We start from the raw sequence: 98,025 nt of genomic DNA, 5'->3' as shown, positions 1-98,025 counted from the left end.
ACACCCGGTCCCATGCCGAACCCGGCAGTTAAGCCCTCCAGCGCCGATGGTACTGCGATTCGCTTCGTGGGAGAGTAGGTCGCTGCCAAGAGTCTTTTCCTTTTTTTCAACTACCAGCCCCGATCATCTTCCGATGGTCGGGGCTGGTCGCGTTATTATTCTGTATATTTCCTCTCCTGTTTCCCCTCTTGAAAAGGCACTCCATCTCTGCTATACTCTCCAAGTCTTAAAGAAACGAGGACATCGCGGGGTGGAGCAGTTGGTAGCTCGTCGGGCTCATAACCCGAAGGTCGCAGGTTCAAGTCCTGCCCCCGCAACCAATATATGGCGGTGTAGCTCAGTTGGCTAGAGCATACGGTTCATACCCGTAGTGTCACTGGTTCGATTCCAGTCACCGCCACCATCGATTGATTCAGCCCCTCTAGAAGGGGCTTTCTTTTTTAAAGGTACACCTAGGATCGTTTGACTGACTAGTTCTACAGTGATATCATCTTTTCGTTTAAAATGATGCCCGAGTGGTGGAATTGGTAGACACAAGGGACTTAAAATCCCTCGCCTGTAAAGGCATACCGGTTCGAGCCCGGTCTCGGGCACCAATATCGTTTATATCGTCTATTCATGACGGTATAGGGAGGACTCCTTGGGAGTCTTCCCTATTTTTTTAGCGGTTAAGTTGCATCGCGTTCGACGTCGTGATAAAGTTATTCTCGCTTTATCGCTTTAAAGTGAGGAGGAGCAGCCATGAGCCATATTTTAAGACTTGATAAGAACGAGTGTCCCTATTCGATCCCTTCGTACATAAGGGAGGACGTCGATAGAGCCCTTCTATCCGTGGAACCCAACAGATATCCCGATCCATCTTATGGAGATCTTCGTCAGGCATTGGGAGATTATGTCGATTTTTCCGCAAGTTCGATAGTACCTGGAAACGGCGGGGACGAAATCCTATGGATAATCTTCGCTGCATGGATAAAACCTGGAGATACTGTGTTGACCTTGAACCCGTCTTTTTCTCAATACGAACACATGTGTAAGGTATTTAAAGCCAGGCATCTCTCCGTTCCCATGGTCTTCGACGAGACTGCTTTTAAGGTCTCGGTAGACGAGGTAGCTTTTATGAGGGCAATAAAAGAAGCTTCCCCGTCTTTGATACTTTTGGATTCGCCCAATAATCCCAGTGGAGTGATTCTCTCCGACGATTTCATAGATTCAGTAGTGGAGAATTCTTCCTGTCCCGTCATAGTGGACGAAGCCTACGGTGAGTTTGCCTCCAGGAGATACCTCGATCGTTTTACCGCAAAAGGCCTTCCCGAAAGGGTCTCCGTTTTGAAGACTATGTCCAAGGCATGGGGTATAGCCGGATTGAGGGTGGGATATCTCGTAACTTCCGAAAAGGCGTCCCGTTTTCTGAACGATCTAAGAAGTCCGTTTAACGTCAACGTATATTCCGAGACAGTGGCCCTTACCTTGCTGAAAAATCATTCTTGGCTGGAGGAGAGGATAAAAACCATCGTCTCGACCAGGGAAAAATTCAGAGAGTCCCTTGCAGAGATGTCTCGATGGAAAACTCTAGCCAGTGAGGGCAACTTTCTCCTGGTCGATAGTCCTATTCCTGGAGACGAATTGGTCTCACTATTGAGGGATCGATATGCAGAGGTTAAGAGGTTCGCCCTGCCATGGCAGGGCGATTGGATCCGTGTAACCGTAGGTGCCGATGACGAGATGAATCGTTTGCTCTCTATAATGGGGAAACTGTAATTCCTTTCTTGTGTACTTGTAGACTCTATTGGTTGGTGATACTATGATATGGAGATTTTGAAGATATCAGGAGGCAGGAAAGGAGGATTCAGGACGTGGAGAAATGGAAAGATCGTCTTACCGATCAACTCTGTTCAGCCGTTCTGTCGTTAGAATCCCAGGAAGAGGTCTATTCGTTTCTGGAGGATATCGCCACTATCGGCGAGATAAGAGCGTTGGCGCAACGCCTTGAAGTCGCAAGGCTTTTACGTGATGGTTATACCTATCCTCAGATAGCTCAGCAGACCGGTGCCAGTACCGCCACTATAAGTCGAGTGAAAAAGTTCCTGGAATACGGTGCCGACGGTTATAGAATTGTCCTGGAACGCCTCCAAAAGGGCACAAAGGAATAATTCCCACATAATCACGAATTCCTTAGGGGGAGGTCCGATGTCAGGACTTCCCCTAAATTGTCTTTCTATCTCCCGTCATCTTATGGCAGCTCTGTCAGTTCTGTTGTAAAATACGGAGGCTGTCCCTAGGGAGGGTATTTCCCCTGGTATCCAGAGATGTGGTCGTGCGGACCTCACGGAGAGGTTCTTTTTTTTTCCCCTTTTATCCCGTCCGGAGGTGTGATAGAGGTGAAACATAGTTCCGATCAAGATCAATTAGAGAAGACCTTACATCGTGCCGGCGTCAGACAGGGGTGGTGGGATGCTAAAAGGATGGTGGTGGCAGTCTCCGGAGGAAGCGACTCAATGGCGTTGCTTTGGCTGATGCTTAACTGTTGGCCCAACGATATCTCGGTAGTCCATGTCGAGCATGGAATAAGAGGAGATTCGTCCAAAGCGGATGCCTGTTTCGTCAAAGAACACTGCGAGAAGCTGGGAATACAGTGTTGCATAGTCTCAAGGGACGTCCCAGGCGAGGCTATAAGAGGAGAGTCCCTGGAACAGGCCGCTCGTAGGATACGACACGAGGCCCTGGCTTCCAAGGCGGAAGAGATAGGTTCGGATTTCGTGGCCATGGCCCATAACTCGGACGATGCGGTGGAGACCTTTTTTCTCAACCTGGCCAGAGGTTCCGGAGCCTACGGACTTGCCGGAATTCCCGAGGTCAGGGATCGTTTTGTCCGACCGGTTATTGAGGTATCAAGGAATGAGCTGCGAGATCTGCTGAAGGAAGTCGGTTGGGGTTGGGTAGAGGACGAAAGCAATCAGGAAGACCTATATCTTAGAAACAGGATAAGACACGAGGTCCTGCCTCTCTTTGAGAACAGGATAAACCGTGGAATTCGCCGTCACGTTCTCTCATTGATAGAGGAGATGTCGGATCTCCGTAGGGAAGAAGAGAGAACCGCCTCCGATCTAGCTCGTTCTCTGTTCTCCTTTATACCTTGGTCTCTCTACTCTTTGGATAGATCCGGCGTGATGGATCTACCCAAAGGGCATAGAATTTGGCTCTTCCGCCACGTAGGTAGAGAGCTTGGACTGAGGACTTTGTCTAGACACAGGACGGAGATCCTTTCGGATCTGCTGGAACGTTCTTCCAGATGGCGTTTTCAATGGTCCGAGGACGTTGAGCTATGCTGCTGCAAGGACCATCTCATATGGTTGACAAGAGAGTCTCTAGAGGAAGGGCCTTCCGAAACGATCTTTCTGCCTCTTACTAGAGGCGAATCGGAGTGGTTTGGAGAGAAAATCACCTGGTCTTATCTGGAGGAAGGGGTTCCCTTCAGAGAGGGTCTCGTGGCCAATCTCCCTGTCTTGTCGGGGGATGGGGAATCCCTACTCGAAGTAGTTCCTCTCTCTTCTATAGAAAAGAAGGAGAAAAAGGCCGTAAGAGGTAGTTTCCCCTGGTGTATCGAGAATAAAATCCCAGTAGTGAGGATAAACGGAATACCCTATTGGTCTCCCAGGATCGGAAATTGGTCCGGGCGGTGGGCTTTTCCGCTGGATAGTGTAAAATGTGATGGTGTTTGTTCTATAAGGTTTACCCATCCCCATCAGGGGTAGGAAGGAGAGCGTCGGATGGATTACGAGGTTGCCGGAACCCTCATAGACGAGGGTAGGCTAGCCCGAAGAGTCGCGGAATTGGGGAAGGCCATAAGCGTCGACTACAACGGCAGGGAACTCATCGTTATAGGAATACTTAGGGGAGCGGTCATATTCATGGCCGATCTGGTTCGGGCTATAGACGATAATGTCGATGTCAGCATGGATTTTATAAGTGTATCCTCTTACGGGGATTCCACGAAGTCCAGTGGCGTGGTGCGCATAAACAAAGATTTGGATAACTCTATAAAGGACAAAGACGTTCTCATAGTGGAGGATATCGTCGATACGGGGCTTACCCTTTCCTATCTCAGGAGGGTCTTGATGGAGAGAGAACCGAAAAGCCTGGCGATATGTTCCCTGTTAGATAAGAAAGAGAGACGGATCGCCGATATCTCCGTCGATTACGTCGGCTTCGATATACCCGATCTTTTCGTCGTAGGATACGGCCTGGATTATGCGGAGAGATGGCGTAACCTTCGGTCGGTCCACTCGGTGGAGCCTACGGTCGAGGCATAACTGGAAGGAGGTAAAAACTTGCAGCGATTGGTAAAAAACCTCGGGCTCTACCTTATCCTGATCGTTCTGGTGGTTAGTCTGGTAAACGTCTTTCTCTCGCCGGAACAGAGGGGGGTCAACGTAAGGGACCTGAGTTACAGCCAGTTTCTTCACGAAGTTGATAGTGGTCGGATAAAGTCGGTAGTCATAAACGATTCCACCCTGACCGGTAAGACGGTGGACGGCAAGGATTTTATTACCTACGTGATAGGGGCGGGAGAAATAGCCCAGGACATCACAAAAAAAGGGGTGGACGTGAAAATAGCTCCTCCTCAGAAAAATCCATGGTGGGTCACCATGATGTCATCTCTGTTTCCGACGTTGTTGCTCATAGGGGTCTGGATATTCTTCCTGTACCATATGCAGGGCGGTGGCGGAAAGGTGATGAGTTTCGCCAAGAGCAAGGCCAAGATGTTCCTCGACAATCGTCCCAAGGTCACCTTCGATGACGTAGCCGGGTGCGATGAGTCGAAGGAGGAGCTTCAGGAGGTAATAGAATATCTCAAGGACCCGTCCCGTTTCACCAAGCTTGGTGCCACCGTTCCCAAGGGAGTTCTGCTTCTGGGACCTCCTGGTACCGGTAAAACCCTTCTGGCCAGAGCCTGTGCGGGCGAGGCAGCGGTACCCTTTTTCAGTACCAGCGGGTCCGATTTCGTGGAGATGTTCGTAGGAGTAGGAGCCTCAAGGGTTCGGGATCTCTTCGAGCAGGCCAGGAAGTATCAACCCTGTATAGTCTTCATAGACGAGATCGATGCGGTCGGAAGACAGAGGGGAGCAGGCCTAGGAGGCGGACACGACGAGAGGGAGCAGACATTGAATCAGCTCCTTGTGGAGATGGACGGGTTCGACGAGAAGACCGGCATAATCCTGATCGCTGCCACCAACCGTTCGGATGTCCTCGATCCCGCCCTGATGAGGCCGGGAAGGTTCGACCGTCATGTCGTGGTGGATCGCCCCGACGTCAGAGGACGTAAGGCCATACTGGACGTCCATATAAAAGAGAAAAAGCTGGACGAATCGGTGAACCTCGAGGTAGTCGCCAAGAGAACTCCCGGTTTCGTGGGGGCCGATCTGGCCAACCTGGTAAACGAGGCTGCTCTGTTGGCTGCCAGATCCGGAAAAGAGAGAATATCCATGGACGAGCTTGAGGAAGGGATCGACCGTGTCTTGGCCGGTCCGGAGAGAAAAAGCCGTCTGATAGGGGAGAAGGAAAAGAATATTATCGCGTTCCACGAGACAGGCCACGCTTTGGTGGCGAAATTTATTCCGGGATGCGATCCGGTTCATAAAATATCCATCATTCCCAGAGGCAGTATGGCCTTGGGCTACACCCTTCAGCTCCCTGAGGAAGATCGTTTCCTCATGTCGAGAAACGAGCTTTTGAACAACATCTGCGTCCTTTTAGGAGGAAGGGTCACTGAAGAGCTGGTTTTCGGTGATATAACCACCGGAGCCACCAATGACCTGGAGAGGGCCACTCAGATAGCGAGGCAGATGGTGACCCAGTATGGGATGAGCGAAAACCTGGGTCCTGTCACACTCGGGAAAAAACAACACGAGATATTCCTCGGCAGAGATATTGCGGAGGACAGGAACTACAGCGAGGAGATCGCCTACGCCATAGACAGAGAAGTTCGCTCCATCGTCGAGGGTTGTTACGAAAAGGTCAAGACCATCCTCTCGGATAACATGGATAAGGTGGATCTGGTCGCACAGACCCTTCTGGAAAGGGAGATAATAGACGGGAAGGAACTTTCCGTTCTTCTTGGAGAGGTCATTGAGGAGGAGATACAGGTGCCTCAGCCACAGGAGGACGATACAAACTCCGACGAAGACCCGCCGCAACAAGACGACATCCCCAAAGAGATTCCAGAAGAAGACGGAGTGAACTTTCAGGCATAATCAGATCGGGAGCGTGGGGAAATCCCCTCGCTCCCTTCGTCTCTTTTCGGGAGGTGTTCGGGAGGTGAAAAAAGATATGCCCAATCTTTTCAAACTCAAGTCTCCTTGGGCTCCTTCGGGCGATCAGGGCCAGGCTATAGACAAACTATCCGAGGGATTCGAGAAGGGCTTGAAGTATCAGACTCTCATGGGGGTGACCGGGAGCGGAAAGACCTTTACCGTAGCCAACGTGATACAGAAGGTCCAACGGCCCACATTGATCCTGGCTCACAACAAGACCCTGGCGGCTCAGCTCTACAGTGAGTTCAGGGACTTCTTCCCCGACAACGCCGTCCATTATTTCGTCAGCTACTACGATTACTACCAGCCGGAGGCCTATGTTCCTTCGTCGGATACTTACATAGAGAAGGACGCCTCGGTCAACGATAGAATAGAGAAGCTGCGTCTTGCCGCTACCAAGGCATTGATAGAGAGAGAGGACGTAATAGTGGTTGCCAGCGTATCCTGTATATACGGTCTGGGAAAGAGAAAAACCTATGAGGAGGCCGTGATACCTTTCTCGGTGGGGGAGATCTGGGACCGAAGGACCTTCATGGAATCCTTACTGGCGGGGTATTACAGCAGAAACGACGTCGCCCTTTCCCCCGGTAACTTCAGGGTCAGAGGAGATGTGGTGGAGATCTTTCCGGCCTACAGCGACACCTGCCTCAGGGTGGTGTTTTTCGACGATGAGATAGAATCCATCGAGGAGACGGACCCCGTTACTGGAAAGACCGTTCTTCGCAAGGAGAGAGCTGCCATATATCCCGCTCAGCATTATGTCACGACGGACGAGGCGGTGGCAGGAGCGATGAAGGCGATCTCTGAGGAGATGAGGCAGCAGGTGGACCTTTTTACCTCTCAGGGAAAGTTCATAGAAGCTCAGAGAATAGAGAGCAGGACCAGATACGACATGGAGATGCTGGTCGAGACGGGATATTGTTCCGGCATAGAGAACTACTCGAGGTATATGGACGGCCGCTCCGAGGGAGAGCCTCCCGGTACGTTGATAGACTTCTTCCCCGACGATTTTCTGCTGGTGGTGGACGAGTCCCACATAACGTTGCCTCAGGTCAGAGGGATGTTCAACGGAGACAGGGCGAGAAAAGAGACCCTGGTCAACCACGGATTTCGCCTGCCGTCCTGTCTCGACAACCGCCCTCTTCGTTGGGAGGAGTTCTCCCGCTACATGAACAGGACCCTTTTTCTATCGGCCACGCCGGGGGACTGGGAGTCGTCTGTGTCGGAACGGATAGTCGAACAGGTCATAAGACCGACGGGCATACCGGATCCGGAGGTTTTGATAGCCCCCGCCACAGGTCAGGTCGACGATCTTCTCGGGCGATTGAGAGAGGTCATAGGCAGGGACGAGAGGGCACTGGTGACCACCTTGACCAAAAAAGGAGCGGAGGATCTCGGTGGCTATTTGGTAGACCTCGGCTTAAAGGCCAAGTACATCCACTCCGATCTGAATACATTCGAGAGAGCGGACCTTATAAAGGAGCTACGGTCCGGTGGCGTCTCGGTCCTGGTAGGGGTCAATCTGCTTCGCGAGGGAATGGACCTCCCAGAGGTGACGTTGGTGGCCATACTCGACGCGGACAGAGAGGGATTTCTTCGATCCTATCGTTCGCTCATACAGGTTATGGGACGAGCTGCCAGAAACGTCAACTCCAAGGTGGTCCTCTATGCCGACGAGATGACCGACAGCATATCCAAAGCGGTGGACGAGACGGTAAGACGCAGGGAACTCCAGATAAAGCATAACGAAGAACATAACATAGTGCCCAAGACGGTACATCGAGAGATAAGAACTCTACTTCCTGAGGAATTGATGAGGGACGCCCTGCCTAAGGGGCCTGACAAGTGGGAGGAGACCTTCGAGGGCATGGAGGAACGGGATCTCGAGAGGCTGATGTGGGAGGCCGTGGAGAAACTCCAATTCGAGAGGGCGGCTACCCTCAGAGACATACTGGGAACTATAAGGGGAGGGGAGATGCCCCGTGTCGCATCGGGTAATTCGAATCGTAGGCGCAAGAGAACATAACCTGAAGAATATATCGGTGGATATTCCGAAAGACACCCTGACGGTCATAACCGGACCCTCCGGCTCGGGGAAGTCCTCTCTGGCTTTCGATACCCTCTATGCGGAGGGGCAGAGAAGATACGTCGAGTCCCTGTCAGCCTATGCGAGACAGTTCCTAGGGGTTCAGAAAAAACCGGACGTGGACGACATCGACGGACTCTCACCTGCAATATCCATCGAACAGAAAGGGGTTTCCCACAACCCTCGGTCGACTGTGGGAACCGTAACAGAGATATACGATCATCTACGGCTCATCTTCGCCAGGATCGGCGTTCCCAGATGTCCGTCCTGCGGTGCCGAGCTTCACAGACACAGCGTAGACGAGATGGTGGATCTGCTCTTGAGGGAAAAAGAGGGCAAAAAGGCGGAGATCTTGGCGCCGGTGGTGAAGAGAAAAAAGGGAGCGTTTAAAAACCTCTTCGTCGACCTCAGAAAAAAAGGTTTTTTACGGGTTCGAGTGGACGGTGAGGTCTATTGGCTGGAAGAGGACCTGGAGTTGGATAAAAAACGTCCTCACGACGTCGAAGTCGTGGTCGATCGTCTGAAGATCGTGGAGGACCGTAAAAGCAGGATAGCCGAGGCCATCCAGGTTTGCCTGGATCTAAGCGACGGATTTGTCTCGGTAGAGACCGAGGACGGAGAGCCCCGTAGACTTACGGAAAGACACGTCTGTCCCGATTGCGACACCTCTTTTCCCGATCTCGAGCCAGCGCTCTTCTCGTTTAACAACCCTTCGGGAGCCTGTCCCGATTGCTCCGGCATAGGGAGCCATAGGGCTTTCTCCGAGGATCTGGCGGTAGTGGCCGATGCGCCTCTTTTGGACGGAGCTCTGCTTCCGTGGCGTAAAAACCACTACATGCTTCGTCGTCTCAGATCTCTGCTATCGTCGCTTGATATAGACGGGAAGAGGCTTTACCGTGATCTCTCGGAGGAAGAGCGATCCATCGTGCTTAACGGCTCCGATAGAAAACTTCGGCTCACCTTCGAGAGAAAAGGGGTTACATCCGAGTATATGGGACGCTATGAAGGTCTTCTTCCCTGGTTGGACAGACGTTGGCGCGAAAGCGACTCGGAGGCGGTAAGGGACGAACTGTCCCAGTATCTATCGGAGGATATCTGTCGTTCCTGCTCCGGTTTGAGACTTAGACCGGAGGGTCTCAGCGTATTCATAGGGGAGTGGAACATCGGCCAGCTGGTCTCCATGCCTGTGGACGAGCTGTTACAGGTGATCAAAAATCTTTCCTTAAACGACAGGGACAGCTCTATAATCGATCAGGTTCTTTCAGAGCTCATAAAGCGGTTGGAGTTTTTGGTGCAGGTGGGGGCGGGATATCTTTCGTTGAACAGAAGGGCTGATACCTTGAGCGGAGGGGAGAGCCAGAGGATAAGGCTGGCTACCCAGATAGGTTCGAAACTAACGGGAGTACTATACGTCCTGGACGAACCTACTATAGGCCTGCATCCAAGAGACACCGGCAAGCTCATTGAGACGCTTGCCACGATAAAGAGCATAGGCAATACCGTGGTGGTCGTGGAACACGACAGAGACGTGATGAACTCCGCCGACTATTTAGTTGAGATAGGACCGGAGGCAGGGGAACAGGGAGGACAGCTGATCCGTCAAGGATATAGAGATGAATTCGACGATTCGGTGGGTAAAACCGGTCCCTACATAAAAGGAAAGATTTCCGGCATATACAGAGAGGGAAGGCTCTCTCCCGGGGAAGATAAACTGAAGATCTTGGGGGCCTCGGAAAATAACCTTAAAGATATGGATGTAGAGATTCCTCTGGGCAACCTGGTCTGCCTGACCGGGGTTTCCGGCTCAGGGAAAAGCACGTTGCTGTACGACGTCATCTACAGAGGGATAAAGAGAAAGATGGATAAATCCTACAGGATAAGGCCGGGGTCTCATCGAAACATAGAGGGCTGGGAGAAAATCCGTAAGGTCGTCATGGTGGATCAGAGCCCTATCGGCCGTACTCCCAGGTCTAATCCAGCTACATATACCGGATTGTTCACCCATATCAGGGAGTTCTTCTCCCATATGCCAGAGGCCAAGATAAAGGGATTCGCTCCCGGGAGGTTCAGCTTCAACGTCAGAGGCGGACGCTGCGAGGCCTGCGGAGGTGCGGGCGTTCAGAAAGTATCGATGTTGTTCATGCCGGACGTCTACGTCGACTGCGAGGTCTGCGGAGGAAAAAGGTACAATAGAGAGACTTTGGAAGTGACATATAGAGGTAAAAACATAGCGGACGTGCTGGATATGACTGTGGACGAAGCCCTAGGGCATTTCAGCGAAATACCGGCCATCGCCTCCAGATTGGCCTTCATACAGGATGCCGGGTTGGGTTACATCAAACTCGGTCAATCCGCTTTGACCCTCAGTGGAGGAGAGGCCCAGAGGGTGAAGTTGGCAAAGGAACTCGGCCGCAGATCCGGCAAGGGAACCCTGTATCTCTTGGACGAGCCGACCACCGGTCTTTTCTATACCGACGTAGTAAAATTGATAAAGATACTGAGAAAATTGGTGGATCAGGGAAACAGCGTGGTGGTCATAGAGCACAATCTGGACGTCATATGTTCCGGAGATTACGTCGTAGACCTTGGACCGGAAGGCGGCGTCGGAGGCGGAAACTTGGTCGCTTCGGGAACACCCGAGGAGTTGGCTGAGAAAAAATCTGGATATACCGGTTATCATATAGACCGTTATCTTGAGGAAGGGAGATGGCTGACCTGAAGGAGAAAAGAAAAGTCCGATCGGATCGTTCCAAAGGGAGAACCACGAGCTCCCGTCGTTCAGAAGATAAGGATCTATGCTGGGGAAGAAACGCCGTAATATCGATGCTTGAGACGGTTCCCTCAGCCTGTAAAAAGATATATATGGCCACAGGTATCCAGATCTCATTCCGGGACGACCTGTTGCGGTTGGCCGGCAGGAGTGCAGTGGAGGTGACAGAGGCCAACGGATCCTATCTGGACGAGATCACCGGAGGAGAAAAACACCAGGGCATAGTGGCGAATATAGATTTGCCGAAGCCGAGGGATCTCTCACAGTTCTCACCGGAGAAAGGCCCTTCGCTTTTGTTGGCCATGGATCATGTGAAGGATCCTCATAATTTCGGAGCGATGATAAGAACGGCTGAGGCTGTAGGGGCACTCGGGGTGATATACCCCTCCAGAAGATCGGTAGGCGTAACGGGAACCGTGATAAAAACCAGCGCTGGCGCGGCTTTCAGGGTTCCTCTGTATGAGGTGACCAATTTGGTCCGCTCTATGGAAATCCTCAAGAAAGAAGGATATTGGGTGGTCGGTTTGGACCATGAGGCATCTCGAGATATATGGTGCACTTCCCTACCCGATAAACTTGTGCTTGTGGTGGGTTCAGAGGGGGAGGGGCTGTCCAGGCTTTCTTCGGAGAGATGCGACGATCTTCGCAGAATTCCCATGGTCGGAGAGACTGGGTCTCTGAACGCCAGCGTCGCTGCGGCTTTGGGTATGTTTGAATGGCGCAGATTAAACCCATTGATGGAATAGAACGAGAGGAGCTGTCCAGGTTGAACGATGTGAGACGTAAAATCGCTGTAGTCGGAGCCGGTGCTCTAGGAGGTGCCGTCGCCGAGGGACTCTACCTTAAGGGGCAGGACGTCATGGTCTACGATACTAGCGCCGAAAGACGTCTGGACATGGGGGACAAAGGCATCTCCGTAGCCGATGAAATGGACGAGGCCTTGGCGTACGGTGAAATTGTATTCTGGGCCTTGAAGCCCCATCTCGTTTTGTCGGTGATAGAGAGCAACTCCGACAAACTCTCAGGAAAACTCTGTTGTTCTCTGGCGGCCTGCGTGGATTTGGAACTTTTGAAGAAGAGCGCTTCCGATGCCCGTTGGACTAGGGCCATGACCAATATATGTGCGTCGGTATGCAAGGCTTTCACCGGATATAGCCTATCGACTGAGGTTACCGAAAAAGACAAAAAGTTTCTTAGCGAGGTTTTATCCTGTATCGGGCTGGCTAGGGAAGTCTCCGAAGGCGACCTGGACGGCATTACCGGAATATCCGGTTCCGGTCCGGCCTATGTCTTCACTATCCTGGAGTCCTTCATTCAGGGCGGACTGGCCTCCGGTCTGAAAGCGGATGTCTCCTTCGAGGCCGCGGCGATGACCCTGATAGGATCCGCCGAGCTTGCCCTGAGGGGAGGGGAACACCCTGCGGCTTATAAAGACAGGGTCTGCACTCCCGCTGGTACGACCATAGATGCCTTGAGAGTTCTCGAATCCGGTGGTCTTAGGACGTCTATTATCGAGGCGGTCGTCACTGCCAGCGAGAAGGGACGTTCCGGATCTCGTGCTTTGAGGGAAAAGCTATCGAGTAGCTAGAAGCTCTTTATGCCGGAGTAGTGGAGATCGGAGATTGACAAGAAGCTCTATCCCATGTAAAATTCTCTGGCGTTGGCGGGTGGTTAGTTCAGGGGTAGAACGCTTCCTTGACGCGGAAGAGGTCAGAGGTTCGATTCCTCTACCACCCACCATTAAGAGGTAAAAGCTTCGACTACGGTCGGAGCTTTTTTTGTGACTTTAAACAGTGAATTTATTTATGCGAGTATTGTTTGATTATAGAAAAGCATGGTTATCCATAAAGATACTTCTCCAGAAGATCTGTTTTTACATCTTTTTTCTTCGGGGGAATTGTGATTTCTCAAAAATAGAGTATAGTATTGTTCTGTACGGGGGAGGGGAATTTATGGTTCTCGGTATAGGCGTCGATCTCTGTCGAGTATCTCGACTGGCGAAGTGTATAAAAAACGATCGTTTTCTCAAGAGGGTCTTCTCTCCTGAGGAAATAAACTATGCCATGTCCCGTCCGGTTCCTGCCAGACATTTGGCTGCTTCTTTCGCTGCCAGAGAGGCATTCTCCAAGGCTTCCGGAGTTCATCTAGCTAAGGTGGTCTTTCAAGGAGTTTGTGTTTCTCGAACGGAGAAAGGACCTTTCATCAGGTTGGACGGACTTCCTCCGAAAATCGGACAAGATTTGGGAAAGAATCGTTTTCATCTTTCGTTGAGCCATGACGGCGACTACGCATTAGCTTTTGTGGTTATGGAGGAGGGGCCATACCATGAAAACCTTAAATAAGATTTATCCTTCTGAGGTCATACAGTCCGCAGATAGGTACGCCATGGATCATCTGGGCATACCATCTGAGATACTCATGGAAAACGCCGGTATCGCATGTGCCGATATGGCAGCATCCATGTCCGCAGTCGGGGACGATGTGGCCGTATTGGCAGGTACCGGAAGCAATGGAGGCGACGGATTCGTAGTGGCCAGGCATCTTGCCAGAATGGGCCGACGTGTCTCCGTCTTTCTTTCAGGGGACGAGTCCCGTCTGTCCGGTGCCGCTTTTGCAAACTATTCCATCCTGACCAAACTTCACATACCGTGTGTAAAAACAGAGGATCTTTCCGATCCGGAATTGGCTGACTCGGTCGGTCGAGCTTCCCTGGTAGTCGACGCATTGCTCGGTACCGGTGCAAAGGGAGCTCCCAGAGGGGAGGTCCTCCGTGCCGTATGCTCTGCCCGAAAGGCTAGACAGATCTTAGCTATAGACGGCCCGTCAGGTGTCGACCTGAGCGACGGTACCGTTCTCGGAGAGGCGATAAAGGCAGACGTGACGGTGACCATGATTGCCGGAAAGATCGGCCATTTCGTTTCCCCAGGGCGACTTTATTCGGGGGATCTCGTTATAGCTCATATAGGCGTGGACGGCGACGTCATCATCAGAGACGACGAAGAGCTGTCTATGGACCTGATAGACAGACGGTGGGTAGAGGAGAGATACCCTTCTACCCGTCTGGACGCCCACAAGGGAAGCCGCGGAGGCGTGTTGATAGTCGCCGGGTCTCTCAGATATCCAGGAGCTGCAGCTTTGGCCTCCATGGGGGCTCTCAGAGGAGGCGCAGGGCTCTGCGTCTTAGCGGCTCCAAAGATCGTAAGACCCTATATTTCCTCCATCCCGGAGGTCATTTTCGAGCCGATGAACTCTTCCGACGAGCTGAGCGTTATTCTCGACAGATGGAGAGAGAGATGTTCCGTTGCCGTGGTGGGGCCTGGTCTGGACAGGAACGGCCTTTCCGAGGAGATCTTTTCCTGCTTTTGGGGGTATGGAGGCTATAAAACCGTCGTAGACGGAGACGGGCTTTTCTTCTTGGCTTCTCGAAAGGATCGTCGGGAAAACCTATTGATAACCCCCCACGAGGGAGAGGCCGCTAGGCTTTTAGGTTGGACTCCATCCGATGTGGCTTCCCGGAGGTTGTCCGCAGCGACCGAGCTAGGGGAAAAATACGGCCTCTGTCTGTTGAAGGGGTATGGGACATTGATAAGCGATGGTCGGAGGCGTTCTGTCATATCCTCGGGTAACCAGGCCCTGTCCATTCCGGGTTCGGGAGACGTTCTCTCAGGGTTGGTCGGAGCGATGTGGGCTAGAGGTCTCTCTTCCATGGAGGCTGGAGCCATTGCCTCGTGGATCCATGGAGTTTCCGGAGAAAATCTCTCTGAGAAAAGCGTGGATGGACTAAGAGCTTCAGAGATAGCCGACGAGATTCCATCGGTGATGGGAGAGGTTCTATGAGAGGAAGAGAGCCGGTCGATTGGGATAAAGAGCTGCTTAAAACAAAGAAAATACAGCGTAGAGGTCTGGGGATATCGGCTTTATCCCTGTTGTTTGCCTTGGCTATGATAGGGGGAGTCAAGTTTTATCGTCCGGAGGCCTCCGTCTCCAAGGTCCTACTGCCTGCCATAGCGATGTTTTTCGCCATGGGGGTCATCTTTCTCGTATTGATGAAAAGGTGGAAAAAATGACTTTTTCGATTACAACTACGTCGTCGGAAGAGACCGAGTCTTTCGGTGCCGCCTTCGCGAAAGTCCTGACTCCGGGATCGATAATCCTGTTGAACGGTACTCTGGGTATGGGAAAGACTACCTTTGTCAGAGGGATGCTCAAAGCACTTGAATGGAGGGAAGTGAGAAGCCCTTCTTTTACCTTGGTTAACGAGTATTATTCGACCATCCCAGTAGCTCATGCCGACCTCTATCGTCTGAAAAAAGTCGATTTCAGGGAGTTGGGATTGGACGAATACAGCGACGATGGTTGGGTTGTCGTGATCGAATGGCCCGATAGGTTGACCTCCGTTCCTAAGCTGGAGGGTTTTTCCGTCTTGTTCAAAGGAAACGAGAACGATGCTTTCCTCAGAACCATAGAGGTCCATCCTCTGGACGATGTCAGTCGAGATATTTGTGATTCCTTGGACTTAGAGAATTGGAGGCCTTGATACATGGATAGAATTCTGGCCCTGGACTGTTGTAATCGCTGGACCTGTGGGGGAATCGTCTCCGAGGGAATCCCGGTTTCCGAGATCAATGTGGATCTCGGAAGGTCACAGGCAGCCCGCCTTCCGTCTGTCGTGGATTCACTCCTCTCTTTTTCCGGGATGTCCTTGCAAGATATAGATGCGATATCGATTACGGTAGGTCCCGGGTATTTTACCGGAATACGCATAGCCGTTGCATATGGTGTCTCTCTCGCCAAGGGGCTGGGGCTCCCGGTTATACCGATAAGCTCCCTCGAAGCCCTGGCTCGGGGGGCTAACCCTATCGTCGGGGATCTGATCGTACCCTGCATAAGGGCTGGCAGAGACGCGGTCTATTCCGCCGCTTTTTATCTAGCCGACGACGGATTCGAGGAAATCATGGCCGAAAAAGAGAGATCTTTATCCGATCTATCGTTGGCCTTGAACGATTTAGACGGTTTTCCCAAGATCGTGGTGACGGAAGACCGTACATGTCGAGATATGCAATATGGTGGTTCCATAAACCTTATTCCGAGGATCGGTGGTATCGCCACGGCTTTGACGGCTTGGCACCGCAAGGACTATGCGGTAGACCCTGAGGCCGTAAAGGCTAGATACCATAGAGACCCCGGCATAGGTGGTTTTTCAAGATAAATTTACATGTGCACCAACCGTTCCTGGGGGGAACGGAAAACCTTTGGAGGTGAATTTTTTGGCGAAGAAGTTTGAGGTAATCATCAACAAGACCTGGTGCAAAGGATGTTCACTCTGTGTGGAGATCTGTCCTAAGAAGGTCCTCGGCATCGACGACAGGCAAAAAGCCGAGCCTTTCGAGCCCGAAAAGTGCATAGGGTGTCGCCAGTGCGAGAATATCTGTCCCGACTTGGCTATAACGATTAGGGAGGCGGAAAAAAATGGGTAAAGTAGCGTTTTGGCAGGGTAACGAGGCTTTGGCTATGGGGGCCTTGGCTGCCGGCTGTCGTTTCTTCGGCGGTTATCCCATAACCCCCTCCACCGAGATAGCTGAAAAGATGGCGGAAGAACTTCCCAAACTGGACGGTCGTTTCATCCAGATGGAGGACGAGATTTCCGCTATAGCAGCGACCATTGGCGCTTCCATCGCCGGTTCTAAAGCTCTTACCGCGACCTCCGGGCCTGGCTTTTCCCTTAAACAGGAGAACCTGGGTCTTGCTTACGAGGCGGAGATACCGATAGTCGTAGTCGACGTTATGAGAGGCGGCCCCTCCACGGGACTTCCCACTAAGGCGGGACAGCAGGACGTCATGCAGGCTCGTTGGGGAACCCACGGGGATCACGGCACCATAGCCTATGCCCCTTCCTCGGTGGAGGAGTGCTACACCATGGCTATCGATGCCTTCAACGCCGCCGAGAAATATCGTCAGCCGGTGCTGATAATGAGCGACGCCGAGATCGGTCATATGAGAGAGAAGATAGAGATTCCCGATCCCGAGGACGTCAGGATCTCGAGCAGGAAAAAGCCGACCGTGGAGATGGACAAGTTCGTCCCGTATAAAGCCGACCCAGAGGACGATATCCCTCCGATGGCGTCCTTCGGCGACGGCTATCGTTGGCACGTCACCGGTCTTACCCATAACGATTGGGGTTTCCCGACCAATAACGCCGACGAGATAGAGAAGAAGATGACCCGTCTGATGAGAAAGATAGACCGGTTCAGAGACGATATAGTCCGTTACGATACCGAGTCCGTAGAGGATGCCGATATCCTGGTGGTCTCTTACGGCAGCGTGGCCCGTTCCAGTTCCAGAGCCGTCAAGGATGCCAGAGCCAGGGGAATGAAGGTAGGACACTTCCGTCCTGTGACCCTGTGGCCCTTCCCCGATAAGGAGCTGGAGAAGCTAGCCCGAAAGGTCAAGACCATCATAGTCCCCGAGCTGAACTGCGGCCAGATGGTATTGGAAGTGGAGCGTGCGGTTCACGGAAAATCCAGGGTAGTACCCATGGAGTTGGTCAACGGGGATCTGTTCCACCCCAAGGATATTCTCGAAAAAATCTCCCAGGAGGTCAGATAAGATGCCCTCGAAAGAAGTATACAGCTGGCTCAGAACGCGGTTTTTCCCCCATATGTGGTGCCCTGGATGCGGCCACGGAATAATCATGCACTCGCTGCTTCGGGCATTGGTGGACCTTAAGAAAGACCAGAGCAACACGGTCATCGCCTCCGGAATCGGATGCTCCAGCCGTATGCCCGGTTACATCGACGCCTGCACCCTTCACACGACCCACGGTCGTTCTCTGGGATTCGCCACAGGTATCAAGATGGTCAAACCGGAGATGACCGTTATAGACGTAATGGGCGACGGAGACTGCTCCGCGATAGGAGGCAACCATTTTATCCACGCCTGCCGACGTAACATCGACATAACGGCCATCGTGATGAACAACAACATATACGGCATGACCGGAGGACAGGCATCTCCAACCACTCCCGGCGGAGCTTTGGCCACCACCGCTCCTTACGGTGCAGTCGATCCCACCTTCGATCTATGTCGTTTGGCCGAGGGAGCTGGAGCGACTTTCGTGGCAAGATCGACCATCGCCAACCCCAAGCAGGCGGAGAAGTATATCGTCGATGGCATAAAGCACAAGGGATTCTCCGTGGTGGAGATAATCTCCAGCTGTCACACCCAGTTCGGCCGTAAGAACAACAGGCGTACTCCCATATCCAACATAGAGTTCCTCAAGTCCGCCACCGTCACCAAGGAAAAGGCAAAGGATATGTCTCCGGAGGAGCTTTACGGCAGGATAGTCGTAGGAGAGTTCGTCAACAAGACCGCTCCCGAGTACACCGAACAATACCTTGCCATGACCAAGAAAGTGAGGGAAGGCTAATGAGCGATCGTTTCGAAATTCGTTTCGCCGGCTCCGGCGGACAGGGCGTCATCTTGGCATCGGTCGTGGTCGGGGAGGCCGTCTCTCTTTACGCCGACGGGCTGTTCGCAGTTCAGACCCAGAGCTATGGTCCCGAAGCCAGAGGAGGCAGCTCCAAGGCAGAGGTGGTTATCTCCAGCGAGCCTATAGACTACCCCATGCCGGTTCAGCCTAATCTACAGGTCATCCTGACTTCCCAGGCTTGCGAGAAGTACGCTGCGGATACGAAGCCCGGAGGACGGCTGATAATAGACGATTTCTACGTCAAGGACATACCTGAGGTGGACGCCAACATCTATCATCTTCCCATCGTGAAGACGGCGAGAGACGTCATCGGACGAGAGCTTGTCACCAACATGGTCTCTCTCGGGATGGTGGCCAGAGTGCTCGAGCTTGAAAAGGTGGCGGAACCCGAAGCGATAAGGAAAGCCATCCTCTCCAGGGTTCCCAAAGGGACGGAGGAGATGAACGGCAAGGCTTTCGACGAGGGCTATAAAGTCTTCAAGAACAGCCAGTCGCTTCACTTTTAGTGTAGAATAAAGATATATCGTGCCGGGGAGAGATAAAAACTCTACCCCGGCATATTTTTGGGGGGATCTCCGTGGGCAAAGAAATCACTCTTACAGTCAGAGACGTGAATTCCAGAGGACAAGGGGTGGCAGTCGGAGAGGAAGGCAAGATAGTCTTCCTTGACGGGGGGCTGCCTTCCGAGGTAGTAAGGGTTTCCCTGGAGACGGAGAAAAAAAACTACGCTACTGCTAAGGTCCTTAATATCGAGGTTCCGTCGGAACATAGGATAACCCCTAGATGTCCCTGGTACGGTCTCTGCGGAGGATGTCAGCTCCAACACGGAAGTTACGATCTACAGCTGGAGATAAAGACCAAGAGCGTGAAAGACGCCATGGAGAGGATCGGAAGGATGAAGGTAGAGAGACCCATCTGTCACCCGAGTCCTATTCAATGGGGCTATCGTAACAAGGCCTCGTTTCCCGTAAGGTCCGAAAACGGCGGAGAAATAGGTTTTTTTAAATCCGGCAGCCATAAATTAGCACCTATCGATGGATGCCCCGTTCTCATGCCCCACGTGGAAAAACTCTACGTCGATTTCAGGAATAGGGTGATGCCGGAGTTGAAAAGGAACGGAGTTCCCTTTTACGACGAAAGACGACATAAAGGCCTGTTGCGACACATGGTTTTCAGGGGCAACAGAGAGGGTTCTCTTTTGGCTCTCGCAGTTGTTACATCCCTCAGAAACTGCCGTGGAAAAGAGCTTCTCGAGCGATCTCTAGCTAGACTTAAGGGTACGACTCAGGCGTCGTTTTCCGGAATCTGGAACGAAAACTCCTCCAGAGGAAACAGGATACTTGGAGACAGATCGTCGACGATATGGGGAGATGGGGTCATAACGGAAAAGATCTCAAACTACGATCTATCCTATGATGGTACGGCTTTCTTTCAGGTAAATCCGTTTCAGGCGGAAAGGCTTTTCCTCAGAGCGTCCTCTATCGTTGCCGAAAGGGGAGGGGCGGTCGTGGAACTCTACGCCGGAGTGGGAGCTCTGACCGTCTTTTTAGCCAAAGCTGCGAAAACGGTATTGGCAGTTGAGGAGTGGGCACCTGCGATCGAAAGGCTTTTGGAAAACGTCTCCCGTAACGGATTGGACAACGTCAAGGGGATATGCAATAGAGCGGAGGATACCGTCAGGACCATGGTGGAGGCCAAGCCTGACGTGATCGTCGTCGATCCTCCGAGAGGTGGCTGTGCCTCGGAGGTCCTGGATGCCGTCACGGAGAGCTCTGCCGATATGTTGGTTTACGTCTCCTGTAACCCCTCTACACTGGCGAGAGACGGCGCTAAGCTGGTCTCCGACGGTTGGGAGTTGGCCACATCGGAGTGTTTCGACCTTTTTCCTCAGACCGTTCACGTCGAAACCCTGGCCTCGTTCAAACGCATCGCAAGAGGTTGACATATCTGCATGAATCGCTATAATTACGGGCGTCGATCGATTTCAGACGTAAAAGTGCGGACATAGCTCAGTCGGTAGAGCATTAGCTTCCCAAGCTAAGGGTCGCGGGTTCGAATCCCGTTGTCCGCTCCATATAAAAAATAAAAGAGCCTAGCTGTCAATTAAAGACAGCTAGGCTCTTTTATTTTTTATAGCTCTTTTTAGAGGATAATTCGCTTTCATCCATTTGTTTTGATTGACACGACTATCCTCGATCACTAAAATTGAGTGGTGTCCCGGTCTGTACACGAGAGTACAGATCTTTTGAAGGATTTTGTTCCTCGAAAGGAGGTGAGCGGAATGGCGACCAGTCTTACCGAAGAGATCAAAAAGGTCGAAGCTCAGGCTAAACAACAGGTGGCTGAAGCCAGATCCGAGGCAGCTAAGATAGTCTCCAAGGCAAGGGACGAGGCGGATCTTATGCGCAAGGAATCGAAGCAGGAGGCCTACAAGAGGTACAAAAGCCGATTGACCGAGGTAGAGGCGGAGGCGGAGAAGAAAGCCGACTCCATCGTTGCGGAGGGCGAAAAAGAGGCTCAAAAGTTTATCGAGGCCGGTAGAAAAGGTGTCGATGCTGTGTCCTCCTGGGTTGCGGAAGAGGTGATGGCTAGATATGGGCGTAGCTAGTGTCAAAAAGCTGGAGCTATACGCTCACAACACCGTGGTCGACACGGTTCTCGCCACGCTTCAGAAATTAGGGTGTTGTGAGATCGTCCTTCCCGATGGAGACGAGGATGGACAGAAGTCTCCGGCAATTCTGGCGGATTTGGACGATAAGATCAGCGAAGCCCGATATCTCCTAAGGATACTGGAGCCCCATTATGTAGACGAGATCAGCTCTATAGCTAGATCCTTTGGGGAAAGGCCGGAGTTCCCACTTCGGCATCTGGCTTCCGCATCCGATTCGTTCGAGGTCAAGGAGAGGGCGGAGGAAGTTCGCGCCCTGGAGAGAAAACTCGTCGAGATTCGATCTGATATATCTCAGACGGACGGATATCTGACTTTTCTCGACGAGTTGAAGGATATGCCCTATCCGATGAGCCTCATGTCATCCGGAACCGAAATAGTATCCGGCATCATGGGAACCATCCCGGTCGAAAAGATAGACCAGTGGAATCGGTCCATCTTAGACGCTTTGGGAGAGGACATCGAGACCTATTATGTGCCATTCGGCCCCAAGGATAAAGAGACCTGGGTCGTTATGGTGGGACTAAGAGCCTTGGAATCGAGGGCTATGGAGATAGCCGGTGGTTTCGGCTTTTCAAAGATCGACGTTTCGAAAGACCTGTCCCTGTCCCCGCAGGAGGAGATAAAACGCCTCGTCGACAAGAGGGAGCGGCTTCTAAAAGAGGCCGAGGATCTGGACGTTAAGATGCATCAAAAGGCGGAGGAGCTGGTCCCTGATGTCCGGAGATTCAGCGACTACTGGGCTGTTCTTGCCGATCGCGCGAGAGCACTGGAAGGCGGAGAGTACACCGACGAAGTCGTTTTAATCCGCTCCTGGGTTCCGGCGGAAGAAGAGGACGAACTGGTTAAGGCTCTTTCTCCTGTGTCCGATCTTACCGAACTTTGTTTTTACGATCCGGAGGAGTCCGACATGCCTCCGACTATGCTTCAAAATCCCGAGTGGTCTCTTCCGTTCGAGACCTTGACCAAGCTTTACGGAGCTCCCAAATACGGTGGTATAGATCCGACTCCTCTGTTGGCGCCGTTTTTCTTCATATTCTTCGGGATGTGTCTGGGAGACGGTGGGTACGGTCTCATCATGGTCGGTTTCTTCATGGCCTTCCTTAAAAAATTCAAGAAAATGCCCTCGGGAACCAAGCAATTCTTCTCTCTTTTCGTTCTGTCCGGCATTGCCGCCACCTTGGTCGGCGCCTTAACCGGAAGTTGGATGGGAGACATGATAGACGTAGTACCGTTCCTTCGTTTCCTTAAGCCCATCAAGGATATCCCGGTCCTCCTGATTCCCATGAACGATCCTATGGCCTTTTTGGGGATCTCTCTGGTTTTCGGCATAGTCCAAATATTCTTCGGGATGGCCGTCGCCATGAAGGATTGCCTGAGAAAAGGCGATTATATGGGTGCTTTTGCGGATCAACTCGGATGGATGGTTTTCCTTACCGGACTTCTCCTCCTAGGCGCTTCCACTAAGTTGCCTGCGATCTCCTGGTTGGGCAAGCTCGTCACCGCAGCTGGAGCGATAACCTTGGTGGCGACGCAGGGCAGAGATAAAGACGGCATGATCCAAAAAGCGATCTCTGGACTACTGAGTCTGTATAACGTGACAGCCTACCTGGGGGACGTCCTCAGTTACAGTCGTCTCCTGGCCTTGGGATTGGCTACTTCGGCCATAGCTATGATAATAAACATGTTGGCCGGTCTTTCCTCGACCATTCCTTACGTAGGATGGCTGATAGCCATCGTTATTTTCCTGGGAGGTCACCTTTTCAGCGTGGCAGTCAACGTCCTGGGAGCGTTCGTCCATTCTCTGCGTCTACAGTACGTGGAGTTCTTCAGTAAGTTCTACGCCGGAGGAGGCCGTCTTTTCGAACCTCTTCGGTATAACACGAAGTACGTCGCCATATCAGAAGAGGGCGGCGAAGGCTAGTAGATTGGTCTATCCCGCAATAGGGAGTCACCATTTATTTTTGTGAGGGGAGTGTCGTACTTTATGGAACATCTCGGTGTGATGCTGACGATTCTTGGTGCAGCTTTGGCCGCCGGTTTCGCCGGTGCTGGATCGGCTATCGGAGTTGGTATTGCCGGTGAATCCGGCGCTGGAGTCATGACGGAGGATCCCGGTAAATTCGGTTTAGTGCTTTTGCTTCAGGCCCTTCCGGGAACTCAGGGAATATACGGTCTTTTAATTGCTTTCTTTGCCATGCTCAAGGCTGGCCTCATCGGAGGAGAGCCCACGATGGCGATAACTTGGCTCAACGGACTAGGTGTCCTTTTCGCCTGCCTTCCTATAGCCATAGCCGGGTATTTTTCCGGAATAGCTCAGGGAAAGACTTCCGCTTCCTGTATTCAGATGATCGCCAAGCGTCCGGAGGAGACCGGTAAAGCCGTTATCCTTCCCGCTATGGTCGAGACCTACGCCGTTCTTGCCCTTTTGGTGAGTATCCTCCTGCTCAACGGGATATCCTAGGCTTAGGCCTGAAGAGTTGGAGTGATCGGCATGTCTTTATCCGACATAAAGAAAAAAATCGAGGCTGATGCCAGAGCAGAGGCCGGAAAAATCCTGGATAAAGCTCGAGAACAGGCTGGAGAAGTAACGGCCGATTTAAGGCGAGAGATGGAGTCGATGAAGGACTCCTATGAATCTCGATTCGAGAGCGAAAAACCGGAAATTTTGCGACGCCGCGAGATAGTGGCGAAGCTGGACGTCAAGAAGCTTGAGCTCGGTGCCAGACAGCAGCTTGTCGACGAGGTTTACAAGGGATCTCTGGAGAAACTCAGAGCCCTTTCTGCCGCTAAGTATATTTCTTTCGTCGAATCCCTCTTGGGGAAAGCGGTTCAGACAGGCGACGAGGATATAATAATAGGCAAAGAGGACAAGCACCTCAACGAAACCTGGCTCAAGGGATACAACGAAAAGCACAAGACCAACCTGACTATGTCGGGAGAAAAGGCTTCTATAACCGGAGGCTTTATACTCAAGAGGGATAAGATAAGCGAAAACGCTTCCTTCGATATGTTGGTCCGCTGGCTTCGGGACGATCTTGAGGCAGACGTTGTAAAACGGCTGTTCTCAGAGTAGTTGGGCGGTGAACACATGGCCCCGGCGGAACGATATGGATATTTGGTCGCGCGTCTGAGGGCGATGGAGAATCGGTTGCTCGACGAGTCCCTCTTCCAGAGACTTATCGAGTGTGACGGTCTGGACGGAGCCATAAAGGTACTTGGGGAGACCGTTTACGCCCCATGGATCATGGAGATGAAGTCCAACGAGGAGTTTGACTCGGCCATCGAGGCGGAGCTTCATCTCGCTTACGATGAGATCAGCCGATTCACCCCGGACGAGGAGTTGGTTCAGCTTTGCCGACTGCCTTACGATTTTCACAACGTCAAGGTTCTGGTGAAGAGCCTGATCCTCTCCAAAGAAGGTGGAGATCGTCGCTTCGATCTCCTGACGTCTCTGGGGACCATCGACACCGATTCTTTGGTCATGGCAGTGGAGAGCGAGGAGTACCGTCTGTTGCCATTCGGCCTGCATCGCACTATCCCGCAGGTATTGACTCATTGGGATCAGAATCACGATATGCTGGCGGTCGAGTGCGCCTTGGACAGGTGCCTCTTCAAGGCCATGTCCGATTTGGTCGGCAAGCTCTCGATGCCTCAGGTGAACCTTTGGTTCAAGAGGCGGGTAGATGCGGAGAACGTCCGTACTCTCATTAGGTTAAGTCGAGCCCAGGTGGAGCCCTCGGCAGCGGTGGACTTTTTACATAAAGGCGGGGATATATCGATAGACCGTCTTATATCCACTCTAGCAGAGCCGATCGAAAGCTGGGGAAGGCTTCTAGCCTTCGCCGACGTCGGAACGGTCTTCGATTACATCCAGGATGCCTCCGATATGGAGACTCTCCTGATGGTCTTCGACAAAATTCTCGATGATTACGTAACCGACGTGCTAGAAGAGGCGAAGTACGGTTGCTTTGAGCCGGAAAACGTACTCCGTTTTTCCTGGTTGAAAGAGTTGGAAGCCAAAAACCTGAGGGTTATATTGGTTTCCATCGCCAACGGAGCCGATCGAGATATGGTGAGGAGGCTGATGCGTCGTGTCGGATAAAAGCTCTCGCCCTATGGCCGCGGTCGGACAATACGATACAGTATTGCCATTTCAGGCAGTAGGCGTAAAGCCCTTCCCTGTCGGAGAGAAATCCGATGAGGTCAAGAAACTTCTGGAACGACTGGCCAGAGAGAACTACGCGGTCGTTTTCGTGGAGGAGGCCCTCTTCGTCGAGAATCAGGACCTCATCTCGGAGCTCAACCAGGAGTATCCCGCCAGCATGATCCCCATCCCAGGCATAAGAGGGTCTCTCAACGTCGGACTCTCCGCAATTCGCGGAAACGTGGAGCGAGCCGTGGGAATGGATATCTTTGCTGAAAAATAGTTAAGGCTGGAGGCGATTCATAGTGGCCACGGATAAGGTCATAAAAGGCAGCATAGAAAGAATATCCGGACCCCTGGTAGTCGCTAAGGGAATGATCGGTGCCAGCATGTACGACGTGGTCCGTATCGGGGAAATAGGTCTTGTCGGCGAAATCATTGAGCTGAAGGACGAATATGCCTCGATTCAGGCCTACGAGGAGACGTCGGGGCTAAAACCCGGCGAACCAGTCGTAAGCACCGGAGAACCCCTTAGCGTCGAGCTTGGGCCCGGACTGATAGAGCAGTTTTACGATGGCGTTCAGAGACCTCTTAAGAGCATCGAGGACGCTGCTCAGAGTCCCTATATAGCTAAGGGAATCGATGTTCCCGCTTTGGATCACTCGAGAAAGTGGGATTTTGAGCCTCGTCTTAAGGAAGGGGATCAGGTCTCCCAGGGAGATGTTTTAGGAATCGTACAGGAGACCGTGCTGGTCGAACATCGTATAATGGTGCCTATCGGTATATCCGGAAAGATAAAGAAGATATCGAAGGGAAGCTTTACCGTCGACGACGTGGTCGCAGTAATAGAGAGCGACGACAAGGAGAAGCACGAGGTCAGGATGGCCCAGAAATGGCCTGTCCGTAAAACCCGTCCGGTAGCGAAGAGGCTTCCTCCCGTTACGCCCTTGACCACCGGTCAGAGGGTAGTCGACACATTCTTCCCCATAGCCAAGGGAGGAACGGCCTGTGTGCCCGGTCCCTTCGGCTCCGGGAAGACTGTTATACAGCACCAGCTGGCCAAGTGGGCGGAGGCTCAGATAGTCGTATACATCGGCTGTGGAGAAAGAGGAAATGAGATGACCGACGTTCTCCTCGAGTTCCCCCATCTGGAGGACCCCAGATCAGGAGAGCCTCTGATGAAGAGGACGGTTCTCATAGCCAATACATCCAACATGCCAGTTGCGGCACGAGAGGCCAGCGTATACACCGGGATAACCATGGCGGAGTACTACAGGGATATGGGGTACTCGGTAGCTCTGATGGCCGACTCCACGAGCCGTTGGGCAGAGGCCCTCAGAGAGATGTCCGGACGACTTGAAGAGATGCCAGGAGAGGAAGGTTACCCTGCATATCTGGGAACCCGTCTTGCATCCTTCTACGAGAGGGCTGGACGGGCTATCTGTTACGGCAGAGAGGGTGCCGAGGGATCGGTATCGGTCATCGGGGCCGTGTCTCCTCCCGGAGGAGACCTCTCCGAGCCGGTAACCCAGAATACCCTTCGGGTCACCAAGGTATTCTGGGGACTGGACGCCCAGTTAGCCTATCAGCGCCATTTTCCGGCAATCAACTGGCTCCAGAGTTACTCTCTCTACACCAATAAGCTGGACGAATACTGGGACGGGGAATTCGACGACGAGTGGACCCACACCAGAGTCGATGCCATGGGTCTGCTTGAGGAGGAGGATAAGCTCCGAGAGATAGTGAGGCTGGTCGGAATAGACGCTCTCTCCAGAAACGAGAGGATGATACTAGAGACGGCCAAGTCCCTCAGGGAGGATTTTTTGCATCAGAACGCCTTCCACGAGACCGACACCTATACATCGATGAAAAAGCAGTTTAAGATGCTCTCTATGATCATGAATTTTCACCGTTACGGCATGGAAGCCCTAAAAAATGGAGCTCCCATGAACGAGCTGTTCAACCTCCCAGTCAGGGAGAAGATAGCCAGGATGGGGCTCGTTTCCGAGGATTCGCTTCAGAAGATCGACGATCTGGAGAACGTCATGAAGGAAGAGATCGCCAAACTGGTTCCGACGGGAGGCGAAGCCGATGTTGCCTAGAGAATATAAGACCATCAGCAGCCTTCAGGGACCGCTACTCGTGGTCGAGAAGGTCCAAGACGTCAAATACGACGAGTTGGTCGAGATCGAGCTTTCCAACGGCGAAAACCGCCGTGGAAGGGTCCTGGAGATAGACTCCAATAGAGCGTTGGTACAGGTCTTCGAGGGAACCGACGGGATCGATATAGAGGATACCAAGGTCCGATTCGTCGGGAAGGTCCTAACTTTACCGGTCAGCGAAGACATGTTGGGACGGGTCTTCAACGGCAGGGGAGAGCCCATAGACGGAGGGGCTCACATAATCGCCGACAAAAATATCGACGTCAACGGACTGCCTATCAACCCCTATTCCCGAGATTATCCAGAGGAATTCATCCAGACCGGCATATCGACCATCGACGGTATGAATCCCATGGTTAGAGGCCAGAAGCTGCCCATCTTCTCAGGAGCTGGGCTTCCCCATAACAGGATGGCAGCCCAGCTGGCTCGTCAGGCGAACGTCATAAGCGGTCACGAGGCTTTCGCCGTCGTATTTGCCGCCATGGGTATAACCTTCGAGGAGGCCTCCTTCTTCATGGAGGACTTCAGGCGAACCGGTGCTCTGGAGCGAACCGTAATGTACGTCAACCTGGCCGACGACCCGGCTATCGAGCGAATCACCACTCCTCGTCTGGCTTTGACCGCGGCGGAGTATCTCGCCTTTGAGAAGAACATGCACGTCTTGGTCATCCTTACCGATCTCACCAACTACTGCGAGGCTCTTCGTGAGATCTCTGCGGCCAGGAAAGAGGTCCCGGGGAGACGTGGCTATCCCGGCTATCTTTACACCGACCTCGCAACTATGTACGAGCGGGCCGGCAAAATAAAGGGACGCAGCGGATCAATAACCCAGGTCCCCATACTTACCATGCCGGAAAACGACAAGACCCATCCGATTCCGGACCTCACGGGGTACATCACCGAGGGCCAGATAATACTCAGTCCCAGTCTTCACCGTAAGGGCATATATCCCCCGGTGGACGTTATGCCTTCTCTGTCCAGACTCAAGGACAAGGGTATCGGCAAGGGAAAGACCAGAGAGGACCATGCGGACCTGATGAATCAGCTCTTCGCAGCTTACGCCAGGGGCAAGGAGGCCAAGGAGTTGGCCGTCATATTGGGAGAGGGGGCTCTGTCCGAGGACGACAAAGCTTTCGCCTCTTTCGCCGACCGTTTCGAGGACGAGTACGTCCGTCAGGGAGAGTATAAAAACCGGACGGTGGAGGAAACCCTCCAGCTTGGCTGGGAGCTCCTCACAATGGTCCCAGTCAAGGAACTCAAACGTGTCCACGACGAGTATATAGAGAGGTATCTGCTGCCTCTCAAAGAGGATCAGAAGTCCGCAGAAGAAGTCAAGGCTTAGCGGGGTGATGTCATGGCTCGTCTGAACGTCAACCCGAACCGAATGGAGCTCTCCAGGCTCAAGAAGAACCTGGTGGTGGCCAAGAGGGGCCACAAGCTCCTGAAGGACAAACAGGACGCCCTGATCAAGGCCTTTCTGGAAAAGGCCCGCAAGGTCAAGGAGCAACGCGAAGCGGTGGAGGAAGAGCTCCGTAAATGTTACGAAAGCTTCCTTCTCGCCAGAGCTCAGACCTTGCCCGCCATGTTGGAACAGGCCCTTATGATACCCGGGGCGAAGTGCCGTATTTCAGTGGAGCACCGTAACGTCATGAGCGTGGTGGTCCCAGAATACGGTATAGACCAGGAAGGCAAAGCCCTAAACTATGGTTTTGCAACAACCCTGGGCAGTCTCGACGTCGCTCTCGAGCGTTTTTCCTCCATAATGCCGAAACTCATAGAGCTTGCGGCGGAGGAAAAGGCCATAGCTCTCATGTCGACCGAGATAGAGAAGACCCGAAGAAGGGTCAACGCGTTGGAACACGTTCTGATTCCAGCTAATATAGAGACCATAAAGTACATCACCATGAAGCTGGAGGAACAGGAACGATCGACTCTCAGCCGCATAATGAAGATCAAGGATATCGTCAGATCTCACTAAACAAAAAGCGGAGGTGGGGGGTTTAAACCCCCCCACCTCCGCTTTTTTGGTCTTTCCTTCTATTTAAGGGGTTTTCTGTAAAGAAAGGGCTTTGCAGCCTCGAATCCGTAGGATTTGTACTCGAAAATCTGTTCCGTCGATCCCACTAGAAGATACCCTCCCGGTCTGAGTGCATCGAAAAACTTCTGATAAAGGACCGCCTTCGTCTCCGGCCTGAAGTATATGACCACGTTCCTGCACAGTATGAGATCGTAATCTTTTTCAAACCTATCCTCTATTAGGTTCAATCTGGCAAAATCGACTCTCTTTTTGAGATCGTCCTTAACCTGATAGGTCTGCTCGTCTACGACCTTGAAATACTTTGTTATCCAATCTGGAGGAACGTTTACCAGCTGTCTCTTGTGATAGATCCCCCTTTGAGCTATGGCGATTGCGCCAGCGTCGATATCTCTGGCATGGACCGGAGTAGCGGAGGATAGACCGCATTCGCTGGACAACATCGCAAGAGAGTAGGGTTCCTCTCCGGTTGCTGATCCGGCACTCCAAAGACGAAGTTTTTTACTGCCTTTGGTCTTGATGAGATCGGGTATTACATGATCTCTCAAATCCCACCATCGTGGAGGATTTCTTAGGAACTCCGATACGTTTATCGTAAGATAATCGAGAAAATCCCTCAGTTTATCCTCGTTTTTGTTGATCATGGTAAAGTACTGGTCGTAATCGGTCAAATTCCATCTGCTCATGAGCATATGAGCACGGCGATGTATTTGGTTTTTGTACGAATTTAAATCTAGACCAGTTAGTTTTTGGACCTGTTGTTTAAAACGCGTGTATTCCGGTGAATCATAGTCCTTCTCGTTAGCGACCAAGGGAATCCCTCCTTTATAGTGTTATCGTCTACAATCATACCATGTCGGCGAATTACTTGAAATGTGATATACTGCCTCCTGAGAGTCTTCCAGGTAGTCGCTGCCGATAAATATCGGGAGAGGAAAGTCCGGGCTCCAAAGGGCAGGACGCTGGGTAACGCCCAGTTGGCGTAAGCCACAGGCCAGTGCCACAGAGACATACCGCCTCCTTGAGAGGTAAGGGTGAAAAGGTGGGGTAAGAGCCCACCGGACGGCAGGTGACTGTCGTGCCAGGTAAACCCCGTCCGGAGCAAGACCGAATAGGGAGGGATGAGGCGGCCCGCCGACCTCCGGGTACGGTCGCTCGAGATGTCTCGTGAGGGATGTCCTAGATAAATGACTACCCACGACAAAACCCGGCTTACAGGAAGGCTCTCCAGCACCGTTTTTTCGGGACCTACGGCCTAGTAAAAAAAAGGCCTAGGTCCTTTTTTTTGCCCTTTTATCCGATGAGAGCCCATGATCCTCTTGACTCTTTCACCTTTAAGTTCTACTGTTTACTTGGTGTATCGTGGAGAGAAATGGGAAGTTGTGGAGGACAAGCCATGTTCTTGGGGAGCTATGACCATAAAATAGATGATAAGGGACGGATGATCCTCCCTTCCCGTTTTCGGCATGCCCTCGGATCTCCCATTGTATGTACCGTAGGAATAGAGAGATGCATGGCGATATATCCACTTGATAGCTGGCAGACTTTCGTAGCTCGCTTCGATGAACTGCCTTTTTCTAAAGAAAAATCCAGGAACTTCAAGAGAGTCCTTTTTTCCATGGCCGACGAAATCACACCGGATAAAACCGGACGTATTCTTATATCTCCCTCTCTTCGTCGTTATGGAGGACTGGAAGAGGATGTTTCGGTTATAGGGGTCGAGGACCACATAGAGATATGGGATCGTGTCCGTTGGAACGATAGAAGGTCTACCTTGCTTGGAGATCTGGGAAAGATGATCGAGGAAGTGATGCAGTGAAGGTTGAACATGTCCCCGTTATGTTGGAGGAAGTACTTGAGTATCTGAAAAAAACGAGCTCCTCAGGTCCTATAGTAGACGCCACCTTAGGGTTGGGGGGATATTCGGAAGCGATCCTGAATCGTATAGAAGGAGTAAATGTCTTCGGCATAGATAGAGACCCTCAGGCTTTGACAATAGCCTCGGAAAGACTGGGGCCATTCGGAGAGAGATTCATTCCCATAAAGGGCAATTTTTCCGATCTAAAGGGTTTACTCGAAGACGTGGAGGCCATCCCCGTGGGAGGAGTCGTCTTTGATCTAGGAATCTCCAATATGCAGATATCCCTACCGGAAAGGGGCTTTTCCTTCAGAGAGAACGGGCCTTTGGATATGAGGATGAATCGCGAAGACGGAGGCGAAAGCGCAGCCGATATGGTCAGAGAACTGTCCGCTCCCGAGCTGAGCGAGGTTTTCAGGAAATACGGAGAGGAACGATTTGCCTGGCCGATCGCCAAATCCATAGTTCGTTATCGTGAAAAGACCGGTCCTATAGAGGACACGGATACCCTGGTAGAGGTTATACGTAAGGCTCTTCCCGCTCCGGTAATGAGAAAGGCTAAAGGACATCCTGCCAGGAAGGTCTTTCAGGCTCTTAGAATTGCTGTAAACAAGGAGATGGATGCCTTGGACGAGGGACTGAACTCCGCCCTAGATGTTATATCTCCCGGTGGGGTTGTGGTGGTGGTATCATATCACTCCCTTGAGGACAGAATAGTCAAATGGAAGTTCAGAGGATGGAAGGATCAGGGGGAAGGAACTATTTTGACTAAAAAGGCCCTGTTACCATCGGATCTGGAGATAGAGAACAATCCCAAATCCAGAAGCGCTAAGCTTAGAGCTTTCGCCAAAGGATAGACGTACACAGGAGGGCTGTCGTGCTTTTCAACGATAAAACCAGAGAAGACCGTTATCGATCTGATGACGTCCGTGTCGGAAGGAAAAAAATCAAGATAAGCCCTGTCTTTGTCCTCTTCCTCGTTCTGGCTATGATGCTATGTTCTTCTTTGGTGTGTCTGAGAATGTATGGTCTAGTTCTTGAATCCGAACTGGACGAACTCACCGCGAAGGTAAGCGACTTGGAGACTCAGGTCACGTCGATCCATAAGAAATGCCTCGCCATGGAATCGCCGTCGACGGTATATGGATATGCCAGCACAAAGCTGGGTATGACGGAGGAGTCCTACGCGGGGATAATAAGGGTTCAGTTCTCAGGAAAGGCTGCATCCTCGATGTCCGATCCCAAAAGATGGAGTGGCTCTCTGCCGGACAAGCACTATAGATGAAAAAGAATTTTCCATGGGTGCTTCTTTTTCTGGTTATAGCAGGTTTGATAGGCAGGATCATCGTCCTTCAGATAAAGCCGGACGAGAGGGTCGTAGAGAGGCTTGGAAATCAGAGCAATAGGTTCGGTAGAACCTGCTCAACTAGAGGACCTATCTTGGATAGAAGAGGCGAGCCTTTAGCGATCTCCGTCCCTACCGCGAGCCTGTATGTCGACCCCAGAGATTGGAACACCGATAACGCCGATAAACTCAGCGAGTGGGTCTCGAAAGAGAAGACGGCTATCCTGTCGTCGCTCAAAAGAGGCCGTTTTTATTGGGTCCTGAGACAGCTGGATGACGAAAAAGCTAAGAAAATACTCGATATGGGCCTGGATGGACTCCACGTTCTCCAGGAGACGAAGAGAATATATCCTAATGAGACCCTTCTGTCCCACGTTTTGGGATATTGCGACATAGATGGGATAGGGTTGGCTGGCCTGGAACTGATGTGGAACGATGTACTTTACACTCCCTCCGGTTGGACTATGAAAACCAGAGGACGAAGAGATTCCACGATCAGTGGTTCTGAAGGTAAGGTTTTCTTGACAGTGGATCGTCGTATACAATATATTCTCGAAAAGCGACTTTCGGATATATCAATCAAGGAAAAGGTTAAATGGGGTGCTGCTCTCTGTCTGGAAAGCGATACGGGAAGAATAGTTGGGATGGCCAGTTGGCCCAGCTTCAACGCCAACAAGAGGACAACCCTGAATAACGATAGCATGACTAACAACTGTATCAGCAGGGTTTACGAACCTGGGTCTACCTTGAAGCCTGTTATTGTGGCCATGGCGCTTCAGTCCAAGATAGTAGGAAGAAACTCCTGGTTTATAGATAACGGCAGAATCAAGGTGGCCGACGGTTGGATTTCCAACTCTCATGGGCGCGGAAAAGGCAAGATAGACCTTTCCGACGTTCTCATATATTCCTCCAACGTCGGTATGGCTCAGATCGGCATTAAACTCAATCCCTACGAAGCCTACAGAGATCTGGAAGCCTGGGGATTTGGAAAGAAAACCGGAGTAGAGTTGAACGGAGAGGAAAACGGGTTATTGCTACCTCCAGAAAGATGGTACGGAGTAATCCCCGCTAACATAGCGATAGGACAGGGAATAGCTGTTACGCCTATCCAACTGATAACAGCCTTCAACGCCGTCATAAACGGAGGAAAGCTGTTACTCCCTCATATAGTCGACAGAGTAGAGGATGGAGAGAGGAAGCCCATATATCGATCTAAAACGGTTGTCCTGAGAGATTTGCTTCCTCCACATTACGTCGATTGGTTTAGAAAAACGCTTCGAAGAGTGATAGTCGAGGGAACGGGCAAAAAAGCCGACTGCAAAGAGGTTAAGATAGGTGGAAAGACCGGCACCGCCCAGGTGGCTGTAAAAGGCGAATACTCAAAGGAACGTATGGTGGCATCGTTCATAGGGTTTTGGCCTTACGATTCCCCGAAATACACCTTATTGGTTGTCCTTGGTGAGCCTGGTCAAGGTCGATATTACGGAGGAGCTATAGCCGCTCCGGTCTTTAAGGCTATAGTCGAGGATATAGAGAGATTGAATTCTGGAGAGTGATTACTCTGAGATGAAAAAAATTAATGAACTAATCGAAGATCTTAAATCCTCCGGGATGGTATCGGCGATCGTAGGCCAACTTAGCGATGAGATCGTTCGTTCTATCGAGTTCGATTCCCGTAAGGTCACATCGGGAAGTCTCTTCTGTTGCGTGCCCGGAGTCCATAACGACGGACATAAATTCGCCGTCGCTGCCGTAAAATCGGGAGCGACGGCTCTGTTGTGTGAACATATTCCCGACGAAGTGGAAAAAGACGTACCGATCATCTTGACCCCAGATGCCAGAAGCGCCTTAGGAGCGATAGCCTCTTCTTTTCACGACCATCCTTCGGAATCTCTCTCGATGATCGGAGTTACCGGAACCAACGGTAAAAGCACGACCACCTATATGATTCGGTCCATCATGAGAGGAAGAGGCAAGGTCGGTTTGCTGGGGACAATCACCTATGACGACGGGAACAAGGAAATCGAGGCCGATAGGACTACCCCGGAGGGATCGGAGATACAGTCTTTCCTATCCGAGATGGTCCGGTCCTGCTGTAACGGTTGCATCATGGAGACATCCTCTCATGGTCTTGTCCAGGGACGGTTGTCGGGATGTCTATTCGACGTGGCGGTCTTTACAAATCTAACTCCTGAACATCTCGACTTTCACGGAGATATGGAGCGCTATTTCGAGGCTAAAAAGTCGCTTTTCACACGATACATGAAACCCGATTGCAAAAAAATTTTTAACTTGGACGACCCCTATGGGAAAAGATTGTTGAGAGAATGCGCCGGATCCGATGTCGTAACCTATTCCTCCAAGTCTAGCTCGGCTACGGTTACGGGGTCCGATATAGCTCTGGACGTAGGGGGGGTTCTCTTCGACCTCACCATAGAGGGACGGACCAATCGGGTGCGTCTGCCCTTGATAGGGGGGTATAACGTCAGCAACGCCTTAGCAGCAGCCGCTGCCTGCTATTCTATGGGTTTTTCATATGATGAGATCCAGCACGGCCTCGAAAACATGCCTCAGGTGCCGGGCAGAATGGAACGTTACATTTTCGAAAAGAAAGGCTGTGCCATCGTGGATTACGCTCATACACCAGATGCATTGAGCAATCTTCTCTCAGCCGCCAGGGAAATATGTAAAGGGCGTCTTATCGGGGTGTTCGGTTTAGGTGGAGAGAGATTCAGAGGAAATCGTTGGGCGATGGGCGAGATAGCGGCGCAAAAGGCGGACCATCTGGTGCTGACCATGGATAACCCCAGAGGAGAGGATCCGCTGTCGATCGTCGGGGACATATTGGAAGGCGTCCGTAAGGTAGAGGGCAATAGCTACGATGTCGTAATCGATAGAAAAGACGCTATCTACAAGGCCCTGGATATGTCTAAAGAGGGAGATTTGGTGGTAATCTCAGGCAAGGGACCGGAAAAATATATTCTGATAAAGGGGAAAAAGACCCCCTATAGCGACTCCGAGTCGGTACGAAGCTGGGGGAAAGATCGAGGGATCCCATGGAAATGAGCCAAAAAAGCCAATCATGGTCTAAATATGCCTCGTTGGCGGAGGGAACTCTCAAGGGTGACGACGGCGAATTTTCCGGCCTTATCCGAGTGGACAGTCGAAAGATAGAAGAGGGAGATCTATTCGTGGCTTTGCCGGGTAATAACGTGGATGGCCATGATTTCATCCTGAACGCAGTTTCCCGGGGAGCTCATTGCGCTCTGGTGAGTCCCTCTTGGAGGGAGAAAATAAAGGATCTCCCCCTGGGATTTCGAGTGATAGAGGTGGATGACCCAGAGCAAGGACTGATAAGAATAGCCCAGCATCGGCTCAAAGACCTGAAAAACGTTATAGCCGTAACCGGAAGCGTAGGTAAGACGTCCACCAGAGAGATGATATTTCTCGCTTTGGGAGGGACTTCGTCAGGAGTCTACAGGGCCAGAAGCAGCCACAATACGAGAATCGGTTGTGCTCTTACCGCAGCGGAGATGCCGGAGAATACATCTGTCCTAGTCTTGGAGATGGGGACCAACCATCCAGGGGAGATCTCCGAGATGGTCGATCTATATCCTGTAGATACGGCTGTTATAACCGAGGTAGTCCCGGCTCACCTGGAGGGGCTAGGCACCCTGGAAGGAGTGCTAGAGGCAAAGCTTGAAATACTCGAGTCCAAGAAGTTAAGGAAAGTCATCTTCAACGGTGACAACTCTATATTGTCCTCCGCTGTGGAGAAGAGATCCTTATGTGAGAATTGGCAAGCCTTATCGGTAGGGTCTTCCGGAAACTATGTTTTAAGGGATATACGGCTCGACTGGAAGGAACGGCCTGTTCTTTCTATGAGTATCGGGAGAGACCTAGATCGGAGCTTTTACGGAATCAAGGCAAATGTCGCCGGGATACATAACGCAAGCCTACTGGGCATGGCATGGGCTACCGCGGTGGAATCGGGAATATCGCCGGAGGAAGCCTCTATCAGGTTGTCATCGATAAAGCCCTACCATGGAAGAGGGGTCTTGAAAGATAGAGGTGGGGTTTGGGTTTTGGATGAAAGCTACAACGCCAACCCAAAGTCCATGGAAGCCATGCTAGATCTGGTGGCACAGAGTCCCTTCCCCAGGGAAAAAAGGATCCTCGTTCTAGGAGAGATGGGAGAACTTGGAAAAGGGGCCCTGTCTTTCCATGAGGATATCCTTAAAAAAGCTCTGCCATTGGGAAGGGTCTTGCTTTTAGGGCCTATTTGGGCCCGGCTAAAGCCATCGATAAAGGTGTACGAGGATATCGAATCGTTGTCTTCCGATTTAAAGGGTTTTCTGTCGGAGGGATATTTCGTCGCCATAAAGGGATCCAGATCCAACGGGCTAGAACGTCTGATGGAGATCTTTCCATGACGATAGGTCTTTTGATATGGGGGTTGGTCCTGTTTTTTTTCTCCATTCTAGCTCAGTCTAGATGGATAGTATGGCTGAAACGTCGTGATTTTAAGTTGGCTCAGAAGAGCTACGGACCGGCGAGGGGAGAAGAAAAAAGCAAGACACCGTCCCTCGGAGGGGCGGTTTTCATGATAACGGCGCTACCGTCCATTTTGATAGGCTGGGCTTTAGGAGATGGTTCTTTAATATTTCAAATCCTTTTATGGTCCTTGCCTCTGGCGTCGGGCGGAATCGGTCTATGGGACGATATACTGAAATACTCGAGATCCTCCAGTGAAGGACTATCCAGCCTGCAGAAACTTTCAGCTCAGGTATTGATATCCCTGATATGGTCCGTGGTAGTCCAAAGATATTTAGGAATTGCCGTTTTGCCCGGAGTTTATCTGTCTCCGATGCTGTCGGTTCTCATATGTTCTTTTCTCGTCGTGTCCATGCTCAACGGGGTCAATGTTACAGACGGATTGGATGGACTCGCCGCGGGAGCCTCGTCGATCTCGTTGATATTCATCTGTACAGTAGCATCAGCCGGAATAAGCGGGGTGGCAGCGGGGTTAGCCATGACGCTCGGTTTTCTGTGGTACAATTCCTTCCCCGCCAGGATATTCATGGGAGATTGTGGTTCTCATTTTCTCGGAGGGCTTTTAGTCTCCATATCGGTCTGCGGGGGAGGGCTGCTGTATGTCGTCCCTGCTGGGGCTCTTTTCGGTGTCGAGATATTATCCGTGGCGATTCAAATAGTAGCCATAAGGGTTTTCTCCAAAAAGGTGTTCAAAATGAGCCCTATCCATCATCATTTCGAACTATCCGGATGGAGCGAGGTTCAGATAGTTCTGAGGTTCTGGATTGTGCATTTGGTCGGTATCGTAACCCTTTTTCTGTTTGGAATGGGCCTTGGACTTCACTTTTAACGAGAGGTGGCAGTCGTAGTGAAAGATTTATTCGGTAAAAAAATTACCGTATTGGGAGCCGGTATCAGCGGCGAGGCTTTGGCCTCCTGTGCGGTCAGGTCGGGAGCCTCGGTCTTTGTAACCGAAAGCAAAGCCGATATACCGGAGGAGAGACGGCTTGGCCTAAAGGATATGGGAGTCGACTTCGAGATAGGAGGTCATTCCTCCAAGGCCTTGGAGTGTGACCTCATGCTGGTTAGTTCTGGAGTTTCCCCTACGGCTCCCTTGCTTCTGGAAGCAAGGGATGCCGGAATCGAGGTGATGGGCGAGGTCGATTTCGTGTTGCCCAACCTGGACGGGAAGGTTATCGCCGTAACGGGTACTAACGGAAAGACCACCACAACTTCTCTGATAGCTCATTTGCTTAAAGTCTCCGGTGTCGACGCCCTGACATTGGGAAACATAGGTTCGCCTTTAGGTGATTTCGCATGTAAAAGAAGAGGCGTTTTCGTGATAGAGCTGAGCAGTTTTCAACTCCACTGGACCGAGAAGGCCGAGTTCGATATCTCTGTAGTCACCAACATCGCACCGGACCATATCGATTGGCATAGGTCCTACGAAAACTATATTTCAGCCAAGAAAAAAGCCATCTCCCACAGAAGGGATACAGGGTGGTCCATCGTTCAGGAAAGGGATCGTTCCCTCCTAGGTGGGCAGGGCGATCCAAGGACCATAGGCTTGACATTTGAGAACGATTTAAAGAAGGACGGTATATATATAGGCGATGAAAAGGCGACCGCCGTCATAGAGGGAATTCGCCACGATCTTTTCAAGTCGGGGCAGGTTCCTCTGCTGGGAGGACACAACATAGAGAACGCCGCCATGGCTGCAACCGCCTGTATATTGACCTCTTGCAAGGAAACGGATTGGTCCATAGGGCTAGCCTCCTATAAAGCACCACCCCATAGATGTCAGTTCATAGTGGAGAAGAACGGAATATCCTACGTTGATGACTCCAAGGGAACCAACGTTGCCTCCACCTGCACAGCTCTTAGGTCAATTCCTGGCGGAAAGGTCGTTATCCTGGGAGGAAAGGGTAAGGGAGAAAGTTACCGCGATTTGGCCCTAGCGGTGAAGGATAACTGTAGATATGCCATATTACTGGGAGAAGAGCGTTTTGCCATAGCCGAGGCCCTGAAAGAACAAAATGTAAACGACTGGGAGATAGTTCAGTCCATGGAAGAGGCCGTTATCGAAGCGTCCGGAAGGGCCAAAAGAGGGGACACTGTGCTGCTATCCCCTGCCTGTACTAGCTGGGATATGTATGGAAGCTACAAGGAGAGAGGCGACCATTTCAGTGGGTTGGCGAAAGCGATAGAGGGGACAGACGTCGAGTCGTGAGGTCGGGAAGGGACCCTGTCGTATGGATCGTGCCCCTTATCCTTTCCGCTCTCGGAATAGTGGTAATACTTTCCTTGACCACGGTTAGGCTAGGTAACGGTTCCGTATCGTTCGTGTTAGGACAAAGACAGACTCAGTGGTTAGCGGTGGCCTTGATTTGTATGTTGATATCTAGCGCCTTGCCATTGGATTTCTGGTGGAATCGAAGCGGGCTCTTTCTGTTATCATCCTGGATTCTTACCTGGCTGACATTGATCCCAGGCATAGGAACCGGCGGAGGCGGTGCTTCAAGATGGATCAAGATAGGCTCCATCAGCTTTCAGCCCCTGGAATTGCTCGTTTTTTTCCTGATGATCCACCTGTGTAAAATCTATACAAGAAAGAAGCTGAAATCCTTCAGGGCCTTCTCCTTGACGTTATTGCTGATATTCATCGCAGCCGTACCGGTATTGCTGCAACCCGACCTTGGTGGAACTTTGTTATTGTTTTTCCTTGCCATGGGAATCTACGTGCAGGCTTACGGTTTTCTTCTGCCCCTTACATCTGCTATTCTGCTGTCGCCTGTTTTCGTTTTTCTCTCTCAAAAAGGCTACAGACAGAGGCGAATCGTCGCCTGGCTTGACCCTTGGTCCGATCCATCCGACGTCGGATACCAGACGATTCAAGGGTTGATAGCCTTCGCTAACGGCGGTTTCTGGGGTACCGGTTTGGGAAAGGCTGTACAGAGAAGTCGTTTTCTGCCGGCGGCTCACACGGATTTTATCTTTGCCGCTATCGCAGAAACCCTGGGGGTAATAGGAAGCGTAACCGTCCTATCCCTGTTCTCGCTTTGGTTTTTTCGGATTTACTGTCATTTTCGTCAGGCCGAGGATTCCTCGATAGCCTTGTTGCTGTGGGCAGGAGCTCTATCCATAGCGATCCCTCTGATCGTAAATATCGGGGGGATATCGAATGCCATACCGATGACTGGGATGCCTTTGCCCTTTTTGAGTTACGGTGGAAGCTCTCTGGTAATATCTTGGCTTAAGATAGGTCTTATCCTTCGAGCGTTGAGAGAGTTATACGATGGAAAAAGGTGGGTGGGAGATTGAAAATACTTTTAGTTGCAGGAGGAACCGGTGGGCATATAACCCCGGCTATAGCGTTCGGAAACTCGAGAAGAGAAGCAGGAGATCGAGTCTATTATGTATGTGGATCCAGATCGATGGAAAAAGCCATATACGAAAACCATAACGTTAGTCCTTTTGTCCTGCCGATAGAGGGATCACCATTGGGTATCAAGACCTTAAAAAGCATATTTAAAAGGTCCTGGAATATGATAAGGTCCATCGCAATCATGTACGAAAGGGTCAATGAGATAAAACCCGATTGTCTGATCCTTTTCGGAGGTTATATCTCTTTTCCCGCCCTCGTCGTGAGCAAGTTTATGAAGATCCCCGTTTTTATGCATGAACAAAACGTCGTAGCAGGAAAGGTATCTCGTATCGCATCAAGATGGAAAGTACCTGTGGCTACTGGCTGGCGCAAATGCAAGGGGATAAAAGGAGCGTATACGGGGATACCCGTCAGAAAATTTAGAAAGCTATCCAGAGAAGCGGCTCTCGACGAACTGTGGTTAAGCGATAAAGTCGACAGAGAAGATCGTGTTATAGTACTCCTTGGCGGCTCTCTTGGAAGCTCTAGCCTGATCGACTTGGTATCGATCACCTTATCTATGGTAGAATTTGCAAGGTGCTTTTTCATCGTCCTAGGTATCGACGAGGATAGAGTTGAGAATAAAGTGGCGTATCTTTCCAATAGATGGGATATGTCGCCGATTTACGGGGTGGCAGATATGGTTATCTGTCGGGCCGGAGCAGCCACACTGGCCGAAGTAAGCCAGCTGGGAATCCCCGCAGTGATAGTGCCCTGGGAGAAAGCTTCCGATGGACACCAATATGAAAATGCCCTGTCTTTTTTGGACGATAGGAACCCGGGACGGATCTGGACTCCCGAAATGGGCGTTACAGAGCTGATCAAGAAGATAGACGAGTTGGAGAACGATATTTCTCGAAAATCGAATAGAGAAGATAGTGAATTGAAAAATTCGACCGACGACGATAAGGCAGTCTCGGCGTTGTGGCGATTGATTCTTTCGCATATTTGAAGGGAGAGTCCGGCTTTGGAAATAAAGGAGATAAACTTGGATGAGGTTCGCCATATACATCTGATGGGGATCGGCGGTGCCGGAATGAGCGGTCTAGCCCTTCTTTTAAAAGAACTTGGCTTCGATGTCAGTGGCTGCGACATGTCCTATGGATTCTACGTTGAGAAAGTGGCCCAAGCCGACATAGATTTCAATATAGGTCATAGTTCGGACCACCTATCCCAGTTCTCTCCCGACCTTTTAGTCTATAGCAGTGCGATTCCCGAGGATAACGAAGAGCTGGTAGTCGCCAGAGAAAGCGGTATAGCCGTCGCTCAGAGGGCTCAGGTATTGAGCGCCATATTCGACGTTAGATACGGAATAGGAGTGGCAGGTACCCACGGAAAGACCACTACATCTTCAATGATAGGCCTAATTCTAAGCGGCGCTGGGCTTGAGCCTACCGTCGCTATAGGTGGCGAGCTGTGCGACATAGGTTGCAATGCCAGACTCGGATCGGGTCCTCACATGGTCGCCGAACTCGACGAAAGCGACGGTTCCTTTCTATGTTTTCATCCCACCATATCGGTTATAACGAACGTCGATTGGGATCACGTAAACCACTATCCCGATTTTGACTCCGTCCTTAATACCTTCGAGTCTTTCTCCCAAAATCTTAGGAAGGGTGGCTTGTCCGTACTCTGCGGAGAGGACGGGGGAGTACAATCTTTGCTGAAAATGATGGAAAAAGATAGTCCTAAAGTCACCTACGGCTGGGGAGACAGATGGGATTGGGGAGCCACGGACATAGAGTATAATCATGGTGGCGGCGTTTCCTTTTCCGTCAGAAAACACGGTAGATCTATAGGCAGAATAGAGCTCTCCGTTTCGGGCGACCACAACGTGTTGAACGCCTTGGCATCCTGTATAGTGGCAGACATGTTGTCAGTCCCGTTCGACGTGATAAAGAGAACCTTACGTCAGTTTAAAGGTGCGAAAAGACGGTTGCAGTTCAAGGGCGGAGTCGAGCATATAGATGTATACGACGATTACGGCCATCATCCACGGGAGGTGGAGGCGACCTTGAAGGCCATAAGTCAGATCTTTCCTGAGAGAAAGATCCTGGTGGCCTTTCAGCCTCATCGATTTACAAGGACGGCAGCCATGGCGGAGAACTTTGCCGAAGTCCTGACATATGCCGATAAGGTCGTCGTATTGCCTATTTACCCAGCCGACGAACCACCTGTAGACGGTGTGACATCTCACATGATAGGGGATCATCTATCGAAGAAAAATCACCCGTCATTTTTCGTGACGGACAGAAAAAAGGACGCCATAGATAAAGTCATGTCCCTGGTTGAGGAGGGAGATGTGATCTTGACTCTAGGGGCGGGAGATATAGCGGATCTAGGGGATATACTTGTAAAAGAGATAGGTCGTAAGAATATAGTCCCTCGTTCAATAGCTGTAGGGGTTTGAGTGAGGCGATAGAGGCGAGTGTTCTCTCATGCAGGAAAATCGTCTAGGGATGTTTTTTTCCCTTCTATTGGTATCGTTTCTCGCGGCATTTCCGTTTAAGCTGGAGAGGAACTATCAGTTTTTGAGATTGAGGTCCATAGTCTTGGATTCCTGTCCATCGTTAAGGATAGAGAAAAAGATCCTATCGTACATATCTCCGGATGCCATACGTTTTTGGCCTCTCTCGTTTACACTATTAGGTGATCTGGACGAAGCCATCGAGAAGAGCGAGCCTCTATCCATAGATACTCAGATGGGATGGGGCACCCTGTCTTGCAGGATAAAACCCTTGACCGTTTTGAGTACCTTTTCCTGGGGGAAGACCTCTTGGTATCTTTCCAGAGAAGGTAAGGTCTGGTCCGAAGACCACCCTATGAACGAAGAGATCTACGGAAAGCCGGACGATCCTTTGGTGGTTATAGATGAGTCTATGCCTCCTCCTATAAAAGCTTCATCGAAGAACCAAGGATCGGTAATGGATTTCAATTACGACCTTGATGATTATTCGTCGATGATAAAAGAGCTCACAGAAATAGAGTTGCCTGGAGAAGTACAGTCATTAAGGGTCTACAGAGAAGGCGGTATGGGATTGGCATCTCTGTACATAAAAAAAGAGAATAAGGGATTCTTAACTGTTATAATCGATAGAGATAAGAACTTGCACTCTCAGATATCTGCTGTAAACGAGCTACTGAGTTCCGGAGTCAAGTTCAGAAGCGGTGAAATCGTGGATGCCTCCTACGGTGATAAGATAGTTGTAAAAGGGCTGAGCGATTAAACCATGCGCGAAGGGAGCGATGGGTTTGTGAAAAGAGAGCCTGACATTTTCGTAGGTCTTGATCTCGGCACCTCCAAGGTGTCCGTCGTCGTGGCGGAAAGAGACGTCCGTTCCGACGAGGCCCAGATCATAGGGGTGGGGCAGGCTCCCTCCGCAGGGATAAGAAAAGGCATGATAGTCAACCTGGAACAGGCCGTTTTAGCCGTAAGAAGGGCTTTGAAGGAAGCGGAAACCATGGTCGGTTTCACCCTGGACGATGTCACAGTTGCTTTTAGCGGAGTAGAGGTCGACAGCGTGATGTCTCACGGTATGGTCTCTCTGGGAAGGACGCCCCGACAGATCGAGATAGACGATGTAGAGAGAGTTATCGAGACGGCGCAAAGCGAGCTTTCCGTGTCATCCAACAGGAGTGTACTTCATACAATTCCGGTGAAATACTCTATAGATGGAAACTCCGGAATAGATGATCCTCTAGGGATGACGGGGATCCGCCTTGAGATAGAGCTTCAATCGGTGGTGGTGCCCACCACCGCACTTCAAAACGTGGTAAATTGCGTGGAGAAAGCTGGCGCCCGAGTTAACGGACTGGTCGTAAAACCTCTCGTAGCGGCCCTAGGATCTCTATCCTCAGAAGAGAGGACCGCCGGAGCGGTGGTGGTCTCCATAGGTGGAGGGACTACCGGGGTAGCCATATTCGTGGATGGCCGTCCTATACGACTATCCGTAATTCCCATAGGAGGAGACCACATTACCAACGACCTTGCCTATGTAGCCAAGATTCCAATAAGCGTAGCGGAGGAGTTGAAGAAACGTCTGTCTCTAGAGCCTCCGGAAGAGGACGAGGAGTTCGAGGTCGTGATAAGAGGCAAGGCAAAAACCATGCCTATAGACGCCTTGGTAGAGGTCGTTTCCTGTCGGTTGGAGGAACTGTTTTCTCACCACGTGAAAGAGATCCTGGACGGCATGAACTACCACGCTTTCCCATCGGGGATCATCCTTACAGGGGGAGTCGCATTGACTGAAGGTCTGGAGGGATTTGTATCCGATGTCATGTCATTGCCGGTGAGAGTTGGGGTTCCCATAGTATCCCACCAGATGCCTCCTGGCATGAGCTCATGTCAATACTCTTCCTTGGCGGGAATCGTGCGCTATCTAGTGGAAAGAGACAGGCATCGATATCGCTATATAGAGACCTCGATTGGAGTATTGAGAGGCGGAGGATACACGTCAAGAGAACCGTCAACTAGACGTGTGCCAAGCTTCGGAGAGGCAAGAGGGGTCTTCGATTCTATAAAGAGGGCCTTCAAAGATCTGTTTTAAAGAACCAGCCGCTGGGAGGTTGTGATATGGACATGAATGGTGTCTTTAAAGTCACCTCGGAGAGCAGTCCGCACAGAGAGGTGATCAAGGTCGTCGGTGTCGGAGGAGGCGGAGGCAACGCCCTCAACAACATTATCCGAAGCGGCGTGACCGGAGTAGAGTTTTTAGCCGTCAATACCGATATGGCATCCTTAAGTCTATCGGAAGCTCCGACCCGTCTGATACTGGGGAAGGAGCTCACCAAAGGACACGGGGCCGGAGCAGACCCTCAGATAGGGCACGGAGCCGCCAAAGAGTCTTTCGACGAACTCAAGGAGGTCTTGGTCGGAGCCGATATGGTCTTTTTGACCGCGGGAATGGGCGGAGGAACCGGAACCGGTGCTAGCCCGGTCATAGCGGAGATAGCCAGGGAAACCGGGTCTCTCGTAGTTGCGGTAGTGACGACTCCTTTCTTCTGGGAGGGTAAAAGACGAAAATCTCAGGCCGATATGGGGATAAAGGCCCTTCAGGAAAAAGTCGATGCTCTGATAGTTATCGAGAACGACAAATTGATGGAGATTTCCGATAAAAACACCGTCCTGACCGATGCCTTTAGAATGGCAGACGACGTCCTTCGTCAGGCAGTTCAAGGGGTGACCGATCTGATCCTGAGGCCTGCACTCGTGAACGTCGACTTCGCCGATGTCCGATCGGTAATGCAGAATGCGGGATCAGCCATTATGGGCATAGGAGAGGGACGAGGCGACAACAGGGCGGTCATGGCAGCCCAGGCTGCCATAAACAGTCCTCTGATGTCAATACCAATGACCGGAGCAAAGGGAGTTCTCTTCAATATAACCGGAGGAGCGGACGTCGGCATATTCGAGATCCACGAGGCCGCCGGGATCATAAACGAAGCCTCCGACGGTGACGCCAACATCATATGGGGAAGCGCCATAGATGAGGAGATGGAGGACAGAATAAAGATAACTGTCATAGCGACAGGGTTCTCCGACTACGAACAGGCCAAATCCAAGGCGACTCCTTTTGGAAAGATAAACACCGGATCGGGGTCCAAGTCCACGACTCAGAGAAAAGAGAAGAAGACCTCCGGTATAAAATTAGAACCTACGGACCTCTCTCCCGATGAAGATGGTCCGGATATGTTCGAGCTCCCAGGGCTCCCGAAAGACTCATACGACGTTCCGTCCTACATAAGAAAGGTTCGTAGGACCCGCGATAAAGATAAAGACAACGGAGGAAGGTAGACATTTAGCGGGGCCGAACCTCTATAGGTTTGTCCCGCTTTTTTAAGGGAATGGTGTTGTTATGGCTAGGAAGGTAAAGCGGAAAAAGAGGAGCTTATTGCCCTTTGGAGATCTGATGCTACCGATACTTGGCCTGGTGGCGTTGGGGTTTTTAGTCTTCGGGATAAAGATTTTTTTTCTCCCCGATAAAGACGATCCTTATGGAAAATACGTCCAGGAGGCTAGTCCCGTCCCATCTCAGCCCCGAAATATAGACGTCCCTATAGAAGAAGAGCGTTCTTTGGACGAGAACGATGTCTCGGTGGAAGACGGTACAGTGATTGCCGTTCCCATATCCATGAAAGAGGCTGAGGACAAACCAAGAGAGACTTCTCATAAAAAAAGCGTATCTCAACCGAAGCCTACGAGCGCCCCTTCCAGGTCCTCTGCCACCGCAAAAAACTCCTCTTGGTATGTTCAGGTCGGTGCCTTCAAACAACGATCGATGGCTAAGGCCTTGGCGTCTAAGGTCGATTCCAAGGGGTACTCGACTATAATAGGCGAGGGGATAGTGAACGGAACCAGATATTACAGGGTTTGGATTCCCGGCGGGACCTCACGTAACCAGGCTACTGCCGTTGGAGAGAGGCTAAAAAAACTGGGATATCCTTATTTTGTGTTTCTCAGGAGGTAGGTGACTCTGTTGGGAATATACAATGTGAAGAAGCTGGTGGTGGTCACAGGACTCTCCGGCAGCGGTAAATCCAGTACCCTTAATATCCTGGAGGACCAAGGCTTATTCGCCGTGGACAACATCCCTGCGGCACTTCTTCCTCAGCTTCTGGAACTTTTGGGGACTCATGATTCCGCCGTCGTAAACGGCGTGGCCGTAGTTGTAGACGTGAGAGGAAAAGACCTGGATCGATTCGTGACGATCTCCAGAGAAATCAGAGCTAGGGTAGAGGATTTTTCCGTCGTCTTTCTGGACGCCACCGACGAAGTCCTCGTACAAAGATTCAACACCACCAGACGGAGCCACCCTTTGGGAGATGGCGTAACCATACTAGAGGGTATAAAAAGGGAAAGAGACCTTCTCGCATCCATAAGGCAGGAAGCGGATATCATCGTAGACACCTCCAATCTTGATATAAGATCGTTTAGGCCAGCACTTTTAAAAGCTCTGGGATCACCGGATCCTCAGCTCACGGTCCTTTTTTCCTCGTTTGGGTTTAAACACGGAATACCGAACGACAGCGACTACGTCATGGACGTCAGGTTCTTACCTAATCCCTACTACGTTCCCAGCCTTAGAGATCTTACAGGCACGGACGAACCGGTAAAACAGTATATAAAGGAACAATTCCCGGACTGGGAAGTTTTTTTAGACAAGACCGTCGATTTCTTTGAGTTCTTACTTCCTCAATATGGTAGGGTTGGAAAGAGCTCAATGCACATAGCTATAGGATGCACCGGAGGACGACACAGGTCCGTAGCCATGGTCGAATGGCTCGAGTTAATTTTCGAGGAACAGGGTTATCGTGTGACCTCTTCCCATAGAGACATCGATAAACATTGAGTTTTTTTACGATATCACGATACACTTCAGGGAGGAGATGACTCTATGAGGCATCTATGGCCCTTTTTATGGGGACTTTCAGTAGGTGTTATCGCTGGAGCACTCTTTAAGAGGGGAAGGACAGGAGTCCGATCGTCCCCTCCGACGAAAGACTCCGGTGTCTCCTTTCGTCTTTCATCTGGACCTTATGTGGTGGCTGTAGGCGGAGGTACCGGTCTATCCGCCTTTCTGATGGGGTTGAAAGGATTCACGAAAAACATAACGGCGGTCGTAACCGTCACCGATGAAGGCGGTAGCTCGGGACGTATCACCAGGGACTGGGGAGTCCTTCCCCCCGGAGATATCCGAAACTGCATCGTGGCTTTGAGCGAGAACGACGACGTATTGAGATCCTTTATGGACTTTCGCTTCGACAAAGGAGACCTAGCTGGACATAGTCTGGGGAATCTCATGTTGTTGGCCTCGGCTGAGATGACAGGAGACTTTAAGCTGGCGGTGGAGAGGATCAATCAACTTCTAGCGATAAGAGGCCGCGTTCTTCCGGTCTCCACTGAAAACATCGTTCTTCGGGGAAAGACAAGCGACGGGAAGCAATTCAAAGGAGAGCTCGAGATTTCAAATTTCGGCACGGACCTGGACGAGATATGGCTGGAACCGTCGGACGCAAAGCCTATCAAAGAGGTTATGGCTGCTGTAGACACGGCAGATCTTATCGTATTAGGCCCCGGAAGTCTCTTTACAAGCGTGATCCCCAACCTTCTCATAAGAAATTTTAGAGAAAGGATAAAAAAGGGATTGGCTCCCACCGTATACGTGGCCAATATAATGACACAGCCTAGAGAGACCGAGGGAATGTCGGTAACGGAACATCTAAATTGGATAGAGAAAGTCCTAGGGAAACTACCTGACTACGTCATAGTGAACGATCAGGAGGTCCCACGGGGACTGTTGGAACGATACAAAGCGGAGGGTGCGGAACCTCTCTATCTGAACGACGACGAAGAGGTCAAACTTTACGAAAAAGGCTGCAAGGTCCTGCGGGGCTCTTTTCTAAGGGTAGATCGAGTAAAGGGAGAACCGGTCATAAGACATGACGGAGGACATCTATCGGAGGCCATTTTCTCCTTGATACAGAAGAAGGACGGTGGAACTTTCTAAGTGGACTCTCTAAGCAGTGAGATATGGGATGAATGGATATCGTCCCATATTCCGGATCGGATATCGGCCGACTCGGAAATAGCGGGTACATTTTCCTGCATGAGACGCAAGATCACGAAAGCAGATAGGGTGATTCTCTCCTCCAGAAGACTGTGGATTTTTCATCGTATGAGACGTTTGTGGAAGAAAACCTCCTGGGGAGGCTATTTTGACCTGGGAAAAATGTTGCACGTTCCAGAGAGACACAGAGGTACCGTGCAACTGGAGATGCCCATAGACCTATTCAGAACCATTCAGTCGAAAGAGCTTAGCGGCTCCTTCATTCGTTGGGCCTGGGTCAGAGGGATATTCGGCGCCGTAGGCTCTGTATTTTTCCCTAAACGAGGATATTACTTTCTATTTCGAGTTCCTTACGACGAAATACTCACGGGCCTAAAGGATCATCTTCAGAAAAACGACCTCTCCGTCTCGTATCGGAGGGGATCCGGTTGTGTCGAAGCCATGGTGAGAGGTCAAAACGACATTGTAGATCTAATGATAGGCATGGGATTACCCGATGCAGCTTTGAAGATGGAGGAAAAGGCCATCGTCAGATCCATGAGAGACAGGGCTAATCGTCTGGTAAATTGTGATGCCTCCAATATAAGAAAGACCGTCGATGCCGCTAGGCGTCAGATAGCCCTTGCGACATTCCTTAAGAAAAACGGCCATGAAGATGAGCTACCTCCCGATTTGGCCGAACTTATCGATCTGAGAATCGCCAATCCAAGCGCCAGCCTGAACGAACTGGGATCTGCAATGAACTCTCCCGTAAGCAAGAGTACCGTAACTTATCGGTGGAAAAAGATCCTGTCCATCGCCGAGACCTACGGTTTTAGCTACGATGATTAAAAACTCGAAAGGAGCGTCATACGCCATGTCTAAGGTTAAAGTCGCAATTAACGGTTTTGGTAGAATAGGAAGATTGGTCCTCAGAGCCCTTCATGAGTACGACCAGGAGGGGTTGATAGACATAGTGGCGACAAACAGTCGCTCGACTTCGGAGCAGAGAGCCTACCTTTTCAAGTACGATTCGGTTCATCGCAGGTATCAGGGAAAAGTCGACTACGACGACGAAAATATCTTCGTGGACGGCAAGGCCATAGCCACTCTTCGACATTCGACCCCGGACCAGTTTAACTGGGGCGACCTTGGAGTTGATATCGTAATCGAGGCATCTGGAATATACAAGGATACGGAAAAAGCCCAAGCACACCTCGACTCAGGGGCTAAGAAGGTGGTAATCACGGCACCTGGCAGCGGAGAAGGGCTGGGAACCTTTGTGATGGGGGTCAACGAGGAGTCTTACGATCCCTCGGTGCATCACATCGTCTCCAACGCTTCCTGTACTACCAACTGTCTAGCTCCTGTGGCGAAGATCCTGAACGACGAGTTCAACATCGTAAAAGGGGTTATGACAACCGTCCACGCCTATACAGGAGACCAAAAAACGGTCGACTCATCTCATAAAAAGTTCCACAGGGGAAGAGCGGCCGCCGTCTCCATGGTCCCTACCTCAACCGGAGCTGCCAAGGCTGTAGGCTTGGTAATTCCGGAACTCAAGGGCAGACTGAACGGAATGGCCCTGAGGGTCCCCACTCCTAACGTCTCCGTAGTCGATCTCGTCGTCGAGCTTCCCAAATCGGTTACGGCAGAGGAAATCAACTCTACGGTTAAAAAATACTCCGAGGGATCCATGTCCAGATATCTGGGATACGAGACGGACGACTGCGTGTCCATGGACTTCGTCCATGACAGTCGATCCTCTATCTTCGCCCCAAACCATACTATGGCTATAGACAACATGGTCAAGGTACTGTCTTGGTACGATAACGAATGGGGATATTCGTGCCGTTGTCTGGACCTGGTCAATCACATGATCAGAAAGGGGCTGTAGGACTTGAACCTAAGGACTCCCGACTACGGTTCTCTTAGGGGCAAGAAAGTCCTGGTGAGGGTGGACTTCAACGTTCCGTTGAAAGACGGTCTCGTATCGGACGACACGAGGATAAGAGCCCACCTGCCGACCTTGAAGGCCTTGAAGGACGTTGGAGCTATCGTAGCTTTGGCCTCCCATCTAGGTCGTCCGAAAGGCAAAATAAATCCAGAGTTCAGCCTGAAGGCGGTAGTGCCGGCAGTGGAAAAGCTGCTTGGCCCCGTAGACTTCGTCGAGGACTGCGTCGGTCCCAAAGTGGAGAAAGCCCTGAGAAACTCGACGGGAAAGATCCTCCTGTTGGAGAACACCAGATTCCACAAGGAAGAAGAGGCCAACGACCCCGACTTTTCCCTTTCCATGGCGGCTCCTTTCGATGTCTTCCTGTTGGATGCCTTCAGTGCATCCCACAGGGCTCATGCTTCCACCGTAGGAGTTCAGGAACACCTCGATTCCTACGCCGGCTACCTTTTGGACGAGGAGATATCCGCATTGTCAAAGGTGAGAGACCATTCCGAACCACCTTTCGTGCTCGTATTGGGAGGAGCGAAGGTCTCGGATAAGATAGGGGTCATAGACAACCTCATGTCCAAGGTGTCCTCCATAGTGATAGGAGGAGGAATGGCCTTCACGTTCCTCAAGGCAAAAGGTGGTACGGTGGGCAAATCCCTTCTCGACGAGGGGCACCTCGAATTTGCCGCTTCCATGCTGGAGAAGGCGGAAAAATCGGGCGTGACGGTGGAGTTACCTGTCGACGTCGTAGCGGCTACATCTATAGAGGATTTATCGGGACTTACTTCCTGTGCTGCCGACGAAATCCCCGACGACTTGATGGGACTGGATATAGGTCCCGAATCCGTAAGGGCATTCTCTAAGATCATCGAAGGAGCAAAGACCATACTCTGGAATGGCCCGTCCGGAGTTTTCGAGGTCGAGACTTTCTCCAGGGGAACCAAGGGCCTATGCGATGCAGTGGCTAAAGCTACATCGCAAGGGGCTTTCTCCGTAGTAGGTGGAGGAGATACTGCCTCGGCGGTATCCTCTATGGGGTACAGGTCGAAGGTTTCCCATGTGTCTACCGGAGGAGGAGCCAGTCTCGAGTTCTGCGAGGGGAAAGTCCTTCCCGGCATAGCTCCTCTTTTGCTCGATTAAGGCGGTAGGAGCCATGAAAAACTATCTTTTCGGGAACTGGAAGATGAACATGAACGGAGCTGAGATAGATCGTTTTTTTCATGATCTAGCCTCAAGTTTTCCTGAAAAATCGGAAACGGTAATGGCGATATTTCCCCCTTTCGTCTATCTGGAGAGAACCGTCAGACTTGCGAAATCGATGGGCGTGGCGGACAAGCTTTCCATAGGGGTTCAAAACGTTCACGAGGCCGACAAGGGTGCCTATACGGGCGAGATCTCGGTGGAAATGGCCCTAGACTGTGGAGCCGAATACAGCCTGATCGGTCATAGCGAGAGACGTCACGTCTTTGGAGAATCGGAAGAACGTATAGCAGCCAAGGTGAATGCCTGTTGTAGCCGAGGGCTGAGGACCGTTTTATGCGTAGGAGAGACGTTGGAGGAGCGGGATAGGGGAGTTACCTGGGAGACGGTCGAGAGGCAGTTGAAATCCGGACTCTCAGGAGATAAGATCCAGTCCGATTCGCTCGTAGTGGCCTACGAGCCCGTATGGGCTATAGGAACGGGACGTTCCGCCTCTCCCGAGGACGCCCAGGAAGTATGCGGGGCCATAAGAAAATGGCTCTCAGGTCGCTTCGCCGGTGCCACGGTTCCTATCCTATACGGAGGAAGCGTAAAACCGGACAACTCGGAAAGTCTGTTCTCCATGACCGATATAGACGGCGGACTCGTAGGAGGAGCTTCCTTAGATCCTGGATCTTTCCTATATATGGTTCGATAAAAGAGACAGGGGCACAACTTTATGTGTGCCCCTGTCTCTTTTTGTCATAAAAGCAACATAAGATATATTATAGGACATGGATTCTATAAAAGAATGGCCCGGTATTCCGAGGTCCGGGCCATTCTAGAATCAGTCTTGATTTTCCAACCTCACGTGAGGATGATCTCCCCATATCCTCTCCAGATCGTAGAACTCTCTACCCTTGGAGCTGAAGACGTGAACCAGCAGGTATCCCGCATCTATCAAACGCCACATTGAACTGGTCTGGCCCTCGACGGCATGAGATAGCCCCAACTCTTCTAAAGCGTCCGATGCCGCTTCGCAGAGCGTCTTCATGTGAACGTCCGAATTGGCGGTGACGACCACGAATTCCTCCGCAATGGTAGACCCCTCTCTGACGTCCATTATCGTGACGTCGTTTCCCCTTTTGTCGGAAACGGCTCTTGCTACCGAATCGGCTTGTTTGCTGTATTCCACGAAGATATCCCTCCCCTATCTGTCTAAATTAGCGATTATCCTGTCTTTGTCATGTCCTAATATCAAAGTTGCACTATAGGAGGCCCCTCGGTCCTCTTTGACCAGATTTTCCGGTATCCCGGAAAGCCTAGCCAAGGCAAGGGCGACATCTTTGGAGTCCTCGCCGGGTTTATAGTTTATAGTGCTGTAGTGAAAGTCAAAATGCTTGGCGTTGCCTACGTAAGCGACCTCTATACCGTGTTTTTCAAGTCTGGAGGATATCTCTTTTCCAAGCCCAGAGGTCCCATCTCCGTTTAAAACTGCGATAGGGCGGTTTATCTCGGACACGAGACCCTCTACGAGTCCTGCCTTTGCTTCATCCTGACCGCTTAGGTCCATCGCACCAGACAGGTCCTGACTGGACGTCAACAAAGTAGAGGTCTGGAGCAGATCCGGCGACCAATAGCTGGCTCCGTTTATCATCGCGGCCTTTCCTGGCATGGTGAAAAAAGAGATCCTCTCGGGAGAGATGTCCTTTAGATAGCTTATCAACTGTAAGGCCTGACTCGGAGGTATGTCGGTCTCCACCACGGAGAGAATTTCCTCTGTTATCTCCGGCAAATGGGACATGGTAGAAGGATCGTAAAGCTTTTTAAGCAGAGCCTTCAGGAATCTCTGTTGCCTTTTGATACGTCCTATATCGCCGAGAGCATCGTGACGAAATCGAACGTACTCGAGGGCGGTCTTGCCGTCCAGATGACGCCATCCCTTTTTGATGTTTATGTATAATCCACCGGCGTTATCCCTATAATGAAGATTTTTCTGAACGTCTACGTCGATACCGCCGAGAGAGTCCACTATTTTAGGGAAACTCTCATAGTTTACCGCCAAAGTATAATGTATCGGCATTCCTATCAGGTTAACGACAGTTTCCTTGAGAAGGTCTACCCCACCGTAAGCGTAGGAATGATTTATCTTTTGAGTTCCATGGTCTCTTATGGTCGTCCTGGTATCCCTCGGAAGAGACATCACCTTTATCCTCTTGTTGTCTATATCCAGGGTGATGAAGGCTATAGTATCCGACCTATGCACCCCTTCTACGTCGTCGACCCCCAGGGCCAGTATGTTTATACTTCCGGTTTTTTCGTCGAACTGGATTTTTTGCTTTATATCCTGCGCCTCCGGAGAGACCAATCCCTTCAATCGCCAGGCTCCTCCAGCGACAGTGGCGACGAGAGCGACGAATATTAGGAAAAGGATCCTCGTCTTTCGTACCATCGATTTCACCTCTTTTATGCTCTATGTCCCGATCCGTCCTTCCTGTAAAGCCCTTTCTTATCTATAAACTTTTCCACCAGAGGAGGAACTAAATACCTTATGTTTTCCCCTTTTGCAACCCGTTTCCTTATGTCGGTGCTCGATATGGACAGAGATGGAATGGAGAGAGGAACGACCGAGTTCCCTAGAAAGCCGGGGAAGGGGATTTCTACCTGGCTTTCATCACGGTCGTAACCAGGACGACTTACCGCCACGATGGTGCATAATCCGGGAAGATATTCGTGTTCATGCCAGTTCTCCATCGTCATAACCGCATCCACCCCGGTGATAAAGTAGAAGGAGGCGGTACCCTCGGGATACCAATGGCTCATCTCTCTCATGGTCTCCACTGTATAGCTAGGTTCATGTCTGTCTATCTCGATCCGAGAGACCCTAAAATGATCGTTTTCCAAGGTAGCCAGACAGGTCATCATGTATCTGTCTTCCGGAGACGTGACTCGCCTGTCTTTTTTATGAAAAGAATCTCCAGTGGGGATGAATATAACCCTCTCCAGGCCTAAGGCGTGGTAGGCTTCTTCCGCCGCTACTAGATGTCCGTGATGTATAGGATCGAAGGTTCCTCCCATCACGCCGATCTTACGGACAGAGGCCATGACGGTTCTCAGTAAGCCCGTTCCGGCTGGAACTCGAACGCGACGTCGCCTATATATATGGTGTCTCCCTCCTGAGCTCCGCTTGCCTCCAGGAGTTCCTCCACCTTATATTGTCTAAGTATCCTCATAAACCTCACAGCAGCCTCTTCTTGACCGAAATCGTATCTGGCAGAAGCTGCCTCTATCCTGGGGTGAATAACCCTGAAGCAGCCGGATTCGTGAAGCCTGAGGATCTGAACCTTATCCCTGGTTCTTCTTTCCGGAAGATCCTCCTCCACCGTCGCGAACAGCCTAGTGGTCCCAGTAGGTCTTGGATGTTCTCTGGACAGTGAGACTATATGATCCATGAATTCCTGGACCCCTTCTCCACTCAAAGCGCTTGTAGCGATAAAGCGGATACCCTTTTGGGAGAAGAATTCACCTGTCTGATCGATCAAATTCCTGGCCGAGTCTATGTCGATCTTGTTCCCCACGACTATATAAGGTCGCTCCAGCAGATCGGCATTGTATGCCCGGAACTCATCCAAAACGGTCTTCCATTGATTCACGACGTTCTCAAGGGACCCGGAGCTGAGATCCAGGACGTGGACGATGACCCTCGTCCTCTCTATGTGACGAAGAAAGTAATGACCTAGTCCTTTATTCTGATGAGCTCCTTCTATAAGTCCCGGTATGTCGGCTACGACAATTTTATCCTGGTCGATCTTCATGACTCCGAGGTTAGGGGATAAAGTGGTAAAGGGATAATCGGCTATCTTAGGTGTGGCGTTTGATATCGCCGCCAAAAGGGACGATTTTCCCGCGTTAGGAACCCCTACCAGAGCTACATCGGCGATCAGTTTGAGCTCCATGGTTATCTTTCGTTTTTCCCCATCCTCGCCTTTTTCGGAAAAACGGGGCGCACGCCTCCTGGAGTTGGCGAAATGGGCGTTGCCCTTCCCGCCTCTCCCACCTTTGGCCACCAGACAACGGTCGCCGGGTTCCACCAAGTCCGCCAGGGGCTCGCCCGTCTCCTTGTCGAAAACGATGGTACCACATGGCACCTTTATCACCACGTCAGATGCGTTGGCACCGAATTTTCTGGCTCCCTGTCCGTGAGCTCCGTTGTTGGACGAAATATGTCTAGAGTACTCGAAGTCCGCCAGGGTATGCAGATCCGTGGTGGCCTCGAGAAAAATATGGCCGCCCCTTCCGCCGTTTCCGCCGTCGGGACCTCCTTTGGGAACGAATTTTTCCCTGCGAAAACTCATACATCCGTTACCGCCTCTACCGGCAGCCACCTGTATGGTTACTATATCTACAAATTTCATAGTTGTACCTACCCTCCAGGGTGAGAATGACAAAAAACGGGCCAAGGATTACCTAGGCCCGCTAGAAAGCTGGATAAAAGAACTTATGTTCCTGAGTAGATCACTCTCGACCAAGCAGGAAGTTCTCTTAAACGGCCGGGGTGAGTTCTTCTATGGTGACGTACTTTCTAGTACCCTTGTTCTTGAAACGGACTATACCGTCCTTCAAAGCGAACAGGGTATAATCCTTGCCAAGTCCGACGTTGACGCCAGGATGAAAGGACGTTCCCCTCTGACGAACGATAATATTGCCGGCCTTGGCTATCTGACCGTCGCTGAGCTTGAGGCCAAGCCTCTGTCCACGAGAGTCTCTTCCGTTCGAGCTACTCCCCTGTCCCTTTTTATGGGCGAAAAACTGAAGACTTAATAGATTACGAAGCATCTTCCTGCACCTCCACCAATTGTACATTTTCCGGATAGGTTTCCGCAAGAGCCCTGAAGCTCTCGCAGATCGTTGCGGCTATCGCCTGAACCTCCGACGACATACCGTGCCATTCAAGGGCTATCTTTGTGCTTTCCTGGTCTACACAGGTATCCACGGGTTTACCGAGGACGTCGGAAAGACCTATATGGAGAGCCTGGACAAGCGTGGTGACCGCGGCACAGACGATATCCTCCCCCGAAGGGGCATATCCTGAATGTCCCTCCACCGACAGAGCGTGTATAAAACCATTCCGTCGGGAGATCACCACCTTGGTCATCAGCCGTCGATAGAGTCGATTCTGACCAGACTGAAGGGCTGTCTGTGCCCTCTGAATCTTCTGTATTTAGTCTTGTTCTTGTACTTGAAGACGATCAGTTTCTTGTTCTTGCCATTGGAGAGAACGGTTCCTTTTACCGAGACTCCCTCTACATGGGGGGTACCGACCTTAACGTCGTTCTCCGAGCCTACAAGAAGGACCTTGTCGAAGGAGACCTGATCGTTCTCCTCGATCGCCAACTTCTCGATCTTGAGCTCGTCTCCTGGCTGAACTCGATATTGCTTTCCACCGGTTTCGATTATTGCGTACATTATATTTCCTCCTCTCGCTGAGCACGGGTAGCTTAGCTTTTAAAGACCCGTCTCACGCGGTATATCAACAGCCTTTGCATTTTAAGGGAAAGGTCCACACAAGTCAAGGAGATACGATTTTCACCGAGGGCTTGCGCTTTTAGGCATCTCTATCTACTCCACGGATGCGGGCACATCCCCTCGTCTCAAGAGCATGGAGGCATGGGATCTGGCCTCGTCCATATCCAGATCGCCGGAGAGCATCCTAGCTATCTCGGACACCCTCTCTTCGTCCTCTAGTTCGGATATATCACTGTCCATCCCGTCTCTTTTGACGACCAGATGTCTGTCCGCCAGGGCCGCGATAGATGCCTCATGGGTAATCATTATCACCTGGCACCTGCGGGACAGGTCTCTCAGCTTCAGACCGGCCAACACCGCTGCTCTACCTCCCAAACCGGCCTCCACCTCGTCGAAAACGACGGTAGGGGGTCGATCTTCCTCCGGAAGGGATAGCCTTATGGCCAAAAGGATGCGGCTTAATTCACCTCCGGATGCCATCTTAGAGACCGGTCCTGGCTCGTTCCTTCCCCATGCAAGTCGGAACTCGACCAAGTCCGCCCCGTTGGGTCTGAGTTTTGTCTCCTCTATCAGCCCCACCGAAAAGCGAGCGTCCTCCATAGCCATCTCGGTCAGGCATCGGTTTACCCTGGCCTCAAGCCATAAAGCCGCCTCTTTTCTCAGCTTTCTAAGAGCCAAGGCCATCCTGGACGCGATTTTCCTGTGCTCCTCCACGTCCTTCTCCAGGCCCTGTCTAAGATCGTTACTCTTGGACAGCCAATCCAGCTCCTGGTCCGCCTCTCTACAGTAAAGGATAAGCTCTTTCAGAGATGTCACACCGGCCGTTCTTTTAAGTTTCCTGAGGTGGCCTATCTTTGACTCAAGCTCTTCGACGCTTTCCTCTACGGCGGATCGACGATCCTCGTCGGAATCGCTTTCGAGTTCGTTTAGGAGAGCCCCGTACCCCTCAACTATAGCTTCCATATGCGGGGATAGCTCATCGCATCTATCCCTGGGGAGAAGCTGAGATAGACGATGGATCAAATCGTCCAACTCTTCCTTGACGCTTCCCGGTTCGTCGTTTTTCATCCTTATGACGATTTTACGAAGGTCGTTCAGACGGCCAAGTTCCTCCGACAGCCTTCTGTACTCCTCTTCCCAGAGGGCCTCGCTTTCCTCGGAGATATCCATCTTTCTCCAGCGGTGGACTACTTCCTCGGCGCTTTTAAATCGATCCGTGACGGATCTCTGTCGTTGTCGGAGGCTCTGAAGCTCCTTCTCTATGGATATGGTCGCCTTGACCTGCTCCCTCAGATTTTCCCGAAGTTTTTTCAGTTCCTCCCCACCGCAGAGATCCAGGATAAGCAGCTGTTTATCCTGATCCAGCAGCTCTAACTGAGCGAACTGACTCTGTATAGTTATCAGCCTTTGAGATACCTCCGAAAGGACTCCTACAGGAGCCTGTCTGTTTTGAAGGAGCACCTTTCCTCGTCCGTTTTTTACGATCTCCCTTCTTACGAACAGACGCCCGTCCTCCGAACCGTAGAGAAAATCGGGGTCTTCCTCGTCGAAAAGATAAACGGCCTCCACCTCTGCCGAGTCGCTACCGGACCTTATTATGGAGGAAGAGGCCCTCTTTCCGGACGCAAGCTCCAAGGCTCTGACCACGCTGCTTTTGCCAGCTCCGCTTTCGCCTGTTATGGCTGTCAGACCGGAGGAAAATTGAAGGTGACTCTCCCTTATACCTCCTATATGACGTATATGAAGTTCCTCTATCAAGAGATCACTCCTCGTCGTCGGAGACGTAGAAGGTCTGTCCCCACATGAGTTTTTTACTTAAAAGATCGTAGTAGTCCCTTCCCGGCAGCCAAAGGGTGTCCACCGCTTTGTTTTTTGCCAGACTTATATCGATCCTATCTCCCGGAAGTATCTCGTATCCGAGTTGGCCGTCTTGGGTGAGGGTTATATCTCGGCTCTCCCCCTTGGGAGAGAGGGTAAGGACGTCCTCCGGTCCGAGAACCATGGGCCTGGCATAGAGAGTATGGGCACAGATGGGGGCCATGATCATGCAGGGTACGTGAGGAGGTACTATCGGTCCTCCCGCCGATAGAGCGTATGCCGTCGACCCGGTCGGAGTCGAGGCTATTATGCCGTCCGCCCTGAGTACGCTGGTCGGCTTGCCGCAGACCTTGATATCGACCTCCATGACCCTTGCGAGAGCTCCCTTGGTCAGAACCAGATCGTTGAGAGCATATAGGACGTGTTCCCTGTGGTTCGATCGGTAAAGTTCGCCTAGCATGAGCTGTCTTCTTTGGATCTGATAGTCTCCCGCGACTATTTTGAGGACATCGTCTTCCACGTTTTCCCTGTCGCCGGCGGCTAGAAAACCGAGACGTCCCAGGTTTACTCCATAAAGAGCTATATGATCGTCCAAGACATAACGAGCGGCCCTGAGAAACGTGCCGTCTCCGCCTATGACGATCGCCACGGATATGCCGTCCTTCCAGCCTCTGTCGTTCACCGGCATCCCCAAAACGGAGGCCTCCATAGGCGGAAGTCTGAACGTTATCCCGTTTTCCGGTGCCCAACGCAAAAGCTTAAGAGCCGTCTCTATAGCCTTCGGCTTCTGGGTGTTGACGATAAGTCCCAAGACCTTATTCAGAGTCATCCATCCATTTCCCCCTCGTGGGCTTTCTCAACCTCGGCTGCCAGGTCGATGGAGAGCGACGAGTCCCCCTTAACGAGATAAAAGAGAAATTCTACGTTCCCCTTGGGGCCCTTTATGGGAGAGGGGACACAGCCACGAAGCCCCAGGTTCGTATCGGAAGAGATAAAATCGTTCAGCTCTCTCAGGATATCCAAATGTAGCTTGGACGATTTCACCACTCCACCCTTCCCGATCCTATCTCGCCCCGCCTCGAATTGAGGCTTGACCAAGGTTAATATCTCTCCGCCGTCGGGAAGAATCCTCTCAAGAGCAGGGAGCAAGAGCCTTATCGAGATAAAAGAGGCGTCCATGACGGCAAGTGACGGCAGAGGCGAGAAATCCTCCGGGACGATATACCTGGCATTCGTCCTCTCCATAATGACGACCCTGGGATCGGTCCTCAATCTCCAATGAAGCTGCCCGTACCCCACGTCCACGGCATAGACCTTTTCCGCCCCTCTGGACAGTAGGACATCGGTAAAGCCTCCGGTGGAGGCCCCCACATCCAGACAGACCCTGCCCTCCGGCGACACGGGAAAGGAATCCAATCCTCCAAGAAGTTTGTAAGCTCCACGACTGGCCCATTCCGTACGCCCTTTGGCTTTAAGTTCGACCAGATCATCCAGGCCGACAGGAGTACCGGCCTTATCCGCGACCTCGCCGTTCAACAGAACCTCGCCGCTCATGATAACTGCCTGAGCTCGACTTCTCGTCTCGGAGAGCCCCAGCTCGACCATTCTTTTATCCAGTCTTTCTTTCCGTTTTTTCACCGCAAAAAGACACCGCTTTCTCCAGGGTCATGCCGCATATCTCCCATTGATCCTCAACCGTTCCATGAGGAAGGAAGGCTTTTTTTACTCCCATACGATGAATGGATACGTCGGCGTTGAGCTCTGCGGCTCTGGCCGCTATAGCCTCTCCTATGCCTCCGTCCAGATAGCCGTCCTCGGCGGTTACTAAGGTGCCGCCTCTCAGAAGTATGGGGTCCAGGGTCTCATAGTCCAGAGGGGCGATGGTCCTCAGATCAACTAGGCCGGGAGAAGGACAAAGCCTCCTAATGGCCTCGTCTCTGGCTTGGGCTAAGAAGTTCACTGTCTTCCCTATGCCCATATAGGTAACATCTCCCAGCGAGGGATAGAGTATTTCCGCCCTAAGCCCCTGCACCGATCTCGATCCCTCTCGACAAAGAGAGGTAACCACCGCTCCTCTGGGGTACCTTATAGCGGTAGGCCCATCTCTATTCATCGCCTCGGCGATCATTGCTTTAAGATCCACCAGATCTCTGGGAGCCTGAACGACCAGGTTCGGAATCATTCGACACCATCCGATATCGAAGAGTCCCTGATGGGTCTCTCCGTCCTCTCCGACCATGCCGGCTCGGTCTATAGCGAATAATACAGGTAGATTTTGGAGGCAGACGTCCAGGGCCATCTGATCCATCGCCCTTTGAAGAAAGGTGGAATATATGAAAGCGACCGGTTTAAGCCCCCCTGCCGCCATCCCGGCGGCCATGGTAACCATGTGTTCTTCGGCTATTCCCACGTCGAAAAAACGATCGGGAAAGCTTTCCGCAAAACCGTTGAGCTTAGATCCTTCTTTCATAGCAGGCGTGAGGGCCACGACACTGAGATCCCTTTCCGCCAGATCTCCTATTTCGTCCGCTACGGCCTGGCTCCAGCTTTTCGAGGCCTTTTTCAACCGGGATAAAGCGGAAGGGACTCCGTGGTAAACGCTCGGTTCTCTCTCCGCCATCTCGAGACCTCTTCCCTTTTGGGTTATAAGATGGATCAGGACAGATTTATCGAACTTCCTTGCGAGGGAGAATATCAAGTCCATCTCCTCCACCGAATGCCCGTCGAAGGGGCCCCAGTAATCTATATCGAGGGAGTCGAAGAGGTTTTCCGGCTTCACCAGACTCTTTATCTGATCCTTAGCCTTCCCCAATATGTGCTCGATGGTCTCCCCTTTAGGGATGCCTTTGCAACATTCCTTGATGGCCTTTTTGAGCTTGCGGTAATAGGGGTTGGCGCTGAGGTGAGCGAAATGATTCGCTGCACCGCCGATTCTCGGGCTTATTGCCATGTCGTTGTCGTTCAGGACGAATATTACCTTCGTATCCGCTTCCTTGAGGTGGTTCAAAGCCTCGAAGGCCATCCCGTTTATTATGGAGCCGTCACCTATTATCGCCACGACTTCGTGATCTTTTTTCAGGAGATCTCTGGCCTTTGCGTAGCCTAAAGCAGCGGACAGGGACGTGCTGCTGTGTCCGACGTCGAAATGATCGCAGGGACTCTCGGATCTTTTGGGGAAGCCGCTGATTCCCCCCAGGCTTCTCACCGAGTGGAAACGATCTCTTCTGTCGGTCAGTATCTTGTAGGGGTAGGTCTGATGTCCCACGTCGAATACGATTCGATCGCTATAAGGATCGAAGTTCCTCAATATCGATACCGTTAGCTCAACCGCTCCGAGAGACGAGGCAAGATGTCCACCGTTTTCGAATACCACGTCGGTTATCATATCCCTGACGTCCTGACAGAGGACGTCTACATCCGCGTAGTTTAACCTCTCCAGTTCATCCGGTCCTTCCATGTTTTCGAGTATAGACATGACCGATCTCCTTTCATCTGGTCCGGTGTTCCAGATAGAGGGCCAGTTCCCTGAGAAAAGCGCTACTCTCTCCAAACCGATCCAGAGACGAAATAGCCCGTTCGGTCCTCTCCTTCAGGTTCCTCATAGCGTCTTCCATGCCGGAATCGCTTACGAACGTCCTCTTGCCGTGAGCTTCGTCTTTCCCCAGAGATTTGCCAAGCTCTTCTTGATCGCCCTTCACGTCCAGTATATCGTCGGCTATCTGAAAAGCCACTCCGAGTTCCAGACCGTAACTCTCCAAAGCCTCCAGATCCTCAGAACTTCCTCCCGACAGGATGGCCCCTGTGATCAGGGACGTCCTGATCAAAGCAGCCGTCTTCAAGGTCGATATCTCCGTAGGAGAACTACAGTCCTTCTCGGATCCCTCCGACTCCATATCCAGAACCTGTCCCCCACAGATACCGCCGGGACCTATAGATCTGGCAAAGTGTGCGATCGCCTTGACGACGTTCTCCCTGGAGATCTCCGAGGAAAGCTCTGTCAGAGGGAGCTCGAAGGCCTGACACAGAAGGGCGTCTCCTGCCAATATAGCCAAGGCCTCGCCGTAGACGACGTGATTGGTAGGCTGTCCTCTTCTGAGGACATCGTCGTCCATAGCGGGGAGATCGTCGTGTATCAAAGATGCGGTGTGGACCATCTCCAAGGCCATGGCCATGGGCAGAACCAGGTCGGACCTTCCTCCTAAAAGCTCCGCAGCCGCCATGCAGAGCACGGGACGAAGCCTCTTGCCTCCAACCTTGAGAGAGTAGACCATGGCATCCCACATAAGAGGGGGAACGCCCTCTGGACGAGATCCCACCCAATCTTCCATATACTTCTCAAAGATCTCTTTTTTATCTTTCAGCTCTCTTTTCAGGATATCAGCGTCCGCCATCTTCCGTTACCCCTTCCAATACGACTGGTTCCTGTCCTTTATCGGTAACCATGGATATGCGCTGTTCAGCTTCGGAAAGAAACCCCTTGGCCTCGGAGACCAAGGATACCCCTCGTTCGAAAAGCTCCAGAGAATCCTCCAAAGGAAGTTTTTCCGTCTCCAATTTATGTACGATTTCCTCTAAAAGGGTCATCTTTTCGGAAAATCTCATATTCACACTCCCCTAGCTGTAAAGAATCGTTGTCCCTTTCGGCTCTTATATGGTACAATGCTCCAGTCGATTTGAACCTATGTAAGGAGGCCACTATATCATGTCTAAGGTGTGCGACTGTTGCGGAAAGGGGCCGGTAACGGGCAACTCCGTAAGTCACTCCCACAGGAAGACCCGCAGGCGCTGGCTTCCCAACCTTCATTCCGTTAGGGTTGATCTCGGTGCCGGCGAAACGAGAAAGCTTCGTATATGCTCTCGCTGTCTTCGTTCCGGTAAGGTTAAGCGGGCCCTCTAGGGGCCCGCTTCCTTTTTAGGAAAAATCCCCTTCCGTCTCCCAAGTAACGTAGATTCCTAGAGCGCCCTTCTCGAGGCTTACCGGTATTTCCTCTACATCGGGCAAGATCACGTTGCTTACGGCATAGGGGTTCTCTCGCCTCAGGGAAGCCCCCGAGAGAGGCCACTTCACCCCGGAGACCGATACTCCCTCAGCCTTGTCGGACAGGGCCAGCAGAGATAGGGCCTTAGGCTCATTTTTGTCTTTCAGGGAGATCGTGCAGGAGTCCCCTCCCTTCAAGAAAAACATCAACTCTCTGTGATCGGCTAAGACGATCGGACCATGTGGGAATATATCCGCCTCAAAGGCAGACATCACCAGACTCCAAAGATGATCGAACCGACCTCCCCAACATCCGGTTATTATCAGATATCCTGACGGATCTTGCCTGTCTCTCTCTATGGACAACTGAAGATCCGTAAAATCCTTGTCAGCGGGATGCCGTTCCAAAGGAACGGCATTTTTTTGCAGCCAATCGAAGGAGGAACGAGATAAACTGTCGAAATCACCTAGACATAGATCGGGGACGATACCTGCCTTCATGCAGGAGTCGGCACCGGAATCCACCGCCCATAGCTCTCGGCCGCGACAGAGGTCTGTGAGCCAGGAAGATATCGGTTTTCTACCTCCCGCGACCATGACCCTTCCTCTCTTCCCTTCGTTAAGACCCTCTAAAGACAGGCTTACACGGGGCAGTTCGACAGCTTTTCTGGCTTCGTCGTCAGAGATATTCCTCAAGTATTTCCTCCGCCCTTTCTTCGTCGACGTAGATCTCCCTGGGTTTAGATCCATCTTGAGGACCTATGATCCCCATCTGCTCCATAGTATCTATCATCCTGGCGGCCCTGGTAAATCCTACCCGCATCTGTCTTTGCAATCTGCTGGCCGAGGCGATGCCACTGCCGAGGACGAACCTGATAGCCTCTTCCAGTCTATCGTCGTAGGAGAAATCAACGTTACGTCCTCCTTTGCCGTTTTGTTGGTCCTCGAGCTCGACGTATTCGGGATCCCCAAAAGAACGTCGAAGAGAGTCTATGACCTGTAAGGTGGTATCCTCGTCTATAAAAGGAGACTGGATCCTTATGGGTCTTGGGAATTTAGTGCTGGAAAAAAGCATATCGCCTTTACCTAAAAGTTGCTGTGCTCCCGTTACGTCGATTATCGTCCTGGAATCGGTCTGTGACGGAAGGGTGAAAGCCACTCTGGCGGGGACGTTGGCTTTTATCAACCCCGTGATGACGTTGACGGATGGTCTCTGAGTGGCCAATATCAGATGGATACCGGTAGCTCGAGCCATCTGAGCCAGACGACAGATAAAATCCTCCACCTCTTTGGATGCGGTGAACATCAGATCGGCCAACTCGTCCACCACTATCACTATATGGGGCAGCCTGTCTTTCGGGAGTACTTTTTGATTGTATCCCGACAGCTGACGCACCCTTGTCCTGGCAAAGACCTCGTATCGTCTCTCCATCTCACGGACAGCCCAACCTAAAGCGTGTATCGCCTTTTGGGGATCTACGATCGGTTTTGCCAAGACATGAGGAAGTTTTTCGTATATAGCCATCTCGACTCGCTTGGGATCGACCAGTATAAAACGCAGCTCCGCAGGTGTTCTGGTTGCGCACATGGCGGTTATACAGCTTGTAACGAAGACGCTTTTACCCGAACCGGTCGTCCCAGCTACCAGGAGATGAGGAAGTTCCTCTAATCCCACAACCAAGGGGGATCCGTCTACGCGAAATCCCAGTGGAAGAGGGAGGATCACGTCGGAATCCGAAAATTCTTCGGATTCCATCACGGAACGGAGCGTCACAGGGCGCCTTTTCTTGTTGGGGACCTCGATGCCTACGTAGGATGTCCCGGGGATGGGGGCCTCCACCCTCAAAGACGGGACAGCCAAGGCCACGGCAATATCCTTGCTCAACCCCGCGACCTTGCTGACTTTAACCCCCGGAGCCAATTGGATCTGATACTGTATGACAGTAGGTCCCTCGACGGTACGGGCCAGCTCGGCGTCCACTCCGAAACTGGAAAGAGCGCTCACGATGTCCAAACCTTTTTGGCGGAGTATCATCGGATCGTTTCTAGGATCTCCGGTCTCTCCTGGGCCGAAAAGATCCATCGGCGGAGGAAATGGACCGGTAGGATCAGTCTCCTCCTCCGGGAGATCTTCCTCGTCGATTTCGTCATCGTCCAACTCGTGGTTCTCCTCGCGGGAGACGGTAGATGCGTCGGAAAAGGACCGTTTTTCCTCGTCATTTTCCTCGTCAGAGAAGCAAGATTCCTCCTCGTTATCGTCGGAGAGAACCTCCTCCCGATAATCCTCTACGGGAAAACTCTCTTCCTCCTGGTCCTCATATAGGTCGCCATCGAGAAGTTCGTCCGAATTCTCGGGGGACACCGTCCTTATGGATATCTCTGGAACCGGCTCGTCTTCCCAGTCCAATGAGACGTCCTCGGAGGAGTCGTATTCATCGGCAAGCGGCCTCCTTGGCAACCTGGCCCTGAACCGAAGTACCATGCCCTGAATCCAGCCGAGGACGGCCTCGGGCCTAATTGCAGAGATACCGTAGAGATAGGCCGATAACGCCGTCAAGGAAATGCCTACTATCAGCGTGCCCAAAGCCCCTATCCACTCTACCGACAACCCTGCCAGCATGGTTCCCATGATACCCGGGGTCAGAACTCTGGGCTGGGGGCCAGTCATGGACATTATCCCGGTCAAGATTGCCCCACAGATAAAGAGAAGCCCAGTCCCTCCGATCTGTCTGAGAGGGGAAGTTATCTTTCTGCCGGTTCCTAGGGCAAAAAGAGAATAGGCCAGAAAGAACAAGGGAATAACAGTAGCTCCTCCGGAAAGACCTAGAATGAAGTCTCCTAAAGACCGTCCCCAAAGTCCGGTCCAAGGACAGACGAGGGCCCCGACCAAGTAGACGACGAGGAAAAAGGAAAGCATGAAAAACAGACGGAGGGCCAAGATTCCTCCGGTTTTCTCGTCTTTTCTCCCCGATCTTCTTTTCTTCCTTCTTATAATCACGCGATCTTGATCCTGTTCGTTATTCAAGGGCATTAATCTGTCGAACTCCCTCCCACGGTTATATTTTCAACTAAAAGGGCCGGTTGTCCGTCCGTTACGGGGACACTCTGACCACCCTTCCCGCACATACCGGGAAGGAATCGAAGATCCGTTCCGACTCCGACTACACGTCGAAGAACATCAGGACCGTTGCCGGTCAATATGGCACCTCTTACCGGAACGGTCACCTTGCCACCTTTGACCAGATACCCCTCCGTAACGTGGAAGACGAAGTCACCGGAAGTAGGGTTTACCTCTCCTCCGCCCATCTGTCTGACCAGCAAGCCGTTGTCCACCGATCCCAGTAGTTCATTCATAGTGGTCTCTCCCGGTTCGACGAAGGTATTGCTCATCCTGGTCTGAGGGGGCACTCTGTAGGACGATCTCCTGCCGTTTCCCGTCAAGGGGAAGCCTGTTCTCTCTGAAGTCTCCCTATCGGTCATATAGGCCTTGAGCACCCCTTTATCGACCAGTAAGTTTCTTCTCGAAGGAGTCCCCTCATCGTCGACCTCGAAACTTCCATATAGACCGGGTATAGAGCCATCGTCGACGATAGTAACTGAAGGAGACGCTATAACCTCTCCGATTCTGTCTCTGTAAACGGAGAAATCCTTTTCGACTATATCGGCTTCCATGCCGTGTCCGCAGGCTTCGTGGATCATGGTACCCCCGGCCTCTCCTGCGAAGACGACATCCATGGCCCCGGCAGGACACAGAGTGGCCTCCAGCATGGTTTCGGCTGTCCGCAAGGCATCCGAGGCGATCTCGTCAAAATCGTATTTCCTTAAAAGGCCGTCGATATCGGTCATCTGGGCTACTACCCTCGATCCGGTCTGAAGATCTCCGTCCTTCTCGGCCACTATGTTGACGCTGTACATGGAATAACGTCTTTTATCTCTACAGACGGAACCGTCCTCTCTAATTATGAGAACGTTTTTCTCCGAAGACGAAAAAGCCAGACTTACCTGAGCCACCTTGGACGACAGAGACCGAATTTTCCTATTAAGCCTGATAAGCTCGTCCCCCATCGAGATAGGAGGCAACACGGGGGTTACCAGTATAGAGTCACCTTCTGGGACCCTCCCTGACTTGTCCCCCCTGAGGATGGATATCTCTTCCATGGCCGTCCTTAGGGCGTTTCCATCGGTGCCGTTCCTGCTGGTGTAAATCGTCTCCTCTCCTCTTAGAAGCCTCACACCTACGCCGGAGGAGCTGGAGGAGCCTATGTCCTCCAGCCGTCCATCGTCCAAAGTCATATGATGCCCTGAAGAGCTCTGTAGGTAAAGATCCCCTAGAACTATTTCAGATCGGGAGCATAGGGAGGACCAATAATCCCTCAGTGAATCCATAAAGACTGTCATCGAGATTGGCCTTTTCTGTCCTTTTGACTCGGGACGAGTACGGGCCTCAGTATAGGAGAGATTCCCTTCGGGAGGTAAAATCGACCGTTCCCGTAACCGCTCCGTACGGAAAACCAGCCACATCCAGGCAAGACTATGTCGAGCCCGACGTGAAAATCCTCCATGTATTCGACGTAGTCCGGGCCCTCCAGGGAGGCCCAACAGCTCGAACAGGGAAGAGAGAAAAGGTCCTCCCTGTAGGGAGCCAGAAGTTCATGCAATCGATCTTCGGTGGTCCGATGGAAGATCATCTCGTCGGCGGCAAAGGCCTCCACCTTTATCCATCCTCGTTCTCCCGCATCGTCTACGACAAACCAGCCGATAGCACCTAAAGACAGACATTGTCCCGGTTTGAGCACGGTGGAATAACTCTGAAGTTTTTTCTGTGGTATCAGCCCGGTCAGACAGTCAGCACACAGCTTCCCTAGCCATGGGTTGACCTCCTTCAGTCCCGGCACGTCTACGTAGGTGATGGCGCTATGGCGACTCTTTACCTGGGTTATCCCTAAAGTAGTTCCAGGGAGCCGGGAGATAGTGGGAGTATCGTCCCCCGTCAGTCCGCTCAGAAGGGTGCTTTTCCCTACATTAGTGGTTCCGAGAAGCAATATTTTACTTCCCGGAGGAAAGGCATCCTCTATCCTATTTCTAAGATCTCTGACTGATTTCCGGTTCAAGGCGGACAGAGGGTGTATTCTATGGAGCGGCACCGATAGCCTTTCGGAAGCCCAGGAGGCTATTTCCCCTGGAGTGATCCACTTGGATAATACGTCACATTTATTTATAACGACGAAAACCGGCTTGTTGAGATCGGCCACCCAATCCAAGGCACTGGAGGATATCTCGAACTGGCATATGTCCACTACGAGAAAGATCGCGGAACACCCAGAGACTTCCCTGGAGATGTCTCTTTTTATAGAGCTGTCCTTTATGGAGGCTTTTTTGAAAACCCCGTAGTGTTTCATCTGAAAGCATCTTTTGCATATTACGTTACCATCGGGGTCTTTACCCTCCGGGAGATAACCTGCCCCATCAGGATCGTTTCTCTGAAAACGGGCACCACACCCGGGACATCTCTTATCCTTTAAGTCTTCCATGAGGTTCCCCTCCTCGATCTCTCGGATCGTCAATTACGGACCTTTCTTATAGCCCTTCTATGCTGTTCATAGGTGCGGGAGAAGACATGACCTCCCGTACCGTCCGCCACATAGTAGAGATAACCGTGTTCATCCGGCGATAACACCGCTTTCCACGATGCAGCCGAGGGTATGCATATCGGAGAAGGCGGCAAGCCCGGTATCCTGTATGTATTGTAAGGGGAATCGACCTTCAGATCCTTATAGGAAACCCTCTTGACATCTCGTCCCTTAAGCTTCAAGGCATAGACGACGGTGGCGTCTATCTGTAAGGGCATTCCCCTTTTCAATCTGTTTTCTATAACTCCGGCGATTACGGGACGCTCCTCGTCTTTAAGGGATTCCCTCTCCACCAGAGATGCCTTTATGGCCAGATCGAAGACGTCTTTCGACGCTTTCGGCATGCGTTTCCCCAGCAGATTCCACCATAATCTCGAGGCCTGAGAGACAAGAGACTCCGGATTCAGTTCCGGTAGATGGTATGTCTCGGGGAGAAGATAGGCCGCTCTGTAAACAGGCACGGACGGCAGTAGGTCCACCATATCTTCGGGAAAAAAACTCTTGGAAAGCTGCATCTCGTTATCTCTAGATACGTAATTTTCCTCGAACGGAAAATAGTCGCCCAGTGGAGTTCCGGGGATCAAGGTTATCTTGAACTGTAACGGCTCCTGATTTAACAGTTGTTCCACGACCCTCCAGCTGGGCCCTGGGATTAGGCTGTAAAGTCCCGGCCTTAGTTTTCTGTCCAGTCCGGATCGGACCATAAAACGGATCAGATTTCCCCTGCTGACAGATATTCCTTCGTCGACGAGATCCTCCGCTATTCGAGATGCCCTTACTCCAGGAGAGATCCGAAAATCGACCGCAGGAGACGAACGAAAGGGCATAACACATACATCGTACCACCAATCGGGAAACATAAGCCACAACGTCGTCGCCGATATGGATACGATCAAGGAAATCATAAAAAAACACCTAAAGACCAACTTCTTTTTTACCTTCATCGGAGCCCTCAGTATATAAACATAGCATCGCCAAAGGAAAAAAAGCGGTACGCCATAGATACCGCCTCTTTATAGGCGTTCAATGTTCTCTCTCGTCCAGCGAAAGCTGATACCAACATCAACAGGGTGCTCTGAGGCAGGTGGAAATTGGTGATCATAGCGTCCACTATCTTAAACTCGAACCCAGGATATATAAACAAAGACGTATCCCTCTCCCCGGAAAGCAGGACTCCCGAATCCCCCATGGACTCCAAGGTCCTGACCGATGTGGTCCCTACGGCCACTATTCGTCGTCCTTGAGCCTTCGCTTCGTTTATACGATCGGCTGTATAGGAAGAGATCTGACATCTCTCCCGATGCATCGGATGATGCCTCAAGTCCTCTTCTTTCACTGGTCGAAAGGTCCCCAGTCCCACCTGGAGGGTTACATCCAGTATCTCGACACCTTTTTTTTCTATCCGCTCTATAAGCTCAGGGGTAAAGTGTAAACCGGCGGTAGGAGCCGCAGCAGAGCCTACTTTGTTGGCGAAGACTGTCTGATAGGCTTCGGGGGAGGCATTCGAATCGGTTATATAGGGAGGAAGCGGCACGGTTCCCACTTTATCTAAAAGAGATGGAACATCCACGTCATCAGGGAAGGTCACAGATCTCAGCCCCTCCGGCCTGATACCGTCCACCTTGACAATGGTCCCATCGGAAAGCTGAACAGAGATTCCCGGCTTCAGCCTTCTACCTGGGCGTACCATAGCTTCCCAGGTCTGACCGGATAATCTGGAGAGCACCAGAATCTCGACCTCAGCCTCTCCCTCGACCTTTTTGCCCTTCAGTCGAGCCGCCATAACCTTGGTATCGTTCCTCACCAAAACGTCGTCAGGCCTTAGATATTCTACAAGATCGGAAAAGACCCTGTGATCCAGGCTTCCATCCTCTCTGGAGAGGACCATCAATCGAGAGCTATCCCTGGGGTCCGCAGGGTTTTGAGCTATGAGTTCCTCCGGCAGTCGGTAATCGTAAGAGGATACCTTGAATATGTTTTCTTCCATGAAAAAGAACGAGCCTCCAATTTTTTTTACGTTGCTTCCTGTATGGGTAGATCCCTATCGGAGACCGTCCGACGAGACTACCGTACCGGGATAATAATACTCCACTATCCTCTTGGCATCCCATCCAGCCAACGCCAAGGCTCTAGCCCCCCACTGAGATAAACCTACTCCATGCCCCCAGCCCGTCCCCTCCAAAAGGAAGGTCCCGTTGGACCGTGAATAACCGCTATTGGGAAAAGAAGACGGCTTCTGAACTTTTCGAGTCACGGTTCCCCGCCTCTTATCCAGAAGTTCCCTTTTTTTAGCCGGATCGACCAACATGGCTATCAATTCTTCCGAGGAAAAAGCTCCCTGTTTGGTCAGAGTCATTATCAAAGACTCTTCCTCTAAGGTCAGCCCTTCGTCCGACCTTGCCGACTGGTTCCCTGATTCGATAGAATCGTAAGCCTGGCTTTGCGCCCCGGACACTATCTTGAATGCCGTGCTCTTTACGACCTTGCTTCCCACTACCATACGGAAACGATGACCGGACATTGTCTTGCTGCCCTTCGTTCCCCTCAGGGTCATCGATAGCACTCGGCCCGAACCGTCCAGCGAGTTTATCTTAATATCTGTGACGCTCCCGATGGAATAGCCGCCTCTGGCGAGTGCCTTGCCCAGCTGGGATCCGCTGAGGCTGATCGACCATCTGGAATGAGGAGAGTTGGAGGGAACAGGGTCCTTCACAGGCCGAAGGTAGGGAACGGAGCCTCCCCAGACGTTCTCCGACGCTGCGGTCATACCTCCACTGTCGGAGTGAAAGAAGGTCTTGGCCAGAGTCCCTCCGTATTTCACCACCATGCCCGTCGTCTCTCTTACGGCTCGGTCCGTCACAGGATCATGGGCGTTTATTCCCCTGTAGGCCTGACAGTGAGGGGTGGCACATACATCGTACCCCTTGGCGCCATGACGGCCTATGGATCTCAAGGCGTAGGTTCTGGAGATGATGGCTTGCACCTTCAGAGCCTCCATGGGCCATTTGGGATTGGCCTCCATTTTAAGCACACCTCGAAGGTAACTCTCTATGTCGAGGACGTTCACCACCGATAGTCTGCCGCCTATCGATATCAGAGAAAAAGACCCTAGATAAGGTCTTTTTTCGTATACTATGGGCGACGAGGAGACGACCGTGACAGGAGAGACCATGGATCGCCCCTGGCACATCAGGCGATGCCCTGAAACGGAAAAAGAGAGCCCTTTTTTTCCGGAAAGGACCGTTCCGCTTTTATCCGACGCCTTTAACGGAGCGGAAGAATAGAGGGAAACGGTGGATTTCCCCTCGCCCAACCCCACTTTTATATTTCTGCTGGCAAGTATGGGAGAGGCAAAATAAAGGGAAACGAAGGAAATAACCGTCAAAAACAAGACGGTTATACTGTATCTATTCTGCTTCATTCTGTATCCTCCTCTGTAGGTATGGTCAACTGAGAAGAGCGAGGAGGTCGCCGTCCGAGGTATTCATAGGTCCTCGCGGTCGCCTTTCTTCCTCTGGGAGTCCTCTCCAGAAGTCCCAGCTGGAGCAGATAGGGTTCGTATATGTCCTCCACGGTTTGAGATTCCTCGTTTAACGACGCAGCAACGGTAGACAATCCGACTGGACCGCCGGAGAAAAGATCGACCAATGCCTCCAGTATCCTTCGATCCCCGTCGTCGAGACCGAAGCCGTCCAGACCCAACATGGACATGGCTCGTTCGGCAATAGCAGGAGTTATTACTCCGTCTCCCGCGACCTCCGCGACGTCTCTGACCCTCCTGAGGATCCTCAGAGCTATCCTGGGAGTCCCTCTGGATCGACCAGCGATAAGCAAGGCAGCCTCCCCCTCAATGGAGACATTGAGAACCCCGGCTCCTCTGGATATTATCGACGCAAGCTCTTCCGCGGAGTAGAGGCTCAATTGCTCCACTATCCCAAAGCGTGCCCGGAGCGGAGATGTCAACAATCCCAGTCTGGTGGTAGCTCCCACAAGGGTGAACTTTGGAAGAGAAAGACATATATTCCTAGCAAGAGGGCCCTTCCCCACTATGATATGCAAAGAGAAGTCCTCCATAGCCGAATAGAGAACCTCCTCGATACTGCTGTTCATCCTGTGAATTTCGTCGATGAAGAGGACATCGTTGTCCTGAAGGTTGGAGAGTATGGCTGCAAGATCCCCGGTTTTCTCCAGGGCAGGGCCTGTGGTTATCCTGAGATCTCCCCCCATCTCTCTGGCTATGATGCCCGCCAGGGTAGTCTTCCCGAGACCGGGGGGGCCGTAGAACAGAGAATGATCCAACGGTTCCCCTCTCTGTCTGGCGGCTTTGACGTAAATCCTGAGCTTGTTTTTTATGGATTCCTGGCCTGTAAAATCCTCGAGCGATAGAGGACGCAGCGATAGATCGTCGTCTTTTTCGGAGACATCCACTATTCTGTCTTCCATCCGTTCCAATCAACGCACCTCCTATGCTCTGGAATTCAGCTCCCTCAACGCCAGCATGATTAGGTCCTCCACTCCCAACCCCTCGACGGACCCCCTCTTTTTCGCTATTGAGGCCAATGCCTCCGAAGAGGATTGTCTCTGAAATCCCAGGGATTCAAGGGCCTCCATAACGGTTTCCGAGTCCGGAACGGATGTCTCTCGCAAGCCATCGGCAGAGCCTTCCGGAAGGCCTTCTGACATCTTTTCCTGAAGCTCGAAGCAGATCCTCTCCGCCGTTTTCTTGCCTATACCGGGAACTCCGGTCAGGCTGGAGGGGTCGCCGAAAGAGACTGCCTGTACGACCGCCTCGGCCGTCATCCCTTGCAGAACCTGAAGTGCCAGTTTGCCTCCTATCCCCCTCACAGAGAGCAACCTCAGAAAAACGGCCTTTTCCAGTCCATCTGCAAAGCCGAACAAAGTGGGGCCGGCGTCTGAGAACTGTACATGACAATGAAGAGAGACCTCTTTCCCCACGCTGCACAGGGAAGAGGCTTTTCTGCTGAGCTGCATCTCGAAACCGAGGCCGCAGACGTCGACGACGACAACTCGATGGGTAACATCCAATACGGTTCCGGTAACCATCGCCAACATGGAGTCATCTCCTCCCTATAGTGGATGTAGGCAAAAGAGCCAGTCCCGCCAAGGCGATGGCCAAGGCGTCGGCGGCATCGTCCGGTCGGGGAATCTCCTTGAGGCTCAATATAACCTGGACCATCCTCTGGACCTGAGATTTTTCCGCCCTACCGTCTCCGCAGACAGTTATTTTCGCCTCCGACGGTTTCGGTTCCAGGACGAAAAGGTCGTTTTGAGCTCCCACAAGCAGAGCGACTCCTCTGGCCTGCCATACGTTTTCAGCCGTAGTAGTATTTCTCCCGAAATACAGTTTTTCCACTGCCATAAAATGAGGGGAGCAGCCGTTTATCTGCTCCCTCAACCCTCTGTAAAGCTCGTCGAGCCTTTGAGGTACCGACATATCGGGAGGGGTTTCCAGACACCCGAAGGAACAGGCCCTGTATTTACTCCCGATTTGCTCAACTACCCCAAAGCCCATCCGACCTATTCCAGGGTCTATCCCTAGACAGCGAATCGGATCACTCGACCTGGTCCATGATTTCTTCGGGGATATCAAAATTCGAGGAGACGTTCTGAACGTCGTCGTGTCCTTCCAGAAGATCCATAAGCTTAAGGATCTTTCTGGCTTTGTCGGGGTTGGCTATCTTCACCGTGGTTTTCGGAACAAGCTGGCTTTCCGCCTCATCTATGGCGAATCCCTTGGACTCCAGACCTTCTTTGACTTCATCCACGACGGAAGGATCCGTATAGACCACGAAACCTCCGTCGTTTTCAACGTCTTCGGCTCCGGCCTCCAGGGCTGCTTCCATCAGATCCTCCTCGTTCAGGTCGTCCCCTCCGATGTTTATGACCCCTCTGCGCTCGAACATCCAAGCAACACAGCCGGTGGCTCCTAGAGATCCGCCGTTTCGATCGAAGATCATCCTTATTTCAGGAGTCGTACGATTTTTGTTATCGGTCAGGCACTCCACGATAACGGCTACTCCTTCGGGGCCGTATCCCTCGTAAGCCAGCTCTTCATAGGTAGCTCCCTCTATCTCTCCGGTGCCTCTTTTTATGGCTCTCTCTATGTTATTCGAGGGAACGCTTGCTGCTTTAGCCCTGTCGAGAGCGGCTTTCAGACGAATGTTGGTCGCCGGATCGCCTCCTCCCTCTTTAGCGGCTATTATGATGGCCTTGATGAGTTTCTGAAACAGGTTTCCTCTTTTGGCGTCCTGCGCGGCCTTCCTGTGTTTGATATTTGCCCATTTCGAGTGTCCTGACATACGATAAATCACCTCGTGCTTTGAAATTCCGTTTCTTTATATACTATCCTCGAAAACTGTACAAGCTTCGGGGAGCTTCCTCTTGTGCTCCGTCATCTTAAATCGCCTGTCGATCTCGTCGGAGACCTCGCATTTACCGCCTCTGACTATATACTCGTCTATCTGATCGTAGGAGAGTCCCATCTCTTTTTCGTCCGTCTGACCTTCCCATAGACCGGCAGAGGGCGCTTTCTCCACGATAATCGCAGGCACACCCAGAAAACGAGCTACCTCCCGGACCTCTCCTTTGGTGAGATCCGCCAAAGGGAGCAGATCTGCCCCTGAATCACCGTGTTTGGTGAAGTAACCTACCGTAAGCTCCGCCTTGTTGCCCGTACCACAGACCAAGAAATTTCTGTCCTGGGCCAAAGCGTAAAGAACGGTCATCCTCAGCCTCGGCTTTATGTTGGCGGAGGCAAGGCTATTTTTGTCCAAGCTCAATATTTCAGTAAAACGATCGTATATATCCGATAGATCCACCGCAGTCCAGGGCAGGTCGAAAGAATCGATCATCAGATCGGCATGGTCACCGTCCTCGGACAGACTGTGACAGGGCATCTTGACCGCCAGCATGTTCTCCCCAAAGACCCTTTTGAGAAGAGCGGCCACGACTGCCGAGTCTATTCCTCCACTCAGCCCGACGACTCCTCCAGCACATCCGGCATCGTCCATCTTCGACCTAAGCCAGTTCTCTATGATCCGCACCATCTCTTCTGCCTTTTTTCTCGTTTCCGCCATGGTGTCTCCTCCTTTTATATGGCCCCGTTATTGTATCACATGGCCCAAGACGGGAGTGAACGATCCGATACGGGACCTCTATCATTGTCACCGCTAGGCAGGAGAAAATGGCCCTTCCAAAGTACGAAGGCGCAGAGTGAATTTCACTCCGCGCCTTCGTACTTAAATTCCGTAATACCTATGTCTATTTTCCTAGGGTCGCGACCATAACCGCCTTTATGGTGTGAAGTCTATTCTCCGCCTCGTCGAACACCAGAGAACGGGAAGACTCGAACACTTCCTCCGTGACCTCCTGCCCCTTGTTGGCAGGAAGACAGTGGAGGAAGATGGTCTCGGAGTTTCCGGTAGCCGACATAAGCTCCGAGTTGACCTGATAGGGAGTCAGAAGGGCTATCCTATCCGCCACCTTGTCCTCCTCGCCCATGGAGGCCCAGACGTCGGTGTAGATGGCATCGGCGTCTTTTACGGCCTTCTTGGGATCGCTTTCCAAGACTATCTTAGCTCCTGTCTCGGCGGCGATGGCTCTTACCTCCTCTACCAGAGAAGCCTCGGGGAACAGGCTCTCGGGAGCGGCGATGGTGCAGTGCATTCCAACCTTGGCAGCTCCGATCATGAGGGAGTTGGCCATGTTGTTTCTTCCGTCTCCGATATAGACCAACTTCAGGCCTTTAAGCTTTCCGAAAGCCTCCTGGATGGTCAGGAAGTCGGCCAGTATCTGGGTAGGATGATAGGCGTCGGTAAGGCCGTTCCAGACTGGGACACCGCTATGCTTGGCGAGAGCCTCTACGAGGTCCTGGCTGAAACCACGGAACTGAATCCCGTCGAACATGCGGCCGAGAACCCTTGCCGTGTCCTGGACGTCCTCTTTTTTGCCGAGATGGATATCGTTCTTTCCCAAGAACTCGGGATGTGCTCCCTCGTCGATACAGGCGACGGTAAAGGCACATCTGGTCCTGGTGGACGATTTCTCGAATATAAGTGCCACGTTCTTATTCTCCAAAAGGTCTCCCTTTATGCCCGCTCTCTTTTTCCTTTTGAGATCCATCGAAAGATCGAGAAGATATGCGATTTCACGGGAGGTGAAATCCTTAAGGGTCAAGAAACTACGTCCTCTGAGGTTGATCGCCATTACAAAGCACTCCTTTCAATTTTATGGGCAACGATATTCTCGAAGACCCATCTAGGATTTTAGACGATATGGCTCGATAAGTAAACTCATCTCTTTTTCAAGTTTATATAGAGGGCACCTTCCTACGATCTCTCCTTTTCGGAAAAAGACTATCCCCGTAGGAGACCCGGCCACCCCTATATCGGCGTGGCGGGCTTCCTGAGGCCCGTTGACCTCACATCCCATCACCGCTACCTTGAAACCGTCGGGAAGGTCGACAAGGAGAGGCTTTATCTTGGACAACACCGCCACCACGTCGAGCTTCTTCCTTCCACATGTAGGACAGGATATAATCTCCACTCCTCTGTGCCTCAGATCCAGAGATCGCAGTATCTCATAGCCGGTCTCGACCTCCAGAACGGGAGAGTCGCTGAGGCTAACCCTGATGGTATCGCCTATTCCCTTGGATAACAGAAGCCCAAGTCCTACGGAGCTTTTCGTTATTCCTGGGATACCGGACCCCGATTCGGTCATACCGACGTGGAAGGGGTATTCTCCATATCGTTCATGGAGGATTCCGTTCGCCTCCAGGGTTTCTCCGACATCGGTCGACTTCGCCGAAAGGATGACATCGTGAAAATCGTGGTGCAGCAACATGAGAAATTGTTCTTCCACGGCGAGAGCGAGAGCCAACCCCCTGTTTCCTCCGGCATCCTTTACCTGTCTAGAACTGACGGAACCGCTGTTGGCACCTATCCGGATTGGGACCTTTCTTTCCCTCGCCATATGGACAATTCTCTCGAGCTTTCTCGGATCTCCCATGTTTCCCGGGTTGATTCTGATCGCAGGACAGCCCTGTTCGAGGGCTTTCTCCGCTAGAGCGGGATCAAAGTGTATATCGGCCATCAACGGGATAGGACTGAGCTCTACCAATTTTTTGAGATCGTCCCCTTGGTCCATAGACGGGAAAGCGACCCTGGCCATCTCGCATCCGGCCTCGGAGAGTCTCCGAAGCATATCGAGACACACCTCCCTGTCGCTAAGGGGGGTCTTCAGCATGCTCTCGACCCTTACCGGGTTATCCCCACCGATTCCGAGAGAGCCTACCGACACAGATCGCGACATAAAAAGACCACCTCTCTACCTGGTAAGCAACCTGAGGATATCCTGCCACGTTATAAAGGCGATCAACCCTATCAATATCACGAACCCCGTAAAATGAACGTAGCCCTCCACCTTCTCGGGTAATTTCTTCCCGGTCAGAATTTCCCCTAGGATAAACACTATCCGGCCTCCATCCAAGGCAGGAAAGGGAAATAGGTTTACGATCCCGAGGTTCAAACTGATTATGGCCAGGAAGGAGAGCAGAGCCCAACCACCTTGTTTTGCGGCCTGTCCCGCCATGGACGCGATGCCTACGGGACCGGATACGTCCACTTGGTTCTGACCGACTATCCAGGAAAACAGTCCTCTCACCATGGCCAAAGTCATGGCGAATGTGTAGGAAATAGATCTCCTCACGCTTTCCAGGGCAGAAAATCTGACCCTCCCGGGCTGGATACCCAGCAAGGGGTAACCGGTCGCGGGATCTTTAGGGACGGACAGCGAAAGGGAAAAGATCTCCTCTCCTCTCTCTATTCTCAGGACCAGAGGTTTTTCCACGTCGTGGGATCTTATCCTCTCCGCCATGGATGGCCAGTCCTCTATCGTTTCACCTCCGACGGATAGCACCAAGTCGCCGGGCATCAGCCCAGCCGACTGCGCTGGATATCCATCCATAATGGTTCCGATTTTAGGCCGTTCCATGTCGAGGATTCCGTGTCCCCACAACAACAGGGCAGTCAGAAAAAACGCCAATAACACGTTCGACAGGGGCCCTGCAAACAATATAGCAAGGCGGGAGAACGGAGACTTCTCGTTGAATCCCATTCCAGGGGTCACTATCTCGTCCTCGTTGTCCTCCTCCATGCCGGCAAGACGGACGAACCCTCCTATTGGGAAGGCCCTTACGGACCAAAGGTTCCTCTTTCCCTTAAAGCTATATATCGCCGGCCCCATACCGAAGGAGAACTCGTGGACCTGTACGCCGCAGGCTATAGCGGTCCTGTAATGGCCGTATTCGTGTATGACGACACATACGGCTATTATGAATACAAAAGCCAAAATATCTACGATCATCGTTTCACCTCCCGAAACAGATCGAACGGGCCTTATCCCTGGCCCAGTCAAGTATTTGCAGTTCGTCCTCGAGATCGGAGCCTTCCCTTCCGTCGTAGAGGTCTACGACTCTGGCTATCACCTGCCAGATATGGGTAAAGGCTATGGCCCCCTTAAGAAAGGCTTCGACTGCCACCTCGTCGGCCCCTACCAGCACCGTGGGGTAGCTTCCTCCCATACGAGATATATCCAAACACAGATGGTACCCGGGATATCTGTCTCTATCGGGAGAGAAGAAAACCAAATCCCTTCCGTTCATGGTCAAAGGCTCGATACCAAGCGGTTCCAGAGGAAGCCTCTTGGGGTATCCCAAGGTGTTCAACGCTGCCAACCTCATGTCGGGAGGGGCCATCACCATCTTCACCGCCCCGTCGACGAACCTGACGGCACCATGTACCGACGATCCAGGGTGGATATACCCCCTTACCCTGTCGTGAGGTAACGAAAAAAGCCTCATAGCCTCTATGATCTCTATACCTTTGTTTATCATGGTAGCGCTGTCTACGCTTATCTTCTTCCCCATATCCCAAACGGGATGGGCGACGGCATCGGCGGGAGTTATAAACTGCATCTCTTTCAGAGGCGTCTTGAGGAAGGGACCTCCCGAGGCCGTCAAGGACACCTCCGATACAGAAGATGGATCCTCCCCTGCCAGACATTGCCAAACGGCGTTATGTTCGCTGTCCAGTGGCCTTATCTGGTCTTGAGAGGCAGACGCCATAACCCACTTCCCCGCCACCAGGATGCTCTCTTTATTGGCTAGAGAGATAGTCTTGCCCTCCTTAAGGGCTTCCTGAAGCGCGGGGATACCGTCCGTTCCTGAAGACGCTACCACCACGTGATCGACCGTATCGGAACGGACCATCTCTATAAGAGCTCCCGGTCCCCCGAAGAACTTCGTATCGGCGGATGAGCTGGGAAGTCGGTCTCTCGGGATTTTCGACAGAACCGCCATTTCGGGGCAAAACTCTCCTGTCAATGCCTCAAGCTTGGAGATGTTTTCCCCGGCGGCAAGCCCTACAACGTTAAACTTATCGGGGTAACTCCTACAGACGTCCATCACGGAAGATCCAACGCTTCCGGTACAACCTATTATCGCCAGGTTCAACGGAGTCATATCGGTCATCTCCAAGCCACCTCGAAGACGAAGTAGACCAGGGTCAAGCTGATGAGAACGCTGTCAAATCTATCCAACATTCCTCCGTGTCCTGGAAGTATTTTTCCGGTGTCCTTGACGGAGGCCTCTCGTTTCAGTATGGATTCGCAAAGATCGCCCATTTGGCCCGCTATCCCGCATATCAACCCCACGATCAGGAGAGGGAGCGGAGGAAAGCTTCTGACATAGGCGATGGCGGCTGCCATCAGAAAACTACCGGCGACGCCACTGCAGAAACCCTCCCAGGTTTTGTTTGGACTTATGTTGTCGCATAGTTTATGCCTTCCCCATAGAGTTCCTACGACATAGGCGGACACGTCGCAAGCCCAGGTGCAAAGGAACACCGAGAGCAGGAGGACCTTACCGTAAGGACCTCCCCTAAGTATCACGGAAAAACTCCAGGGCAGGACTACGAAGACCAATCCCGCCAGGGTTCCGGCTCCATTTTCTATGGCGGTACTTATCCCTGAATATTGGCGTCTCAACATCTCTATGGACAGTACGGCTATAAAAGCCAAGGCCAGAGAGACCAAGATCACGTGGGATTCCACGTGTCCCAATCCTACCGCCATAAGGATGGCAGCACCGAAGATCAGTCCGATCCCCTTGGATATCTTCAATCTCTTGGCAGCCAACTGGTAAAACTCGTCCAAGGATATAACTCCCACGAGGGTGACCATAACTCCCCACAGCCACCCACCGTAGGAGACGCCACCCAATATGGCTATCACGATCAGAGCACCTGATAGACTTCGAGTTAGCAGCTCTCTGCCTTTCTTACTTAAGCCCGCCATAACGTCTTTCCCTCTTATTAAAAGTATTTAAAGCTTCGTCCAAAACCTCGGGAGTAAAATCCGGCCACAGAGAGGATGTGAAAAAAAACTCGCTATAACTGCTCTGCCACAGCCAAAAATTGCTCAATCGAAGCTCTCCGCTGGTACGAACGATAAGGTCTGGATCGGGAACCTCCGGCATATAAAGATTGGAACATATAGCATCCTCCGATATCGGTTCACCTGGATGTTCCTTCACAAAACGGTTCACGCTATCGACGATCTCCTGTCTTCCTCCATAGTTAAAACAAGCTATGAGGGTCATTTTTTCACAATCGGAGGTCTCTGTTTCGGCCACGTCCATAGCCTTGATTACCGAATCTGGCAACCCCTCTTTTCTACCGGCGAACCTAACCCTGATATCCGCTTTTACCAGATCTCGGAGTTTCTTACGGGCATAATAACTGAAAAGCTTCATCAATCCCTTTATCTCAACGGAAGGACGGTTCCAGTTCTCGTTAGAGAAGGCATAGACAGACAGATACCGAATCCCCCTGTCTTTTGCGGCATAGACGACTCTCTCGAGGGTATTTACCCCCGCTCTATGACCTAAAAGCCGAGGCAATCCTCTCTTCTTCGCCCACCGTCCATTTCCATCCATTATGATCGCTAGATGAGCGACCTTGTTGTCGATTTCAGTCATGGCGACCTCCAACCTTCAATTCGCCCAAACGACGACGAACTTCAAGGATATCTCTCCACGTCAGTGCCTTGGGGCTGTTTTTCTTCCGAGATTCATTCCTTAAAAGGTAGCTGGGATGGAACATCGGCATTACGTCTATACCCTTCCACGAAAACCACTGACCTCTTAACTTAGTTATACCCTCGGAGGTTCCCAAGAACCATTTCATGGGGGTGTTCCCCAGACATACTATTATTCGAGGATTTACCACAGCTATCTGAGCCTCCAGGAATCTTTGGCAGACCATGGTCTCCTCCACCATAGGAGTCCTGTTCTTAGGCGGCCTACATTTAACCACGTTGGTTATGTAGACCCCTCTTCTATCTATTTGCGCCGCCTCCAGTATTTTATCCAGGAGTCTACCGGCCCTGCCTACGAAGGGAATTCCCGAACGGTCCTCGTCCTCTCCAGGACCTTCCCCTACAAACATCAGGGCCGCATCCGGCGGCCCTTCTCCCAGAACTGGTTGAGTCCTCTCCTTGCATAGATCACACCTTCGACAGGAGGAAACCTCGTGGCTAAGTCGAGCCAAAAGCCTTTTCTGCAAGGGAAGAAGTTTCTGTAAATCAGACATCTTTCGACACCACCTTGTCGATATTAACATCAACCCTCCGGACCTCAAGACCGCATAGAAATTCGACGGTCAGCTTCACTCTTCTCGAGAGAAACCCGGCGATAGAGAGGAGTGGTTGGGAGCTCAATATGACCGAAAGGTTCATAACTATATCGACCGACGACCCATCCAGATCCTTTACCTGAACGTCATCGACACTGTGGACCTTGCTGTAGGAGGATAAAACGTGACGGGTTATCTGAACAACCGCATCGCTCTCTATTTTTATATCTCCGTAAAAACTGAAGGGAGGCCTTACTATAGTCTTTTCATAGTTATCCTTCAGCCTTAGTAGATTCTTCAGCCTTCCCACCAACTTACCGGTGTAGTTCTTCCTTATCTGGGCTTGCGACACCGGAATAACGTGTTGTTTTTTATGTTTACGCTCGTATTGGGCCCTAGCTATATCCTCCGGCGAGGCAATATCGGCTATATCTATGAAAAGCTCCGGAGACTTCATCCCCAAGGAACAACATATCTTCTCCGCCATCCCCTTAGATGTCGCTATAACCATCAAGGAACAGGGGGAATTTCGCTCGAGGAATTTAATCACTTCAGCCCTATGGTCGGGAAACAAAAACATCGCTCTACGAATTGCACGAACCATGTTCTTTTCCGTCTTGGCGCTCTTGCCCGCCACTATCCGTCCACGATGAATGACCAGTCCGTCGTCGATGATGAAGTCGATCTCCTTCTCCCTCGCGACAAACTGTGCTCTGAGACTTTTCCCTGTCCCTGCCGGACCTACGAAAGATATTACCCTTATGTCCTCAAGAATTCCCGCCATGACCAGCTTCCTTAACCGTCCTCGCCACCTATATCGCTCGCTATTTTGGCACCTACCGACGATAGATTGACCTCTATATTTTCGTAACCCCTCTCGACATGCCCCATACCATGGACCACCGTTTCACCCTCCGTGGCTAATCCAGCCAAGATCAAGGCGGCTCCTGCTCTCAGATCGGTTGCCATCACTTCCGAGCAGTTAAAATGGTTAACTCCCTTTACTATAGCCGTATTTCCCTGGAGCTCCACATCGGCTCCCATTTTTTTAAGCTCGCTGACATGTAGAAATCGTGATTCGAAGATGCTTTCCTTGATCACGCTCGTGCCCTGGGCCAAGGACATGACCGCCATCAACTGAGGTTGAACATCGGTTGGAAATCCCGGATATGGAAGGGTTTTCAAGGATATCGCCTTGAGTTTTTTTCTGGAAGGAGCTACCGACACACTGTTACTATCAAAAGTCACGTCCACAGAAGCCTCCTCCAATTTTGCGAGGAGCGAGTCAAAATGTTGAGGTATAACGTCCGAGACGGTAACCTCCCCATCGGAGATGACTCCGGCCAGAATATAGGTACAGGCGGCTATCCTATCAGGAATTATCCTGACGTTGCCGCCTTGAAGGTCCGGGGTACCCTGGATTCTGAGGACACCGGTGCCCTCCCCCTCTATCTTTGCTCCCATAGTCCTGAGGGAATCGGCGAGGTTGACTATCTCGGGCTCCCTAGCGACGTTTTCCAGGACAGTTTCTCCCTCAGCCAAGATGGCTGCCATGAGAAGATTTTCGGTAGCTCCTACGGAGGGGAAATCCAGGTAGATCCGGCACCCTTTAAGTCCCTTGGTGGAAGCGTGTACGGCACCGTGCTGAAGTTCTATAGAAGCCCCCATTTTAGCCAGACCCTTGAGATGAAGGTCTATAGGACGACTTCCTATTGAACATCCTCCCGGAAGGGGCATAACTGCCCTTCCCTCTCTCGCCAACAACGGTCCCAAGACGAGAGAAGAAGCCCGCATCTTCTGGACCAGAGAAGCTGGTGTCTCCCACGATATCGAGTCCGGAACCGATATAGAGACCTTATGATCGTGAAAAGAGATATCGGCACCCAAGACCTTTAGCAAGTCGACCATCGTGGTTATATCCTTTAATTTCGGCACGTTCTCCAGGGTCAATGTCGCGTCTTTAAGCAACAAAGACGCCGCCATGACGGGCAGTGCGGCGTTTTTAGCTCCCTGAGTTTTAATGGTTCCCTTCAGAGGCGTTCCTCCAACTATCCTTAGCTTATCTTCCACGGTACCACTCCTAGCCTATCTAATCGATATATCGGTAAAATCATCCGATCGAGGTCTTCAAAGATTATATCATCTCTCGAAGAGATCACAGGGAAAGTAGGAGGACACCAAGGCGAAAGAGAATCATCTGAAGAGAGGATAAAATCACGAGTATGACGGGAACCGGTAATCCCATATCTAAAAGACGATGGTGAATATGGCCCCGGTCTGGGGAAAAGGGAGATCTCCGGGATATCAACCTACGTAAGATAGTGACGAGAGTATCCAGAACTGGAACGCCTCCGAGAAGAACCATAACGGGGATGAGAGACGGTCCCGCTTCGGACAACATTTTCGCCCCCCATCGGAGAATCAGATTGGCCACCACGAACCCCAACAGGTAGACCCCGCCATCTCCCAGAAAGGTCCTAGCTCGGGGAAAATTCCAGAATAAGACTCCGGAGGAAAGACCTACGACCGGGAGAGCAAAGGTAGCCGCTCCATCCCAGGCAAGCGAAACCATCGCCACTATAGCCATTGACAGAGATAAGCCGTTCATTCCGTCGATGAGATTGTATGCGTTGGTGCAACCGGCTATCCATAAAACGGAAATCAAGATAAAAAAAGGAGAGCCCTGTTGGAACGGCAGGACCATCAATCCAGCAGCCAATAGATGAACGGATAGACGGATCATGGGATTCAAGGAAGACATATCGTCCATATAGCCGACGAGAAAAACCATCGAACCGCCGGTAGCCAATGCGGGGAAATACCAGCCGGCAGGAGCGAACATTAGACACCAAAAGAGGTATCCCACCCAGAGGATCAGACCAGCTCCCCTAGGTATGGGCTCATTATGGATCTTGCGGGGGTCCGGAAGATCCATAAGTCCGAAACGCCCCGCAAGTTTGATAGATAGTGGAGTAAGAGATACACCCCATATAAACATGAGGATCATCTCCAAGATAGTTTTCCCTTTTATCACGATATTATCTGTCACTTTGTTCCGAAAAGTCGATCCCCGGCGTCGCCTAGGCCTGGAACGATGTAACCGTGATCGTTGAGGTGACTGTCCAGGGAAGCACAGTACACGTTGACGTCCGGATGGGCCTGATGGACCCTTTCGACACCTTCCGGTGCTGCGATCAGACAAACCAGGGAGACCCTCTTCGCTCCTTTTTTCTTGATCATGTCGATGGCGGCGGCAGAGGACCCTCCGGTGGCCAACATCGGATCCAGGAGGAAGATCTCCCGATCCTCTATGTCTCCAGGCAGTTTACAGTAGTACTCCACCGGCTCGAGAGTTTCGGGATCCCTGTATAAGCCTATGAAACCGACCTTTGCGTTCGGTATCAGGTCTATTATTCCGTCGACCATACCGATACCCGCCCTAAGAATGGGAACTATAGCCAGCTTCTTCCCCGCCAAGGCGTAGGCTTTTGTGGTAGTGAGAGGTGTCTCGACGTCGATCATCTCGAGAGGAAGATCTCTGGTTATCTCGTAGACCATAAGGCTGGAGATCTCCTTTACCAGCTCCCTGAACTCCTTTACCGACGTCTTGACATCCCTTATGATGCTGACCTTATGTTGAACGAGAGGATGGTCGAAGATGACGATCTCCCCTCTTTTTTGCCCGAAAGACTTTGACAGACTGTGCTCGTAAGCCTTGATCTTCTGAGTGCGACGAACGTGTCTATCTCCGTCGAAATCGGTGACCAACCAGGTTTTCACAATCCCCTCCGCTACGGAGAAGTCGGTCGTACGTCCGCCTATGGCCAGCATATTGGAGTTGTTGTGCCTGCGGCTCATCTCCGCGTCCGAGACATCCCTGCACAGCGCACAATAAGCACCGGGAACCTTGTTAGCCGCGATGGACATACCTATGCCGCTTCCGCAGACCAAAATACCTTTTTCCGCCTCGCCGGTAGCCACGATTTTAGCGACCTGCAGGGCTATATCGGGGTAATCACAGGATACATCTCCGCTATCGGTGCCGAAGTCAGAGACTTCGGCACCGATAGCTTTCAAGACGGGGATGAGTTTCATTTTCAATTCATATCCTGCGTGATCCGAACCTATCACTATACGCATGTCACACACCCCCTAGTTATTTTCATCAACTCAGAAGAGTCAACATAACCGATGCTGCGACAGCGGTCCCTATGACGCCTGCGACGTTGGGTCCCATTGCGTGCATCAGCAGGAAATTCCCTGGGTTCTCCTTCTGGGAGACGTTCTGAACGACCCTGGCCGCCATAGGCACGGCGGAGACTCCGGCGGCACCGATCATCGGATTTATCTTTCCACCGCTCATCACCTTCATGAGCTGGCCGAAGAGGGTCCCTCCCATAGTGCTGGCGACAAAGGCAACCAGCCCAAGGAGTATGATCTTGATGGTGTCGACCGTGAGAAAATCGGCGGCACTCATGGTCGCACCGACGGAAAGGCCGAGAAAGATCGTGGTGGCGTTGAGGATCTCGTTTTGGGCGGCCTGGCTCAACCTCTCGGTGGCTCCACATTCCCTGAGAAGGTTACCGAACATCAGAATCCCGATCAGGGGAACGGACATGGGAAGCAACAACCCCGCCGCCACAGTACAGACTATCGGAAACAGGACCTTTTCCAGTTTGCTGACCGGTCTGAGGTTATCCATCCTGATAGCCCTATCGGCCTTGGTGGTGAACATCTTTATCACCGGAGGCTGAATTAGAGGTACCAGAGACATATAGCTGTAGGCCGCCACAGCCACGGCTCCCAAAATCTGAGGTGCCAGCTTCATGGTGAGATAGATGCTTGTGGGACCGTCGGCACCTCCGATGATGGCGATGGAGGCCGCCTCTTTTACGGAGAAACCCAGCATCATCGCTCCGAAAAGGGCGATAAAAACACCGAGCTGAGCGGCGGCACCGAGCAAAAAGGTTATCGGATTGGCCAGCAGAGGGGCAAAGTCAGTCAGGGCCCCTATACCCATGAAGATTATAACGGGATATATCTCATGCTGAGTACCGAAAAATATGTATCGGAGAAACCCGCCTTCGTCCATTATTCCCGAGAGGGGAAGGTTTACCAGGACACATCCGAAAGCGATAGGTACCAAAAGCAGAGGCTCGAAGCCCTTTACGATGGCCAGGTAAAGGAAGACGAAGGCCACCAGGAGCATCGCTATATTGCCCCAGGTCAAAGCGGCGAATCCGGACTCGCCTAAGACCTTCGCCAGAGACTGGAGATACAGCTCCATGGCCCGCTCCTCCGCTTTAGCCGATCACGGCCAGGACGTCGCCGCTATTGACAGATGCGCCTTCTTTGGCCGCCAGCTGGGTTACCGTTCCTCCGACGGGAGCAACGATCTCGTTCTCCATCTTCATGGCCTCTAGAATCATGAGCACATCTCCGGCAGAGACCGAGGATCCCTGTCCGGCCACTACCCTGAGGACCTTGCCCGGCATAGGTGCCGTCACCGTCTCTCCTCCAGCCGGAGCGGCAGGAGCGGGAGCGGGCGCAGGAGCAGCCGCTTTTGGAGCCGGAGCGGCGGCAGGAGCCGCCTTAGGGGCAGGAGAGGGTATCGCAGGGGCAGCCGCGCTCTGAGCACCGCCGCCAAGACTTTCTACCTCTACCTCGTAAGCAGTTCCATTCACCGTCACTCTGTACTTATCCGCCATAGTAATAGTCATCCTCTCGTGTTTTATATGTTATCTTCTTCCGCCGACATTCCAGGCGGAACGATCCAATCCCTGCATACCGTCAAAACGCCCCCAGTTGGACCACCCGTTGGCCCCGGTGTTTTCCTTACCGGCTGGCCTTACGTTGACGATCCGGACCCCTCGTCCCAGCTTGGCTATCAAAGCTCCTGTGATAGCAGCGACTATCTCCTCGGAGGAATCGTTGGACTGTACGGCCGAAGCGGTACTGGGCTGAGCCGCTTTACTCGGCGCACCTCCAGTCGAGACCTTGGAGGTCGGTGTAGCCCCCTTCTGTCCAGCGAAAAACCTTATCCCGTAGATAACACAGGTAAGTCCTATAAGGACGAAGAAAACGATGCTGAAAGCTATCAGAGACAGGCTGATGGCACCGTGTACCCCTTCAAATAACTGATTCATGCTGTGTCCCCTCCGCTTAGTGGGGCATCACGCCGTGTTTCTTTCGGGGAAGGGCCTGTCGCTTCGTTCCGTTGGACCGAAGGGCCAGGATGACCTCCTGTCGCGTTTCCTCAGGAAGTATGACCTTATCGACCAGCCCTCTGCTAGCGGCCTGATAGGGGTTGGCGAAGGCCTCCTCGTACTCGTCGATCTTCTTCTGCCTCATGGCCTGCTGGTCCTCGGCACCGGAGATCTCTTTTCTGAAGATGATGTTGGCAGCTCCCTCGGCTCCCATGACGGCTATCTGAGCCTGAGGCCAGGCCAAGACGGTGTCGGCACCCAGGGACTTGGCGCACATGCCCAAGTAGGCTCCTCCATAGGCCTTACGAAGTACCACCGACACGAGAGGCACGGTCGCCTCGCTGTAGGCATAGAGAAGCTTAGCTCCATGGCGTATTATACCGCCCCACTCCTGGCTCTTCCCAGGAAGATAGCCGGGAACGTCGATGAGGGTTACGATAGGAAGGTTGAAAGCGTCGCAATGACGGATAAAGCGGCTTGCCTTGTCGGAGTTGTCTATATCCAGACAGCCGGCCATCTTGTTGGCCTGATTCGCCACTATACCGACAGGCTGTCCGCCGAAAGAGCCGTAACCTATGACCATGTTAGTGGCCCACATCGGCTGCACCTCGACGAAACGTCCGTCATCCACGATCCTGGAGATGACATCTCTGACGTCGTAGGCTTTGTTGGGATTGGTGGGAACCACGTTCCTTAGGTCCATATCCATTCTGTTGGGGCTGTCCGAGGTTTCCTTGATGGGAGCATCGCACATGTTATTGCTAGGCAAAAAGCCCAAAACGTCCCTGACCTGCTTGAAACACTCGGCCTCGTCGTTGGCGAAGAAATGGGCGTTGCCGGACTTGCTGTTATGGGTCTTGGCTCCGCCGAGCTCCTCGCTGGTGACCTCCTCCCCGGTAACTGCCTTGATCACCGCGGGACCTGTGATATGCATAATTCCGGTTTTATCCACCATGAAGATATAGTCGGTCAAAGCAGGGCTGTAGACGGCTCCACCGGCAGTAGGACCGACTATAACGGAGATCTGGGGGACAACTCCGCTGGCGAGGGTGTTCCTGTAGAAGATCTCTCCGTAGCCGTTGAGAGAATCCACCGCCTCCTGTATCCTCGCTCCGCCGCTATCGTTGATCCCGACTACGGGGGCACCGTTCTGAAGTGCCAAATCCATGACCTTGCAGATCTTCTTTGCGTGCATCTCCCCGAGAGAACCTCCGAGGACGGTGAAATCCTGGCTGAAGACGTAAACCTTCCGTCCTTCCACCGTTCCCCATCCCGTTACGACACCGTCTCCGGGAAATTTCTTGGTCTCCATTCCGAAGTTATGGCAACGATGCTCCACGTATTCGTCTATCTCGACGAAAGACCCATCGTCGAGCAGAAGATCTATTCTCTCCCTCGCGGTCAGCTTGCCTTTCTCTTTCTGCTTAGCTACGGCCTTCTCGCCGCCTCCAAGACTAACCTTTTCTCTTTTCTCCAAAAGGCCGTTACAGAGCTCATCAATCGACTTTATAGCCATTCCCATTCCCTCCTAAACGTATTGACCGGATCGGACCTCGTCCAAAGCGCTCACGAGAACATCCTGAGCCACCCGATAGGGATCGGTTTCCTTTCGATAGAGACTTTCCAGCACGGACTCCTCCTGACGCCGTTCCCAGGCAGATTCTGTTGCCTTGGCGATACGACGACGGACAATTTCCTCCACCTCCCATTGAAGCCGTCTTTTTAAACGAAGCTCCCCCTCCTCCGATGTCTCGAGATAACGACGATGACGCTCTATCGTATCGGAGAGCTCCTCCAGTCCGCTACCGGTTTCAGCGGACGTAAGGGTAACCGGTTGATACCATCCTGTGCCATCGTGGAACATTTTAAGCATCAGCTGGACCTCGGCGGCGACCTTGTCGGCACCGTCTCGATCGGATTTGTTTATCACGAAAAGGTCGGCTATCTCCATGATTCCGGCCTTCATTATCTGCATATCGTCGCCCATTCCGGGGACCAACACCAGACATACGGTGTCGGCGATCTTAACCACATCTATCTCGGACTGACCGACTCCCACGGTCTCCACGATGACGATATCCTTGCCGCAGGCATCGAGAATGAGAGCACCTTCGTAGGTGGATTTGCTCAGTCCACCCAAGGAACCGCGGCTCCCCATACTTCTGATGTACACATCGGGATCGCCGCTGTGCTCCTGCATCCTTATACGGTCCGCAAGGATGGCTCCTCCACTGAAAGGGCTGGAGGGGTCCACCGCTATAATACCGACCGTCTTTCCCTGCCCGCGGAACGATGCGATCATCCTGTTGACCAGCGAGCTCTTACCCGATCCCGGACTTCCGGTCACACCGATTATATGGGCTTTCCCGGTATGAGGATATATCTCTCTCATGATCTTCTCGGACCTAGCCGTCTCGTTCTCCACCTCAGAGATCAGACGGGCCATGGCCCTGACGTTTCCGGACAGGGCTTTCTCTATCATCGATCTACTCGGCTTCCCGTTTCTTGGCGACCGCCTCTTTCAACCATGTGGCACAGGTTGACGTAGGCGTTCCGGGACCGAAAATGGCGCCGGCTCCCATCTCCATCAGAGAAGGGATATCGGCTTCCGGTATGACACCACCTCCGAAGACTATGATATCCTTTGCGTCTTTTTCGGCAAGACCCTCTATGATGGCCTTGAAATAATGGTGATGAGCTCCGGAGAGTATGCTTATTCCGATGGCGTCAACGTCCTCCTGGATCGCGGTGTCCACGATCTGATCGACGGTCTGACGAAGACCGGTGTAGATTACCTCCATGCCAGCATCCCTGAGAGCTCTGGCAATTACCTTGGCTCCTCGGTCATGACCGTCGAGACCAGGTTTCGCTACGACAACTCGAATTTTACGATCACTCATTGAACAGTCTCCCCCCAAATGGATGCGTCCTACAGGACGATATTTTCCTTGTACTCTCCGAACTCCTCCCGAAGGATCCCGCAGATCTCGCCCTCGGTGGTATAGCAGCGAACAGCGTCCAGGATGGCGGGCATCAAGTTTGCTCCCTCGTCCTTGGCCATCTCTCTTATCTTGTCGAGAGCGTTATTCACCGCTATGTTATCTCTGGACTCGCGAAGCTCCTTGAGTTTTTTGGCCTGATTGGAACCGACCGACTCGTCGACCTTTAGAAGCTGAAGAGTTCCTTTTTCCTCCTCGACGGTAAACTTATTCACCCCGACGACGATCCTGTCGTTCTCCTCGATGGATAGCTGATAGTCGTAGGCGGCGTCCTGAATCTGCTTCTGGACGTACCCTTTCTCTATGGCGCTCATCATCCCGCCCATCTCGTCTATCTTGGATATATAGGCCATAGCCTGATCCTCGATCTCGTTGGTGAGGTTCTCTATGGCGTAGGATCCTGCCACGGGATCCACCGTGTTACAGACTCCTGATTCATGAGCTATGATCTGCTGGGTCTTGAGGGCAATTCGGACGCTCTTCTCCGTGGGAAGGGCAAGAGCCTCGTCCATGCTGTTGGTGTGCAAAGACTGCGTCCCCCCCAGAACCGCGGCGAGGGCCTGTATGGTGACCCTGGCGATGTTGTTCTCCGGCTGCTGAGCAGTGAGGGTACAGCCGCCGGTCTGGGTGTGGAAACGAAGCGAGAGAGCCTTGGGATCGGTGACATCGAATCTATCTTTGAGGATCTTGGCCCAAAGTCTCCTGGCGGCCCGGAATTTGGCTATCTCCTCGATAAAATCGTTGTGAGCGTTAAAAAAGAAGGAGAGACGCTTACCGAAAACGTTGGGATCCAGCCCCGCTTTTATAGCGGCTTCCACGTAAGCGATGCCATCGGCAAGGGTAAAGGCTACCTCCTGAACGGCGGTGCTTCCCGCCTCACGGATATGATAGCCCGAGATGGATATGGTATTCCACTTAGGCACGTTTCTGCTGCAGAAATCGAAGATATTCGTTATCAACCTCATAGAAGGCTTAGGCGGAAATATATAGGTTCCCCTGGCGATATACTCCTTGAGGATGTCGTTCTGGATCGTACCGGAAAGCTGCTCCATCGAGATGCCCTGTTTTTCGGCAACCCCTATATACATCGCCAAGAGCACTGAAGAAGGAGCATTGATCGTCATGGAGGTTGAAACCTTGTCCAGAGGAATCTGGTTGAACAGGGTCTCCATATCAGCAAGACTGTCTATGGCTACTCCGACCTTGCCGACCTCGCCGGCCGCCATGGGATGATCCGAATCGTAACCTATCTGGGTGGGAAGGTCAAAGGCGACGGAAAGCCCCATCGTTCCCTGCTCCATGAGCATACGGTAACGACGATTGGAATCCTCGGCAGTGGCAAACCCGGCGTACTGTCTCATGGTCCAAAAACGACCTCTGTACTGAGTAGACTGGACTCCTCTCGTGTAGGGATAGGATCCCGGGACGCCCAGATCCCTCTCGTAGTCGACCCCTTCGATGTCTAGAGGTGTATACAGACGCTTCAATGGTATACCACCACTGGTGGTAAAACTCTCCCTTCGCTCCGGACGCTTGACGATGGTCTTCTCCACCGAAGCGTCGTAGCTTTCCTTCAGCCTACGAACTTCTTCCAAAATCTTTTTGTCAAACACGCTCTTTCCCCCTTAGTGTACGCTTATAGCCTATAAAAGGTCCGGCCAAACCGGAAGCCAGCCTCGATAAGAGATCATACCAAAATCTGCGATGGTTGATAACATGTTTTTGCTAGGATACCCCGAAGAATATACAGTATCCGGATAAAAAATCTTGACAAGGAAACTGTTTGTTTTTAAAGGGAAAATGTTTTTTCTCGACAGACTGTTGGAATAGTAAACCGTTCCTCCGGTGTTTTCAACCGCCAATATCAAATTATCTGAAGGTATTTTCGTGACCCAAGCCGATATTGAAACACCGTTCATAAGACAAAACCTTAAAATTCGAGAAATTTGTCGCTTACTCAGGTCTATGGATGAGTCGAGTATCAGCTGGGACACAGGAAGTCCTTCCTCCCAGATCATCCGGAGTCCTCTTTCCAGAGAATTATCCTCCTCGGATATCAGCAACACCTTGGCATCGCTTGTTCTATGCAGGTTTTTACCGGAAACCATTATGGCTTCGGAGCCCTCTTCGTCTTGAATAGAGAGAATCCGACCGGGCTTCATGGTATCCTGCCATACCGTCGACAGAACCCCGCTCTGACCTTTGGTGTAGCTTATCAGAGGACCGTTTATGGACATCCTAACCGATATCGCCGTACCTTGATCCTCGTTTATCCCCTCGAGAAGGGGTTCATACAGGATCATGTCTTTCGTCAACCCCTTTTTCTTCGACGGAACTGGGGTCAAAGCGGTTATAGATCTACCGTCGGCTTTGACTATGTAGACTTGGTCTTTCATCCTGGCCATGGAAAAACCCTCTTCCACCTCTATTTCGTCGGAGATTTTCCAGCTCCCGTCCTCTTCGGGAGAGAAGATCGACATCGTCCCATAATCGGAAAGAGACAGCAGATCACCACCCACCCCCCACAGAAGAGAACGAGGAGCCTCTTTAGCCAGTTCAACGTAGTTTTGATCACCCCATGAAAAGATAAAGATCTTATCACCGTTCCTGTCGGATACAGCGACTGAAGCCCCCCTTACGGCTAAGCCCCTCGGCTCGAAGATACCGGCTTGGGGAGGAGACCATTCGGATATTCGCTTTAAGGACGGATAGTCATAGAGCCCCACTTTCCTGGCGTCGGGAAGAGCGGCTACCATCCTGGTATCAGACAGAAAAGCTATGCTTTCTAGGGATTCTCCAAGATCTCCGCTCCTGACGACCTTGAAGAGATTATCGTTCTCTTCGTACTCGAAGACTATTCCCTTTTCCGACGCCACGACAAAGCGATTCAAACTCAGAGGGACCAGGCCCACAGGAGATTCAAAAGACAGCTCCCTGTATTCCATAGGAGAAAAAAACTGGACTCTGTCGGAAATTCGATCGCATACAGCCAGACTATCTCCGAAAAAACCGGTTCCGGCAAGACCCAAGGTACCGGTAGCGTTCTGGGGAGGCAGCTTGAAAAAAGTCTTCAACGATTGTGAGTATCCCTGATACTTAACCGGAATTCTCCCAAAGGGATCGTCGTCGTTATCGGAGACCCCCTCGAAAAACGCCTTAGCTGTAGCGTCTCTGGGACGAACCTCCAGATAGGAGTTCAAATCTGATAGAGCCTTTTCCGAAAGCCCCATGGCTCTCTCCACTATAGCCTTTAAAAGGTAGCAATCCACGTTATACGGGTCTGCCTTGAGACTTTCGTCTATGCTCTCCAAAGAGCTCCAATACTTTCTCTGAACCAATTTTCTATAAGAGTCGATAAAAAACCGCTCAGAGATCACTCGGTCTCCCTTTATCGGTTGAATAGGTTCTTGAGCTTTTAAGGACCCGATCGACATAAAAATCAAGATAGATGTCATTAAACAGATTTTTTTAATCATGCAAAAAAATCCCTCCCTTAAGGACGTCGATACCGGCAAAAGAAGCCAGCCCGAGAGCGATGGAAGCTGCAAAGAGAAAACCTATCAAAGTTCTAAGGTAGAGAATAGACCCAGCTCCTCCCGGTATCGCCCCCTCCGATATTCTCCTCACTACCCTTGCAAAAAACAGACACAGGCCGAAACATCCTAAAGCCAACAACGCCTGAAGGTTTACCGCCGGTATGGACTTAAAAATGCTCATTCGGAACCCTCCCCTACAGTTATTGAAACCGCCATAAAAAAAAGGAAGAGGCAGGCCTCTTCCCTTCATTTTACACTACTTGAAGTCATACAGTAGGGCTATACAGCCTCTTCCGCATGAGCCGACAGTGAGTTATTTCGATGTATCTGTTTCAATACCTCCACCGCGATCTCCAGAGCTCTCTTACCATCGGAAATGCCCACCAACGGCTGTTTGCCGTCCCTGACGCAGCTCACGAAATGTTGAAGTTCCAGTTTCAGAGGCTCGCTCTTGGGAAATATAGGGTGCTCTATGACCTCGACTAATCCGGTACCACTTTGGTTTACACAGCGGTGTATGGATACATCCTGAGTCTCATAGTTTATGGAAAGGTATCTCTCCGGCTCCATTATCTCCATCTGACGAAGTCGTCTCTCCGAGACTCGACTCACGAGAATATGGGCCATCGACCCATTTTCGAAGGAAAGTTGGGCGGAGGCTATGTCCTCGTAGTCGGAACGAATCTTTCTACCGGTAGCGGAGATGTTCTCTATAGAGGAATTCACCAAGGATAGTACGATGTCTATATCGTGAATCATAAGATCCAAAACTACTCCCACGTCGCTGATCCTGGATGAGAAAGGACCGAGTCGCCTGGATTGAAGGAACATTGGCTCGTGAGATATCTTTGACACGTACTGTATGGCGCTGTTAAACCTCTCTATATGCCCTACCTGAAGCACCAGATCCTTCTCCGCTGCCATGGTCAAAAGTTGTTCCGCCTCTTCGACGGTGGTAGTGACTGGCTTCTCTATCAATACGTTGACCCCTCTGAGGAGAGCTTTTCTAGCAACCTCGAAATGGTTCACCGTAGGAACCACCACGCTTATACCGTCGGGACGTGCCGAATCGAGAAACTCATCTATATCGTCGTAATACGGAACCCCGAGATGTTGACCTATAGA

97 protein-coding genes, 5 tRNA genes, 1 rRNA gene and 1 other RNA gene (1 of these 104 running past the window's edge) are annotated in these 98,025 nt (G+C 51.7%); 57 read left to right on the top strand and 47 right to left on the bottom strand.

Annotated elements, in window-relative coordinates; all coding sequences use genetic code 11:
- The 34 genes from rrf to L2W48_RS04920 form a co-directional block, all read left to right on the top strand.
- Nucleotides 1-91: ribosomal RNA gene (gene rrf, locus L2W48_RS05085) — 5S ribosomal RNA — on the top strand; the annotation flags it as partial.
- 153 nt (nt 92-244) lie between these two features.
- A tRNA-Met gene (locus L2W48_RS05080) sits at nt 245-320 on the top strand.
- Nucleotides 321-326: 6 nt separating this feature from the next.
- A tRNA-Met gene (locus tag L2W48_RS05075) sits at nt 327-403 on the top strand.
- Nucleotides 404-509: 106 nt separating this feature from the next.
- Nucleotides 510-596: transfer RNA gene (locus L2W48_RS05070), tRNA-Leu, on the top strand.
- A 145-nt stretch (nt 597-741) separates the two neighbouring features.
- Entirely contained in the window at nt 742-1,758 is a 1,017-nt protein-coding gene (locus L2W48_RS05065; RefSeq protein ID WP_236100271.1) for a pyridoxal phosphate-dependent aminotransferase, read from the top strand.
- A 95-nt stretch (nt 1,759-1,853) separates the two neighbouring features.
- Complete coding sequence (locus L2W48_RS05060) at nt 1,854-2,150, top strand: YerC/YecD family TrpR-related protein (protein ID WP_005661955.1); 297 nt, start codon at nt 1,854-1,856, stop codon at nt 2,148-2,150.
- Between the two features lie 228 nt (nt 2,151-2,378).
- The gene (gene tilS, locus L2W48_RS05055) at nt 2,379-3,752 is read left to right on the top strand and encodes a tRNA lysidine(34) synthetase TilS (RefSeq protein ID WP_236100273.1); all 1,374 of its coding nucleotides are present in this window, start codon (nt 2,379-2,381) and stop codon (nt 3,750-3,752) included.
- A 15-nt stretch (nt 3,753-3,767) separates the two neighbouring features.
- Nucleotides 3,768-4,310 carry a hypoxanthine phosphoribosyltransferase gene (gene hpt, locus L2W48_RS05050; RefSeq protein WP_236100274.1) on the top strand — a complete coding sequence of 181 codons (543 nt, stop codon included), beginning with the start codon at nt 3,768-3,770 and terminating at the stop codon, nt 4,308-4,310.
- A gap of 18 nt (nt 4,311-4,328) precedes the next feature.
- Nucleotides 4,329-6,251, top strand: a complete 1,923-nt coding sequence (gene ftsH / locus L2W48_RS05045; RefSeq protein ID WP_236100275.1) for an ATP-dependent zinc metalloprotease FtsH — start codon at nt 4,329-4,331, stop codon at nt 6,249-6,251.
- A gap of 76 nt (nt 6,252-6,327) precedes the next feature.
- Entirely contained in the window at nt 6,328-8,337 is a 2,010-nt protein-coding gene (gene uvrB, locus L2W48_RS05040) for an excinuclease ABC subunit UvrB (RefSeq protein WP_236100305.1), read from the top strand.
- Complete coding sequence (uvrA, locus tag L2W48_RS05035; protein WP_236100277.1) at nt 8,294-11,116, top strand: excinuclease ABC subunit UvrA; 2,823 nt, start codon at nt 8,294-8,296, stop codon at nt 11,114-11,116. The genes uvrB and uvrA overlap by 44 nt, the downstream gene beginning before the upstream one ends.
- Nucleotides 11,104-11,913: a 23S rRNA (guanosine(2251)-2'-O)-methyltransferase RlmB gene (gene rlmB / locus L2W48_RS05030; RefSeq protein ID WP_236100278.1), complete on the top strand. Its 810-nt coding sequence runs from the start codon at nt 11,104-11,106 to the stop codon at nt 11,911-11,913. The genes uvrA and rlmB overlap by 13 nt, the downstream gene beginning before the upstream one ends.
- A gap of 29 nt (nt 11,914-11,942) precedes the next feature.
- Complete coding sequence (gene proC, locus L2W48_RS05025) at nt 11,943-12,755, top strand: pyrroline-5-carboxylate reductase (protein WP_236115006.1); 813 nt, start codon at nt 11,943-11,945, stop codon at nt 12,753-12,755.
- A 77-nt stretch (nt 12,756-12,832) separates the two neighbouring features.
- A tRNA-Val gene (locus L2W48_RS05020) sits at nt 12,833-12,907 on the top strand.
- 212 nt (nt 12,908-13,119) lie between these two features.
- Entirely contained in the window at nt 13,120-13,509 is a 390-nt protein-coding gene (acpS, locus tag L2W48_RS05015) for a holo-ACP synthase (RefSeq protein ID WP_236100281.1), read from the top strand.
- Nucleotides 13,493-15,004, top strand: a complete 1,512-nt coding sequence (locus tag L2W48_RS05010; RefSeq protein WP_236100282.1) for an NAD(P)H-hydrate dehydratase — start codon at nt 13,493-13,495, stop codon at nt 15,002-15,004. Before acpS ends, L2W48_RS05010 begins: the two co-directional genes overlap by 17 nt.
- Complete coding sequence (locus L2W48_RS05005; RefSeq protein ID WP_236100283.1) at nt 15,001-15,234, top strand: hypothetical protein; 234 nt, start codon at nt 15,001-15,003, stop codon at nt 15,232-15,234. Before L2W48_RS05010 ends, L2W48_RS05005 begins: the two co-directional genes overlap by 4 nt.
- A complete protein-coding gene (gene tsaE / locus L2W48_RS05000; RefSeq protein WP_236100284.1) occupies nt 15,231-15,704 on the top strand; it encodes a tRNA (adenosine(37)-N6)-threonylcarbamoyltransferase complex ATPase subunit type 1 TsaE in 474 nt (157 codons plus the stop codon). The genes L2W48_RS05005 and tsaE overlap by 4 nt, the downstream gene beginning before the upstream one ends.
- A 3-nt stretch (nt 15,705-15,707) precedes the next feature.
- Nucleotides 15,708-16,376, top strand: coding sequence for a tRNA (adenosine(37)-N6)-threonylcarbamoyltransferase complex dimerization subunit type 1 TsaB (tsaB, locus tag L2W48_RS04995; RefSeq protein WP_236100285.1), 669 nt, complete (start codon nt 15,708-15,710; stop codon nt 16,374-16,376).
- Nucleotides 16,377-16,434: 58 nt separating this feature from the next.
- Complete coding sequence (locus L2W48_RS04990; RefSeq protein ID WP_005661975.1) at nt 16,435-16,644, top strand: 4Fe-4S dicluster domain-containing protein; 210 nt, start codon at nt 16,435-16,437, stop codon at nt 16,642-16,644.
- Complete coding sequence (locus tag L2W48_RS04985) at nt 16,637-17,773, top strand: 2-oxoacid:acceptor oxidoreductase subunit alpha (protein ID WP_236100287.1); 1,137 nt, start codon at nt 16,637-16,639, stop codon at nt 17,771-17,773. Before L2W48_RS04990 ends, L2W48_RS04985 begins: the two co-directional genes overlap by 8 nt.
- A gap of 1 nt (nt 17,774) precedes the next feature.
- Nucleotides 17,775-18,593, top strand: coding sequence for a 2-oxoacid:ferredoxin oxidoreductase subunit beta (locus L2W48_RS04980; protein WP_236100288.1), 819 nt, complete (start codon nt 17,775-17,777; stop codon nt 18,591-18,593).
- Nucleotides 18,593-19,162, top strand: a complete 570-nt coding sequence (locus L2W48_RS04975; RefSeq protein ID WP_236100290.1) for a 2-oxoacid:acceptor oxidoreductase family protein — start codon at nt 18,593-18,595, stop codon at nt 19,160-19,162. The genes L2W48_RS04980 and L2W48_RS04975 overlap by 1 nt, the downstream gene beginning before the upstream one ends.
- A gap of 71 nt (nt 19,163-19,233) precedes the next feature.
- Nucleotides 19,234-20,598, top strand: coding sequence for a 23S rRNA (uracil(1939)-C(5))-methyltransferase RlmD (gene rlmD / locus L2W48_RS04970; RefSeq protein ID WP_236100291.1), 1,365 nt, complete (start codon nt 19,234-19,236; stop codon nt 20,596-20,598).
- 56 nt (nt 20,599-20,654) lie between these two features.
- A tRNA-Gly gene (locus L2W48_RS04965) sits at nt 20,655-20,730 on the top strand.
- Between the two features lie 207 nt (nt 20,731-20,937).
- On the top strand, nt 20,938-21,264 hold the full coding sequence (locus L2W48_RS04960) for a cell envelope biogenesis protein TolA (RefSeq protein ID WP_236100294.1): 327 nt from the start codon (nt 20,938-20,940) through the stop codon (nt 21,262-21,264).
- Nucleotides 21,251-23,248 (top strand): V-type ATP synthase subunit I, encoded by a 1,998-nt coding sequence (locus tag L2W48_RS04955; RefSeq protein ID WP_236100295.1) that lies wholly within the window; start codon nt 21,251-21,253, stop codon nt 23,246-23,248. Before L2W48_RS04960 ends, L2W48_RS04955 begins: the two co-directional genes overlap by 14 nt.
- A 63-nt stretch (nt 23,249-23,311) precedes the next feature.
- Complete coding sequence (locus tag L2W48_RS04950; protein ID WP_005661983.1) at nt 23,312-23,788, top strand: V-type ATP synthase subunit K; 477 nt, start codon at nt 23,312-23,314, stop codon at nt 23,786-23,788.
- Nucleotides 23,789-23,818: 30 nt separating this feature from the next.
- Nucleotides 23,819-24,400, top strand: a complete 582-nt coding sequence (locus tag L2W48_RS04945; protein ID WP_236100298.1) for a V-type ATP synthase subunit E — start codon at nt 23,819-23,821, stop codon at nt 24,398-24,400.
- 42 nt (nt 24,401-24,442) lie between these two features.
- Entirely contained in the window at nt 24,443-25,429 is a 987-nt protein-coding gene (locus tag L2W48_RS04940) for a V-type ATPase subunit (protein ID WP_236116506.1), read from the top strand.
- Complete coding sequence (locus L2W48_RS04935; RefSeq protein ID WP_236100300.1) at nt 25,419-25,754, top strand: V-type ATP synthase subunit F; 336 nt, start codon at nt 25,419-25,421, stop codon at nt 25,752-25,754. Before L2W48_RS04940 ends, L2W48_RS04935 begins: the two co-directional genes overlap by 11 nt.
- Before the next feature lie 22 nt (nt 25,755-25,776).
- The gene (locus L2W48_RS04930) at nt 25,777-27,573 is read left to right on the top strand and encodes a V-type ATP synthase subunit A (RefSeq protein WP_236100301.1); all 1,797 of its coding nucleotides are present in this window, start codon (nt 25,777-25,779) and stop codon (nt 27,571-27,573) included.
- Nucleotides 27,563-28,975: a V-type ATP synthase subunit B gene (locus L2W48_RS04925; RefSeq protein WP_236100303.1), complete on the top strand. Its 1,413-nt coding sequence runs from the start codon at nt 27,563-27,565 to the stop codon at nt 28,973-28,975. Before L2W48_RS04930 ends, L2W48_RS04925 begins: the two co-directional genes overlap by 11 nt.
- 12 nt (nt 28,976-28,987) lie before the next feature.
- The gene (locus L2W48_RS04920) at nt 28,988-29,611 is read left to right on the top strand and encodes a V-type ATP synthase subunit D (RefSeq protein ID WP_236100304.1); all 624 of its coding nucleotides are present in this window, start codon (nt 28,988-28,990) and stop codon (nt 29,609-29,611) included.
- Nucleotides 29,612-29,670: 59 nt separating this feature from the next.
- Here the strand turns inward: L2W48_RS04920 and L2W48_RS04915 are convergent, their stop codons facing one another.
- Entirely contained in the window at nt 29,671-30,480 is an 810-nt protein-coding gene (locus L2W48_RS04915; RefSeq protein WP_236098907.1) for a CheR family methyltransferase, read from the bottom strand.
- An 81-nt stretch (nt 30,481-30,561) separates the two neighbouring features.
- Between L2W48_RS04915 and rnpB the strand changes: the two genes are divergently transcribed.
- The 22 genes from rnpB (at nt 30,562) to tpiA (ending at nt 53,216) form a co-directional block, all read left to right on the top strand.
- An RNA gene (gene rnpB, locus L2W48_RS04910) (RNase P RNA component class A) lies at nt 30,562-30,899 on the top strand.
- Nucleotides 30,900-30,968: 69 nt separating this feature from the next.
- On the top strand, nt 30,969-31,487 hold the full coding sequence (gene mraZ / locus L2W48_RS04905; protein WP_329606899.1) for a division/cell wall cluster transcriptional repressor MraZ: 519 nt from the start codon (nt 30,969-30,971) through the stop codon (nt 31,485-31,487).
- Nucleotides 31,484-32,383, top strand: a complete 900-nt coding sequence (gene rsmH, locus L2W48_RS04900) for a 16S rRNA (cytosine(1402)-N(4))-methyltransferase RsmH (RefSeq protein ID WP_236098905.1) — start codon at nt 31,484-31,486, stop codon at nt 32,381-32,383. Before mraZ ends, rsmH begins: the two co-directional genes overlap by 4 nt.
- Before the next feature lie 20 nt (nt 32,384-32,403).
- Complete coding sequence (locus L2W48_RS04895; protein WP_236098904.1) at nt 32,404-32,811, top strand: hypothetical protein; 408 nt, start codon at nt 32,404-32,406, stop codon at nt 32,809-32,811.
- A complete protein-coding gene (locus L2W48_RS04890) occupies nt 32,808-34,427 on the top strand; it encodes a peptidoglycan D,D-transpeptidase FtsI family protein (protein ID WP_236098903.1) in 1,620 nt (539 codons plus the stop codon). Before L2W48_RS04895 ends, L2W48_RS04890 begins: the two co-directional genes overlap by 4 nt.
- A gap of 10 nt (nt 34,428-34,437) precedes the next feature.
- Nucleotides 34,438-35,937 carry a UDP-N-acetylmuramoyl-L-alanyl-D-glutamate--2,6-diaminopimelate ligase gene (locus L2W48_RS04885; RefSeq protein ID WP_236098902.1) on the top strand — a complete coding sequence of 500 codons (1,500 nt, stop codon included), beginning with the start codon at nt 34,438-34,440 and terminating at the stop codon, nt 35,935-35,937.
- Nucleotides 35,934-37,304 carry a UDP-N-acetylmuramoyl-tripeptide--D-alanyl-D-alanine ligase gene (locus L2W48_RS04880; RefSeq protein WP_236116505.1) on the top strand — a complete coding sequence of 457 codons (1,371 nt, stop codon included), beginning with the start codon at nt 35,934-35,936 and terminating at the stop codon, nt 37,302-37,304. Before L2W48_RS04885 ends, L2W48_RS04880 begins: the two co-directional genes overlap by 4 nt.
- Entirely contained in the window at nt 37,301-38,254 is a 954-nt protein-coding gene (locus tag L2W48_RS04875; protein WP_236098900.1) for an MraY family glycosyltransferase, read from the top strand. The genes L2W48_RS04880 and L2W48_RS04875 overlap by 4 nt, the downstream gene beginning before the upstream one ends.
- An 18-nt stretch (nt 38,255-38,272) precedes the next feature.
- A complete protein-coding gene (gene murD / locus L2W48_RS04870) occupies nt 38,273-39,634 on the top strand; it encodes a UDP-N-acetylmuramoyl-L-alanine--D-glutamate ligase (protein ID WP_236098899.1) in 1,362 nt (453 codons plus the stop codon).
- Nucleotides 39,635-39,663: 29 nt separating this feature from the next.
- The gene (locus tag L2W48_RS04865; RefSeq protein WP_236116504.1) at nt 39,664-40,725 is read left to right on the top strand and encodes an FtsW/RodA/SpoVE family cell cycle protein; all 1,062 of its coding nucleotides are present in this window, start codon (nt 39,664-39,666) and stop codon (nt 40,723-40,725) included.
- Nucleotides 40,722-41,780 carry a UDP-N-acetylglucosamine--N-acetylmuramyl-(pentapeptide) pyrophosphoryl-undecaprenol N-acetylglucosamine transferase gene (locus L2W48_RS04860; protein ID WP_236098897.1) on the top strand — a complete coding sequence of 353 codons (1,059 nt, stop codon included), beginning with the start codon at nt 40,722-40,724 and terminating at the stop codon, nt 41,778-41,780. The genes L2W48_RS04865 and L2W48_RS04860 overlap by 4 nt, the downstream gene beginning before the upstream one ends.
- A gap of 15 nt (nt 41,781-41,795) precedes the next feature.
- The gene (gene murC / locus L2W48_RS04855; RefSeq protein WP_236098896.1) at nt 41,796-43,238 is read left to right on the top strand and encodes a UDP-N-acetylmuramate--L-alanine ligase; all 1,443 of its coding nucleotides are present in this window, start codon (nt 41,796-41,798) and stop codon (nt 43,236-43,238) included.
- Nucleotides 43,239-43,530: 292 nt separating this feature from the next.
- Nucleotides 43,531-44,055: a hypothetical protein gene (locus tag L2W48_RS04850; RefSeq protein WP_236116503.1), complete on the top strand. Its 525-nt coding sequence runs from the start codon at nt 43,531-43,533 to the stop codon at nt 44,053-44,055.
- A 27-nt stretch (nt 44,056-44,082) separates the two neighbouring features.
- A complete protein-coding gene (gene ftsA / locus L2W48_RS04845) occupies nt 44,083-45,375 on the top strand; it encodes a cell division protein FtsA (protein ID WP_236098894.1) in 1,293 nt (430 codons plus the stop codon).
- A 26-nt stretch (nt 45,376-45,401) separates the two neighbouring features.
- Entirely contained in the window at nt 45,402-46,622 is a 1,221-nt protein-coding gene (gene ftsZ, locus L2W48_RS04840; RefSeq protein ID WP_236098893.1) for a cell division protein FtsZ, read from the top strand.
- 97 nt (nt 46,623-46,719) lie between these two features.
- Entirely contained in the window at nt 46,720-47,295 is a 576-nt protein-coding gene (locus tag L2W48_RS04835) for an SPOR domain-containing protein (RefSeq protein ID WP_236114812.1), read from the top strand.
- Between the two features lie 9 nt (nt 47,296-47,304).
- On the top strand, nt 47,305-48,177 hold the full coding sequence (rapZ, locus tag L2W48_RS04830) for an RNase adapter RapZ (RefSeq protein WP_236098891.1): 873 nt from the start codon (nt 47,305-47,307) through the stop codon (nt 48,175-48,177).
- 45 nt (nt 48,178-48,222) lie between these two features.
- The gene (locus tag L2W48_RS04825; RefSeq protein WP_236098890.1) at nt 48,223-49,335 is read left to right on the top strand and encodes a gluconeogenesis factor YvcK family protein; all 1,113 of its coding nucleotides are present in this window, start codon (nt 48,223-48,225) and stop codon (nt 49,333-49,335) included.
- Between the two features lie 168 nt (nt 49,336-49,503).
- Nucleotides 49,504-50,226: a DNA-binding protein WhiA gene (gene whiA, locus L2W48_RS04820; RefSeq protein ID WP_236114810.1), complete on the top strand. Its 723-nt coding sequence runs from the start codon at nt 49,504-49,506 to the stop codon at nt 50,224-50,226.
- 25 nt (nt 50,227-50,251) lie between these two features.
- Nucleotides 50,252-51,271 carry a type I glyceraldehyde-3-phosphate dehydrogenase gene (gap, locus tag L2W48_RS04815; RefSeq protein WP_236098888.1) on the top strand — a complete coding sequence of 340 codons (1,020 nt, stop codon included), beginning with the start codon at nt 50,252-50,254 and terminating at the stop codon, nt 51,269-51,271.
- A 3-nt stretch (nt 51,272-51,274) separates the two neighbouring features.
- Nucleotides 51,275-52,459: a phosphoglycerate kinase gene (locus L2W48_RS04810; protein WP_236098887.1), complete on the top strand. Its 1,185-nt coding sequence runs from the start codon at nt 51,275-51,277 to the stop codon at nt 52,457-52,459.
- Nucleotides 52,460-52,472: 13 nt separating this feature from the next.
- Nucleotides 52,473-53,216, top strand: coding sequence for a triose-phosphate isomerase (gene tpiA, locus L2W48_RS04805; RefSeq protein ID WP_236098886.1), 744 nt, complete (start codon nt 52,473-52,475; stop codon nt 53,214-53,216).
- Between the two features lie 129 nt (nt 53,217-53,345).
- Here the strand turns inward: tpiA and rsfS are convergent, their stop codons facing one another.
- The 13 genes from rsfS to xseB form a co-directional block, all read right to left on the bottom strand.
- Nucleotides 53,346-53,693: a ribosome silencing factor gene (rsfS, locus tag L2W48_RS04800; protein WP_236098885.1), complete on the bottom strand. Its 348-nt coding sequence runs from the start codon at nt 53,691-53,693 to the stop codon at nt 53,346-53,348.
- A 15-nt stretch (nt 53,694-53,708) separates the two neighbouring features.
- Entirely contained in the window at nt 53,709-54,950 is a 1,242-nt protein-coding gene (locus L2W48_RS04795) for an LCP family protein (protein ID WP_236098884.1), read from the bottom strand.
- 14 nt (nt 54,951-54,964) lie between these two features.
- Complete coding sequence (nadD, locus tag L2W48_RS04790; RefSeq protein ID WP_236098883.1) at nt 54,965-55,603, bottom strand: nicotinate-nucleotide adenylyltransferase; 639 nt, start codon at nt 55,601-55,603, stop codon at nt 54,965-54,967.
- 8 nt (nt 55,604-55,611) lie between these two features.
- Nucleotides 55,612-56,913 carry a GTPase ObgE gene (gene obgE / locus L2W48_RS04785; protein ID WP_236098882.1) on the bottom strand — a complete coding sequence of 434 codons (1,302 nt, stop codon included), beginning with the start codon at nt 56,911-56,913 and terminating at the stop codon, nt 55,612-55,614.
- A gap of 127 nt (nt 56,914-57,040) precedes the next feature.
- Nucleotides 57,041-57,334: a 50S ribosomal protein L27 gene (gene rpmA / locus L2W48_RS04780; protein ID WP_005662037.1), complete on the bottom strand. Its 294-nt coding sequence runs from the start codon at nt 57,332-57,334 to the stop codon at nt 57,041-57,043.
- On the bottom strand, nt 57,324-57,653 hold the full coding sequence (locus L2W48_RS04775) for a ribosomal-processing cysteine protease Prp (protein WP_236098881.1): 330 nt from the start codon (nt 57,651-57,653) through the stop codon (nt 57,324-57,326). The genes rpmA and L2W48_RS04775 overlap by 11 nt, the downstream gene beginning before the upstream one ends.
- Complete coding sequence (gene rplU / locus L2W48_RS04770) at nt 57,653-57,964, bottom strand: 50S ribosomal protein L21 (RefSeq protein WP_236098880.1); 312 nt, start codon at nt 57,962-57,964, stop codon at nt 57,653-57,655. The genes L2W48_RS04775 and rplU overlap by 1 nt, the downstream gene beginning before the upstream one ends.
- Nucleotides 57,965-58,117: 153 nt before the next feature.
- Entirely contained in the window at nt 58,118-59,782 is a 1,665-nt protein-coding gene (locus tag L2W48_RS04765) for a DNA repair protein RecN (RefSeq protein WP_236098879.1), read from the bottom strand.
- A 4-nt stretch (nt 59,783-59,786) separates the two neighbouring features.
- Nucleotides 59,787-60,671 carry an NAD(+)/NADH kinase gene (locus L2W48_RS04760; protein ID WP_236098878.1) on the bottom strand — a complete coding sequence of 295 codons (885 nt, stop codon included), beginning with the start codon at nt 60,669-60,671 and terminating at the stop codon, nt 59,787-59,789.
- Complete coding sequence (locus L2W48_RS04755; protein WP_236098877.1) at nt 60,668-61,480, bottom strand: TlyA family RNA methyltransferase; 813 nt, start codon at nt 61,478-61,480, stop codon at nt 60,668-60,670. The genes L2W48_RS04760 and L2W48_RS04755 overlap by 4 nt, the downstream gene beginning before the upstream one ends.
- Nucleotides 61,452-63,317, bottom strand: coding sequence for a 1-deoxy-D-xylulose-5-phosphate synthase (gene dxs / locus L2W48_RS04750; protein WP_236098876.1), 1,866 nt, complete (start codon nt 63,315-63,317; stop codon nt 61,452-61,454). Before dxs ends, L2W48_RS04755 begins: the two co-directional genes overlap by 29 nt.
- 13 nt (nt 63,318-63,330) lie before the next feature.
- Nucleotides 63,331-64,233: a polyprenyl synthetase family protein gene (locus L2W48_RS04745; protein ID WP_236098875.1), complete on the bottom strand. Its 903-nt coding sequence runs from the start codon at nt 64,231-64,233 to the stop codon at nt 63,331-63,333.
- The gene (gene xseB, locus L2W48_RS04740) at nt 64,220-64,444 is read right to left on the bottom strand and encodes an exodeoxyribonuclease VII small subunit (RefSeq protein ID WP_236098874.1); all 225 of its coding nucleotides are present in this window, start codon (nt 64,442-64,444) and stop codon (nt 64,220-64,222) included. The genes L2W48_RS04745 and xseB overlap by 14 nt, the downstream gene beginning before the upstream one ends.
- A gap of 100 nt (nt 64,445-64,544) precedes the next feature.
- Between xseB and rpmB the strand changes: the two genes are divergently transcribed.
- Entirely contained in the window at nt 64,545-64,739 is a 195-nt protein-coding gene (gene rpmB / locus L2W48_RS04735; RefSeq protein WP_005662052.1) for a 50S ribosomal protein L28, read from the top strand.
- A 15-nt stretch (nt 64,740-64,754) separates the two neighbouring features.
- On the opposite strand, the gene L2W48_RS04730 is transcribed toward rpmB, so the two are convergent.
- The 33 genes from L2W48_RS04730 to L2W48_RS04570 all read right to left on the bottom strand — a co-directional run.
- Nucleotides 64,755-65,516, bottom strand: coding sequence for a thiamine diphosphokinase (locus L2W48_RS04730; protein ID WP_236098873.1), 762 nt, complete (start codon nt 65,514-65,516; stop codon nt 64,755-64,757).
- Complete coding sequence (locus L2W48_RS04725) at nt 65,500-67,818, bottom strand: FtsK/SpoIIIE family DNA translocase (protein WP_236114808.1); 2,319 nt, start codon at nt 67,816-67,818, stop codon at nt 65,500-65,502. Before L2W48_RS04725 ends, L2W48_RS04730 begins: the two co-directional genes overlap by 17 nt.
- A gap of 32 nt (nt 67,819-67,850) precedes the next feature.
- The gene (locus L2W48_RS04720) at nt 67,851-69,206 is read right to left on the bottom strand and encodes a TldD/PmbA family protein (RefSeq protein WP_236116502.1); all 1,356 of its coding nucleotides are present in this window, start codon (nt 69,204-69,206) and stop codon (nt 67,851-67,853) included.
- Between the two features lie 8 nt (nt 69,207-69,214).
- On the bottom strand, nt 69,215-70,351 hold the full coding sequence (locus L2W48_RS04715; RefSeq protein WP_236098870.1) for a GTPase: 1,137 nt from the start codon (nt 70,349-70,351) through the stop codon (nt 69,215-69,217).
- A 29-nt stretch (nt 70,352-70,380) separates the two neighbouring features.
- On the bottom strand, nt 70,381-71,355 hold the full coding sequence (gene mltG, locus L2W48_RS04710) for an endolytic transglycosylase MltG (RefSeq protein WP_236098869.1): 975 nt from the start codon (nt 71,353-71,355) through the stop codon (nt 70,381-70,383).
- A 47-nt stretch (nt 71,356-71,402) separates the two neighbouring features.
- Nucleotides 71,403-72,437, bottom strand: a complete 1,035-nt coding sequence (gene queA / locus L2W48_RS04705) for a tRNA preQ1(34) S-adenosylmethionine ribosyltransferase-isomerase QueA (protein ID WP_236098868.1) — start codon at nt 72,435-72,437, stop codon at nt 71,403-71,405.
- A gap of 54 nt (nt 72,438-72,491) precedes the next feature.
- Nucleotides 72,492-73,871 (bottom strand): SpoIID/LytB domain-containing protein, encoded by a 1,380-nt coding sequence (locus L2W48_RS04700; protein ID WP_236098867.1) that lies wholly within the window; start codon nt 73,869-73,871, stop codon nt 72,492-72,494.
- Nucleotides 73,868-74,893, bottom strand: a complete 1,026-nt coding sequence (ruvB, locus tag L2W48_RS04695; protein ID WP_236098918.1) for a Holliday junction branch migration DNA helicase RuvB — start codon at nt 74,891-74,893, stop codon at nt 73,868-73,870. Before ruvB ends, L2W48_RS04700 begins: the two co-directional genes overlap by 4 nt.
- Before the next feature lie 21 nt (nt 74,894-74,914).
- Entirely contained in the window at nt 74,915-75,523 is a 609-nt protein-coding gene (gene ruvA, locus L2W48_RS04690; protein ID WP_236098866.1) for a Holliday junction branch migration protein RuvA, read from the bottom strand.
- 4 nt (nt 75,524-75,527) lie between these two features.
- Entirely contained in the window at nt 75,528-76,019 is a 492-nt protein-coding gene (gene ruvC / locus L2W48_RS04685; protein WP_329604248.1) for a crossover junction endodeoxyribonuclease RuvC, read from the bottom strand.
- 4 nt (nt 76,020-76,023) lie between these two features.
- Nucleotides 76,024-76,770 carry a YebC/PmpR family DNA-binding transcriptional regulator gene (locus L2W48_RS04680; protein ID WP_236098864.1) on the bottom strand — a complete coding sequence of 249 codons (747 nt, stop codon included), beginning with the start codon at nt 76,768-76,770 and terminating at the stop codon, nt 76,024-76,026.
- 36 nt (nt 76,771-76,806) lie between these two features.
- On the bottom strand, nt 76,807-77,547 hold the full coding sequence (gene nadE / locus L2W48_RS04675) for an NAD(+) synthase (RefSeq protein ID WP_236098863.1): 741 nt from the start codon (nt 77,545-77,547) through the stop codon (nt 76,807-76,809).
- 184 nt (nt 77,548-77,731) lie between these two features.
- A complete protein-coding gene (argF, locus tag L2W48_RS04670; protein WP_236098862.1) occupies nt 77,732-78,676 on the bottom strand; it encodes an ornithine carbamoyltransferase in 945 nt (314 codons plus the stop codon).
- A 51-nt stretch (nt 78,677-78,727) separates the two neighbouring features.
- Nucleotides 78,728-79,780 (bottom strand): flavodoxin-dependent (E)-4-hydroxy-3-methylbut-2-enyl-diphosphate synthase, encoded by a 1,053-nt coding sequence (gene ispG, locus L2W48_RS04665; protein WP_236098861.1) that lies wholly within the window; start codon nt 79,778-79,780, stop codon nt 78,728-78,730.
- Between the two features lie 15 nt (nt 79,781-79,795).
- Complete coding sequence (gene rseP, locus L2W48_RS04660) at nt 79,796-80,833, bottom strand: RIP metalloprotease RseP (protein WP_236098860.1); 1,038 nt, start codon at nt 80,831-80,833, stop codon at nt 79,796-79,798.
- A gap of 4 nt (nt 80,834-80,837) precedes the next feature.
- Complete coding sequence (gene dxr / locus L2W48_RS04655) at nt 80,838-81,998, bottom strand: 1-deoxy-D-xylulose-5-phosphate reductoisomerase (protein ID WP_236098859.1); 1,161 nt, start codon at nt 81,996-81,998, stop codon at nt 80,838-80,840.
- Nucleotides 81,995-82,822 (bottom strand): phosphatidate cytidylyltransferase, encoded by an 828-nt coding sequence (locus L2W48_RS04650; RefSeq protein WP_236098858.1) that lies wholly within the window; start codon nt 82,820-82,822, stop codon nt 81,995-81,997. The genes dxr and L2W48_RS04650 overlap by 4 nt, the downstream gene beginning before the upstream one ends.
- Nucleotides 82,806-83,504, bottom strand: coding sequence for a polyprenyl diphosphate synthase (uppS, locus tag L2W48_RS04645; protein WP_236098857.1), 699 nt, complete (start codon nt 83,502-83,504; stop codon nt 82,806-82,808). The genes L2W48_RS04650 and uppS overlap by 17 nt, the downstream gene beginning before the upstream one ends.
- Nucleotides 83,497-84,117: a uracil-DNA glycosylase gene (locus tag L2W48_RS04640; RefSeq protein ID WP_236098856.1), complete on the bottom strand. Its 621-nt coding sequence runs from the start codon at nt 84,115-84,117 to the stop codon at nt 83,497-83,499. Before L2W48_RS04640 ends, uppS begins: the two co-directional genes overlap by 8 nt.
- The gene (locus L2W48_RS04635) at nt 84,110-84,943 is read right to left on the bottom strand and encodes a hypothetical protein (protein ID WP_236098855.1); all 834 of its coding nucleotides are present in this window, start codon (nt 84,941-84,943) and stop codon (nt 84,110-84,112) included. Before L2W48_RS04635 ends, L2W48_RS04640 begins: the two co-directional genes overlap by 8 nt.
- An 11-nt stretch (nt 84,944-84,954) precedes the next feature.
- Nucleotides 84,955-86,229, bottom strand: a complete 1,275-nt coding sequence (gene murA / locus L2W48_RS04630; protein WP_236098854.1) for a UDP-N-acetylglucosamine 1-carboxyvinyltransferase — start codon at nt 86,227-86,229, stop codon at nt 84,955-84,957.
- An 85-nt stretch (nt 86,230-86,314) separates the two neighbouring features.
- Nucleotides 86,315-87,157, bottom strand: a complete 843-nt coding sequence (locus L2W48_RS04625; protein ID WP_236098853.1) for a glycosyltransferase family 4 protein — start codon at nt 87,155-87,157, stop codon at nt 86,315-86,317.
- Between the two features lie 47 nt (nt 87,158-87,204).
- Nucleotides 87,205-88,299, bottom strand: coding sequence for a uracil phosphoribosyltransferase (gene upp, locus L2W48_RS04620; protein WP_236098852.1), 1,095 nt, complete (start codon nt 88,297-88,299; stop codon nt 87,205-87,207).
- A gap of 25 nt (nt 88,300-88,324) precedes the next feature.
- Nucleotides 88,325-89,446, bottom strand: a complete 1,122-nt coding sequence (locus tag L2W48_RS04615; RefSeq protein WP_236098851.1) for a sodium ion-translocating decarboxylase subunit beta — start codon at nt 89,444-89,446, stop codon at nt 88,325-88,327.
- A 16-nt stretch (nt 89,447-89,462) separates the two neighbouring features.
- On the bottom strand, nt 89,463-89,867 hold the full coding sequence (locus L2W48_RS04610; RefSeq protein ID WP_236098917.1) for a biotin/lipoyl-containing protein: 405 nt from the start codon (nt 89,865-89,867) through the stop codon (nt 89,463-89,465).
- 30 nt (nt 89,868-89,897) lie between these two features.
- The gene (locus tag L2W48_RS04605) at nt 89,898-90,305 is read right to left on the bottom strand and encodes an OadG family protein (RefSeq protein WP_236098850.1); all 408 of its coding nucleotides are present in this window, start codon (nt 90,303-90,305) and stop codon (nt 89,898-89,900) included.
- A 16-nt stretch (nt 90,306-90,321) separates the two neighbouring features.
- Nucleotides 90,322-91,881 carry an acyl-CoA carboxylase subunit beta gene (locus L2W48_RS04600; protein WP_236098849.1) on the bottom strand — a complete coding sequence of 520 codons (1,560 nt, stop codon included), beginning with the start codon at nt 91,879-91,881 and terminating at the stop codon, nt 90,322-90,324.
- Nucleotides 91,882-91,893: 12 nt separating this feature from the next.
- Nucleotides 91,894-92,847, bottom strand: coding sequence for a methylmalonyl Co-A mutase-associated GTPase MeaB (gene meaB, locus L2W48_RS04595; RefSeq protein WP_236098848.1), 954 nt, complete (start codon nt 92,845-92,847; stop codon nt 91,894-91,896).
- Between the two features lie 4 nt (nt 92,848-92,851).
- Nucleotides 92,852-93,265: a cobalamin B12-binding domain-containing protein gene (locus L2W48_RS04590; RefSeq protein WP_236098847.1), complete on the bottom strand. Its 414-nt coding sequence runs from the start codon at nt 93,263-93,265 to the stop codon at nt 92,852-92,854.
- Nucleotides 93,266-93,294: 29 nt separating this feature from the next.
- Nucleotides 93,295-94,977 (bottom strand): acyl-CoA mutase large subunit family protein, encoded by a 1,683-nt coding sequence (locus L2W48_RS04585; protein WP_236098846.1) that lies wholly within the window; start codon nt 94,975-94,977, stop codon nt 93,295-93,297.
- Nucleotides 94,978-95,007: 30 nt separating this feature from the next.
- Nucleotides 95,008-96,702 carry a hypothetical protein gene (locus tag L2W48_RS04580; RefSeq protein WP_236116501.1) on the bottom strand — a complete coding sequence of 565 codons (1,695 nt, stop codon included), beginning with the start codon at nt 96,700-96,702 and terminating at the stop codon, nt 95,008-95,010.
- A 130-nt stretch (nt 96,703-96,832) separates the two neighbouring features.
- Entirely contained in the window at nt 96,833-97,081 is a 249-nt protein-coding gene (locus tag L2W48_RS04575) for a flagellar biosynthesis protein FliR (protein WP_236098844.1), read from the bottom strand.
- A 98-nt stretch (nt 97,082-97,179) separates the two neighbouring features.
- Nucleotides 97,180-98,025 carry the 3' portion of a Gfo/Idh/MocA family oxidoreductase gene (locus L2W48_RS04570; protein ID WP_268906454.1) on the bottom strand. The gene runs 111 nt beyond the window's last position, so 846 of the gene's 957 nt are visible here — the last part of the coding sequence; its start codon lies off the right edge, out of view; the stop codon is at nt 97,180-97,182.

The sequence above is a fragment of the Dethiosulfovibrio russensis genome (assembly GCF_021568855.1).
In the GTDB taxonomy this organism is placed as follows: domain Bacteria; phylum Synergistota; class Synergistia; order Synergistales; family Dethiosulfovibrionaceae; genus Dethiosulfovibrio; species Dethiosulfovibrio russensis.
This window is presented reverse-complemented; position numbering and strand designations above follow the sequence as displayed.

Coding starts and splice junctions, on each gene's coding strand:
- nadE (WP_236098863.1), bottom strand. CDS start 77,547: ATGGCGGAAACGAGAAAAAAGGCAGAAGAGATGGTGCGGATCATAGAG.
- L2W48_RS04945 (WP_236100298.1), top strand. CDS start 23,819: ATGTCTTTATCCGACATAAAGAAAAAAATCGAGGCTGATGCCAGAGCA.
- L2W48_RS04960 (WP_236100294.1), top strand. CDS start 20,938: ATGGCGACCAGTCTTACCGAAGAGATCAAAAAGGTCGAAGCTCAGGCT.
- L2W48_RS04700 (WP_236098867.1), bottom strand. CDS start 73,871: ATGAAGCAGAATAGATACAGTATAACCGTCTTGTTTTTGACGGTTATT.
- L2W48_RS05065 (WP_236100271.1), top strand. CDS start 742: ATGAGCCATATTTTAAGACTTGATAAGAACGAGTGTCCCTATTCGATC.
- argF (WP_236098862.1), bottom strand. CDS start 78,676: ATGGCGATCAACCTCAGAGGACGTAGTTTCTTGACCCTTAAGGATTTC.
- L2W48_RS04875 (WP_236098900.1), top strand. CDS start 37,301: ATGACGATAGGTCTTTTGATATGGGGGTTGGTCCTGTTTTTTTTCTCC.
- L2W48_RS04975 (WP_236100290.1), top strand. CDS start 18,593: ATGAGCGATCGTTTCGAAATTCGTTTCGCCGGCTCCGGCGGACAGGGC.
- L2W48_RS04600 (WP_236098849.1), bottom strand. CDS start 91,881: ATGGCTATAAAGTCGATTGATGAGCTCTGTAACGGCCTTTTGGAGAAA.
- L2W48_RS04950 (WP_005661983.1), top strand. CDS start 23,312: ATGGAACATCTCGGTGTGATGCTGACGATTCTTGGTGCAGCTTTGGCC.
- tpiA (WP_236098886.1), top strand. CDS start 52,473: ATGAAAAACTATCTTTTCGGGAACTGGAAGATGAACATGAACGGAGCT.
- mraZ (WP_329606899.1), top strand. CDS start 30,969: ATGAGAGCCCATGATCCTCTTGACTCTTTCACCTTTAAGTTCTACTGT.
- mltG (WP_236098869.1), bottom strand. CDS start 71,355: ATGATTTCCTTGATCGTATCCATATCGGCGACGACGTTGTGGCTTATG.
- L2W48_RS04680 (WP_236098864.1), bottom strand. CDS start 76,770: ATGTCAGGACACTCGAAATGGGCAAATATCAAACACAGGAAGGCCGCG.
- L2W48_RS04885 (WP_236098902.1), top strand. CDS start 34,438: ATGAAAAAAATTAATGAACTAATCGAAGATCTTAAATCCTCCGGGATG.
- L2W48_RS05010 (WP_236100282.1), top strand. CDS start 13,493: ATGAAAACCTTAAATAAGATTTATCCTTCTGAGGTCATACAGTCCGCA.
- L2W48_RS04720 (WP_236116502.1), bottom strand. CDS start 69,206: ATGGATTCACTGAGGGATTATTGGTCCTCCCTATGCTCCCGATCTGAA.
- dxr (WP_236098859.1), bottom strand. CDS start 81,998: ATGACCGATATGACTCCGTTGAACCTGGCGATAATAGGTTGTACCGGA.
- L2W48_RS04610 (WP_236098917.1), bottom strand. CDS start 89,867: ATGGCGGATAAGTACAGAGTGACGGTGAATGGAACTGCTTACGAGGTA.
- acpS (WP_236100281.1), top strand. CDS start 13,120: ATGGTTCTCGGTATAGGCGTCGATCTCTGTCGAGTATCTCGACTGGCG.
- L2W48_RS04825 (WP_236098890.1), top strand. CDS start 48,223: ATGAGGCATCTATGGCCCTTTTTATGGGGACTTTCAGTAGGTGTTATC.
- L2W48_RS04575 (WP_236098844.1), bottom strand. CDS start 97,081: ATGAGCATTTTTAAGTCCATACCGGCGGTAAACCTTCAGGCGTTGTTG.
- L2W48_RS04625 (WP_236098853.1), bottom strand. CDS start 87,157: ATGTTTATATGGGGTGTATCTCTTACTCCACTATCTATCAAACTTGCG.
- tsaB (WP_236100285.1), top strand. CDS start 15,708: ATGGATAGAATTCTGGCCCTGGACTGTTGTAATCGCTGGACCTGTGGG.
- rlmB (WP_236100278.1), top strand. CDS start 11,104: ATGGCTGACCTGAAGGAGAAAAGAAAAGTCCGATCGGATCGTTCCAAA.
- dxs (WP_236098876.1), bottom strand. CDS start 63,317: ATGTCTATACTCGAAAACATGGAAGGACCGGATGAACTGGAGAGGTTA.
- L2W48_RS04920 (WP_236100304.1), top strand. CDS start 28,988: ATGGCTCGTCTGAACGTCAACCCGAACCGAATGGAGCTCTCCAGGCTC.
- hpt (WP_236100274.1), top strand. CDS start 3,768: ATGGATTACGAGGTTGCCGGAACCCTCATAGACGAGGGTAGGCTAGCC.
- L2W48_RS05005 (WP_236100283.1), top strand. CDS start 15,001: ATGAGAGGAAGAGAGCCGGTCGATTGGGATAAAGAGCTGCTTAAAACA.
- rpmB (WP_005662052.1), top strand. CDS start 64,545: ATGTCTAAGGTGTGCGACTGTTGCGGAAAGGGGCCGGTAACGGGCAAC.
- ispG (WP_236098861.1), bottom strand. CDS start 79,780: ATGTCGCGATCTGTGTCGGTAGGCTCTCTCGGAATCGGTGGGGATAAC.
- L2W48_RS04890 (WP_236098903.1), top strand. CDS start 32,808: ATGAAAAAGAATTTTCCATGGGTGCTTCTTTTTCTGGTTATAGCAGGT.
- L2W48_RS04985 (WP_236100287.1), top strand. CDS start 16,637: ATGGGTAAAGTAGCGTTTTGGCAGGGTAACGAGGCTTTGGCTATGGGG.
- upp (WP_236098852.1), bottom strand. CDS start 88,299: ATGCGTATAGTGATAGGTTCGGATCACGCAGGATATGAATTGAAAATG.
- nadD (WP_236098883.1), bottom strand. CDS start 55,603: ATGGCCTCTGTCCGTAAGATCGGCGTGATGGGAGGAACCTTCGATCCT.
- L2W48_RS04640 (WP_236098856.1), bottom strand. CDS start 84,117: ATGTCTGATTTACAGAAACTTCTTCCCTTGCAGAAAAGGCTTTTGGCT.
- L2W48_RS04795 (WP_236098884.1), bottom strand. CDS start 54,950: ATGGTACGAAAGACGAGGATCCTTTTCCTAATATTCGTCGCTCTCGTC.
- L2W48_RS04715 (WP_236098870.1), bottom strand. CDS start 70,351: ATGGAAGACTTAAAGGATAAGAGATGTCCCGGGTGTGGTGCCCGTTTT.
- ftsZ (WP_236098893.1), top strand. CDS start 45,402: ATGGACATGAATGGTGTCTTTAAAGTCACCTCGGAGAGCAGTCCGCAC.
- L2W48_RS04615 (WP_236098851.1), bottom strand. CDS start 89,446: ATGGAGCTGTATCTCCAGTCTCTGGCGAAGGTCTTAGGCGAGTCCGGA.
- L2W48_RS04850 (WP_236116503.1), top strand. CDS start 43,531: ATGGGATGGGGCACCCTGTCTTGCAGGATAAAACCCTTGACCGTTTTG.
- L2W48_RS04775 (WP_236098881.1), bottom strand. CDS start 57,653: ATGACCAAGGTGGTGATCTCCCGACGGAATGGTTTTATACACGCTCTG.
- L2W48_RS04590 (WP_236098847.1), bottom strand. CDS start 93,265: ATGAGTGATCGTAAAATTCGAGTTGTCGTAGCGAAACCTGGTCTCGAC.
- xseB (WP_236098874.1), bottom strand. CDS start 64,444: ATGAGATTTTCCGAAAAGATGACCCTTTTAGAGGAAATCGTACATAAA.
- L2W48_RS04650 (WP_236098858.1), bottom strand. CDS start 82,822: ATGGCGGGCTTAAGTAAGAAAGGCAGAGAGCTGCTAACTCGAAGTCTA.
- L2W48_RS04980 (WP_236100288.1), top strand. CDS start 17,775: ATGCCCTCGAAAGAAGTATACAGCTGGCTCAGAACGCGGTTTTTCCCC.
- gap (WP_236098888.1), top strand. CDS start 50,252: ATGTCTAAGGTTAAAGTCGCAATTAACGGTTTTGGTAGAATAGGAAGA.
- uvrB (WP_236100305.1), top strand. CDS start 6,328: ATGCCCAATCTTTTCAAACTCAAGTCTCCTTGGGCTCCTTCGGGCGAT.
- tsaE (WP_236100284.1), top strand. CDS start 15,231: ATGACTTTTTCGATTACAACTACGTCGTCGGAAGAGACCGAGTCTTTC.
- ruvA (WP_236098866.1), bottom strand. CDS start 75,523: ATGTTGGCGATGGTTACCGGAACCGTATTGGATGTTACCCATCGAGTT.
- L2W48_RS04925 (WP_236100303.1), top strand. CDS start 27,563: ATGTTGCCTAGAGAATATAAGACCATCAGCAGCCTTCAGGGACCGCTA.
- queA (WP_236098868.1), bottom strand. CDS start 72,437: ATGGAAGAAAACATATTCAAGGTATCCTCTTACGATTACCGACTGCCG.
- L2W48_RS04880 (WP_236116505.1), top strand. CDS start 35,934: ATGAGCCAAAAAAGCCAATCATGGTCTAAATATGCCTCGTTGGCGGAG.
- uppS (WP_236098857.1), bottom strand. CDS start 83,504: ATGACTGAAATCGACAACAAGGTCGCTCATCTAGCGATCATAATGGAT.
- ruvB (WP_236098918.1), bottom strand. CDS start 74,893: ATGGAAGACAGAATAGTGGATGTCTCCGAAAAAGACGACGATCTATCG.
- rplU (WP_236098880.1), bottom strand. CDS start 57,964: ATGTACGCAATAATCGAAACCGGTGGAAAGCAATATCGAGTTCAGCCA.
- meaB (WP_236098848.1), bottom strand. CDS start 92,847: ATGATAGAGAAAGCCCTGTCCGGAAACGTCAGGGCCATGGCCCGTCTG.
- L2W48_RS04760 (WP_236098878.1), bottom strand. CDS start 60,671: ATGACTCTGAATAAGGTCTTGGGACTTATCGTCAACACCCAGAAGCCG.
- L2W48_RS04745 (WP_236098875.1), bottom strand. CDS start 64,233: ATGGCGGACGCTGATATCCTGAAAAGAGAGCTGAAAGATAAAAAAGAG.
- L2W48_RS04605 (WP_236098850.1), bottom strand. CDS start 90,305: ATGAATCAGTTATTTGAAGGGGTACACGGTGCCATCAGCCTGTCTCTG.
- obgE (WP_236098882.1), bottom strand. CDS start 56,913: ATGAAATTTGTAGATATAGTAACCATACAGGTGGCTGCCGGTAGAGGC.
- L2W48_RS04955 (WP_236100295.1), top strand. CDS start 21,251: ATGGGCGTAGCTAGTGTCAAAAAGCTGGAGCTATACGCTCACAACACC.
- rseP (WP_236098860.1), bottom strand. CDS start 80,833: ATGATCGTAGATATTTTGGCTTTTGTATTCATAATAGCCGTATGTGTC.
- L2W48_RS04635 (WP_236098855.1), bottom strand. CDS start 84,943: ATGGCGGGAATTCTTGAGGACATAAGGGTAATATCTTTCGTAGGTCCG.
- rpmA (WP_005662037.1), bottom strand. CDS start 57,334: ATGCTTCGTAATCTATTAAGTCTTCAGTTTTTCGCCCATAAAAAGGGA.
- whiA (WP_236114810.1), top strand. CDS start 49,504: ATGAGACGTTTGTGGAAGAAAACCTCCTGGGGAGGCTATTTTGACCTG.